The following is a 113,862-nucleotide window of genomic DNA, read 5'->3' on the forward strand; positions in this document are numbered from 1 at the left end:
GCACGCCCTCGGCGATCAAACGCGGTCCGGCCCCGCACGACGGGGCCGGACCGAACTTCACACGGCAGTGCGCCGCGGACAGATCGAATCCAGGAGACTTCGCATGACAATGGCCGGAACCATGTTGCCCAAACTCGCCGTCGCGTTCGGACTGGCCATCATGCCGATCGCGGCCAGCGCCGATCCGCTCCCGTCGTGGAAGGACGCGGCATCGAAGGCGGCAATCATCGCCTTCGTCGAAAGCGTCACCGACGAGAACTCCGACACTTTCGTGCCGGAAAAGGACCGCATCGCCGTCTTCGACAACGACGGCACCCTTTGGGCCGAACAGCCGCTCTACTTCCAGGGCCTCTACGCCCTGGACGTGTTGCGCGAGAAGGCGGCAGCCGACCCGTCCATCCTCTCCTCCGACGTGCTCAAGGCGGCCAACGCGGGCGACGTCAAGGGCGTGCTCGCCGCCGGCGTGGAAGGCCTCGTCGAGGTGGTCAACATCAGCCACGGCAAGATCACGCCGGAGGACTTCAAGGCAAAGTCCCATCAGTGGGTGACCACCGCGACCCATCCGACCAGCGGCCGCACCTATGCCGAGATGACCTACCAGCCGATGCTCGAGCTCCTGAGCTACCTGCGCGACGAGGACTTCACGACCTGGATCGTTTCGGGCGGCGGCATCGACTTCATCCGCTCCTTCTCAGATGAAGCCTACGGCATTCCGTCGTGGCAGGTCGTGGGCACGGAGGGCAAGACCACCTATGGGGTCGCCGCGGACGGCACGCCCACGATCACGAAGAACGGCGGCGTCACCTTTGTCGACGACAAGGAGGGCAAGCCGGTCGGCATCATGCGCCACATAGGCCAGCGTCCGATCTTTGCTGCAGGCAATTCGGACGGCGACTTCGCGATGCTGGAGTGGACCACGGCAGGCGACGGGCCCCGCTTCGGCATGCTGGTGCACCACGACGACGCCGCGCGCGAATTCGCCTATGACCGCGAGGGCCACATCGGCGTCCTCATCAAGGGCCTCGACGAAGGCCCCAAGCGCGGCTGGACGATCGTCAGCATGAAGGACGACTGGAAACAGGTGTTTCCGGATTGAGGATCCGGACTGGCGCGGGCTGGCGCATCGCCTTGACCGGATAGGCCGGCTGAAATGCTCCAAGGCGGCCGGCGCGCCGGAAAAGCGCAGCCGGCGTCGCCAACCGATGGCCGGGGCTGTCCCCGATCAGGTGGAAATCATCTTCTTCTCGATGCCGACGCCGGCGGCCATCGCGCGCTCGTATTCGAGCGGCACGGTCGCCGAGTCCTGCAGCGCGATGCCGGTGGAATCGAAGATGGTGATCTCGTCGTCGGACGTGCGGCCCGCCTTCCTGCCGGTGATGACCTCGCCGATCTCGCCGGCGATGTCGGCCTCAGTGATGACGCCTTCAGACAGCGGCACGTTGATCTCGCCGTCGGTGCGGCACTGGCGGATGTCGTCGACGAAGATGCGCGCGCCCTTCAGCAGGCGGCTCTCCAGTTCCTGATCGCCCTTCTTGTCGGCGCCGACGGCGGCGATATGCGTGCCGGGCGAAATCCAGTCGGCCATGACGATCGGCCCGCGCGCCGGCGTCAGCGTCACCACCACGTCGGCGCCGCGCACCGTCTGCTCGAGGTCGGTCGAGGGCTTGATCTCGAAGTGGTCGAACTTCGGCTGCATCTCCTTGACGAAATGGTCGAGCGTCTCCTTGCCGCGGCTCCAGACACGCACCTCCGACCATTTGAAGACCTCGTTGCAGGTCTGGATGGCGCCTTCGGCCATGTGGCCGGCACCGATGATGGCGAGTTTCTTCGAATCCTTGCGCGCCATCCACTTGGTCGAGACGGCCGCGGCCGAACCCGTGCGCATCACCGTGTGGTAGCTGCCGTCGACGATGGCGAGCGGGAAGCCGGTCTCGGGATCGGTGTAGATCAGGATCGAGAAGACCGTCGGCAGGTTGTACTTTTCTCGGTTCCGCTCGCGGATCGAGACCCATTTGCAGGCGGCGGCGTGAGGCTCCTCGATGTAGGACGGCATGGCCTCCCATTCGCCGGGAAAGCGGTCGAGGACGATATGGCCCTTGGGGTCCATGTAGAAGCGGCCTTCGCCATGCATGCGGTAGGCCTGTTCGACGCAGTCATTGTATTCGTGCGGCTTCAGGAGGCCGATCATTTCGCTGCGGCCAAGGATCAGCGTCTTGCGGTTCGCCCAGTTTTCCATTTTTGTTTGTTCCCCATTGTCGATTGCTCTTGTCCGGCCTGAGGGTCACGGCGCCATGTAGGAGGCGGCAACCTTCTGGCTCGCTTCGATGAAGCGGCGCTTGGCCATGTTGATGCTGGTTCGGCGCCAGACGAGGCGGGTCTCGATCAGAACCGGTGGGTTCGTGACGACCGGCCGAGGCACGATGGCATTCTCGCCGCAGAAGCGCGGCATCGCGGTGAAGACGGTAATGCCGACGCCTGCGGTGACGAGGCCGAGCAGGCCGGTCAGGCTCTGCGCCTCCTGCGCCACCTTCATCACCAAGCCGGCGCTCTGGAAGGCGTCGACGACGATGCGGCGGAAGGTCGGCCATTCGGCGTTGGTGCCGATCACCATCTCCTCGGTGGCAAGATCCTCGATCGTGAGGCGCTGCTTGGCGGCCAGCGGATGGCGCGGCGGCAACAGCGCCCACAACTTGTGGCGCGCGACGAGGCGGGATTCGATCTCCGAACTCTGGAACGGGCCTTCGATCAGGCCGAGGTCGATCTCGTCCTGCAGGATCTTGTCGCGCTGCGCCGGCGACGTCATGTAGCTGAGTTCGACCCGCACGTCCGGATTGGCCTGTCGGAATTCACGCGTGATGTCGGGCATGACCGAGTGGCCGGTGATGGTCGTGTAGCCGACGCGCAGCACCGCCTTGGTGCCGGAGGCCAGCAGGCGGGTGGTGTTCTCGGCGACTTCGATCCGGCCCAGGATTTCCTGGGCTTCCTCGAGCAGATAGCGGCCGGACTCGGTCAGCCTGACCTTTCGGGTGGTGCGTTCGAGAAGCTTGACGCCGAGCCGGTCCTCCAGTTCGAGGACGATCCGGCTGACCGCCGGCTGGGCCATGGCGAGACGTTCGGCGGCCCGGTGGAAGTTGAGTTCTTCCGCCACGGCTATGAACGTCGATAGATGCTTGAGATCGTATCTCACATTGATAACGATTTCATTTCAATCTATGCGAAATTAGTATTTCACATTCAAACATCCGCTGTCTAGTACTTATCTCAATTGAAAAAAGCGTCCGCAAGTGGCGCTAGGGTGAACATATCAATGGGTGGTTCAGCGTTGCTTTCGCACGTTCTGGATGCGCATTCTTCCGCAGCGGAAGGCTTGATGCGGCGGGCTTGCGGTCCGCGTGCCGCACAGGGGAGGCGCGGATGATCCGGGTGGGCGTGGACGTCGGGGGAACCTTCACCGACATCATCCTGGAACGGTCGGGCGCCGGTGCCGAACGGCAGGTGGTGGTCACCAAGGTGCCAAGCACGCCGCACGACCAGTCGGAAGGCGTCGTCGCCGGCATCCTGAAGGTCGCGGCGCTGGCCGGTGTCGAGCCCGGGGCGATCGACGCGGTGTTCCACGGCACCACGGTCGCCACCAACATGGTGATCGAGCGTGACGGCGCTAGGGTCGGCATGATCACCACGCGCGGCTTCCGCGACATCCTGCACATGGCCCGCCACAAGCGGCCGCACAACTTCTCCCTGCAGTTCGACCTGCCCTGGCAGTCCAGGCCGCTGGTCAGGAGGCGCGACCGCCTGCCGGTCACCGAACGGATCATGCCGCCCACCGGCGCCATCGAGGTTCCTCTCGCCGAGGACGAGGTGCGGCAGGCCGCCGAACTGTTCGCCAGACGCGGCATGGACGCGGTCATCGTCGCCTTCCTGTTCTCCTTCCTCAACAACGAGCACGAGCAGCGCGCCAAGGAGATCGTCAAGTCGATCCTGCCCGACGCCTTCGTGTCGGCCTCGTCGGACGTGGTCAACACGATCCGCGAATACGAGCGTTTCTCCTCGGCTGCGATGAACGCCTATATCGGCCCGAAGACCTCCGCCTATCTCAGCAATCTCGAGGCGCGGCTGCGTGCCAACGGTGTCCGGGCGATGGTCCGCATCATGCAGTCCAACGGCGGCATCTCGACCATCGAGAATTCGAGCGAGCTGCCGATCGGGCTGCTGCTGTCGGGTCCCGCGGGCGGGGTGATCGGCGGACGCTGGACCGGCGAGCATTCCGGCAAGACCAACGTCATCACCATCGACATCGGCGGCACGTCGGCCGACATCTCGGTGATCGAGGACGGCGAGTTGCGCATCAAGAACCCGCGCGACACCGAGGTGGCCGGGCTGCCCGTGCTGGTGCCGATGATCGACATCGACGCGATCGGCGCCGGCGGCGGTTCGATCGCCTACGTCGATCCGGGCGGCGCTTTCCGCGTCGGGCCGCGTTCGGCCGGCGCGGTGCCGGGTCCCGCCTGCTACGGGCGTGGCGGCGATGCGCCGACCGTGACCGATGCGCAGGTCGTACTCGGCCGCATGGATCCCGAGCACTTCCTCGGCGGCGACCTGAAGATCGACGCGTCGCTGTCGGAAAAGGCGATCCGCGCCCATATCGCCGAGCCGCTCGACATGTCCGTCGAAGCGGCGGCCCTCGGCATCCTGAAGATCATCAACAACAACATGGCGCTGGCGATCAACGCCAACTCGGTCGCCAAGGGCGTCGATCCCAGGAACTTCTCCCTCATGGGCTTCGGCGGGGCAGGGCCGCTGCATTCGGTGTCGCTGGCGGAGATGATCTTCGCCAAGGACGTCATCTCGCCGGTGCATCCGGGCATCACGGCGGCGACCGGCCTTCTGGTGACCGACCTGCAATACGAATACACGCAATCGACCCTGATGGTGCTGAACAATGCCGGCGAGGACGAGTTCGGCCGGGTCAACGCGGTGCTTGAGGATCTCGTCGCCCGCGCCAATCGCCAGCTTGATGCCGACGGCATTCCGGAGAAGCAACGCATCTTCAGGCAGGTCGCGGAATGCCGCTATGTCGGGCAGGGTTTCGAGTTGCGCGCCGAGGTCCCGGCAGGCCGCCTTTCCGGCGAGAGCGCGGCGACCGTCATCGAAAACTTCTACAACGCGCACAAGCAGGTCTACGGCCACGCGTTCCGCGACCAGCTGACCGAGATGGTGACGCTGCGGGTGATCGCGACAGTGGCAGTGGATACGCTGAAGCTGCCCAGGCTCGCCAAGGGCGGACGGGGGAACCCGGCGGAGGCGGAAATCTACCGCCGCCGGACCGTGTTCGACAATGGCGAGGCGCTGGAGACGCCGCGCTACCGGCGCGACGCGCTGCTGGCCGACGACACGGTGGCGGGACCCGCACTCATCGTCCAGCACAACTCCACGACGATCGTGCCGCCGGGCTATGTCGCGGCGGTGCTGGAGTACGGCGATATGCGCATCGAGCGGACAAAGGGGTGAGCGGCATGGTCAAGGACGTCGACCCCATCACGCTGCAGGTCATCGGCGGCGCGCTGCACTCCATCGCCGAGCAGATGGGCAACGTGCTCTACCGCATGAGCTATTCGTCTATCATTCGCGAGAGCCAGGACCTCGGCGCCGGCCTGTTCGACCGCGACTACAACACGCTGTGCGAATCGGATTCGACGCCGATGCACATCGGCTCTCTGCCGGGCTACCTGCGCGGCATCGAGCAGACGGTGCCGCTCGATGCCTGGAAGCCAGGCGACTGCGTAGTCCACAACCATCCCTACTATGGCGCCAGCCATTCGCCTGACATCGGCATCGTCATGCCGGTCTTCTTCGAGGGCGAGCTGGTCGGCTTCTCGGCCAACACGGCGCACCACGTCGACATCGGCGCGGCGACGCCCGGTCTCGTCATCGACATTCCGGACGTCTTCGCCGAAGGCATGCTGCTCAACGGCCTGAAGCTCTACAACGAGGGCGTGCGCAACGAGCCGCTGTGGAAGTTCATCCGCGACAACACGCGCGTGCCGGGCCTCGTCATGGGCGACCTGGAGGCGCAGATCGCGTCGGCCGAACTCGGCGTGCTGCGCTTCCAGCAACTGATGGCGACCTACGGCAAGGAAACGGTGCTGCAGGCGACACGGCAGCTCATGGACTACACGGAGAACATGCTGCGTCGCGAGATCGAGAAGATTCCCGACGGAGACTATGTCGCCGAGGGCTTTCTCGACGACGATGGCCGCAATCGCGGCGTCCATCTGCCGCTGAAGGTCACGGTCAGGGTGCGCGGCGACGGCGTCGAGGTCGACACGACGGGCTCGTCGGCGCAGGTGCCGACAGCCTTCAATGTGCCCTTCGACGGCTCGACCAAGGTGGCGTGCTTCTTCGCCTTCAGGGCGCTACTCCTCGATACCTACACGCATGAGGAGTACATTCCGCAGAACGAGGGGTCGTTCCGGCCGGTCAAGGTGACGTCGCCGCTGGGCTCGATCTTCAACCCGATCTCGCCGGTCGCCGCGGAGGCCCGCTTCAGCCAGATCCAGCGGCTTTGCGACCTGATCATCAAGGCTCTGGCGCCTGTGCTGCCGGACAAGTGCACGGCGGGCAACGCGGCGGTCCTGTCCTTCGCCGCCTATTCGGGCGTGCGTCCCTCGGGCGACTACTGGGTGTTCCTGGAGGTCAACGAGGCCGCGATGGGCGGCCGACCGCGCTCGGATGGTCCGGATACGGTCGAGGAACTGATGCGCAACACGCGCAACAACCCGCTGGAAGACCTCGGCATGCACCTGCCGCTGATCTGCGACCGCTACGAGGTTCGCGACGACGCGCCTCCTGGAGCCGGCAAGTTCCGCGGCGGGGCGGGTGTGGTGAAGTCGCAGCGCTACCTGACGCCAGGCTTCATGACGCACGAGTCCGACCGCAACGATGACCCACCCTGGGGTGTGTTCGGCGGCAAGCCAGGCCATTGCAGCAAGGTCGAACTCAGGAACGACACGACCGGCAAGCTCGTCTATCAGCCGGCGAAGTTTTCCGGCCTGCGCACCGAGGCGGGCGACGTCATCACCTATTTCTCGCCGACCGGCGGCGGCTACGGCGACCCGCTGGAGCGCGATCCGGAAAAGGTTCTGGACGACGTGCTGGACGGGTTCATTTCCACCGACCATGCCCGAAACGACTACGGCGTCGTCCTTGCCCCGGCCGACGACGGCTACGACTGGATGCTGGACATGGAGGCGACGAAGGCGCTGCGCGCGGACATGGCGCGGACCTGAGAATTTGAAATTCCGCTGGGGCAAAAGCGGGATTTCATTTGCCGACACTGCCTCGCCAGAGGATAGTGGCGGATGGAAGAAGGCGAACGTGCATTGACTTCCGGGCAGGCCGAACTGCCGGTTCAGAAACGAGACCGCGCCAATGCGGCACACGAACAGCGGACGGGCCACCCAAACGGCGCGAAAGCGCAAGCAAAATGGGAGAACGGGAATGAAAAAGACACTTCTGAACAGATCGGTTTCGCGACGCTCCGTGCTGAAGGGCGGCGCGGCGATCGCCGGTGCGACGGCCGTGACGGGCTTCCCGATGGTCTGGGCGCAGAACCTCAAGGACGTCACGATCAACCACACCGGCATGTCCTATTCGACGCTGCCGGACATCGCCAAGCAGGCGAGCGCGGACCTCGGCTTCAAGGTCGAGATGTCGGTGGTCGACCACCCGGGCCTGCTCAACCGGCTCGTGCAGGATCCGACCTCGCTCGACGTGGCCGACCTCGAGATATGGCAGAGCAAGGTGGCGGTGCCGCAGGGCGCGCTGCAGGCCGTCGAAATCTCCAAGATCAAGAACTGGGGCGACCTGACCCCGCTCTACACGGAGGGCACGTTCGCCGGCAAAGAGGTCTCCCGGCAGGGCGATTCTCCGTTCGAGTTCATCTACCGTGAAGCCGCGGACAGCAACGGTTTCGCAAGCGGCAAGACGGACTTCGCGAACTTCGTTCCGGGCGTCTACAACGCCGACACGCTGGGCATCCGCCCCGATCTCGTCGGACGAGAAGTCACGACCTGGGCCGACCTGATCTCGCCTGACTTCAAGGGCAAGACCGCGATCCAGAATATCCCGACCAACGGCATCATGGACGCCATGATGGCCTGCGAGGCCGCCGGCCTGCTGAGCTACGGCGACAAGGGCAACCCGACGCAGGACGAGCTTTCGGCGACGATCGCCAAGCTGATCGAGTTGAAGAAGGGCGGCCATTTCCGCGCGCTGTGGAACACGTTCGACGAGAGCGTGAACCTGATGGCGTCGGGCGAAGTGGTCATCCAGTCCATGTGGTCGCCGGCGGTCACCGCCGTTCAGACGCAGGGCATCAAGTGCACCTACCAGCCGCTCAAGGAAGGTTATCGCGGCTGGGGCAACGGGCTCGGCCTGCTGGCTCACCTCGACGGCCTGAAGCGCGACGCGGCCTATGAGTACCTGAACTGGTACAACTCCGGCTGGGTCGGCGGCTTCATCGCCAAGCAGGGCTACTACAGCGCCAACCCGAAGACGGCGATGGCGGCCCTGACCGAGAACGAGCGCGGCTTCTTCTACGAGGGCAAGGCCGCGACGGCCGACATCACCAGCCCGACCGGCGAGAAGACCAACTCGGCCGGCGACGTGCGCGACGGCGGCTCCTACGAAGAGCGGTTCTCGAAGGTCGCCGTCTGGAACAACCTGATGGACGAGGCCGAATTCCTCTACGCCAAGTGGAACGAGTTCAACGCCGCCTAGGAAAGTCGTGCGGGGACGGCGGCGACTTCCGCCGCCGTCCCCGCCGTTTCCACGCATGATATCGGATCGCAGCCGGAACAGCCGATGACGCCTTCGCCGACCGCAACAAAATCCATGCTGCCGACCTATCTCCAGGTCGCGCCGCTGACCCTCGTTCTCGCGCTGTTCTTCATCGTTCCGGTCGCGCTGGTCGTGGTGGTGAGCTTCTTTCGCTACCAGATGCTGGTCGGCATCGTGCCCGACTTCACGGTGAAGAACTATGTCGACCTTTTGACCAACCCGACGACCTGGACGCTCTACCGCTCGACGCTGAAGTTCACGCTGATCGTGCTGGCGATCACCTTCGTGCTCGGGTTCTGGATCGCCTACTTCCTCGTCTTCCACGTCCGCAACCTGTTGACCGCGATCGGGCTTTTCCTGGTCTGCACGGTGCCGTTCTGGACCTCGAACATCATCCGCATGATTTCATGGCGCCCCGTTCTGGGCACCGAGGGCCTGATCAACAGTGCGCTGCTGAAGATGGGGGTCATCGACCAGCCGCTGCAGTGGCTGCTCTATTCCGACTTCTCGGTCGTGGTCGCCTACGTCCACCTGTTCACGCTGTTCATGATCGTGCCGATCTTCAATTCGATGGCGCGCATCGACAAGTCGCTGCTCGAAGCCGCGATCGACGCCGGCGCGACGCGATGGGGCGTGATCTGGAACGTCGTGCTGCCGCTGTCCAAGACGGGCATCGCGCTTGGAGCGCTGTTCGTGGTCACGCTTGTGATGGGCGATTTCTTCGTCGTCACGGTGATGAGCGGCGGCCTGTCTGGTTCGGCCACGTCCGGCATCTTCAACGACCTGCAATTCCTCAACTATCCGCGCGCGGCCGCGAGCGCCGTGATCCTGCTGATCATCGTTCTCATGATCGCCGCAGCGATCTTCCGCCTCGTCGACGTACGCAAGGAACTGGTGAGATAGATGGCTGCCTCGAACCCCTCCTACGGGCCGCGTCCCTGGACTTTCTACGTCCTCGCGCTGCTGTTCACCCTGTTCGTCATCTTCCTCTACGGGCCGATGATCGCCGTGCTCGTGCTGTCGTTCCAGGGTCCGTCCGCATCGCTGGTCTTCCCGCTTCGCGACCCGTCGCTGATGTGGTTCGACGAGTTGTTCAACCCGCGCCGCACCGGCGACGTGGTCGGCGCGTTCAACCGCTCGCTTCCGCTCGCGGTGATCGTCATGTTCCTGACCGTGCTGATCTCGGTCACCGCGGGCTTCGCCTTCCGCCGCCGCTTCAAGGGCGCGACAGCGCTTTTCTATACGGCGATCGCCAGCCTGATCGTGCCCGGCCTCGTGCTGTCGATTGGCACGCTCGTGACCTTCCGGTACCTCGGCTGGTCGGCCACCTGGTACACGTCGGGGCTCGGCGCGCATCTGTCATGGGCACTGCCTTTCGGCCTGCTGATCATGTTCGCGGTGCTGGGGCGGCTCAGTCCGTCCTACGAAGAGGCGGCCTATGACCTCGGCGCCAGCAAATGGCAGACGGTGAAGGAAGTCGTCGTGCCGATCGTCTTCCCCGGCATGATCGCGGTCGCGCTGTTCGGCTTCACGCTGTCCTATGACGAGTTCCCGAGAAGCTGGCTGACCGTCGGCTCGAAGAACACGCTGCCGCTCGAGATCTGGACGATGACGACCAACGTCACCTCGCCCGCGCTCTATGCGCTCGGCACCGTCACCACCATCATCTCGTTCCTCGTCATCGCGCTTGCGCTGTCGTCGATCATCCTCATCCAACGCAAACGGTCCCGCGGAAAATGAATGCCATGACAACAACAGCCGCTCCTGTTTCGAACGCGCACCCGCACCAGGAAAGCGGCGAAATCCGGCTGGTCGGCGTGACCAAGCAGTTCGGCAGTTCTTACGCCGTGCAGAACATCAACCTGACGATCCCGCACGGCTCCTATTGCTGCCTGCTCGGACCGTCCGGCTGCGGCAAGACGACTATCCTCAGGATGATTGCCGGCCACGAAACGCCGACTTCAGGCGAAATCTACATCGGCGACGACATGGTGGTGGGCAAGCCGCCGGTCGAGCGCGGCACGGCCATGATGTTCCAGAGCTATGCGCTGTTCCCGCACCTCTCCATCCTGGACAACGTCGCGTTCTACCTGAAGATGCGCAAGGTCGGGAAAGACGAGCGCCGGCGAAGAGCGCTCGAGATGCTGACGCGTGTGCAACTGGATCACCTCAAGGACCGCATGCCCGCGCAGCTTTCGGGCGGCCAGCAGCAGCGCGTCGCACTGGCGCGGTCGCTGATCACCAACCCGAAGGTCCTTCTGCTCGACGAGCCGCTGTCGGCGCTCGACGAGTTCCTGCGCCTGAAGATGCGCGGCGAACTGAAGAGCCTCCAGGACGAGCTCGGCATCACCTTCGTGCATGTCACCCATACGCAGCCCGAGGCGATCGCGCTGGCCGACATGGTCGTGGTGATGGATACCGGCCGCATCGACCAGGCCGACACCGCCAATGTCATCTTCAACAAGCCGACGACGCCCTACGTGGCGCGCTTCATGGGCGGCCAGAACGTGCTTAGCGGGACGGTGGAGAGCAGTTCCGGCGACCTGATCAGGCTCAAGTCCGCCGATGGCGCGATCTTCGAGACGAAGATCGACAGCGCGCCCGCGACGGGCACGCCGCTTTCGCTCTCGGTGCGGCGCGACCATGTCGCGCTGCGCCGCGGCACGTCGGCTGAGGAAGTCAACTCCATCGCCGGCACGGTCGAGGCGACAGAATACCAGGGCAGCTTCGTCAAGGTAACGATCAGGACGGCGAACGACATCTTCGTCGCCAACGTGTCCGACCGTGCCTATTTCGCCGAGCAGGTCGATACGGGCGACAAGGTCGTCGCGAGTTGGAGCACGGACGACGTCCACGTGCTGTCGAAGGTCGATACCGACGCCGGCGGCGATTCCCATCTCGAGGGAGGCCACTGACGAAAGCGGACGCAACCGGGGATCTAGCCCCGGCCTAAACTGCGGTGGCGGCTGAACGCTGAGATCGCAAAAATGAGGTGAAACGTTGAACGCGCACGTTCGGCTGCGTGCGTGACGAGGATGTTTTTTGGCGAAGGTCCGGGCGCCCGAGGTTTGCTCGGTCGGCGGATGACCAGCTTTACCGTGCAGAGGCCGCCGACGCAATGGCGGCCAAATGCCGGAAACGAACGAAGCAAGGGAAGGCGGCCTTGGCCGCACCGGAAACTGGCAGGAGAGCGGCTTGAGCAGCATTGAAGACATCGCCGACCGAACTGCGGCAGGCATCGCTCTCGCTTACCGCTCGGGCGAGGCCGGGCCGATCGACCTCGTGGAGTGCGTGCTTGACCGGATCGCCAGGTCGAAGGGCGACAACATCTTCATCACGGTCAGCGCCGCGCGCGCCCGCGCCGAGGCAAAGAAGGCGCAAGGCCGCTACGAGGTCGGTGCGCCGCTGTCGCCGCTGGACGGCGTGCCGATCGCCTGGAAGGACCTGTTCGCGGTCGCCGGGACGCCGACCACCGCCGGATCGAAGTATTTTTCGGGCGGGCCGGTCAAGACCGCCGATCTCGCCTGCGTGGCCAATGCGGCGTCAGCCGGCATGGTGTCGGTCGGCAAGGTCAATCTCAGCGAGCTCGCCTATTCGGGGCTTGGCCTCAACCCGCATTTCGGCACGCCGGCCAACCCCAACGATCGCAAGACGCCACGCTCGCCGGGAGGCTCGTCGTCAGGCAGCGGAGCCGCCGTGGCGGCCCGCCTCGTGCCATGCGCCATCGGTTCGGACACCGGCGGTTCGGTACGCATTCCGGCTGCCTTCAACGGCGTCGTCGGCTACAAGACGAGCACCGGCCGCATCGACGCGACGGGCCTGGTGCCGCTGGCGCGCACCTACGACACGATCGGCCCGCTGGCGCGCTCCGTCGAGGACTGCATCCTTCTCGACATGGCCTTGCGAGGCGCTGTCACGACGCCTGTCAGGCGTGGCGACCTGGCGGCGCTGACAGTACTGGCGCCGCAGAACGTGGTCCTCGACGACGCGGACGATGCGGTGGCCGCGAATTTCGAGCGTTCGCTGGAAGCGCTGGCGCGCGCCGGAGTCTCAGTGCGGCGTGAACGGGTGGAGACGCTCGACGAGATACTCGAAATGAACGCGAAGCACGGCACGCTGACGGCCGCCGAAGCCTACAATGAGTATCGCGATGTCATCGACGGCGACAAGGTCGACATGATCGATCGGCGCGTGACGAAACGGATCGTCGACGGCAAGCACATGTCCGCCAACGATCTGCTGTCCATCCAGCGCGGCCGCCAGCGGTTGATCCCCAAATTCCACGCCCAGCTCGGCGCCGCGCTGCTCGTGATGCCGACCACGCCGATCACGGCCCCGGAGATCGCGCCGCTGGAAGCGAGCGACGAGGTGTTCCACCGCGTCAACATCAAGGCGCTGCGCAACACGATGCTCGGCAACATCCTCGACCTCTGCGGCGTGGCGTTGCCAAACGGGCGCGACGCCGACGGCCTGCCGACCAGCTTGCTTGTCCAGGCCGGGCATGGAGCCGACGAGCGCCTGCTCGGCCATGCCCTGGAGATCGAGCGCGTCGTGCGGGAGGCATCGCAATGAGGGCCGGAGGCGAAGGAGGAGACGTGACCGGAAAACCCAGATCAGAGCGTTTCGAACGCGGGCTGGAAACGCGCCGGGCCGTGCTTGGCCGGGAGTATGTCGATCGCTCGCTCGAACAGGCCGACGAGTTCAACTGGTCGATGCAGCAACTGACCACCGAATGGTGCTGGGACGGGACCTGGAACAGGCCGGGCCTCGACCGGCGCTCCCGCTCGATCCTGAACCTCGGCATGATCGCGGCGTTGAACCGGCCGCATGAGCTGAAGCTGCATATACGCGGCGCGATCAACAACGGGCTGACAAAGGACGAGCTGAAGGAAGTCTTCCTGCAGATCGGCACCTATTGCGGCGTGCCTGCGGCGATGGACAGCTTCCGCATCGCCCGGGACGTGTTCGAGGAAATGGAGATTGACTGACCGCACGCGACACGTAGGCGCGACCGGACCGGTCGCCTTCGTCGGCCTCGGCATGATGGGCCTGCCGATGGCAACGCGACTGCTTGAAGCCGGTTTCGCGGTGCAGGGCAGCGATCTGTCGGTGGATGCGCGGAATGCCTTTGCGGCGAAGGGCGGAAAGGCATTCTCGACCGCCAGGGAGGCTGCCGACGGCGCCTCAATCGTCATCACCATGCTGCCCGACGGCAAGATCGTGCGGGAAGCGCTGCTGGGATCCGGCGGGGTGGCCGGCGTCGTCGCGCGGGGCGGGCTGGTCGTCGACATGAGTTCCTCGGCGCCGATGCAGACGCGCCGGCTTGCCGGCGATCTCGCAGCGATGGGCCTATCGCTGGTCGATGCACCGGTGTCGGGCGGCGTCCGGCGCGCGCAGGACGGGTCGCTGGCGATCATGGCAGGCGGCGATGCGGCCGATATCGAGCGCGCGCGGCCGCTCTTCGAGGCGATGGGCAGGTCGATCTTCGCGACCGGGCCGGTCGGGTCGGGCCATGCCGTCAAGGCGCTCAACAATTATGTCTCTGCGGCGGGTCTCGCCGCTGCCTGCGAGGCGGCGATCGTCGCCGGCAGGTTCGGCGTCGATCCGGCCGTGCTCGTCGACGTGCTCAACGCGTCCACCGGGCGCAACAACTCGACGGAAGTGAAGATGAAGCCGTTCGTGCTGTCAGGCACGTTCGCTTCGGCCTTCTCGATGGCGCTGATGGCGAAGGATCTTCGCACGGCCGCGGAACTGGCCGACGACCTCGGCATCGATGCGGCGGGGGCTCGCGGCGCTGCCGCCCTGTGGACGCAGGCGTCCGAGGAACTCGGCCCGGGGGCGGACCACACCGAAATCTACAGATATCTCGCCGCCAGGGGCGGCAAGGCGTAGGAGGAGAAAGAATGGCCCGGATCGTCAACGCAGCGGCTGCCCAGATGGGGCCGATCGCCAAGTCCGAAACCCGCAAGGATACGGTCAGGCGCCTGGTCGAGATGATGCGCGAGGCCAAGGCGCGCGGGTCCGATCTGGTGGTCTTCACCGAGATGGCGTTGACCACGTTCTTCCCGCGCTGGCTGATCGAGGACGAGGCTGAACTCGACAGCTACTACGAGACGGAGATGCCGGGGCCGCAGACGCAGCCGCTGTTCGACGAGGCGAAGAAGCTCGGCATCGGCTTCTATCTCGGCTATGCGGAGCTTGCGCATGAGGACGGCCGCAAGCGCCGCTTCAACACGTCGATCCTGGTCGACCGGTCCGGCAACATCGTCGGCAAGTATCGCAAGGTGCACCTGCCGGGACATGCCGAGCCGCAACCCGGCCGTACGCACCAGCATCTGGAAAAGCGCTATTTCGAGCCGGGCAACTTCGGCTTCAAGGTGTGGCGCGCCTTCGGCGGCGTCATGGGCATGTGCATCTGCAACGACCGGCGCTGGCCCGAAACCTATCGCGTCATGGGCCTTCAGGGCGTCGAGATGGTGATGCTGGGCTACAACACGCCCTACGATCACACCGGCCACAAGGACATCGACAGCCTGACGCAGTTCCACAACCATCTCTCGATGCAGGCGGGCGCGTACCAGAACGCGACCTGGGTCATCGGAACCGCCAAGTGCGGCGTCGAGGAGGGCTCCAACATGTGCGCGCAGAGCGCGATCATCGCGCCGTCGGGAGAGATCATCGCGCAGGCCGTTTCGCTGGAGGACGAGGTGATCACGGCGCGCTGCGACCTCGATCTCGGCCAGCGCTACCGGCAGACGATCTTCAATTTCGCCAAGCATCGCGAGCCGGAGGCATATCGCCTGATCGTCGAGCGAAAAGGCGCAGAACCGCCGCCTGAGGCGTGAGCAATCGAGGCTGACTTTTGGGTTTCGGCGGGGCAGAATGCCCTCACGAACATGGGAGAGTAGACTGATATGTCGACAGTTATCAAAGGCGGAACGATCGTCGCCGCGGACCGCACCTACGAAGCAGACCTCCTGATCGAAGGCGAAAAGATCGCGGCGATCGGTCCGAACCTGAAGGGCGACACGGTGGTTGACGCCGGCGGCGCCTACATCATGCCGGGCGGCATCGACCCGCACACCCATCTGGAAATGCCCTTCATGGGCACGACCGCCGCCGAGACCTGGGAGAGCGGCACTTTCGCCGCGGCCTCGGGCGGCACTACGCTGGTCGTCGACTTCGTCATCCCGGGTCCCGACGGCATGCTTGCGGCGCTTGACGACTGGGAAGCCAAGGCGAAGCGCCAGGCCTCGACCGACTACTCGCTGCACATGTGCGTCAATGGCTGGTCGAAGCAGCACTTCGACGAGATGGAGAAGGTGGTCGGGCGCGGCATCAACACCTTCAAGCATTTCATGGCCTACAAGGGCGCGCTGATGGTGAACGACGACGAGATGTTCGCGTCGTTCCAGCGTTGCGCGGCGCTCGGCGCGCTGCCGCTGGTGCATGCCGAGAACGGCGACATCGTCGCGGCGCTGCAGCAGAAGTACATGAACGAAGGCCTGACCGGACCCGAGGCGCATGCCTACTCGCGCCCGCCCGAGGTCGAGGGCGAGGCGACCAACCGCGCCATCATGATCGCCGACGCGGCCGGCGTACCGGTCTACATCGTGCATACCTCGAGCGAGCAGGCGCACGAAGCGATCCGGCGGGCCCGGCAGAAGGGCATGCGCGTCTACGGCGAGCCGCTGATCCAGCACCTGACCCTCGACGAGGGCGAGTACATGAACAAGGACTGGGACTACGCGGCGCGCCGCGTGATGAGCCCGCCCTTCCGCGACAAGAGCCACCAGGATTCGCTGTGGGCCGGCCTCGCCGCCGGGTCGCTGCAGGTGGTGGCGACCGACCACTGCGCCTTCACCACCGCGCAGAAGCGCACCGGCATCGGCAACTTCACCAAGATACCGAACGGCACGGGCGGCCTGGAGGACAGGCTCGCCATGCTCTGGACGAAGGGCGTCGAGACCGGTCGCATCACGCCCAACGAGTTTGTCGCGGTGACTTCGACCAACATTGCGCAGATCCTCAACATCTATCCTCAGAAGGGCGCGATCCTGCCGGGCTCCGACGCCGACATCGTGGTCTGGGATCCGAAGCTGTCGAAGACGATTTCGGCCGCCAACCAGAAGTCGATCATCGACTACAACGTGTTCGAAGGCTTCAAGGTCAACGGTCAGGCGCGCTACACGCTGTCGCGCGGCGAGGTCGTCTGGCACTATGGGCAGAACTCGCAGCCGCAGCCCGGCCGCGGCAAGCTCGTCAAGCGCAATCCGTTCCCCGCCGTGAACAAGGCGCTATCGACCTGGAAAGAACTCACCGCGCCGCGCGCCGTCACGCGCTCGGCCGAGCACATGCCGATCGGCGTATAGAAGATACCCTCGACTTAAAGCCCTCTTTCCCGTCGGGAAGGAGGGCTTCTTTTTATCCCGCTGCCGGGGCCGTCTACGGGATCAGCCGGCCGATCTCGTTGCGGGATGCGATCGACCACAAATCAGGCACCAGGCGGTCGATGCCAGCCGCGTCGAGCGTCCTGCCGTAGGCGGCGAGTCGCCGTGCCTTGGCGTCGATCTCGGTGCGCGAGAGCGTGTTGCCGGGGTCGCCCTTGGGCTCGTCGACGCGGCCCTGCAGGACTTCTCCGGATGCCGTCGTGACCGACACCTTGCCGATCCAGCGGTTCGGATAGGCGGCATCGACCTCCGGGTCGAGTTGCATCTCGACGCGGCCAAGGAAGGTGCGGGCCGCGTCGTCCCCGAGATAGGCGTCGAACTCGGCCATGCCCGCGCGCCGGTGAGTGGCGATCAGGCCGAGCGTGGCCGGCATTGAGAACTTCGCCTGGTGCACGGTGACCGGATCGGTGACCGGGCCGAGAACGTCGATCGCGCCCTGGTGCACATGCGCGACGATGCGCGAAACGTCGCCTGCGGAGAGGTCGTTCGCCTCCAGCACGCCGAGCAGGGCATCGGCGGCCGGATGCGTGTGTCGGCAGGAGGCGTGGAACTTGAACGACGTCTCGAGGACGGCCCAGCGTGCGCCGAGACGGTCGACCAGCCTGGCCGGATCGGCGTCGGACGACATCCCGGCGGCCATGCCCTGCCTGCCTTCGAGGATGCGCCTTGCGCCGGTGAAGCCGTCCATTGCGAGAAAGGCGGCGGTCAGGCCGTCGGCCGCCGCCTTGGCGGTGTGCAACTGCTTGGAATCGGCCGCGTCGCGCAGGAATTCCCAGAGTCCCGCCGCCTGCGTGCCGGCCGAGCCGATCGCATGCAGCATCCGAACCGCATCGAGGCCAAGCAGGCGGCCGGTCGCGACCGCTGCTGCGAGCGTGCCGGCGGTTCCAGTCGTGTGGAACACGCGGTAATGCGAGCGACCCAGGAACTCCCCGACCCGGATGCCCACCTCGTAGCCGGCGACCGATGCGGCGATGAGATCGCGGCCCGACGCGCCGACATGCTGGGCGGTGGCGAGCGCGGCCGGGAAGACGACCGCAGCGGGATGAAAGACCGAGCCGTTGTGAACGTCGTCCTGTTCGGAGATGTGCGCCGCCGCCGCATTGACCAGCGCGGCGAAGAGCGGCGAGGTCATGCGGCGCGAAACGAGGATCTCGGAACGCCCTTCGGAGGGACCCATCGTCTCCGCAAGCTTCTCCAGCGCGACAATGGCGCGCTGGCCGGCGCCGGAGAGAACCGAACCGGCCCAGTCGACAAAGAAGTCGATCGTTCGGTCGACCACGGCGTCGGGGATGTCCTCGTAGCGCAGGCCGGCGGCGAACGCCGCGAGCGTGGCGCTTTCCTCGCCCGTTGCCGCGGCCATCGCCGGGTTCTTCTCGCTAGCCATGGAGTGCCTCAAAAGGAGCGTGGCAGGCCCAGTATGTGTTCGGCGACATAGGACAGGATCAGGTTCGTCGAGATCGGAGCGACCTGGTAGAGCCGCGTTTCGCGGAACTTCCGCTCCACGTCGTATTCGGCCGCGAAACCGAAACCGCCGTGGAACTGGATGCACGCATTGGCCGCTTCCCAGGAGGCGTCGGCTGCGAGCAGCTTCGCCATGTTGGCCTCGGCGCCGCAGTCTTCCCGGGCGTCGAATTTCCGGGCGGCCTCGAAGCGCATCAGGTTCGCCGCCGAAATGTTGACATAGGAGCGGGCGATCGGGAACTGCACGCCCTGGTTCTGGCCGATCGGCCGGTCGAAGACGATGCGCTCCTTGGCGTATCCCGTGACCTTGTCGACGAACCACCATCCGTCGCCGATGCATTCGGCGGCGATCAGCGTCCGTTCGGCGTTGAGGCCGTCGAGGATATACCGGAAGCCCTTGCCCTCCTCGCCGATCAGGCATTCGGCGGGAATCTCGAGATTGTCGAAGAAGAGCTCGTTGGTCTCGTGGTTGACCATGTTGCGGATCGGCTTGACCGACATGCCCTTGCCAAGTGCCTGGCGCAGGTCGACCAGGAAGACCGAAAGTCCCTCGGACTTCTTGCGGACCTCGGCGAGCGGCGTCGTGCGCGCCAGCAGGATCATCAGGTCCGAATGCTGGATCCGGCTGATCCACACCTTCTGGCCGTTGACGACGAACCGGTCGCCTTTCCGGACGGCGGTCGTCTTCAGCCTCGTCGTGTCGGTGCCAGTGGTCGGCTCGGTGACCGCCATCGACTGCAGCCGCAATTCGCCGGATGCGATCTTCGGCAGGTAGAATGCCTTCTGCTGCGCGGAGCCGTGCCGCAGCAGCGTGCCCATATTGTACATCTGGCCGTGGCAATGACCGGCATTGCCGCCCGAGCGGTTGATCTCCTCCATCACGACCGTTGCCTCGGTAAGGCCGAGGCCGGAGCCGCCGTAGTCCTCGGGGATCATCGCGGCGAGCCAGCCTGCCCTGGTCAGCGCGTCGATGAACTCGACGGGATAGGTGGCAGCCTCGTCGTGCTTGCGGTGGTATTCCGCCGGGAACTCCGCGCAGAGCGCGCGCAGAGCCTCGCGCATCTCCTGGTGGCTGTCGGGCCTGGGGATCATGTCTTGCCCTTCGTGATGCGGGTGGGGTCGAGGGCGAACTCGGCGAGGATCGCTTCGGTGTGCTGGCCGAGCGCCGGCACCGGGTCGAGTCGCGGCTGCCATCCGTCGCCGCTGACCGGTTTCAGCGCCGGCAGCGGGCCGGCCGGCGAGCCAATCTCGGCCCAGCGACCGCGCGCGGCGAGCTGCGGGTGCGCCCAGAGCGCGGCCATGTCGCTGATGCGCGCCGTCCCGATGCCGGCCCGTTCGAGGCGCTCGACCGCCTGCGCGGAGGTCATGGCCGCGAAGGTCGCGACGATGACAGGTTCGATCGCCTCCCTGTGGTCGGCGCGTCCGGCGTTGCCTTGGAACCGCTTGTCGGCGGCCATGTCCGGCCGCAGCAGCACGCCTTCGGCGAAGGCCGCCCATTCACGGTCGTTCTGCAATCCGAACAGCACGCCGCCGTCCGCGGTGTCGTAGGGACCATAGGGATAGATGGTGGCATGCCCGGCGCCGTTGCGCGGCGGGGGCGGCGCGCCGTCCATGGCGAAATACATCGGAAAGCCCATCCATTCGGCCATGGCTTCGAGCATCGACACCTCGATGTTGTCGCCTGCGCCCGTCCGGCCCCGGTTGATCAGGGCGGCCAGGATGGACTGATAAGCCGTCACGCCGGCGGCGATATCGGCGATGGAGATGCCGGCCTTGGCCATCTCGTCCCGGGTGCCGGTGACGGACAGGAACCCGGCCTCCGCCTGGATCAGCAGATCGTAGGCCTTGCGCCGCTCGGCCGGGCCGCCGCTGCCGTAGCCCGAAATCGAGCAGGTGATGAGCCGGGGGTGCCTGGTGCGCAACGTCTGATGGTCGAGGCCGAGCCTTGCTGCCGCGCCGGGCGCGAGGTTCTGCACGAAGACGTCCGCTTCGGCGATGATGCGGTCGAGCGCCTCGATCGCCGCCGGCTCCTTGAGGTCGAGCGCGAGACTTTCCTTCGAACGGTTCGTCCAGACGAAGTGGCTGGCAAGGCCGCGCGCGCGCCTGTCGTAGGCGCGGGCGAAGTCGCCGCCATCGGGGCGCTCCACCTTGATGACGCGTGCTCCGTTGTCGGCCAGCAGCCGCGTGCAGTAGGGCGCGGCGATCGCCTGTTCCAGCGAGACGACCAGCAGCCCGTCGAGTGGCCGGTTCATGCGAGCCTCGCTTCGGCAGTCATGGCGAGATGGCCCTGCGCATTCGCCGCCCAGAGCCTGACGAGGCCGTCGTCGCCAGGCGGGGTGGCATTGACGCTCATCCGGCCACCGTCGAACAGCGGCGATACGGCGCGGAAGGAAAAGTCCGCGATGCGCGAGGAGGGGGCGTTGCGCCGCACGAGATCGACCAGCAGCGTGGCGGTGAGCGGACCGTGCACGACCAGCCCCGGATAGCCTTCTTCGCGCGTGACGTAGTCCCTGTCATAGTGGATGCGGTGGCCGTTGAAGGTGAGCGCCGAATAGCGGAAGAGCTGGACGGCGTCGGGCACGAGTTCGCGCCGCCACGCGCCAGGCTCGACCGTCTTCGGCGCGGCTTTCACCGCCGGCGTCTCCAGGCCGCGATAGACGATGTCGTGCTCGTCGACGATGGCCGCGGCCTCGCCGTCGCGGCCGATCTCGTGACGCACGGTGACGAAGACCAGCGGGCCGCTCGAACCATCCTTGGCGGTGACGGACGTGATGGTCGAACGCCGCACGATCCTGTCGCCTACCCTCACGTCGCCGGGGAATGCGATGCGGCTGCCGGCCCACATGCGGCGTGGCAGTTCGTGCACCGGCGGCAGGAAGCCGCCGCGCTTCGGATGCCCGTCCGGGCCGATTTCCGACTGGCGCGCATCGGGCAGGAAGAACAGCCAGTGACCGAGCGGCGGGACGCTGTCGCCGTCTTTCGCATGCGGGTCGTCGCGGTCGAGCGTCGCGGCGAGCCGGTCGAGCGGGCCTGACGTCACCCGGTCGTGGTGTTCCTCGGTCCGTCCGATCCAGTCGGAATAGCCGCCGTCGCCCATCGCTTCACGCGGCCTCGAACCTGATGTCCTGCGCGCCGTGCCAAAGGGCGCGCCGGCCGACCTCCGGCAGGAGGTCGAGGCCGGTGGTCAGGGTGATGAAGTGATTGCCGGCGAGCTGGCCCATCTTGCTGGCAAAATGCACGCCGCCATAGGCGAGCAGGATTTCGGTCTCGGAGATGCCGCCGGGGTAGAGAAGGATCTGACCCGGCGCCGGGTAGCTCGTGTGGTTCTCGTAGCCGACCCCGAAGTCGAGATCGCCGAGCGGGATCCACACGCCCTCGCCGCTCCATCGCACGTGCACAACCTTGCTTTCGAAGGGCAGGCGCTCCGCAAAGGCGGCTGCCGTCCGCGGCGCCTTTTCGGTTTCGAGGCGAGCCTCGAACACCATGTCGGCGATGGTGATTTTCAAGCTGGTCACGGCCCCTCCCTGTCGGGCTTTTCCTCCCGCCCCCAGCGATCCAGAATCTCGTATCGATTGATATGAAATCCAGATTAATGTGGAACGCCAATGGCTTAAGTCGTTATGTACGATAAAGAATATTCTGGATTTTTCAATGCGGTCATGTTCCTATCAACGCGATTGGAACAATCCAACACGCCGCCGAGACGGCCACAATGGGAGCACAGGACATGGCAAAGAAGGAAATCATCTGCGCATTCGGCACCGACATCGATTCCGTCGCGGGCTGGATCGGCTCCTATGGCGGCGGGGATTCGCCATCCGATATCCAGCGCGGCATTTTCGCCTCCGAGGTCGGCGTTCCCCGTCTTCTGCGCCTGTTCAAGAAATACGACATCAAGACCAGCTTCTTCGCTCCGGGCCATTCCATCGAGACCTTCCCGAAGGAGATCGAGAAGATCGTCAAGGACGGCCATGAGCTCGGGGCCCACGGCTACCTGCACGAGAACCCGATCGCCATGACGCCGACCCAGGAAGAGGCGGTGCTCGTCAAGTCGATCGAACTCATCCAGAAGTTCTCCGGCAAGAAGCCGCGCGGCTACGTTGCTCCGTGGTGGGAAATGTCGAACTCGACCGCCGCGCTGCTTCAGAAATACGGCTTCAAGTATGACCACAGCCAGGGCTATCGCGATTTCCAGCCCTTCTATGCGCGCGTCGGCGACAGCTGGAACGTCATCGACTATTCCAAGAAGGCCGAGGATTGGATGCATCCTCTCAAGCACGGCAAGGAGATCGACCTCGTCGAGATCGGCGCCAACTGGTACGTCGACGACCTGCCTCCGATGATGTTCATGAAGAAGGCGCCGAACAGCCACGGCTTCGTCAATCCGCGCGATATCGAGGATTTGTGGCGCGACGCCTTCGACTGGGTCTATCGCGAGATGGATTATGCGGTGTTCGCCTTCACAATCCACCCCGACGTCGCAGGCCGTCCGCAGGTGCTGATGATGCTCGAGCGCCTGATCGAACACATCAACGGCAAGACCGGCACGCAGTGGATGACTTTCGAGGAAATCGCCGCCGACTTCCGCAAGCGCTATCCTTTCAAGGGCAAGGGGCGGCCGGAAGTCATCTGAGCGTTCACAGGGCGAGCCGGCGGCTGTAGGATGCCGCCGGTGCCAATGCCGACGCCGAAAGAGGCCAGATCATGTGTTCAGCATGCGGATTTCCGGCGGCGCCCGGCCATTGGACCGAGGCCGGGGCGACGACCCCGCATGATCGCCTGCGCGCCCGCTTTCGCCGCGCGCAGGTCCTGCGGTCGGTGCTGCCCGCCTACGGGCTGACGGCGCATGACGGCGCGGACGTGCCGGGAATTCAGCTTGGCACCCTGTCCGGCGCAAACGCCATCGTGCGCGACCTCGAGGAAGTCTGGAGGGAAGCCGAGAGGCTCACCGGACAGGCAATCGATCCACTGGATCCCCGCTTCATCGGCGACGCCGACTGACCCCCGTGGCTGACGGTCCGATGGACGTTCGACTTCCACCCGGCAAATTTGACAACCGCGACGATGCGGGCGGTCCGGTCGCCGGCGCGGCGGACAACCGCATGCGGCTCACGCTACTGGGCGGCTTCCTCGGCTCCGGCAAGACGACGTGGCTGCGGCATCATCTGCACCACGGCCTGTTCGCCGACGCGTTCGTCGTCGTCAACGAGGCGGCGGAGACGTCGGTAGACGATGCACTGCTTAGCCAGTCGGCCGAGCTTGCCGTGGTGTCGGGGGGCTGCGCCTGCTGCGAGGCGCGCGACGAACTGGTCGCCCTGCTGCGGTCGATCTGCGACAAGCGCGTCAGCGCCGAAAGCGCGCGGCCAGACCGTATCGTCATCGAGACCAGCGGCCTTGCCGATCCGGCTCCGATCGTCGCGGCTATCCGTTCCGATCCCGTTCTGGCGCATCACATCGTGATTTCCGGGATCGTCGTCGCGGTCGACGCGGTCTACGGGCTGGACCAGTTGCGCCAGGAGCCGCTCAGCCGGCGCCAGATGGAGCTCGCAGACCTGCTGGTGGTCACCAAGCTCGACGAGGCCGACGAGGCGGCGCTGACGCGGCTGCTGGCGACGCTGAAGGCGATCAACCCGGGCGCCGCGATTTCCGGCGCCGTGAAGGGCAGCGATGTCGCCCTGCCGGATCATTCCGGGGCCGAGCCCGAGGAACTCGACGCGCTGGGCGAGGCCGCAGGCGGCCTGCCGATCCGCGCGCTGAAGCTCGACATCGGCGAGGACATCGACTGGACGGCCTTCAGCGTGTGGCTGAGCGCGCTGATCCATGCACGCGGCGACGACATCTTGCGCGTCAAGGGCGTGGTGACGGCTCCGTCCGGTCGCCTCCTCCTGCAGAGCGTGCGCAAGATCGTGCAGTCGCCGGAGATCCTGCCAGCCGACGCGGCCGGCGACGACAACAGCCTGGTCTTCATCGGTCGCGGGTTCCGGGCCGAGCAGCTCGACCGGTCGCTGCGCCATTTTGCCGGGCTGCGGGGCTAGGCCGTTCCCGGTGCCGGAAAGGGCCCGGCCCGGAAATGCGAAAACGAGGGGAGGGAGCATGACCGACGACGTCTACGCCAGGCAACAGTTCGGCCAGAAGATCGGTTTCGGCAGGCTGCCGGCGCTGCTGGTCGTCGATTTCGTCAACGGCTTCACCGATCCGGACATCCTCGGCGGCGGCAACATCCTCGACGCGGTCGAGGCGGCGAAGCCGCTGCTCGCCTTCTTTCGCCGCGCGAAGCTGCCGGTCGTCTTCACGCGAATCGTCTATGCCGACGACGGCGCCGATGCCGGCGTCTGGTGCCAGAAGGTGCCGCGGCTGCGCGACCTCATCGAGAAGTCGCATGCCAGCCAGGTCGTCGATGCGCTGGCGCCGGCCCTTGGCGAACTCGTCATCCGCAAGACGCAGGCCTCGGCGTTCTTCGGCACCCATCTCGGCGCGCATTTCGTGGCAAGGGGCGTCGATACGATCGTCCTTGCCGGCTGCACCACGTCGGGCTGCATCCGCGCCAGCGCGATCGATGCGATGAGCATGAACTACCGCGTCACGGTAGCGAAGGACTGCGTCGGCGACCGCGCGCTCGGCCCGCACGAGGCGAACCTGTTCGACATGGGCCAGAAATACGCGGACCTGATGACCGGCGCCGAGATCGTCGAACTCCTGGGGAGCCGGCTGGACGCGCGATAGGAGACTCGCACGTCGCTTCGCGGGCTTGACCGGCTGCTTTGCCCTGTTCGTCTGCCGCACGCCGTCCGGATCGGCGCGAATCTGCTGATTCACAGCTAGAATCAGGCCGCAGCAGCGTGGCCGATACAAGATTTTAGGGATTTCGGATGGTGGGCGTGACAGGGATTGAACCTGTGACCCCTACGATGTCAACGTAGTGCTCTCCCGCTGAGCTACACGCCCATCCGACCGGAGCGCATACACCACTTTTGCCCGGGCGCGTCAATAGCGGTCTGGGCGGCTCTGAAGATTATGCCGCAGGGCGGTGCGGCGGCCGAAACGGTGGGCACGACCGAGGCGTTCCGGCGCATGCACGGTCGCGTTCGCGCGCGCCGCCGACCTGCCGCAGCGGAATTCGCTCAGGCCGCCTGCAACATCTTCTCGACCTCGTTGACGAGGTCGCGCAGGTGGAAAGGCTTCGACAGGATCTTGGCGTCCTTCGGAGCCTTCGAATCGGGATTGAGCGCGACCGCTGCGAAGCCGGTGATGAACATCACCTTGAGGTCGGGGTCGATCTCGGTGGCGCGGCGGGCGAGTTCGATGCCGTCCATCTCGGGCATCACGATGTCGGTCAAGAGCAGCGAGAACGGCTCCTCGCGCAGCCGCTCGTAGGCGCTTGCGCCATTGTCGAAATCGCTGACGTCGTAGCCGGCGCGCTCGAGCGCCTTGACCAGAAACCGGCGCATGTCGTCGTCGTCTTCCGCAAGCAGAATGCGTGTCATCCCAATCCCGTCCGCTTCGCCCACCGGCCCGCTCCCAAACCGGCCTGTTAACCATGCTGTATATGAAGCCTGGCCGGTAAACATCAAGTGAATGTTGCTGGCCCCAGCGCTTGGCGAACCGGGGCTCGCGCGGGCGCTGGACAGCGGACCCGCCTGATGTCAGTTTCGCCCGATGAAGGTGTTCCGCTCATGAATGCGGCCGACGATTTTGCGATCGTGCCGCCGTTCACAATCCGCGAGAGCGCGGAGCAGCGGGTCCCGTTCGTCTTCAACTCGCCGCACAGCGGCAGCCACTATCCCGAGCGATTCCTGGCGCTGGCCAGGCTCGACGGCGTGGAGATACGCCGCTCGGAGGACTGCTATGTCGACGAGTTGTTCGGCGCCGCACCCCCGCTTGGCGCACCGCTTCTCGCGGCCAATTTCCCGCGCGCCTATCTCGACGTGAACCGCGAGCCCTGGGAACTCGACCCGCGCATGTTCACCGAACCGGTGCCGCCCTTCGCCAACATCCGGTCGGCTCGGGTTGCCGGCGGCCTCGGCACGGTGCCCAAGCTGGTCGGCGAGGGCCTCGACATCTACGCCTGCCGGCTGCCGCTCGCCGAGGCGGTGGGTCGGATCGAAGCGGTCTACAAGCCCTACCACGACGCGCTGAAGCACCTGCTGACCCGCACCCATGCCCGCTTCGGCTATGCGGTTCTGGTCGATTGCCATTCGATGCCGGCCAGCATTCGCATCGGCGACGGCGGGGTGCGCCCGGATTTCATTATCGGCGACCGTTTCGGCGTTTCGGCCAACCGCGCGCTGACCGAGGCTGCGATCGCCTCGCTGGCGTCGATGGGCTATGCGGTCGCGCACAACAAGCCCTATGCCGGCGGTTTCATCACGGAACACTACGGCAGGCCGGCGCGCGGGCTGCATGCGCTGCAGATCGAGATCAATCGCGGTCTCTACATGAACGAGCGTACGCTCGAGCGCACCGCCGGCTTCCATGCGCTGGCCGAGGATCTCACGCGGTTCATGTCCGAACTGATGGCGATGCCCGACCACAACTTCCTCGACGATCCCCTGGACCGGAGGCTGGCGGCCGAATAGGACGCCGGAGGCGGTGCGGTCAAAAAAAGACCGCATCGTTACCGACGCGGTCGAAGTCTAGGGAGGAAACGCCCAAGGAGGGCATGGACAGGAGAACCTGTCCGAATCAGAGAATATTGTGCGATGCACAAATGTCAACGAGGCCCAAACCGCTTTTGTCAGACTTAATGAAGATTATGACCGAATCGGCCTGTTCGTTGTATTTTTGCATCGCCCTTTGCCATCAGGAGATGTGTTTTGCACGTACCGGTTGAGTTTTTCAGGCGGATTGCCAGCGCGGCGGCACAGGAAACCCTGCCGCGGTTCCGCCGATTCGGCGACATCCTGAACAAGGTTGAGGGCGGCTTCGACCCCGTGACCGAGGCCGACAGGGAGGCCGAGCAGGCGATCCGGGCACTGATCAAGGCGGAACATCCGGGCCACGGAATCCTCGGCGAGGAGTTCGGTGCGGAGAACGCGACCAGCGATCATGTCTGGGTGATCGATCCGATCGACGGCACGCGTTCGTTCATCTCCGGCGTTCCGCTCTGGGGCACGCTGGTCGGTCTGACCCACAAGGGCGACGCGGTGGCGGGCATGATGGCGCAGCCGTTCACCGGCGAACTGTACTACGCGAGCGCTGGCGAAGCATGGCTCGAAGGGCCCGAGGGCGACCGCCGGCGGCTGTCGACCCGCCGAACTACAGGCCTCGACCAGGCGACGCTCTGCACGACGACGCCTGCGCTGTTCCAGGGCGACAGGCGCGTCGCCTACGATCGGCTCGAGAATGCCGTGCGGATGCCGCGCTACGGCACCGACTGCTACGGCTACGCCATGCTTGCCGCTGGCAATGTCGACCTGGTGGTCGAGGTCGGGCTGCAATCCTACGACATCGTCGCGCTGATCCCGATCATCGAGGCCGCCGGCGGAATGATCACCGAATGGAACGGGGGACCGGCGGAGGAGGGCGGCGGCATTGTCGCCGCGGCGACCCCGGAACTGCATGCGGCGGCGATGGAGATGCTGCATGCCGGCCGCAGCGACCCGGTCGGCTAGGCTGGGCCTGGGATCGCAGAGCGGCTTCGCCTACAGCGAGGGATGTGACAGTTCCAGCCTGGCGTCGTTGCCGGGCACGAAGGCGTCGAAGGCGGCGAGAAGCTGCTCCCGGAAGATGTCGGCTTCCTGCAGGAGTTCATGGCGGGCGCCGGCGATGGTCAGGATCTGGCCACCGCGCAGCCGCCGCGCGTAGTCGGCGATCGCCCGGGTGGAGACGACCTCGTCATTGCCGGCGCCGACGAACATGATCGGGATGTTGATCCGCTGCATGAACTCCGGATCCTGAACGATCTCGACCGCCCGGCAGGCGGCGCGGATCCAGGCGACGGTCGGCCCGCCCAGCGCCAGCTTGGGAAATTTTTCGTAGAGTTCCATGTTGCGCCGGTAGCGGCCGATGTCGGTGGTCAGCTTGTTGGTCGCGAAGGGCGGCGACCGGCGCGGCCTGGCCCCCCAGGCGCCGTACATGCGGCCGAGCCCCATCCAGTAGAGCACCCCTGCGATGCGGGCGATCGTCGGCATCGAAAGCGGCAGGCCGATATAGTCGAAGAAGGGCGCGGCCAGCACCATGCGCTGCACCCGGTTCACGAGCGATGGCGTGGCGAGCAGCGCGATCAGCGATCCCGTCGAATGGCCGAGAATGTAGTACGGCCCGCGGCAATCCGGCAGCACGACCTCCTCGAAGAAGCTGTCGAGGTCCTTCACGTAACTGGCGAAGTCGCGCACGTGCCCGCGCTGCGGATCGCGCAGCAGGCGATCCGATCCGCCCTGGCCGCGCCAGTCGAACGTGGCCGCCGTGAAGCCGCGCTCGGACAGGTTGCGCGCCGTTTCGAAATATTTCTCGATGCACTCGTTGCGGCCCGAAAGGATGATGACCGTTCCCTTCAGCGGCCTGGCCACGGCGGGAAACCGGCCATAGCGCAGCTTCTTGCCATCGACCGTCGTGAAATATCCGCCGATCGCCTTTTCAGGCGGCGGGTTGCTGGGGATTACGTTGAAGACGTCCGTCATGGGGCGCTTTCGCGACGATGGAGTAGCGCCTTGGCCTGCGTGGCGCCGTCAGGTGATAGAAAGCGTCTGGCGAGAATGCAAGGAACGAGTTTCCGCCAAGGCAGGGACGGAAGGCCGGAAGACCGCTTTTGGCGGGCTTCCGGCCCGGTCGAGCCGGGGAAGGGACGTTGCACCCGGATCGGCCTCGGAGCGATGCGGGCCGCGCATCGCCTCGTCACGATGCAGAGACTAGCCCGGCAACCCTGAACGCGACCCGAAGCGACGGTTCATGGCGCGTTCATCGGCCCCGGCCGGCCGATTGGGGGCGAGACCGGATGGCAGTCTTGAAATGCCCTGTTTCGCTCCCCAGATCATTCCTGCGGTCGCCGATCTCGGGACCGCTGGTCCAGCCGGAATGCCAAGGGGCTTCAAGCCGGGTTCTGCAAGGGATCAAACGCAAACCATGTTGCTCGACAGGAGAACAAACCCATGCGTCACGTTGATTTTTCGCCGCTCTACCGTTCGACCGTAGGCTTCGACCGCCTCTTCACGATGCTCGATTCGCTTGGCCAGCCCGACAGCGGCCAGTCCTATCCCCCCTACAACATCGAGCGCACCGGCGAGGACGCCTATCGCATCTCCATGGCCGTCGCCGGTTTCTCGGAGAAGGACATCGCAATCGAGGCTCACCGCAACGTCCTGTCCGTCAAGGGCGAGCGCAAGGAAGAGGCCAATGACGAAGGCTCCGAGGTGCTCTATCGCGGCATTGCCGCGCGCAGCTTCGAGCGCCGATTCCAGCTTGCGGACCATGTCGAGGTGCTCGGCGCCCAGCTCAAGAACGGCCTTCTGCACATCGACCTGAAGCGCACGGTTCCGGAGGAACTGAAGCCGCGCAAGATCGAGATCGGCAATGGCGGCAAAGCCAAGCAGATCGAGGCCAAGGCCGCGGCCTGACCCGTCGTCTCCTCCCGAGACGGAAGCGGCGCCGAAAGGCGCCGCTTCTTTTTTGTAGAATGACGTCGTTCGGCTAGCCGATCAGATCGCCGAACCGGTCGACCTCGTCTTGCGTCGTCGCGAAGCTGGTGACGAAGCGCCACAGCTTTTCTCCGGTCGCCACGCCATCGAAGCCGTGCGGCGTCAACCAGTCGTAGAAGCGCGCACCTTTGTCCTGCAGCGCCTGTGCATGCACCGGCGGCATGATTGCGAATACCTCGTTCGCCTGGGGCTCCCAGGCGAGGCGCATCGCGCCGGAGTGGCGGATGTGCCCGGCGAGCCTGTCGGCCATGGCGTTGGCGTGCCGCGCCGTTTCGAGCCACAGGTCGTCCTGGAAATAGGCGCTGAACTGGGCGGCGATGAAGCGCGACTTGGAAAACAGTTGCGCGGCGCGCTTTCGGATGAAGCCGAACTCCTTCGCCCTTGCTGTGTCGAAGTGAATGACGGCCTCCGCGCACCAGCAGCCGTTCTTCGTGCCGCCGAAGGACAGCATGTCGACGCCGCTCTTCCACGTCATCTCTGCCGGCGTCGCGCCGAGCGAGACGAGGGCATTGGCAAAACGCGCCCCATCCATGTGCAGCGGCAGCGCGTGTTCCCTTGCGACGGCGGCGATATCCCTGATCTGCTCGATCGAATACACCGTGCCGATCTCCGTGGCCTGGGTGATGGAGACCGCCGCAGGCCGGCCGGCATGCACATTGTCGCCGGCGAAGCGCCCGACCGCCGAAGCCAGCGCGCCCGGGTCAATCCGACCGAGCGATCCGTCGACGCCGAACAGGCGCGAACCTCCCATGAAGTATTCCGGCGCGCCGCATTCGTCCTCGATGAGATGCGATTCGCGGTGACAGAAGGACAGGCCGCCCGGCTTGTCGGCGCTGACCAGCGACAAAGCGTTGGCGGCTGTCCCCGTGCCGACGAAGAACACGGCGACTTCGCGCTCGAAGATTTCGTTGAACCGGCGGGCGACCGCCCTGTCCAGATCGCCGTTGCCGTACGCCGGATCGAAGCCCGAAGCACGTGCCGAAAGGCCGGCGGCGATGCTCGGATGCGCGCCTGCCCAGTTGTCAGATGAAAAGATCACGATTCTTGTCCCGGTCCCATTGGAGGCGCGCAACCTGACCGTTTTTGCGCGGCGACTGCAAGAGCCACGCAGGCCGGAATCCTGGCCGCCGGGGCAACCTCCAGCGGAATCTCAGGACGGTAAATTCGGGGCGTCGCGCAATTTTCTTTCGCCGACCGCACCTTTTTTTGCCGAATCGGTCTTGTAAGCGGCCCTGGTTTCTGCAATAAGAATATAGGACAGTAGTGCTGTCTTATTTATCCGCGCATGAACCGGCGGTTTGGCGTATTGTGGTCGCCCCGCCGGCTTTGCGCGCGCCGCTGCCGCTGCGAAGACGAACCCGCCCCCTCGGCACGCCCGGGAAGGCCAGGAACGGAGACGATGTTGATGACGGACTTTGCGCCCTCTGTGACGGAGCAGACCGTGCCCGCCCAGACGAGCGGTGCGTCCGTCAAACGCGCCGGCCTATCCAGCTTGCCGGGCTTGCCGGAAGCGCAGGGCCTCTACGATCCGAGGAACGAGCACGACGCCTGCGGCGTCGGCTTCATCGCCCAGATGAAGGGCGTGAAGTCGCACAAGATCGTCGAGGACGGTCTGTTCATGCTGGAAAACCTCACCCATCGCGGCGCGGTCGGCGCCGACCCGCTGGTCGGCGATGGCGCCGGCGTGCTGGTTCAGATCCCCGATGCGCTTTTCCGCGAGGACATGGCCAGGCAGGGCATCGAGCTGCCGGCGCCCGGACAGTATGGCGTCGGCCACTGGTTCATGCCGCAGGACGCGGCGATGCGCGACCACATTGACGAAATCATCCGCGAATCGGCCCAGTCGGAAGGCCTGCCGCTGATCGGCTTCCGCGACGTTCCGGTCGACAATGCCTCGCTGTCCAAGGCGCCCGAAATCGCCGCGGCCGAGCCGCATCATCGCCAGGTCTTCATCGGCCGCACGCCCGACATCGACAACGACGAGGAGTACGAGGCGCGCCTCTACCTGCTGCGCAAGGTCATCTCCGGCCGCATCTATGCGGAGAACGAGAACAAGGACATCGGCGCCTATTGCGTCTCGCTGTCGGCGCGCACCATCGTCTACAAGGGCATGTTCCTGGCCAACCAGGTCGGCGCCTACTACAAGGACCTCAAGGACCCGCGCTTCGAGACCGCGCTGATCCTCGTCCATCAGCGCTTCTCGACCAACACCTTCCCGTCGTGGAAGCTGGCGCACCCTTACCGCATGGTCGCCCACAACGGCGAAATCAACACGGTCCGCGGCAACAACAACTGGATGGCGGCGCGCCAGGCCTCGGTCGATTCCGAGCTGTTCGGCAACGACATCTCCAAGCTGTGGCCGATCTCCTACGAGGGACAGTCGGACACCGCGTGCTTCGACAACGCGCTCGAGTTCCTGTTCCAGGGCGGCTACACGCTGGCGCACGCCATGATGATGCTGGTTCCGGAAGCCTGGGCCGGCAACAAGCTCATGGATGCCGACCGCAAGGCGTTCTACGAGTATCATGCCGCCCTGATGGAGCCGTGGGACGGCCCGGCGGCGCTCGTCTTCACCGACGGCCGCCAGATCGGCGCGACCCTCGACCGCAACGGGCTGAGGCCCGCCCGCTACATCGTCACCGACGACGACCGGGTGATCATGGCCTCGGAAGCGGGCGTGCTGCCGGTGCCCGAGGAGAAGATCGTCACCAAGTGGCGCCTGCAGCCGGGCAAGATGCTGCTGATCGACCTGGTGAAGGGCCGCATCATCTCGGACGACGAGATCAAGGCTGAGATCGCCACCAAGCACCCCTACAAGCAGTGGCTGGCCAACACACAGTTGATCCTGGAGGACCTGAAGCCGGTCGAGCCGCGCGAACTGCGGCGCGACGTGTCGCTGCTCGATCGCCAGCAGGCCTTCGGCTACACGCAGGAAGACACCAAGCTCCTGATGTCGCCGATGGCGACGACGGGCCAGGAAGCGGTCGGCTCGATGGGCACCGACACGCCGATCTCGGCGATGTCGGATCGCACGAGGCTGCTCTACACCTATTTCAAGCAGAACTTCGCCCAGGTCACCAACCCGCCGATCGACCCGATCCGCGAGGAGTTGGTGATGAGCCTGGTGTCCTTCATCGGGCCGCGGCCCAACATCTTCGACCTGGTCGGCTCCTCGCGGCGCAAGCGGCTCGAGGTGCGCCAGCCGATCCTCACCAATGGCGACCTCGAGAAGATCCGCTCGATCGGCCATACCGAGGACCGGTTCGATACCAAGACGATCGATATCACCTACGCGGCCGCGGAAGGCGCCGCCGGCATGCCGGCGGCCATCGAGCGGCTTTGCGAACGCGCCGAGGCGGCCGTCGCCGGCGGCTACAACATCATCATCCTATCCGACCGCCAGATCGGACCGGACCGCATCGACATCCCGACGCTGCTGGCCACCGCCGCTGTGCACCACCACCTCATCCGCAAGGGGCTGCGCACCTCGGTCGGCCTCGTGGTCGAGTCCGGCGAACCGCGCGAGGTGCATCACTTCTGCTGCCTCGCCGGCTACGGCGCCGAGGCGATCAACCCCTATCTCGCCTTCGACACGCTGATCGACATGCACAGGCGCGGCGAGTTCCCGCCGGAGGTCGACGCCACGGAGGTGGTCACCCGCTACATCAAGTCGATCGGCAAGGGCATGCTCAAGGTCATGTCCAAGATGGGCATCTCGACCTACCAGTCCTATTGCGGCGCGCAGATTTTCGACGCCGTCGGCCTGAAGTCGGATTTCGTGGAGAAGTACTTCACCGGGACCGCCACCACCATCGAGGGCGTCGGTCTGGAGGAGATCGCCGCCGAGACCGTTTCGCGCCATGCCTCCGCCTTCGGCGACGACCCGGTCCTGCGCAACGCGCTCGAGGTCGGTGGCGAATACATGTACCGCATGCGCGGCGAGGCCCATATGTGGACGCCCGACGCGGTTGCATCGCTGCAGCACGCCGTGCGGCAGGGATCATGGTCGACCTTCAAGGAATTCTCCGCGCAGATCGACAGCGAGACGGCGCGGGCCCAGACGATCCGCGGCCTGTTCAAGATCAGGCTCGCCGGCGAGACCGGGCGCGATCCCGTGCCGCTCGACGAGGTCATGCCGGCTGCCGACATCGTCAGGCGGTTCTCGACCGGCGCCATGTCGTTCGGCTCGATCAGCAGAGAGGCGCACACGACGCTTGCCATCGCCATGAACAGGATCGGCGGCAAGTCGAACACGGGCGAGGGCGGCGAGGAGCCGGATCGCTACCTGCCGCTGCCGGGCGGCGGGGCCAACCCAGAGCGCTCGGCGATCAAGCAGATCGCATCGGGGCGCTTCGGCGTCACCACCGAATATCTCGTCAATTCCGATGTCATGCAGATCAAGGTGGCGCAGGGCGCCAAGCCAGGCGAAGGCGGTCAGTTGCCCGGCCACAAGGTCGACGCGACGATCGCCAAGACCCGGCATTCGACGCCCGGCGTCGGGCTGATCTCGCCGCCGCCGCACCATGACATCTATTCGATCGAGGATCTGGCGCAGCTCATCTACGACCTGAAGAACGTCAACCCGGCCGCCGACGTTTCGGTGAAGCTGGTCTCCGAGGTCGGCGTCGGCACGGTCGCCGCCGGCGTCGCCAAGGCGCGCGCCGACCACATCACCATCTCCGGCTATGACGGGGGTACCGGCGCTTCCCCGCTGACCTCGCTGAAGCATGCCGGCAGCCCTTGGGAAATGGGCCTTGCGGAAACGCACCAGACGCTGGTGCTTAACGGCCTGCGCAGCCGCGTCGCGCTGCAGGTCGACGGCGGATTGCGCACCGGCCGCGACGTTGTGATCGGCGCCCTGCTCGGCGCCGACGAGTTCGGCTTCTCGACGGCGCCGCTGATCGCCGCCGGTTGCATCATGATGCGAAAGTGCCATCTCAACACCTGCCCTGTCGGCGTGGCCACGCAGGATCCGGTCCTGCGCAAGCGCTTCAAGGGCACGCCCGAGCACGTCATCAACTACTTCTTCTACGTTGCCGAGGAAGTGCGCGAACTGCTGGCCGCCATGGGCTTCCGGCATATCGACGAAATCGTCGGCGATACCGAACTGCTCGAGAAGCGTGCCGTCATTGCGCACTGGAAGGCGCGCGGCCTCGACTTCAGCCGCATCTTCTACAAGCCCGACGCGCCGCGCGAAGCGACCCACTGGACCGAGCGGCAGAAGCACCCGATCGATGACGTGCTCGACCGCAAGCTGATCGAACTGGCCAGGCCGGCGCTCGATTCGCGCCAGCCGGTGGAGATCGAACTGCCGATCCGCAACGTCGACCGTTCGGCCGGCGCGATGCTGTCCGGCGAGGTGGCCAAGCGCTACCGGCACAAGGGCCTGCGCGAGGACACCATCTCGGTGAAGCTGACCGGCACCGCTGGGCAGTCGTTCGGGGCGTTCCTGGCGCGCGGGATCTCCTTCGAGCTGATCGGCGACGGCAACGACTATGTCGGCAAGGGCCTGTCGGGCGGCCGCATCGTCATCCGCCCGCCCGAGGAATCAAAGATCGTCGCCGAGGAGTCGATCATCGTCGGCAACACCGTGCTCTACGGCGCCACCGAGGGCGAGTGCTACTTCCGCGGCGTCGCCGGCGAACGCTTCGCCGTGCGCAACTCGGGCGCGGCGGTCGTCGTCGAAGGCGTCGGCGACCATGGCTGCGAATACATGACCGGCGGCATCGTCGTCGTCATCGGCAAGACCGGCCGCAACTTCGCGGCCGGCATGTCGGGCGGCGTCGCCTACGTCCTCGACGAGGCCGGCGACTTCGCCGAGCGCTGCAACATGGCGATGGTCGAACTCGAGCCGGTGCCGGAAGAGGACTACCTGCTCGAGAAGCTGCATCATCATGGCGGCGACATCGACCACAAGGGACGTGTCGACGTGTCGGGCGACATGACCAGCCACGACGAGGAGCGGCTGCACCAGTTGATCTCCAACCACGCGCACTTCACCGGCTCGACCAAGGCCCGCACGATCCTCGAGAACTGGGCCGACTACCGGCCGAAGTTCCGCAAGATCATGCCGGTCGAGTACAAGCGGGCGCTGGAAGAGATGGCCCGTATGAGGATGGGCGTGGCGGCGGAATGATACGGTTCGCCATCTTTCCGATGGGCGTGCCGCCCTCACTCAAACCCGGAGCGCGTCCGCGCTGATTGACGGGCCGCTGCTTGCGGCCTTCAATGCCGGGGCTTGTCTCCGGCTGAAGTCAAAACCACGTACGGCCAAGCGGGCCAAGGGTCCCGGTCGAGCGCAGGTCCGAGGTGAACCATGGGCAAGGTAACAGGATTTCTCGAGATCGACCGGCAGGTGCACAAGTACCAGCCGGCCTCCGACCGCATCCGGCATTTCAAGGAATTCACGCTGCCGATGTCGGACAAGGAGGTCGAGAAACAGGCCGCCCGCTGCATGGACTGCGGCATCCCGTTCTGCCACGGGCCGACCGGCTGCCCGATCCACAACCAGATCCCCGACTGGAACGACCTCGTCTACAATGGCGACTGGGACGCGGCGATCCGCAACCTGCACTCGACCAACAATTTTCCCGAGTGGACCGGGCGCATCTGCCCGGCGCCATGCGAGGAAGCCTGCACGCTGAACCTCGAGGATATTCCGGTCGCCATCAAGACGGTGGAGCAGGCGCTCGCCGACAAGGCCTACGAGACCGGCTACGTGCGTCCCTATCCGCCGCAGCAGAAGACCGGCAAGCGGGTTGCGATCATCGGCTCGGGGCCATCAGGCATGGCCGCCGCGCAGCAACTCGGCCGCGCCGGCCACGACGTGCATGTCTTCGAGCGCGAGTCGAAGCCTGGCGGGCTGATGCGCTTCGGCATTCCGGATTTCAAGATGGAGAAGCGCTACATCGATTCCCGCGTCGCTCAGATGGAAGGCGAGGGCGTCACCTTCTTCTGCGGCGTCAATGTCGGCATCGACAGGAAGATCGCCGACCTCCTCGCGGAGTATGACGCGGTGCTCTATTGCGGCGGTTCCGAGACCCCGCGCGCGGCCGGCATTCCGGGCGACGGGCTTCAGGGCGTGCATGACGCCATGCCTTACCTCGTGCAGCAGAACAAGCGCGTCGGCGGAGAGGACATCCAGTCCGTCGCATGGCCGGAGAAGCCGATCCTTGCCAACGGCAAGCATGTTGTCGTGGTCGGCGGCGGCGACACCGCGTCCGACTGCGTCGGCACCGCATTCCGCCAGGGCGCGGTGCGCGTCACCCAGCTCGACATCCGGCCGCAGCCTCCGGAAAAGGAGAACAAGCTGTCGGTCTGGCCGTACTGGGCGACCAAGATGCGCACATCCTCCAGCCAGGCCGAGGGTGCCGAGCGCGAGTTCCAGGTGGCGACGCTGGAATTCATCGGCGAGGACGGCCAGTTGACCGGCGTCAAGTGCTGCGAGGTCGACGAGAAGCGCAAGCCGATCGCCGGCACGGAATTCGTCATCCGCGCCGATCTCGCCTTCATCGCCATCGGTTTCGCCGGCCCGATCGCCGGCGGCGTGACCAGGGAACTCGAAGGCCAGATGAAGCTCGTCACCGACAGCCGGCGCTCGACCAACGTCGCCGCCAACGATCGCGACTACCGCACCAGCGTTGACAAGCTGTGGTCGGCCGGTGACGTGCGCCGCGGCCAGTCCCTTGTCGTCTGGGCCATTCGCGAGGGCCGCCAGGCGGCGCGCGCCATCGACGAAACGCTGATGGGCACGACGGTGCTGCCCGAATAAGGCAGCACCGCGGATCGGCTGTCTAAGCCGGGGGCTGCCGGCATGCCGGAAGCCGTGAGAGTCTTTGCGATCAGGGAATCTTGACAGGGACGTTGCCGAACCCGGTGACATCCGGCTCGACCGAAAGCTCGGCCCGGCGGCGCGGCGCGGCATCTGCCGGCGCCGGCGCGGGTTGGGGCAGGACGGTCGGCGGCGGAGCCGGGGCGATGGGCGTCGCAGGCTCGGCAGTCCCCGCAGGCATGGCCGGTCCCGCTTCTGTCTCGCCGGCATCGGGCGAAGCCGCTTTTTCCTCGGGCGGTTCCGGCAGCACACTCGGCGGCGCGGGAGCGGCCGGGGGAGCCTTGGCTGAGACCGGGGCAGGGATCTGCGAGGGATCGGCAACGGGTCGCGGGGCCGCAGCGGGAGCCGACGCGATCGGGGTGTCGGCGACCGGGGCCGGCAGTTCGCCCGGCGCGGCGCGCAAAGGCGCGGGCGCCGTGTCGGGTGCCTCGGATAGCGGCGCGGAGCGTGCGGGTGGGGCGCTTGCGACGTCTGGCGTCATGCCGACCGCCCTGGCCGCGGCGAAGCCGTCAGTGGGCTCTACCGGGTCGGCCGGGGCGAGCGCAACCGGGGCAACCGGCGCAGGCCTGATTTCACTCGGCGCTTCCTTGGTGGCAGGCAGCGACGCCACTGGCGTCGGCACGGCCTTCAACGGCGCGGCTCGCGCCGGCGCCAGAGCGTCGACGATGCCCGGCTCGGCCAAAGGAACATGCGGCCTGGCTGGCGCGGTATCCGGCTGCGCCGGCGTTGCGTCCGCGACGGGTTCGGACTCCTCCGGGCCTATGGCGTCGCCGGGAAGCGCCGGCACGACATCGTCCACCGGCGCAACGATCTCTTCAACCGGTTCCGGCACCGCCGTCGGAGCCCGGTTGGGTTCGGGACCGATGGATTTCGGCCGCTTGAAGGATTCCAGCGGCGCACCGCGCGACGGCGACCGGTCGAGCGGGTCGCCCTTCGCGTAGTCCGGCGCATGCGCCTTGTCGATCGTCGCCGGCGACGTCATCGGCGGTTCGGCGGCCGCGACATCGGGTGCGGCCTGCACGGGCGAGATTTCGCCGATCCGGTCCGGCTGCACTTCCGGCGGCATGCGCGGCGGGACAGGCGGCTCGGGCTCGGTCAGCACGTTGGAGCGGACCGCGCGGACGGCGGCGCGATCGACGGCCGCCTCCTCCGGCTGCGACGGGGCGGTGCGCCGGTTCAGCGTGGTGTCGATGTTGACATACCGCGTCACCGCGGCGGCGGAGGCCAGTTGGGGCCACGCGAACTGGTCGGCGCGTCCGGCCGGTGGCTTCGGCGCCAGTCCTTCTATCGCCAGCTTTTCGGCGGCGTTCACCGCCTCGCGGCGCGGTTCGGCGATCGCGCCGAGCAGTTCGGCGCCGCCGTCGAGGGCGGGCGTGCGCAACGCGACCGGGCGGGCCGGATCGACAAGGCCTGTCTCGTTAGGGTCGACCAGCACGTCGATGTCGGCCGGTTCCTGCTGCTCGGAGGGTCCGAACGGCCCGAAGATGCGGTAGGCGGGCCTTGCAGCCAGCGCGGAGACCTGCGCGGCGGCGGCGGCCGGGTCCTCGCCCAGCACCCGATAGAGCGGCTTTTCGGCGTAGAAGGCCACCTTGCGCTTGCCGGGTCGTGCGAGATTGATGCCGTCATTGGCGCGCAGGCGCGAGGGCTGGCCGTTGAGGTCGGGGCCGCTCGATACATACGCGCCGTTCTCGTCGACGAAGCCGTCCCAGATGTCGATGAACTCGCCTCCGGCGCCTGTCGCAGCCGTGCGGTAGACGTCGTTGAAGGCGAACATGTCCAGCATCGTCTTCGACGATTTGAAAGGCGGCATGCCGACCCACAAAAGCGGCACGTTGCGCGCGGTGATCGCCTTGGCCAGTCTCTGCGCGCGATCGGCGTACTCGCGGTTCCAGGCCTCGGATCGCACCGTCTCGCGGACGCCGTCGACCAGCATCTGCTGGCGGTCGTTGGCGCCGATCATGACGACGATCGCCGAGGGCCTGTCGGCCTTGATGAGGTCGTCGATCCTGGCCGCCCAATCGTAGAAGTCCTTGCGAACGAAACCCGAGGATCCGTTGCTCCGGTCGACGATCCTGATGTTGGGATTCTGGATGACGGCGGTGGTCAGCCCCTCGGCGAGGCCGCTGGCGAGGAAATCGCCGATGACGAGCACGACCCGGGCATCGGAATGCTTGCTGATGACGGTGACCTGCGGCGGCTCCTCGCCCTCGGCGGGCCGCCTGGCGGCGGTCTTCTTCCTGACCTTCGGCTTGACCATTTCGGCCCGGGGTTCGACGCGCTCGGCGTCGCGTGCACCGAACAGGCGGTTAAGGATACCGATGCGCTCCCGTTCCTGGGCATGGCTGGCGGATGGCGCGAGAATGGCGAAGGCCGCCGTTACGGCGGCCAGCGCGAGGACTAAAGCTGCAAATCGGGATGAGCGAACCTCATTTCCCGTGCCCGCCGCCAATCGGTGCTCCTATCGCTGCCTCAGCCTCAAGAGCACCTCCATGCTCGGGTGGCCGTCCGGCGTCAAGCCCGCCTGGGCCTGAAATGCCTTGATGGCGCTGGTCGAGCCGGAGCCGATCTTTCCGTCGAACTTGCCGTCATAATAGCCGTGGACGGAGAGGCGCTGCTGCAATTCCTGCTTTTCCGCAAAGGAAAGCTTGGTGAACGGCCGATTCCAGTCGCGCACGAGCCCGCCATAGCCGGCGATTTCGTCGGCGAGCAGGCCCACCGCGAGCGCATATTTGTCGGCGTTGTTGTATGCTTTCAACACAAAGAAGTTCTTCGTCGCCAGGAAAGCGGGGCCAGCGCGGCCGTCCAGGACCTTGAGTTCAGCCCGGTCGCCGCCATTCCTGAAGCCCTTGCCGTTGGCGCGGGTCACGCCGATCGACTGCCACTTGGACAGCGTCATCGAGCCGGAGGGGAACTTGCGTCCCGCGGGCAGCTCGACCTCGTAGCCCCAGGTCTTGCCGGTCTGCCAGCCGTTCTTGCGCAGGAGGTTTGCCGCAGTCGCCAGCGCATCGGGTACCGAATTCCAGATGTCGCGCCTGCCGTTGCCATCGAAATCGACCGCATAGGCCTGGTAGCTCGTCGGAATGAACTGCGTGTGGCCCATCGCGCCGGCCCACGAGCCGGTCAGGTGGCTTTCGTCGATGTCGCCCTTCTGCAGGATCTTCAGCGCGGCGATGAGCTGGGTGCGGGCGAACTTTGCGCGTCTCTTGTCGGCGTAGGCGAGCGTCGCCAGCGAACGCACCACGTTGCGCATCACCTTGTCGTTCTTCAGGATCTCGCCGTAGTTCGATTCCATCGACCAGATCGCCAGCAGGATGTGGCGGTCGACGCCGAAGCGGGCCTCGATGCGATCGAGGGTTCCCTTGTACTTGCGCGCCATGGCGCGGCCGACCTCGACCGAATGTTCGTGCACGCGGTTGTCGAAATAGTCCCACACCGGAGCCGTGAACTCCGGCTGGTATTTCGCCTTCTCGAGCACTTCCGGATCGATGCTGTCGACGCCCCTGAAGGCGCGGTCGTAGGTCGAACGGGAAATGCCGTTGTCGGCTGCCGTCTTGCGGAACCCGGCCACCCAGCGCTCGAAACCTGCGTCGGCAAGGGCGGATGGCACTGAAACGGGAGACATCAAGAGGCCGAGGCCGAGGGCGACCATCGCAGCGGCGCCGGCGCGGCGGCTGACCCTGGCGATCAGATGCATTTTATCCTCCTTGGACGATTCAGGAAGGTCATTCATCTCCTGCACGGGTTATGAATCAGTTTACCATGTTCGCCCGAGGGAACAAAAACGCGACCAAACGCTTCACTGCCGGACACGAATTCGTGACTTCTTTCCCGTAATCGCGAAATTCGGCATGAAGATGTCCTAGCGTAAGGAAGCCGCCTAGAATGGGCGGCCTGAGGAAGAGACTGGCATGAAACGAGTTCGCAAGGCGGTATTTCCGGTAGCAGGATTGGGTACGCGGTTTCTGCCCGCGACGAAGGCGATCCCGAAGGAGATGCTGACGGTCGTCGACCGCCCCGTGATCCAGTATGTGGTCGACGAGGCGCGCGAGGCCGGGATCGAGCACTTCATCTTCGTCACCGGCCGCAACAAGGCGGTGATCGAGGATCACTTCGACATCCAGTTCGAGCTGAACCAGACGCTGGCGCAGCGCGGCAAGGACGATCAGATCGCCAAGCTGCAGCGCATGCAGCCGCTGGCCGGCCAGACCAGCTTCACGCGCCAGCAGGAGCCGCTCGGGCTCGGGCACGCCGTGTGGTGCGCACGTGACCTGGTCGGCGACGAGCCGTTCGCGCTGCTCTTGCCGGACATGATCATGCAGTCGCAGAAGAGCTGCATGGCCGGCATGGTCGAACTCTACGAAAAGACCGGCGGCAATGTCGTGGCGGTGCAGGAGTGCGATCCTGCCGACGCGCACAAATACGGCATTGTCGGCAAGGGCGCCGAGAAGCACGGCGGCTTTGAGATCACCTCGATGGTGGAGAAGCCGAAGCCGGGGACGGCGCCGTCGAACCTCTACATCAACGGACGCTACATCCTGCAGCCGGAGATATTCTCGATCCTCGAGAAGCAGGAGCGCGGCGCGGGCAACGAGATCCAGCTGACAGACGGCATGCTGAAGCTGGAGAAGCAGCAGGCTTTCCACGGCTACCACTATCGCGGCCGGACCTATGACTGCGGCTCGCCCGAGGGCTTCGTGGAGGCCAATGTGGCGTTCGCGCTGGCCAGGAGCGACCTTTCCGAGAAGATCGCCGACATCGTCGCCGGGCTATTGGACGAGAAGAAGGGCACAAGGCTGCGCGGCGTCGGCTGATCCCGCCGGCGCCGTCGCTCAGCGCTGGAGCTTGAGTCCCAGGAACACGCTGTTGGTTTCGCTTTCGCGGTCGGGCAGGTTGCTTGTGACGGTCTCGTGCTCGACCCGTCCGACCAGGCCGGTATAGCGGTTGAGCCACCAGGTCAGGCTCGCCTCGGCGTTGAAGATGAAGTCGTAGCCGTCCGACTGGGAATAGTTGCGGTAGCCGAGGCCGACCATCGCGTCGCCGGTGAGGTTCGCCCGCATCGCGCGCTCGACCGACAGGCTCGTCGAGTAGAGCACCGAACCGCTCTCGCCCGGCGTCGTCGTGCCTTCGAGCGCGGTAGAACCGGACAGCTGGACATCGGTTCCGCGCACCGGCGACCAGTTCAACTCCGCAGCGACGGTTGGCGTGGACAGGGATTCCAGCCTGGCGTCGTCAAACTCCTCGGTAATCCAGCCCGCCGAGACCTCGCCCGAGAGCTTTTCGCCGAGGTCGAGTTCGAGGCCGCCGCGCACGGCGTACTGGTCAGACGAACGCCGGTAGCCGGCGGCGTCGACGTCCTGCTGGTACTGGTTGCGCCCGATCTCGGCCTCGACGAAGGGCGTCAGCGCGGGCGATATCTCGTATCCCGCGCGCAGGGCCAGCGTGTAGAGCGTCGCGTTGCGGTCCTTCTGCGATAGGGTGCCTCCGCCGAGAAGATCGGCGTCGCCGTAGCTTTCGTTGCTGACGCCGCCGGTAACGCCGAAACGCGTCTTGCCGATGGCCTTTTCCAGGCCAAGGGTGCCGCCTACCGTCTGCGCGTAGGGTTCGTCGACCGTGCCGGGGATGACGACCGGGGATGCAGCGGATTCGGGGGCGAGCGAATAGGTGAACGTACCGGTGGCGCGGTAGTCCTTGCCCAGTTCAAGTTCCATCTGCGCGTCCACGCCGCCCTCGACGTCTTCGATCTCCTCGCCGGACAGCGTCTTGCGGAAGGTCCCGTAGGCATCGACCGATGCGCTGTGGCTCGTCCAGTCGGACGTCGCATTGAGGCGCAGCGTGGTTTCCGAGAGCACCGCTTCGGACCCGTCGGCGGACGAATCGGCGTTTGACGTCGCGGTGACTCCGCTTTCGAGCGTCGGCTTCAGGATGAAGCTGCCCCAGCGGATTCCGAGGGCCTCGTAGGGATCGTCGTCGGTCGGCCGGTCCAGTCCCTCGATCGCCTGCGCGCGCTGCGTTCCCTCATCGAGAGGCTGGTTCTCTACCGAATCGACGGCAGGTTGGCGTACCGTCCCGGTGGTGGTGTCATCGGTTTCGGTGGCGGTTGGCGATGCCACGGTCGCCGTCGTGCGGGCGCTCGCCGCGGCGTCACCGGAGAACGCGGTCGCGTCATCGTCGGCTGGATCGGTCAAGGCTCCCGGGCTGATCGGAACGTAGGGCGGCGCGATGCCGCCGGAGCCCGATGCACCTCCCTGGTCGGCATCTTCCAGGCCGATTCCGCCGCGCAGGCCGCCGGCGTCCTGGGCATGGGCGGGCATCGACAGCCCCGCGGCCGATGCCGTCAGGATCAACGCCTGAAGGATGCCCAAACCGGCTTGTTTCCCTGTCTTTGAATGCGCCGGCGGCATCTCGTCCCGAATTCCATGAGGCGCGACGCGCCATGCTTACCGAACGGTAAACACCGATGGTTAATGGAGCGTTGAGAATGCGCAGGCGCCCGACATGTTCGGCCCGATGATTGTGTTGGACAGGCGTGGCGCGAAGCGCTATGCGCAGCGCCATGCAGCCCGCACCCAGCAAGAAGCCTCCCGCGCGCAGCGCCTCGATCGCGTCGGCGCTGAGAACGGTGGCGACCGAGCAGGCCGGCATAGCCGCGCTATCGGCCGCGCTCGACGACGGACTTTCACAGGCGTTCGCGCATGCCGTCGAGTTGATCTCGGCCATCAGCGGGCGGGTCATCGTGACCGGCGTCGGAAAAAGCGGCCATATCGGCGCCAAGATCGCCGCGACGCTCGCCTCGACCGGCACGCCCGCCTTCTTCGTGCATCCCGCCGAAGCCAATCACGGCGACCTCGGCATGATCGCCCGGGACGACGCCATCGTGGCGATGTCGTGGTCCGGCGAGAGCGCGGAACTGAAGAGCATCGTAGCCTACTCCAGGCGCTTTTCGATTCCCCTGATCGCGGTGACCGCCGGCGAAGCGTCGTCGCTCGCCCGCGAAGCCGACGTGGTGCTCGCCCTGCCGCGCGTGCCGGAAGCCTGTCCGCACGGACTGGCGCCGACCACCTCGACGCTGTTGCAACTGGTGATGGGCGACGCCCTTGCCATAGCGCTGCTCGAGGCGCGGGGCTTCACGCCCGACGATTTTCGCGGTTTTCATCCCGGTGGGAAGCTCGGCGCAACCCTGACCCACCTGTCCGAGATCATGCGGACCGGCGGCGACCTGCCTGTCGTGCCGGTCGGCACCAAGATGCCCGAAGCGGTGATGACACTGTCGAACAAGAAGGTCGGCTGCGTGGTCGTCGTCGACGACACCGGCAGGCTCGTCGGTATCATCACCGACGGCGACGTTGCCCGCAACCTGCACCGCAACCTGAAGGACGTCGCGGTCGAGGAGATCATGACCCGCACGCCGAGGACAGTCGCGCCCGACATGTCGGCGGGCGCCGCGATCGCCTATCTCAATGAGAACAAGATCGGCGCGCTGATCGTTGTCGCGGACGAACGCCCGGTCGGCGTCGTCCACTTCCACGACCTGCTCGTGATCGGCGCGGCCTGAGGCTCGCTCAGGCCGGTTCCACCACCAGTTCCAGGTCGAGATCGGTCGCCGACTTGACGCGCACCTTGGTTCCGGCCGGCAAGTCGGGCCCGGATACCCGCCACATGGTGTCACCGATCTTGATGCGCCCGCGGCCGTCGGTGATCGGCTCGGTCAACGTCGCGGTGCGGCCGACAAGCTGGGCGCCGCGCTGGTTGAGCAGCGGCTGGTCGGTCGCGTCGTCGCGGCTTCCCATCACCTTCTTCCCGGCGAAGGCGCAAACCAGCGACAGCGCCAGGAAGACGATGACCTGCGTCTGCCAGACCCAGAATGCGGCGTCCCAGAACATCAGCGACAGCGCGCCGACGATCAATGCGGCAAGGCCGATCCACAGCAGGAAGACGCCGGGAACGAGGATTTCCAGGGCCAGCAGCAGACAGCCCAGTGCCATCCAGTTCCAGGGGCCGAGTTCGGTGAAGACTTTCTCCAGCATTGCCGTCGCCTACTGGTTGTCGTCCTGCCGCACGACCGGCGTGCGGTAGGCCTGGCGCTGCGTTCCGGCAGGCGCGTCGCCGAACACTTCCTTGGCGATCGCCCCGATGCCGCCCAGCGAACCGATCAGCGACGACGCCTCGAGCGGCATCATCACGATCTTGCTGTTGGTGGCCGAGGCAACCTTGGCAAGCGCGTCGGTGTATTTCTGGGCGACGAAGTAGTTGATGGCCTGGAGGTCGCCCTTGGCGATCGCCTCGGACACCACCTGGGTCGCCTTTGCCTCGGCCTCGGCGGCGCGTTCGCGCGCCTCGGCGTCGCGGAAGGCGGCCTCGCGGCGTCCCTCGGCTTCCAGCACCTGCGCCTGCTTCAGGCCCTCGGCCTCGAGGATCTGGGCGCGCTTGTTGCGCTCCGCCATCATCTGGCGGGCCATCGACTCGACGAGATTGGCGGGCGGATTGATGTCCTTGATCTCTACGCGGGTCATCTTGATGCCCCACGGGCTCGCCGCCTCGTCGACGATCCTGAGCAGCCGCTCGTTGATGGTGTCGCGGTTGGAAAGCAGTTCGTCGAGATCCATCGAGCCCATGACGGAACGGATGTTGGTCATGGTCAGGTTGAGGATCGCGTTCTGCAGGCCGGAGACCTGGTAGGCGGCCTGCGGCGCGTTCAGCACCTGGTAGAAGGCGACGCCGTCGACCGCGACGATGGCGTTGTCGCGGGTGATGACCTCCTGGGTCGGAACGTCGAGCACCTGCTCCATCATGTTCATCTTGGCGCCGATGCGGTCGACGAACGGAATGATGATGTTGAGGCCGGGCGCAAGCGTCCTGGTGTAGCGTCCGAAACGCTCGACAGGATAGTTGAAGCCCTGCGGAACCGTCTTGATGCCGGTGAAGATGACCAGCAGGACGAGGACGACCAGCGCCGGTATGATGATGTCGAAGCCCGAGAACATTCCGCTTCTCCCCCGTTGGAGCGGCGTTCGCCGCGTGAGAATCACTTAGGAATCCGAGCACGCCTATACAATCATACCGTGGTCGATTGGTTAGCGATCGTTCTTAACGCGGCCTGATTGTCGAAGGCGCGGGGGCGGCTGCCGGCCTGGGCTGGTCGTCAGATCCAGCCGTGCAACTCGCGCCGAACCATGGCCTCTATGACCTCCATGCCCTCGGGGCTGTCGTTGAGGCAGGGGATATGCGCGAATTTCTCGCCGCCGGCGTGAAGGAACTCGTCGCGCACCTCGCGACCGATCTCGTCCAGCGTCTCGATGCAGTCGACCGAGAAGCCGGGATTGACGATCGCCATCGACTTCACGCCTTCGCCGGCCAGCCGCTCGACCGTCTTGTCGGTGTAGGGCTGCAGCCATTCCTGCGCACCGAAGCGAGACTGGAAGGTGGTGATTAGCCGCTTCTCGTCCCAGCCCAGTTTCTCGCGCAGCAGTCGCGTCGTCTTCATGCAGTGGCAGTGATAGGGGTCGCCCTTGTCGAAATATGGCTTCGGGATGCCGTGGTAGGAGGCGAGCACGACCTCCGGCTCGAAATCGAGCCTGGCGAGCGCGGCCGTCATCGAGCGCGCCAGCGCGTCGATATAGGCGGGTTCGTCGTAGTAGGGCGGCACCGACCGCACTGCCGGGGCATGGCGCATCTTCATCAGCGCCCGGAAAAGCTGGTCGTTGGCAGTGGCCGTCGTCGTCGCCGAATATTGCGGGTAGAGCGGGAAGGTCAGGATGCGGTCGCAACCCTGGTCGAACAACCGCTGGACGGCGTTTCGCGTCGACGGATTGCCGTAGCGCATGCCCCATTCGACGCGCACCTCGGGCAGGTCGGCAAGCGCGTCTGCAAGCTTCTCGGCCTGGCTGCGCGTGTAGGTCCTGAGCGGCGACTCGTCCTTTTCCCGGTTCCAGATCTTCTTGTAGTTGTCGCCGGACTTCTGGGGGCGGGTGGTCAGGACGAGGCCGTAGAGGATCGGATACCAGATGGCCCGGGACAGTTCGATCACCCGCGGGTCCGACAGGAACTCGCGCAGATAGCGCCACATCGGCCAATAGCCGGTGCCGTCGGGCGTGCCGAGATTGACGAGCAGGACGCCGATCCGCCGCGGCTTCACCGGCGGATGGCCGGCGGGCAGGGGGGCGGCCTTCACGGCTTCGCCGGACGATGGCGCTGGGACTGCGGTTTCAACGGGTGTTTCCGACATGGCGCGAACATAACGACGGCGGGCAGCTTTTCAATGCTGCGTCTGGCCGCAGGGAGCGCCATGCCGCCAATGTGGCCGAGGGCCCGCCGGTCTCGCCGGACGGGCCCTTGCGCTCGATCGGCAGGTCAGCCCGCCGGCGGGATCTTGAGCGTCGCCCCGATGGTCAGGTCGTCGGCTTTGACCTCGGGGTTGGCGTCGGCGATGGCCTTCCATTTCGAGCCCTGGCCATAGACCTTCTTTGCAATGGTCCACAGCGTGTCGCCGGCCACCACCGTGTGCGTGGCCCCGGCCGCCTCCATCGTCTCCGGCTTGGCGGCGGCGATCTCGACGGTCGGCGGCGTCGATGCGATGTCGGCCGAAGCCGCGGGCGGTGCGGGCAGGGTCGGTTCCGCGGCGGCGACCGCTTCGGCCGGCGCCGGCTCCGCGGGTGCCTCGGCCATGACCGTCACATCAGTGATGCGGCCATCGAGCTTCGGCGTGTAGGGCCGGTTGGCGGTCAGATAGTCGGCCACCACCTGTTCGAGGCCCGGGCCGTAGTCGTAGGCGTTCTGGGCATTCTCCTTGAACAGCTTGTAGCCGTCGCCGCCGCCGCGCGTGAAGTTGTTGGTGGCCACCGTGTAGAGCTTGCCCTCGTCGATCGGCGCCCAGGCGCCGTTCTCCATCACCTCGACCGACTTGATGCGGCCGGCGTTCGGCGCGACGGACTTGTCGAAGCTGTATTTCAGGCCGGCGACCTGCGGGAAGGCGCCCTTTTCTTCCTCGATCATGCTGACGCCGTGCTCCAGCGACGCGACGATGTCCTTGCCGGTCAGTTGGAAAGTGGCGAGCGTGTTCTGGAAGGGCAGCACGGTCAGCACTTCGCCCATCGTCACGACGCCCTGGTCGATCGAGGCGCGCAGGCCGCCCCCGTTCTGGAAGACCATCGTCACGCCCTGGCCCTTGACCCGGTCGAGGATCGCGTCGGCGACGAGGTTGCCCATCTCGCATTCGTGCGCCCGGCAAGACTTGCGGTCGCCGTCGATCGGCGCTGTGGTCTCGGAGACCTCCTTGGTCTTCAGTTCCTCGATCGGTCCGGCCAGTTCCTTGACGCGGGCGAGCACGGTCGGGTCCGGGGTGATCGACTTGTCGAGGAAGAGCGGGTCGCCCTTGGCCTCCTTCACCACGCCGTTGTCGTCGAACGTGACGGTGAACTCGCCGAGGTATTTGGAGTAGGACGCAGCCTGCGTAACCGGAACCTTGTAGCCCTCCGGGTTGTCGATCATCGTCGGATAGGGCCCCTCGGCCTTTTCGTCGGTGTTCGACAGCAGCGAGTGGGAGTGCCCGCCCACAACGATGTCGACGCCCGGAATCCTGGCGATCATCTCCTTGTCGCGGGGATAGCCGACATGGGTGAGGGCGATGATCTTGTTGACGCCCTCCGCCTTCAGCTTCTCGACTTCGGCGGTGATCGTCTTGATGTCGTCCTCGATGGCGATGTTCGGACCGGGCGAAGCGATTTCAGGCGTGTCGGTCGTCACCGCGCCGACGATGCCGATCTTCTGCCCGCCGACGTCGAGCACGATCGATGGCTTGATGCGGTCGCCGACCTTGGACTGGGCATTGGGATGGACGTTGGCCGAAAGGACGGGGAAGGTGACCTCTTCCAGGAAGGGCACCAGCGCGTCCTCGCCATCGTCGAACTCGTGGTTGCCGACGGTCATGGCGTCGAACTTCATCAGGTTGAGGAACTCGGCCTCGGCCTTGCCCTTGTAGGTCGTGTAGAACAGCGAGCCCTGGAAGTTGTCGCCCCCGTTGAGCAGCAGGACGTTGTTGCCCTCGTTTGCCTTGCGCCGGTCGGCGATGGCGGTGACGAGGCGCGCGGCGCCGCCGATGCACTCACCCTTGCCTTCTTCTTCCTCGGAACAGGTGGATTCGTACTTGTTGTTCGACTCGATGCGGCTGTGCCAGTCGTTGATGTGCAGGATCGTCAGCGTGTAGTCGGCAAAGGACGCTCCGGCCGAGAGGCCGAGCGCGGAGGCCGACAGCGCGGCAATGGCGGCTATTCTTCTCATCTGAGGTCTCCCGAAACAGCGTTTTTGACGGCTTCTGGCGAGCCGGACAGCGGAAACCTTCGGTTTCCCTGACAGGATGTTCACACCCCGTCATGAACGATGCAAGTGAAAACCATGTGTCAGCCAAGCTGCCCTGCGGCCCGTGCCGCAGGCCGGGGACCCGGCTCAGGAAGGCGTCCGGGCAGGCGCTCAGGCGCGCCGCGTCAACACGAACTGGGTGCCGGCGGAACTCGTGCAGTTCAACTGGCTGGTCGACACCAGAAGGCAGTTGAAGCTGATCGGAGCCTGCCGGATCAGCGAGGTGCCGGTGATCCTGACGGATGTCGTGCCGGTCAGGGCGTAGCTGCCCTCGGCGAGCTTCTGGCCGGTGTCGGTGGCGACCGTCGTGAAGATGCCGCCCGAGATCGTCGAAAGACCCGTTCCCTGCGCGTCGATCCAGGTGCCTTCCACGCCGGACTGAACCGGCCGTGACGAACCGCCGCCGCCGCCTCCGCCGAGGCAGCCTGCGAGAATCACGGACAGGCCAGCGAGCGCGCTTGCCGACACCAGCTTGCGTGCAATCGTCATGGATCTAAACCTTCTCGTTTCCGACGCTATTTCCATCGCCTGATTTGAAAGTGAAATCAAGGCGCGGCTTCGGCGCTTCGCGTCCGCCGCGCCGAGGCCGCCACAATCAGCGGGGAAAAGCGAGCGCGAGCGCGGCAACCCCTTTGACAGCGAACATTCGTTCATCGTAGTCAACAAATGTTCCCCGGAGGACCGGGAGCCTATTTCTCGGGAGGAGACTGTTAGAATGGATGCCTTACTGACGGGCCTGAAGTCGGCCGTCGATACGCTTGGGGCGACGGTATTGTTGCCCATCGTCATCTTCATCATCGCCATCGTACTGGGCGCCAAGGCCGGCCGCGCATTCCGCGCCGCCGTGACCATCGGCGTCGCGTTCATCGGCATCAATCTCGTGCTCGGGCTGATGCTCGGCTCGATCGGCGACGTCGCCCAGGCGATCGTCACGAACACCGGCATCCAGCGCGATATCGTCGATGTTGGCTGGCCTTCCGCAGCGGCTATCGCCTTCGGGTCCTCGGTCGGCCTCTGGATCATCCCCATCGGCATCGCGGTCAACATCGTGCTGCTCTTGACCCGCATGACCCGCACGCTCAACGTCGACGTCTGGAACTTCTGGCACTTCGCCTTCATCGGCTCGCTGGCGACCGCCGCGACCGGAAGCCTGGGCTACGGGCTCGTGGTCGGCGCGCTCGTTGCCGCCCTGGCCCTGCTCTTCGCAGACTGGTCTGCGCGCGCGGTCCAGCAGTTCTACGGCATTCCGGGCGTCTCGGTGCCGCATCTGGCCTCGGCGCAGATCCTTCCGATCGCCATCGTGCTGAACTGGGTGATGGACCGGATTCCGGGCGTCAACCGCATCGAGATCAGCACGGACACCATCGAGAAGCGGTTCGGCGTGTTCGGCGAACCGGTCGTGCTCGGCCTGATCATCGGCCTCGTGCTCGGCCTGGTCGCCTACTACAATGCCGGCGACTTCGGCACGGTGCTGTCGAAGGTGCTGGGCACCGGCATGACGCTGGCCGCCGTGATGCTGCTCCTGCCGCGCATGGTCAAGGTGCTGATGGAAGGCCTGCTGCCCGTCTCCGACGCCGCTCAGGAATTCGTGCGCAAGCGCACCGGAGACCGCGAGCTGCTGGTCGGCCTCGACTCGGCGATCCTGATCGGCCACCCGGCGGCTATCGCGTCGTCGCTGATCCTGGTGCCGATCGCCATCATCCTGTCGATCGTCCTGCCGGGCAACCGCGTCATCCTGTTCGCCGATCTCGCGGTCATTCCCTTCCTCGTCGCAATGACGGCACCGCTGCTCAAGGGCAACGTGTTCCGCATGGTCGTGGTCGGGACGGTCACGCTGGCCGTCGGCTTCTATGTCGCCAACGCGCTGGCGCCGCTGTTCACCAGCGCGGCTGTCTCGTCCGGCTTCCAGCTGCCCGAGAATGCGGTGCAGATCACGTCGGTCGTCGACGGCTTCCTGTGGATACCCTACGTGGTCATCGAGGCGATCCAGTGGTTCGGCATCGCCGGGCTGGTTCTGCTGGCGCTGGTCATCGCCGTCGCCTTCGGCCTCTACCGCCGCAGCACCGCGGCCTGGGAACGGGCCGCCGGAGCCGAGGACGAGGCCGAAGCCCGGGCCTGAAACGACGGAGCCGGCCGCCATGCGGCCGGCTCCAAACAACCCAAGGAGACAACGATGGCGCTAGGCCTCGTCGCACACATGGACCCGCAGGCGATCGCGCTCGGGATCGACGCGCAGAGTTCGGAACAGGCGATCCGGCTGCTCGCCGGCAAGCTCGAGGCGCTGGGCTATGTGAAGCCGTCCTACGCGGACGCGGTAGTCAAGCGCGAGGCGTCGATGCCGACGGGGCTGCCGCTCGGCCAGGCCGTCAACGTCGCCATTCCGCATACCGATCCGCAGCATGTCATCAAGCCGGGCGTCGCGCTCGGCGTGCTGTCGCGTCCGGTCGACTTCGCCAACATGGAGGAACCCGACGAGGCGGTGCCGGTCGGGGTGGTCTTCCTGCTCGCGATCAACGACAAGGACAAGCAGATCGACATGCTCCAGGAGATCATGGAGGCGATCCAGGATCCGGCGACGCTCGGAGGGCTTGCGCGCGCAAGGACCTTTGGCGAAGTCAGGTCCTTGCTCGGCTGAGAACAAGGAGGACACGCTCGGCATGACCAGACAGAAGACCATTCTTTTCGCGTGCGGCACCGGCGTCGCCACATCGACCGCCGTCAACGCGACCGTGACCGAAGCGATGAAGGCGCGCGGGCTGACCTTCAACGCAATGCAGTGCAAGGCGACCGAAGTGCCGAGCATGGCCGAGAGCGTCGACCTGATCGTCGCCACGACGCCGATTTCCGCGTCGGTCACCAAGCCGGTCATCAAGGGCCTGGCCTTCCTCACCGGCATCGGCAAGGACAAGGCGCTCGACGACATCGAGGCCGAACTGCGCAAATAGGCGGCCCGCCGGGCGTGCTGCCTCGAGACATCGGGGTCGCCGGCGCGGCCAATCCGGAACGCCAGGCAGACCTGGAGCTTCCGCCGCTCATCCGGCGGTCGGCTGCGTGCCGGCGGCCGTCCGGTCGTTGATAAACACCCGATCGCAGGATAGTGCCAGTGAGACGAGCCTGACCGTGATTCCATAGAAAGCAGACAGCATGCCCAATACCGTCGCCGACCCGTCCGGGGCGCTGATCGAACAGCTCGATCTTGCTCCCTACCGCCAGGGTCCGCTGGACGGGCTCTGCTTCACGGTCAAGGACAATATCGACCTCGCCGGATACAAGACGTCCTACGGAAGCCCCGCCTGGCGGGATGCGCATCCGGCGCCGGTCCACAACGCGCTTTGCGTCGACCAGCTGCTTGCGGCCGGCGGCCGCTGCGTCGGCAAGGTGGTGGCGGATGAGTTCACCTACAGCCTCGACGGCGAAAGCTACTATTTCGGGACACCGCTGAATGCGAAGGCGCCGGACCGTGTTCCCGGCGGCTCTTCCAGCGGTTCGGCGGCGTCGGTCGCTTCCGGTTTCGCGGACTTTTCGCTGTGCACCGATTCAGGCGGGTCCATCCGCGTGCCGGCGAGCCTCTGCGGCCTGTGGGGCATGCGTCCCAGCCTGCACAGGATCTCCGAGGCCGGAGTTCTGCCGTTCCAGCCGAGCGTCAGCACCGTCGGCGTCCTGGCGCAGCGCCTCGACGTGCTCGCCGCGGCGATGCGGGTCCTGCTTGCGGGGCATTCCTCGACCACAGCTGCGCCTTCGCGCATCCTCGTGCTTTCCGACGCCCTGGAGATCGCGGATACGCTCGTTCGGGACCAGGTCGCCGTCGCACTGGACCGGATCGCATCGCGCACCGGGATCGCGGTCGAACCGGTGACTTTCGCGCAGATTCTGGGGGAGGATGCCCCGCTCAGTTCCTGTAATCTTCAAGGGCTGCGCGATCTGCAGACCGCGGAGTTCCAGAGCACGGTCGGAAACTGGATCGAGGCCTGCAGGCCGGAGCTCGGCTTCACCTTCACCATGGCCTACGGAAACGTCCGGACGTTCGACCGCATCGCGGCGTTGGACACCATCGCGAATTGCGGGCGGCTGTTCGCCGGCATCAATGCGTTCTTCTCGCCGGGCACCGTCGTCTGCTTCCCGACCACGCCGACGATCGCGCCACTGAAAGGCTCACTGAACACGCTCGACGCGGTGCTCGACTTCTACGATCGCACGATGACGATCACCGCGTTTTCAGGCGTCGCACGCCTTCCGGAAATCTCGGCGCCGCTGCTGACGGTCGAGGGATGCCCGGTTGGCCTGTCCTTCGTTGCCGGCCACTATCAGGACGAGTTCCTGCTGGACGCGGTGCGCCGGATCGCCGGCTGACCCGCGCGCAACGCTTTGGCAAGGCAGTTCGGGCGGCCGATTGCCTTGGTTCGGCCGCCCTGCCGGCTTTCGCTGGTCAGCGCACGAGCACGTTGCGGAACTGCCAGGGGTCGTCCTTGTCGATGTCCTCCGGGAAGAGGCCGGGGCGGCCGTCGAGCGGCGTCCAGTCCGTGTAGTAGCCCTTGACCGGCCCGAGATAGGGCATCTGCACCTCGAGGCAGCGCCGGAAGTCGGTCTCGTCGGCCTCGACGATGCCGGCCTCGGGATTCTCCAGCGCCCACACCATGCCGGCGAGCACCGCCGACGACACCTGCATGCCGGTCGCGTTCTGGTAGGGGGCGAGCTTGCGCGCTTCCTCCAGCGAGAGCTGCGAACCGTACCAGTAGGCGTTCTTCTTGTGGCCGTAGAGCAGGACGCCGAGTTCGTCGACGCCGTCGACCAGTTCGTTCTCGTCGAGCACGTGATGGACCGGCTGCGCCTTGCCCGCCGCGCCGAACATCTCGTGCAGCGACAGGACGGCGTCGTTGGCGGGGTGGTAGGCATAGTGGCAGGTCGGCCGGTAGCTCACCTTGCCGTCCTTGTCGCGCACGGTGAAGAAATCGGAGATCGAGATCGCTTCGTTGTGCGTGACCAGGAAGCCGTATTGCGCGCCGGGCGTCGGGCACCAGGTCCTGACGCGGGTGTTGGCGCCGGGCTGCTCGAGGAAGATCGCCGCCTTGCAACCGTGCTTGTGCTTGCGGCCGTTCTTCGGCATCCACTTCTCATGCGTGCCCCAGCCGAGCTCGGCCGGCTGCAACCCCTCCGAGATGAAGCCTTCGACCGACCAGGTGTTCCAGAACACGTTGAGCGGCTTCGGTTTCTTGGTGCGCTGCGTGTCGCGCTCGGCGATATGGATGCCCTTGACCCCGGCCTTCTTCATCAGCTTGGCCCAGCCTTCCCGGTCATCGGTCGACGGTTCCTTGAACTTCAGGCCGAGATCGGTCGCCAGGTCGAGCAGCGCGCGCTTGACGAACCACGACACCATGCCGGGATTGGCCCCACAGGTGGAGACCGCCGTCGGGCCGCCGGGGTGCTTGCGCTTCTCCTCGCGCAGCGTTTCGCGCAGCGCATAGTTGGTGCGGCTGGCATTGTCGGCCTTGGCGTCGAAATAGAAGCCGAGCCACGGCTCGACGACGGTATCGACATAGAGCGCGCCGAGCTTGCGGCAGAGATGCATCAGGTCGACCGAGCCGGTATCGACCGAAAGGTTGACGCAGAAGGCCTGGCCGCCGCCATGGGTCAGCAGCGGGCTGAGGAGCTTCTTGTAGTTCTTCTTGGTGACCGCCTCGTTGAGGAAGCCGATGCCGCGCTCGTCGAGAAGCTTGCGGTTCTCCTCGTTCGGGTCGATGACGATCATGCGCGACTTGTCGAATTTGAAATGGCGTTCGATGAGCGGCAGGGTTCCGCGTCCGATCGAACCAAATCCGATCATCACGATGGGGCCTGTTATCTCGCCGTAGACCGGCCATTTCTGTTCCGCCATTTTGGGCAGCACTCCGTTTTGTTGCGCAATTCCCAAGCAGAAAGCACAAGGCCGTGTCACAATAAAGGGGCAGGCCGGTGAATCTGCCGGCGGCCGGCGGCCGGCGGCCTGCGTCGCTATCGGTGGGGCCTGGCGGTCGAGCCGCGCACGACCAGTTCAACCGGCATCACGACCTGCCGAGGCGGGGCGTTGGCGAGGATCATCTCCGCCGCCATGCGGCCCTTGCCGACGATGTCCTGCGCGACCGTCGTCAGCGGCGGCGTCGTGCGCGCCGACTCTGCCGTACCGTCGAAGCCGGTGACCGAAACCGTGCCCGGAACGTGGATGCCGCGCCGCAGCGCCTCGTCGAGCACTGTGATCGCCTGCCAGTCGGACATGGCGACGATCGCCGTCGCATCGCCGCACTGGTCGAACACCACAGCGCCGGCGTCGGGGTCGCCGGGCGTCGTCTCGATGATGGGCATCCGGCCTATGGAGAGACCGGCCTCGGCCAGCGCATCGGCAAAGCCGCCGAGCCGTTCATGATCGAGGGCGAAGCCGGACGCCAGCGCCCTTTCCGTCTCGCCCGGCATGTGCACGATCGCCGGACCCGCCGTGCGGCGGATCGAAAGGATCGCGAAGTTTCGGTGCCCCAGCCCAGTCAGGTGGCGGATCACGGCAAGCGCGCCCTTTCTCCCGTCGGTGCGGATCGAGTTGACGTCGGGGCCGGCATCGCTTTCGACGATGACGAAGGGCAGCCGCCGCCGCTTTGCCGAGGACACCAGGTCGATGTCCGCGCTGTGGCCGAGGATGAAGCCGTCGACGAGCGCCTCGCGTATGCTGGCAATGCGTGTGTCGTCGGTTCCGTTGACGAGGCTGAGCGTCGCGCCGGCCGCATCGCAGGCCTGCGCCGCCCCGAGAACGAGTTCGCGTCCATAGGGGCTGCGGATGACCTCGGCGATCGGATAGGCGCCGGGCGGCATGAAGCCGATGGCGTTGAATTTTCCTTCCTTGAGCAGCCTGCCCCTGGGATCCGGGCCGCCATAGCCGAGCGCCCGCGCGGCCGCCTCGACGCGCTCGCGCAACTCGGGACGGACCAGTTCGGGACGGTTGAAGACGTTGGAGACCGTACCGCGCGAGACGCCGGCAGCGCGTCCGACATCGTCTAGCGTCGGCATTCGTCACCTCTCATGGGCACCGTCCTACGCGAATAATTGGAGCGCTCCAAGAATTTTCTTGACCAGGCGGCATTTTGCGGACTAGATTGTTTGGAGCGCTCCAATTGCCGATTCTCTGCAATTTCGGGTGCCCGCCATCAGTGCATGCTTCCTGCTTCAGTTTGATCGCAAAGCCGTCAGGCTCCCTGCACGAGGAGGAAATCATGGCATCTGCACACCACGCTTCCGAAGCCCTGGTCGGGCAAGCGTTCGATTGCGACTTCGGCGCCTTCGTTCCGCGCCTGACATTCGGCCCTGGGCGCGACCTGAGGATCCAGGCAAAGCTCGGCGATATCGACATCGACCAGGTCGTGAAGGCCGAAATCGAGGACCTGCGCCCCGAAGTGTTCCTGGTGAGTTGGGTCGAGGACAACGGCAACTTCATTGTCCAGGTGCAGGATCATGCGAACCGCATCGTCCACAACCATGCCCGGCTTGCCGACGGCCAGGTGTTCCGCGCGGAGGGCATGCTGCGGCGCGTTCCGGCAGGCTGACAATGGCTGTGCCGGCAGACTGGCGCCGAAAGCTGCGAGACGACCACCGATCACGCTCCCAGGGGAGGACACGATGACCTTCGCCTATGAAAGCCACCTGATTGCCAGGATCCTGCTCAGCATCGCGACGCTCGGCTACGGCCTCGTCACGGTCAAGGCCGACTTCAACGCCACCCATGCCACCAACCCCCGGTGGACGCCGCATGCCCGTTTCCACGTGGTCTGGCAGGTCCTGAGCTATGCCGGCGTCGGGCTGATCTCGCTCGGCCTGATCTGGATCGGCGGGCCGATGCAGACCGAACGGCTGTACCTGGCAGGACTGCTGGGCATCGCGATGTATGGCGGCTTCTTTGCCGCGCTCTTTGCGCGTCCGGTCTATGGCGGACTGCTCTACGATGAGAACGGCTATCTGCCGTTCAAGGCGCCCATCGGAGGCGGCAAATGGGACGTGAACGTCACCGCCTTCACGGCGATGACGACCATCCTGATTCTAGGCCTGATATCGATCTGATGGCCGGAATGCCGGTGGGAGCACCGGCATTCCGCTCGCATCACTCCACCACGACAACGGCTTCTACCTCGAAGAGCATAGGGTCGATCGCGAGTTTCGGCACGGGCACCAAGGTCTGCGCCGGCAGCGAGGTTCCGAACATAGCCTTGACGTTCTCGGTCAGCACGCCGAGCTTCGACATGTCGTGGTCGACCACGAAGATGGTCAGCTTGGCGACCTGCTCCGGCTTTGCGCCGAGCGCATCAAGGGCTGCGCCCAGATTTGCGTAGGCCTGCTTTACCTGGGCCGCGAAATCGGGAGACAGGGCGCCGTTGGCGTCCTGGCCGCCCTGTCCCGAGATGTACGCCACCCTTGCCCCGGCCGGCACGACCGCCGCCGTGCTGTAGCCGTTCGGCGTCGGGTCGTAGAGGTTCTGCGGATTGACGATCGCCGGCTTGAGATCGCCGGCTGCGGCTACCGCGGGGACGCCATTGGTCATGATGAGTATTCCTCCCATAAGCAGTTGCTTGAGTGTCCGTGACATGAGTTTTCTCGTGGCTTCGCCGACCGCCAGAGGAACCTCTCGGCCGGCATGGTTGAATGACGAACGATTTCACCTTAAGACTCGTACGACGTACGATTAGATTGCATCGTACGACGTACGAGTCAATTGGCTTTGTCGGCATTGATCGTCGCCGTCCAACATCGAGGAGCCTAGATGGCAGCAGCCAAGCCCACCGGAACTCAGGGCAAAAGATCCCGGCGGACGCGAAAGGCAGGCCCGTCCGTCGACGACAAGAGCAGCGAGATGCCGCTGTCCCTGGAGCGTATCGTGGCTGCCTCGGTGGAGCTGCTGGACGCCCAAGGAGTCGGTGGATTGACGATGCGTCGATTGGCCGATCACCTCGAAGCGGGTGCGATGAGCCTCTACTGGCACGTGGACAACAAGGAGGAGGTGTTCGGCCTGGCGCTCGACGCGGTGCTCGAATACCGCGCGCCGCAGCATGTGGGCGAAACCGAAAGCTGGCGCGACGATGTCGTGCATATGCTCGAAGACTGGCGCGCAAGCATGCTGCGCCATCCTTGGTCGGCCCTGCTGCTACCGCGCCTGGCGCTTGGTCCGAACATGCTCAATCGCCTTGAACTGCTGAGCAGGGCCCTGTCCAGGGCCGGCGTCGCCGACGCGGATCTGAACGCCGCAACCTGGTCGGTATGGAACCACGTCATGGGCGCCACCATAACCCGCGGCAATTTCGATCGTTCGGACGACGACAGGAATGCCGCACAGATTCGCCTTGCGGAGTTCGGCGAGCGCTACCCGACGATCGAACGCTCCCGTCTGCTGCTGGAGGACGACTGGGACGGGGTTTTCCGAAAGGGGCTCGATCTTCTGCTTGACGGGCTCTCGTCAAGAAAAGGCTGAACGCAGCGGGGCGACGATAGTCTCGGCAAAGCGCAAGCTATCGAGACCGTGAACCGTACCGTACGGTACGGTACGGTTTTTGGTTGCCGGGCTTGCCGTTTCGTATTAATTACGCTGGCCTGAGATGGCCCGCGTGACGGGCCGCCGCATTTCGAGGAAACGCCATGCCTGCCTATCGTTCCCGTACCACCACCCACGGCCGCAACATGGCCGGCGCGCGCGGCCTCTGGCGCGCAACCGGCATGAAGGACAGCGATTTCGGCAAGCCGATCATCGCCGTGGTGAACTCGTTCACGCAGTTCGTGCCCGGTCACGTGCACCTCAAGGATCTCGGACAGCTGGTCGCGCGCGAGATCGAGGCGGCCGGCGGCGTCGCCAAGGAGTTCAACACCATCGCCGTCGACGACGGCATCGCCATGGGCCACGACGGCATGCTCTATTCGCTGCCGTCGCGCGAGGTGATCGCGGATTCGGTCGAATACATGGTCAATGCGCACTGCGCCGACGCGATGGTCTGCATCTCGAACTGCGACAAGATCACGCCCGGAATGCTGATGGCGGCGATGCGGCTCAACATTCCCGCCGTGTTCGTTTCCGGCGGGCCGATGGAGGCCGGCAAGGTGGTGCTCCAGGGCAAGGCGCAGGCGCTCGACCTGGTCGACGCCATGGTGGCGGCCGCCGACGACCGCGTTTCCGACGAGGACGTCAAGGTCATCGAGCGCTCCGCATGTCCGACCTGCGGCTCGTGCTCGGGCATGTTCACCGCGAATTCGATGAACTGCCTGACCGAGGCGCTCGGCCTGTCGCTGCCCGGCAACGGCTCGACGCTCGCCACCCACGCCGACCGGCGCCGGCTGTTCGTCGAGGCCGGTCACCTGGTCGTCGACCTGTGCCAGCGCTGGTACGAACAGGAGGACGCCAGCGTTCTGCCGCGCAATGTCGCGTCGAAGAAGTCATTCGAAAACGCCATGGCGCTCGACATCGCCATGGGCGGCTCGACCAACACGGTGCTGCACATCCTGGCCGCCGCATACGAGGGCGATGTGGATTTCACCCAGGACGATATCGACGTCCTGTCGCGCAAGGTGCCGGTGCTGTGCAAGGTCGCGCCCGCCAAGTCGGACGTGCACATGGAAGACGTGCACCGCGCCGGCGGCATCATGGCGATCCTCGGCGAACTCGACCGCGCCGGCCTGATCAACCGTGAGCAGCCGACCGTGCATACCGCCACGATCGGCGAGGCGATCGCCAACTGGGACATTGCCCAGACGCGCAACAACAAGGTACGCGAGTTCTTCCTGGCCGCGCCGGGCGGCGTGCCGACGCAGACCGCGTTCAGTCAGGAACGCCGCTGGGACGACCTCGACCTCGACCGCGAAAAGGGCGTCATCCGTTCCGCCGAGCACCCGTTCTCGAGGGATGGCGGGCTTGCGGTCCTGAAGGGCAACATCGCCGCCGACGGCTGCGTGGTGAAGACCGCCGGCGTTGATGAGTCGATCCTGAAATTCGCCGGTCCGGCCAAGGTCTTCGAAAGCCAGGACGCGGCCGTCAAGGCGATCCTCAGCAACCATGTCGTCGCTGGCGACGTCGTGGTGATCCGCTACGAGGGTCCGAAGGGTGGCCCGGGCATGCAGGAGATGCTCTATCCGACCAGCTACCTGAAGTCGAAGGGCCTGGGCAAGGTCTGCGCGCTTATCACCGATGGCCGCTTCTCCGGCGCCACCTCCGGCCTCTCGGTCGGCCATGTGTCTCCGGAAGCGGCGAACGGCGGCGCGATCGGCCTGGTGCGCGACGGCGACATCGTCGAGTTCGACATCCCGAACCGAACGGTGAACCTCAAGGTTGCCGACGACGAACTGGCCAGCCGCCGCGTCGAACAGGACAAGAAGGGCTGGAAGCCGGTCGAGAAGCGCAAGCGCAACGTCACCACCGCGCTGCGCGCCTATGCTGCCTTCGCCACCAGCGCCGACCGGGGCGCGGTGCGGATCGTTCCGGAGGAGTGATCCGCCGGACGGGCCTTCGCGAAAAATCTGCACGGGCCGGGGAAAAATTCTCCGGCCCGCGTCACATCCGGCATCGCCGTCTCGTCTTGTCTCCGCAACCGTCTGAAAGGAGATGACGATGTCCGCCAGAATGAACCCCTACCTGAACAACCATGCGCTGGTTAGGCCGCTGATCGACCTTGGCGTGACCGTGCAGGGCTACGGGCTGGAAAAGAGCCTGATGGAACTGGTGAAGATCCGCGCGTCCCAGATCAACGGATGCGGCGTCTGCCTCGACATGCACTCCAGGGAGGCGCGCAAGGAAGGCGAGACGGAGGAGCGCGTGCTGATGCTGTCGGCCTGGCGCGAGACGACGCTCTACAACGAGCGCGAGAAAGCCGCTCTCGCCTGGACGGAAGCGCTGACGCGCCTGTCGGAGAAGGGCGCGCCCGACGACATCTACGACGCCGTGCAGGCGAATTTCAGCGAAAAGGAGCAGGTCGCGCTGACCCTTCTCATCGGCGTCATCAACAGCTTCAACCGGATCGGCGTCGGCTTCCAGGTGCCGCCCATCTCGCAGCAGCGCAAGGCTGCGTGATGGAAGGCGATCCGAACCCCGCGGTCGCGTTCGATCCGCTACGACCCAAGCTTGCGCGGATCGCCTATCGCATGCTGGGTTCGGTCGCCGACGCAGAGGACGTCGTCCAGGACGCGTTCCTGCGCTGGATGGCGACAGACCGGTCGGCGGTGCGGCATCCAGAGAGCTTCCTGCGCCGCACCGTCACGCGCCTCTGCCTCGACCAGTTGAAAGCGGCGCGCAGGCATCGCGAGATCTATCCGGGCGAATGGCTTCCGGAACCGGTGGTGGACAGCGGCGACGACGAGCCCGACGACGTGACTCTGCCGTTGATGATGGCGCTGGAGCGGCTGTCGCCGCTGGAGCGCGCCGCCTTCATCCTGCACGACGTTTTCGGCGTCGCTTTCGAGGAAGTCGCCGAAACGCTCGGCCGTGACGCCGCCGCCTGCCGGCAGCTCGCGGCCCGGGCACGCAGCCATGTGCGTGCGGACCGGCCCCGCTTCGACCTGCCGAAGGAAAAGGGGGCGGAGATCGTCGACGCATTCTTTCGCGCGTCGCGCACCGGCGATACGGCCGCGCTGTCGGCCATGCTCGCCGCCGACGTCTCCGTCCATTCCGACGGCGGCGGCAAGAAACGCGCGGCGATGCGACCGATCTTCGGCATCGAGGACGTCATGAAGCTGCATGGCGGTCTTGCCCGCCTGTTCGCCCAGAAAGGATCGACATTCCTGCGCTACGCGGTCATCAATGGACTGCCTGGTTTTGTCTCGATGGAGGGCGATGACACGCTGCAGACCACCGCGCTCGACATCCGCGACGGCAAGATCGCCGGCATCTACATCATGCGCAATCCCGACAAGCTGAGGCATGTCGAGCGCGCGCTGAACTGAGCCGGATCAGGACCGCTCGATCGAGCGCAGCGCCTCGATGAGCCGGTCGCGATCGGCGGTGAGGCCCTTGTAGTCGAGCTGCTCCTGCTCGAGCGCCAGGATCTGGCCGGCGAAGGAGGCGGCCAGCGCTGCGCGATCCGGCCGCCCCTCCAGGAGGCGCAGCGGGTCGAGATGGATGCGGATGGTGAACAGGATGTCGTTCGAGACGGGCAGCTTCCTGAGCGTCTGCCGCTCGACGCGGATGAACGCACGGGCCGCCGCCTTCACGTCGGGAAAACGGACAGGCCGGCCGGTGGCGCGGTCGATGCGCTCTACGTTCGACAGCGGGTGATAAAGCGCGTCGCCCGCCTGGATCGACCAGTTGAAGCGCTCCACCGGCTGCGCCACCTGCAGCTTGTCGAACATGCGGTCGATCAGGCCGGCGTTGCGGGTGCCCGGGCCGAAACCCGGGACCGGATCGTGGATCGCCGATATCGCCTTGCCGAATTTTTCCGTGAGCTTCCACGATGAGGGAAAGCACAGGGCACCAGCGGCGAGCCGCCAGCCCTTTTCGTCGCGCCGCATCAGGATGAGATCCTCCTGGACGAGCAGGGAGGCCTTGTGTAGCGCTGGCAGGTCGCCAGCTAGCACATCGTCCAGTTCCGGCTGGCCGGCGACGATGAGGCGCGCGCCGTCGCGCCGGTAGCGGTGCGGGTAGCGCTGCGCCAGATGGTCCGCCAGCAGGCCGAGCACTTCGGCCTGCGCGCTCTCCGTGCCCAGTTCGGCGACGAACACCTTGTCCGGATAGTCGGCATGGATGCGCCGCTTCTCGGCGAGCTGGAAGTCGAAGCTGTCGTCGATCTCGATCCAGGTTGCGAGGTCGAGCGGCCTCAACCCGATGGTGAACAGCTTCGATGAGCCGTCATATGGCGTGTGGATAGGGTGTTGGTTCACGGCGGACCTGCCTTGCTCGTCTATCGCGATAGCGTGTCGACCCGGATGCTGCAACGACCGACTGCTAGGCCAGCCGCGCCCGGATCAGGCCCCGCAACGAGTTGCCGACATGGACGGCCCTGGCTGCGCGGAGGTCTGCCGGCGTCAGGATGGCTTCCTTCGCAAGGCCCTGCTCGATCATTTCTCCACGCAGGACGCCGGGCAGCAGGCCGCAGCCGAGCGCAGGCGTCGCCAGAACGGGTTCGCCGATGTCGATGAAGAGATTGGTGATCGCGCCCTCGCAGGCCTCGCCGCGTTCGTTGAGTAGCAGCACCTCATCGGCCTCCTCGTGGGAAAACTCCGAGCGTGCGGCCTCGTAGCCCTGCCGGCGCGTGGTCTTGTGGCGAAGCAGCGGATCGGCCGAGTCCGAGCGTGCCCGCGCGATGCGCAACGTCCATTCCGTGCCCGCCGGCAATGGCACGAACGGCGCAGTGGCAACATTGACCTCGCCATCCCTTGCCAGCGCCAGTCGCACCCTGAGCGGCGTGCGTGCGCCTTCGCATTGCCGCAGCGCCTTTGCGACAGCGTCCGCATCGGCGGCGAAACCGAGCGCATGCGCCGAGGCGAGCAGCCGGCCGAGATGCAGACCCAGCCTGACGAACCCCGCATCGGGCTCCCAGCGCATCGTCTCGATCAGTTCGAAGCCGGCGGCCGTCCCGTCGCGTAGCGTGCCTTCAGCAGGCATTCGGCATATTCCTCCTCGGCCGTCGAATCGAACACCACGCCGCCACCGACATTGTAGACGGCCTCGCCGTCGGGAAAGAGCGTGATCGTGCGGATGGCGACGTTGAAGCGCATGCGCCCGCCCGGCGCTATCCAGCCGATCGCGCCGCAATAGGCGTTGCGCGGCGCGGTCTCCAGTTCGCGCAGGATTTCCATGGCCCGGATCTTCGGCGCGCCGGTGATCGAGCCGCAGGGGAACAGGGCTGCGAACACGTCGCGGATCGAGAGCCCGGGCAGGAGTTTCGCGCGCACCTTGCTGACCATCTGGTGAACGGTCGCGAAACTCTCGATGCGGAAGAGTTCCGGCACGTCGAGCGTGCCGACCTCCGAGATCAGCGAGATGTCGTTCCTGAGCAGGTCGACGATCATCCGGTTCTCGGCCTGGTTCTTTGGGTCGTTGGCGAGGAAGCGCTTGAGCTCCTCGTCCTCGGTGGCCGTGGCGCCCCTCGGGGCGGTGCCCTTCATCGGGTGCGTCTCGATCCAGCCCTCTTCGTCGATCTCGAAGAACAGTTCGGGCGAGCGCGACAGGATGACCGGCCCGCCGAGGTCGACCAGCGCGCCGTACTTGACGGCCTGTCGTTCGACCAGCGCGTCGAAGGCCGACAAGGGATCACCGGTCCAGTTCGCCTCGACCGGGAAGGTCAGGTTCGCCTGGTAGCAGTCTCCTTCTCGCAGATGCCGGTGCACGCGGTCGAAACGCAGCTTGTAGTCGTCGAACGACCAGGTCGCCCTGACGCCGAAGATCGGGCCGTCGCTGCCGGACCGGTCGCGGGGCAGGGGCACTTCGGCCGGACCGTCAAACACGCCCATAACCATCAGGGGCGTGCGCCGGTTGCCGGGTACGATCGGCGCGAGCTTGGGCTCCAAAAGGTAGCCCGCCTCGTACGAAAAATAGCCGGCCAGCCATTTTCCCTGCCCATGCGCCCGCTGCGCGGCTGCGAGTGCCGGTTCGAACTCCTCGACCCTGTCGGCGACGATGATCTTGCGGGGCCGGTCGAACAGAACCTCGTCGCCGGAGAAGTCGTCGCGAAAGAGGATAAAGGGGGATTTCAGCACCGGCGCGGTTCCGCGGCTCGAGCTCGGACGCCTAGTCCAGCGCTTCGAGTTCGTCGATCAGCCCGCCGATCACGCCGAGACCCACCTGCCAGAACTTCGGGTCCGAGGCGTCGAGCCCGAACGGCTTCAGCAGCTCCGAGTGATGCTTGGTGCCGCCGGCCTTCAGCATCTCGAAATACTTCGCCTGGAAGCCGCGTTCGGCGTTCTGGTAGACCGCGTAGAGCGAGTTCACCAGGCAGTCGCCGAAGGCGTAGGCGTAGACGTAGAAGGGCGAGTGGATGAAGTGGGGGATGTAGGTCCAGAACGTCTCGTATCCTTCGCGCAGCCGGATCGCCGGCCCGAGGCTTTCGGCCTGCACTTCCAGCCAGAACTCGCCGATCTTGTCGGACGTCAGCTCGCCGTTCCTGCGCTCGGTGTGGATCTTGCGCTCGAACTCGTAGAAGGCGATCTGGCGCACCACCGTGTTGATCATGTCCTCGACCTTCTGGGCGAGCATTGCCTTGCGCTCGCGCCGGTCCGACGTGCGGTCGAGCAGCGACCGGAAGGTCAGCATCTCGCCGAAAACCGAGGCCGTCTCGGCAAGCGTCAGCGGGGTCGACGCCATCAAGGCGCCCTGCGCGCCGGCAAGTACCTGGTGGACGCCATGGCCGAGCTCGTGCGCCAGCGTCATCACGTCGCGCGGCTTGCCCATGTAGTTCAGCATGACGTAGGGGTGCACCGACGGCACCGTCGGGTGCGCGAAGGCGCCCGGCGCCTTGCCGGGACGCACCGGAGCGTCGATCCAGCCGCGGTCGAAGAAATGCCTCGCGATCTCCGCCATGTCCGGCGAGAAATCCTGGTAGGCCGAAAGCACCGTGTTCTTCGCTTCGTCCCATCCGATCGTTGCCTGCGGCGTTTCCGGCAGCGGCGCGTTGCGGTCCCAGTGGTTCATCGCGTCCATGCCGAGCCAGCGCGCCTTCATGGCATAGTAGCGGTGCGACAGGCGCGGATAGGCGTCGCGGACGGCATCGGCCAGCGCATCCACGACCTCCTTCTCCACGCGGTTGGCGAGGTGCCTGGAATCGGCGATGTCCTTGAAACCGCGCCAGCGATCGGAGATTTCCTTGTCCTTGGCCAGCGTGTTGGTGATCAGGGTGAAGGTGCGCAAGTTCTTGCGGAACGTGGCGGCCAGAGCCTCGGACGCCTGCTGCCTTACCTTGCCGTCGGCATCCTGAAGCCGGTTGAGCGTCGGCTCCAGCAGCATCTCCTCGCCGCCGACATCGAAGCGCAGTTCGGTCATGGTCTCGTCGAACAGGCGATTCCAGGCGCCGCGCCCGGTCACCGACTTCTCGTGAAACAGCTGCTCGATACGGTCTTCCAGCTGGTAGGGCTTGTCTTTCCTGAGGTCGATCACCCACGGCCTGTAGTGGCCGAACAGCGGGTCTGACGCGAGCGCCTGTTCAATAAGCGCGTCGTCGATAAGATTGAGCTCCAGCGCAAAGAAGAGCAGATGCGCCGACGCGTCGGTCATCTTCTGCTGGACGTCGCCGTAGAGCTTGGCGCGCTGCGGATCCGAGGTGTCTCCGGCATAGACGAGGCCCGCATAGGAGGCGATGCGGCCGATCAGTTCCTCCAGCGCTTCGTAGTCGCGCAGCGCCACGCCCAGGCTGCCGGCCGCGCCCTTCTGTGCCTCGGCCGCGAGCTTTCCCTTCCAGCGGGCCTCGAAGGCAATCGAATCGGCTCCGGCGCGGGCGATGTCGGCTGCCAGTTCCGGCGCGTCCATGCGCGAATAGAGATCGCCGAGGTTCCACTCCGGCAGATCGCCGAGGGCCTTGCCCGGGTTCGCCGCGCCGCCCTTGCCTTGCGCTGAGAACTTCCGCATCCGATCGCCTTCCGCTCGAAACGGTGAAAAGTCTAAAGACTTCGTTCACCGGCTTTTTTGAACCGTTGTTTAGAAGCCTGTGCCAAGTTGATCCAGCCACAGTTCGACCCGGCGCCAGACAGGGCTTCAATACCGATCTCTCATGGCAGGTTCCATACTCATAGTCGATGACGATCCGGTCCAGCGCCGCTTGCTGCAGGCGGCCGTCACGCGTTTCGGCTACGAACCGGTGCTCGCGGACGGCGGCGAGGCCGCCCTTGCCACGCTGGATTCGGCCGCGGGTTCGGCGATTTCGGCGGTCGTCCTCGACCTCGCCATGCCCGGCATCGACGGCATAGGCGTGCTCGAGGCGATGCGCGAGCGCGACATGCGCACCCCGGTCATCGTGCAGACCGCCCAGGGCGGCATCGACACCGTCGTCACGGCGATGCGCAACGGCGCCTTCGACTTCGTCGTCAAGCCCGCCTCGCCGGAGCGGCTGCGTACCGCCATCGCCAACGCGCTGAAAGTCGAGGCGCTCGGCGAGGACGCCAGGCGTTCGCGCAAGAAGGCGGGCGCCGTCAGCTTCAAGGACATCGTCACGAGAAGCCCGGCGATGGACAAGGTGATCCGGCTGGCGCAGAAGGCCGCGGGGTCCGACATCCCGATCCTGATCGAGGGCGAATCGGGCGTCGGCAAGGAACTCGTCGCCCGGGCCATCCAGGGATCGGGCGAACGGCGCGCGAAGCCGTTCGTTACGGTGAATTGCGGCGCCATCCCCGAAAATCTGGTCGAATCGATCCTTTTCGGCCACGAAAAGGGCTCATTCACGGGTGCGACCGAGAAGCACACCGGAAAGTTTGTCGAAGCGCATGGCGGCACGCTCTTTCTCGACGAGATCGGGGATCTTCCGCTTGACGTTCAGGTCAAGCTGTTGCGCGCCGTGCAGGACGGCGAGGTCGATCCGGTCGGCGGCAAGTCGACGCTCAAGGTCGATATCCGCCTGATCTCCGCCACCCACCGCGACCTCCTGCAGCAGGTCAAGGACGGCAAGTTCCGCGAGGACCTGTTCTACCGCCTCAACGTCTACCCGATCGTCGTGCCGCCATTGCGCGAACGCCGCGCCGACATCGCGCATCTGGTGCGCCATTTCATGGCACGCGTGACGGCGGGGCGGGGGGGCGCGCCGCGCATCAATGCAATCTCCGAGCGCGCGCTCGCCATGCTCGAGGCCTATGACTGGCCGGGCAACATCAGGCAACTGGAGAACGCGGTTTTCCGGGCTTCCGTGCTGTGCGAGGGCGATGTCCTGACGGAGGAGGAGTTTCCCCAGATCCGCGCCCAGGTCGAGGGATCCGTCGATCTCGGCGGCGACGAATCGGCGCCGGCGCAGACGGCTGCTACGCCGCAGGTTGTCGAGCCGCCCGTCACGCTGCGGCCCTCAGGCATGCTGGAGGCGCTCGACGAGCGCGGAAACGTGCGCTCGCTGGCAGCGGTCGAGCTCGAGATGATCAAGCTCGCCATCGAGCACTACCGCGGCCAGATGAGCGAGGTCGCGCGGCGGCTGGGGATAGGGCGATCGACGCTCTACAGGAAGCTCAAGGAACATGGTATCGATCCTGAAGACGGCAGGCCGAACGGGTCGGCCGCCAGCTGATCGGCCGTCCATGCGCCAGCCGCTCCGCAGCATTTGATTTAAACCCGCGGTTTACCAAGATTCCGGTGGGCCGGCCGCGACCTCATTATCGCCACGGTCTTACCGCATTTCGACTTCAATAAGCGGGGATTAACCATTAGGATCGATATTCGGATGTACCGCTAACGCATCCGTTCGTCATCTCCGGGGACAAACGGCAGCCTGCAAGGCCATTTGATTTGACGAGAGCAGACCGACCCAAACGGCCGATTGTTAAGACGGCGATCTGGCCAAGATGGCTGACCGGGTTCATGGTTGCGCTGGGCGTGATGGCGCTGGCCATCCCCGCCGCACAGGCTGAGACGCGCACCCTCAAGCTCTATTTCGTCCACACCAAGGAACGCGCCGAGATCACGTTCAAGCGCAACGGCCGCTACGACCAGGCCGGTCTGCGCCAGATCAACAATTTCCTCCGCGACTGGCGGCGCAACGAGCCTACCAAGATGGATCCGCGCCTGCTCGACCTGGTCTGGGAAACCTACCGCGCGGTCGGCGCCAAGGACTACATTCACGTCGTGTCCGCCTATCGTTCGCCGGCCACCAACTCGATGCTGCGCAAGCGCTCGAAGGGCGTCGCCAACAAGAGCCAGCACATGCTCGGCAAGGCGATGGACTTCTACATTCCCGGGGTGCCGCTGAAGCAACTGCGCGACACCGGCCTAAGGATGCAGACGGGCGGCGTCGGCTACTATCCGCGTTCCGGTTCTCCCTTCGTGCATCTCGACGTCGGCAGCGTTCGCCACTGGCCGCGCATGAGCCGCAAGGAACTGGTCAGCGTGTTCCCGAACGGCAAGACGCTGCATGTGCCCTCCGACGGCAAGCCGCTGCCAGGCTATGAGCAGGCGGTCGCCTCCTACGAGGCGCGCAAGAAGAACGGCACGACGGCGCTTGCGCTGGCTTCGGCCGCGCCGACCAAGACGGGCCGCTCCGGCGGCCTGCTGGCCCGGCTCTTCGGCGGCGGCGCCGACGAGGAAGAGGACAACAGCGAGAGTGGCACCGTGGTCGCTTCGGCCCCGGCTGCGGAAGCGCCCCGGCCGTCGGGTGATATCCGCATCGTTCCGCCCGACGAGGCCAACCCGGCCAGCATCCCGTTCGACGAAGCAGAAAGCGTCGACGAGACGCCGGAGACCATCATCGCCGCGCTGCCCGTCCGCGAGATCCCGCTGCCGGCCTTCGCGCCGCGTCCGCAGGTCGATGTCGGAACGGCGGCGGTCGAAAGGGCGCTCAGCGACGCCGAGCAGCCCGACAACATTCCGTTCGGCATGGCCTCGGAAGGCATAGATGACGAATACGGCGAGGACGCGGACATTCCGTTGCCGAACTGGCGGCCCGACAGGGGCGAGTCTGGTTCGCTCCTCGCACTCGCGCAGCCGGATGACGGCCGCCCGCAGGTCGAGGAGGTTTCGCTCGCCGGCCTGACGACCTCGCAGGAAGGCGACCTCGAGGCGGCGCTCGGCGAAAACAGCCGCCGGCTGGCGGTGCTGTCCAACTCCGACGGCCTCGACGAAGCCGTTGCAGTCCTCTCCAAGAAGTCGCGCGTCGTCGCCACGCCGGAAGGCCGCACCAAGACCACAGACAAGTCTGACCGGGCCCATGTCGGCGCCACCAAGCCGGCCCCGAAGCCGCAGGTGGTCGCCGCGCAGCCGGAAGCGGCGCGCTGGGCGCTCGGCGCGGACGCCGCGCTCGCCTATGACAGCAAGGCGCCCGCCGTTGCCCACCTGATGGTGCGGAGCGTGCCCGACCAGGTCTACGCGACCGGCTTCCAGCGCGACACGGTGATTGCCGACGCCGCCCGCTTCACCGGCAAGGCCGTCAGCTTCATGCCGGTCGCCCGCTTCGAGACGAACTGATCCTCGACCACTGAACAGAAAAATGGCCGCCCCCGGGGCGGCCATTTTCGTTGATGGACCTGGGGCGACTGCGCGTCAGGCGGGTTTGAGGCCGCTCGCCTGCCGGGCGAGCGACTCGATCACGTCCCACTTGCCCTCGCGGATCATGTCGTCCGGAGCGACCCAGGAGCCGCCGACGCAGACGACGTTGGGCACGGCGAGATACTCCTCGGCGTTGAGCGCGGAGATGCCGCCGGTCGGGCAGAAGCGAGCCGCCGCCAGCGGCGAGGCCAGCGATCTCAGGAAGGTCGTGCCGCCTGCCTGCTCGGCCGGGAAGAACTTCAGGAAGTCGATGCCGGCTTCCAGCGCCGTCATGATTTCGCCCGGGGTGATGGTGCCGGGCAGCAGCGGCACCTCGCTGCCGGCCGCGGCCGAAATCAGGCTGCCCGTGAGACCCGGGCTCACGATGAACTTCGAGCCGGCAGCAGCCGCCTCGTCGAATTGCCTGGGATTCAGCACCGTGCCCGCGCCGACCACAGCATCCTCGACCTCGTTGGCAACGCGACGGATCGCCTCCAGCGCATCCTTGGTGCGCAAGGTGATCTCGATCATTCTCAAGCCCCCCGCGGCGAGCGCGCGGGCAAGCGGCACGGCGTCGGCCGCGTTCTTGATCTTGATCACGGGAATGACGGGCTGGCCGCCGAGCAGGGAGATGAGCTTTTCGGATTTGGACATTGGTCACTCTGCGGATGCGGAATTTCAATCGGTTAGCAGAACGGTTGCGGTGAGTCCATGAAGGCTCGGGCGACGACGCTCACATGCGCCCGAACCATCCGGACAGCATCCGCCAGGTACGGCGCCACCAGGCTTCCAACGGCAGCGCCGCCATGATCGCCCGGCAAGTCCGTGGCCCGGCCATGCCGTCGGCGATCAGGCCGTGATCGCGCTGGAATGCGCGCAACGCGGTCTCCGTGTCCGGTCCGAAGATGCCGTCCGGCGCCACTGGGTAGCCGAGTGCCGCCAGTTGCCGCTGCAAGTCGCGAACGGCTGCGCCGCGAGCGCCAATATGCAGGGTGAGTTGCGCGGGGGCGGCAGGTTCGACCATCCCCTTGCGCGTGTCGGACAGATGACGCCGATGCGCTGCCGCCAGCTTGGCATGATAGGCGTTCCGCCGGTACCCCGGCCCATTGTAGCCGCGCGCGAACGCGCTCCAGTCGTGCCGCTTCAAAGCATCGGCAAGGCCGGCCTTGACGATGAAGCGCGCCATGAGTCGGGTCTGGCCAGCCGTCCCTGCGCGGGCTTCGGCGACCAGCCTGTCGACGTTCTCGAAGCCCAGCCAAGCCCAATGCGCGCCCATCACCTGGCCGAGCCCCCAAGACGTCGATTCGTAGGCCGCCTTCCGGTCGATCGCCGCGGCGCGTTCCAGCATTCGCCATCGTGCAGCCTGCGACGCCGGATTGGCGACCGCGCCGGCGACGGGGGAGGCGAGGCCCGCCGCGCGGGCAACGGCGCGCGCATCGCCCGAAAGGCAACGGTCGAAATAGTGACCCTCGAACCGGATCATTGGTTCTTGTCGTCCGCCGATCGAGGCGAATGCCGAGCCGCCGCTCTCCACCTCCGCGACCGCGAGCAGCGCCGCCGCCTCGATGCCGAATTCCGCCGCCACTTCCGCGATCTCGTCCGCTGTCGCCTTTGAGAACATTCTTGGTCCGTGCTCCGTTGCGCGCCTCAATGTCGCCGACGACGGCCCAGGGTGGACAAAATGGCCGGCGAAATTGGCGCAACCCGTTCGACATTCTTCCGGGCGACGCCAGGCAAAGTGCTGAAAGCACGTGGTTTCCGGCCGCGATCTTGAAAACGCCGCATCGACGCTGTACCGGCGGGCGCATGAATTCATCCACGCCCGCATTCCGCGTCGCGGCGCTCTACCGCTTTGTCCGGCTCGAGCGCCACGAGGAGTTGCACGCGCCGCTTGCCGCGTTCTGCTGTGCCCGGGGGATCAAGGGTACGCTCCTGCTGGCGCGTGAAGGCATCAACGGCACCGTTGCCGGAAGTGAAGCGGCCATCGCCGAACTTATCGCCCACCTCGATGCGATGCCGGCGTTTGCCGGGCTCGACGTCAAGTACAGCACCGCTGAAAACATGCCGTTCCACCGCATGAAGGTGCGATTGAAGCAGGAAATCGTGACGATGGGCGTTGCGGATATCGATCCGCTGGCGGACGCGGGCGCCTATGTCGCGCCGGGCGACTGGAACGCCCTGATCGCCGATCCCGGCACGGTCGTGATCGACACCCGCAACGACTACGAGGTGAAGCTCGGCAGCTTCGCCGGGGCGATCGATCCCGGCACGGCCAGCTTTCGCGACTTTCCCGCCTGGATCGAGCGCCATCGCGACGAACTTGCCGGCCGCAAGATCGCCATGTTCTGCACCGGTGGCATCCGCTGCGAGAAGGCGACCGCCTACCTGCGCTCGCGCGGCATGGAAGACGTGTTCCACCTCAAGGGCGGGATCCTGAAATACCTGGAGGACGTGCCGGCGGAAGAAAGCCTGTGGCGGGGCGAATGCTTCGTCTTCGACGAGCGGGTATCCGTGGCGCATGGGCTCGAGGTTGGCGAGGCGGAGCTCTGCCGCGCCTGTCGGCGTCCGCTCACGGCGGCCGACCGGCTGTCGCCGAAATTCCGCGAAGGTGTGTCCTGCGAGGCGTGCCACGACGAGCGGTCCGACGAGGATCGCGCGCGCTACGCCGAGCGCCATCGCCAGGTCGCGCTTGCCGCGTCGCGCGGCGACGGCCCGCATATCGGCAGCTGACGCGCGAGCGGCCGTGCCGCCAGGTGATCCCGGGTGGCCGAGGCCAGACCGCGAAAATCGCCAGGGGTCATTGTAATGTCGCCGGCAGCGCCTACCTCACCATCACCGAAACCGTGGAGGCCCTGATGTTCGACCCAAAGAAGCTGCTCGACGACCTGCTCGGCTCGAAGATACCCGGCACGGAATCCACCGTGCGCGACAAGGCCGGCCAGGCCGCCCAGATGGCCAGGGACAATCCGCTGGCAGCCGGCGCGCTGGTCGCGGTGCTGCTGGGCACCGGCGCCGGCCGCAAGGTAACCGGCTCTGCCCTGAAGGTGGGCGGGCTCGCCGCCGTCGCCGGCCTTGCCTACAAGGCCTACCAGAACTACCAGAAGGGCAACCAGCCGGGCGCGGAACCGCCGCAGGGCCAGCCCGAACTGCTGCCGCCACCCTCCGACAACGAGTTTCATCCGGCCAGCGCGCCGCAGGGGGAGGCGGAGTTCTCGCTCGCGCTGATCCGGGCGATGATCGCGGCGGCCAAGGCCGACGGCCACATCGATGACGACGAGCGGAAGAAGATCGGCGACCGGCTGGCGCTGGCCGGCCTTGGCGCGGAGGCGGCCGCCTTCCTGCGCGAAGAGCTGGAAAAGCCTCTCGATCTCGACGAACTCGTCTCGCTGGCCAGGACCGAGGCGCAGCGCGTCGAGCTCTACACGGCCTCGCGCCTGACCATCGAGCCGGACTCGCGCGCCGAGCGCGGCTATCTCGACCTGCTGGCCGGCCGGCTCCAGTTGCCCGATGCACTTGTCGACCATGTCGAGGCCACCGTGTCGGCCGCCAAGGAACCGGCGCCCGTCGATGCCGGCGGCACGTCGCGCGGCTCGGTGCCTCCGATTCCCGACTCCGGCCGCATGCGCTGGTAGCGCATGCACGGGCAGGTTGCGGTACCCTGCGGAATACATCCGTTAACCTTCGGTTAACCAATCGGGCGCATGATTCGCCAAGTCGGATCTGCTTCCTCCTCCCAGGCACGGTCCGCGAACTAGAGGGCGGTCGCCAATGACCGCCCTTCTTGTTTTGCCGGGCAGACCCGCCTTTCGCGCTTGCCTCGCCATCGCGCCTTTGCCATGTGTTGCCTTCTGAAAATCGGAGGAAGACGGAATGGCAAAACCCGCAAACGGCAGGACCGCGATCGTCACCGGCGCCGGCACCGGCATCGGCAAGGCCACGGCCGCCTCGCTTCTGGCGGAAGGCTGGAACACCGTCTTCGTCGGCCGCCGCAAGAACCTGCTTGACGAGGCGGTGGCTGCCGCTTCGGTCGATGGCGGGGCAAGAGCGCTCGCCGTCGCCTGCGACGTTACCAAGCCCGACGAGGTGGATGCGCTGTTCCGTGAAGTCGAGGCCGCGTTCGGGCGCGTCGACCTCGTGTTCAACAATGCCGGCATCGGCTTCAAGACCTCCACGATCGACGAGGTGCCGGTCGAGGTTTGGAACGAGGTCGTCGCCGTCAACCTGACCGGTTCGTTCCTGATCGCCCGCGCGGCATTCGCTGCAATGCGCCGGCAGACGCCGATGGGCGGGCGCATCATCAACAACGGCTCGATCTCGGCGCATGCCCCCCGGCCCGGATCGGTGCCCTATACGGCGACCAAGCACGCGATCACCGGCCTCACCAAGACGCTGGCGCTCGACGGGCGCCCCTTCGACATCGCGTGCGGCCAGATCGACATCGGCAACGCGTTGACGGACATGGCGCGGTCGATGACGACCGGCATGCCGCAGGCCAACGGCGAGACTGCGATCGAGGCTGTGATGGACGTCCAGCGCGTGGCCGACGCCGTGGTCTACATGTCGAGCCTGCCGCCGGACGCCAACGTGCTGTTCATGACGGTGATGGCCACCAAGATGCCGTTCGTCGGCCGCGGCTAGGCATGCTGCGCCGCTTCGCTGCCGGACAGCGGCGCGCCGGGAAGGTAGAGCAGGACAGGGCGGATCTCGTAGACGGCTGTCGGATTGGCGCGGCCGAGGTCGCGCGCCGCAGCGACGGCTTCATCATGCGTGGCGCAGTCGACGAGGTAGAAACCCAGGAGCTGCTCCTTGGTCTCGGCGAACGGGCCGTCGATGACCATGCCGTCCCTCAGCGTGCGGGCCGATTGCGTGAAGTCGAGCCGTGCTGCGGGGCCGAGCATTCCGTCCGCCGTCATCCGGCGGTCTACCTTGCGCAATTCGGTCATGAGGGCGGCGTCCTGTGCGGGCGACATCTGCTCGATGGTCCGTTCGACGTGATAGGCCAGGATTGCGTAGTGCATTGCGGTCAGACTCCGGTTTTCGAACGCGGTGCATTGCCGGGATCGCGGGCGCGAGCCGCGCAGTCGGAAACCGCGGACGGGCCATCCTGCCACCAGGGTGTCAGCAGCCTCGTGCTAGCGGTCTTTCCGCCTCCCGATTTCGGGCGCATGAGTTGAACGAGGAAAGCACATGGCTGACTATCTGCCACAATTGATCCTGGCTTGGTCCATCCAGGCCATGGGCATCCTGTCGCCCGGCCCGAGCGTGGCGCTCATCCTGGGCGTTGCGACGACGCGTGGACGGCTGGCGTCGCTGGTTACCGCCTTCGGCGTCGCCTGCGGGTCGATCGTGCTCTCGGTCGCCACGGTGGCCGGCGTCACCGCGATCCTTGCCCAGGTCGCCGAACTGATGAATGCGCTGCGCTGGGCCGGCGCCGCCTATCTTGCCTGGCTGGCCTTCAAGGCTTTCCGCAACGCGGCTTCGACGCCTCGGCTCACGGTCGACAAGGTCGGGCGCGAAAGCGCCTGGCGTACCGGTTTGGCCGGCTTCATGCTGCAGATCTCGAACCCCAAGGCGATCATGTTCTGGCTGGCCATCGCCAGCGTGGGCGGTGTAGGCGACGCGCCCCTGCCGGTGGTCGCGCTGTTCGTCGCGGTCGCCTTCCTGAACTCGTTCCTCGGGCATGGCGCCTACGCGCTTCTGCTCTCGTCCGCGCCGGCGCGCGCCGCCTATCAGAGGGCGCGCCGGTGGATCGAGGGCGGGCTGGGCTGTTTTTTCCTGTTTGCCGGCTTCAAGCTGGCGACGGCACGGCTCTAACGCGGCGGCGTGACTGTTTCAGGCTTCGCCGCTGTGGTTGCGGGTCCGCTCCAGGAAGGCCTTCATCCGTTCCAGCGCCCGCAGAATGTTCTCTTCCGAGTTGGCGTAGGAGAGCCGGATGTAGCCCTCGCCGAGGATTCCAAAGTCCGGCCCGCCGATCAGCGCGACACCGGTCTCGTCGAGCAGCGCCGAGGCCAGCTTCTTGGCTTTCCAGCCGGTAGCCGACACGTTCGGGAATGCGTAGAACGCGCCCTTCGGCGTGATGCAGGAGACGCCGGGCAGGTCGTTCAGTCCCTCGACGACGACCTTTCGCCGCCGGTCGAAGGCCTTCATCATCGTCTCCACGTCGTCCTGCGGCCCGTCGATCGCCGCAATCCCGGCGAACTGGCTGGGCGCGTTGACGCATGACCAGCAGTTGACGGCGAGTTTCCTCACCTTGTCGTAGAGATTGGCGCTCTTCTCGCCGTTCGGCCAGATCGACCAGCCCATGCGCCATCCAGTCATCGCCCAGGTCTTCGACCAACCGTTGAGAACGATCAGCCGGTCGCGGACTTCCGGGTACTGCAGCAGCGACGTGTGCCTTTCGCCGTCATAGGTCATCACGTCGTAGATCTCGTCCGACAGGATGGCGACGTCGGGATGCTCCTCCAGCCCCTTCACCAGCTTATCGATTTCGCTCCTCGGGGTCACGCCTCCGGTCGGGTTTGCCGGCGAGTTGAGGATGATCAGCCTTGTCCGGTCGGTGATCAGCGCCAGCGTCTCGTCCGCCGAGAAGGCAAAGCCGTTCTCCTCGCGGATCGGGACCGGCACAGGGGTCGCGCCGGTGAACTCGATCATCGAGCGGTAGATGGGAAAGCCGGGGTCGGGATACATGATCTCGGCGCCGGGCTCGCCGAACATGACGATCGCCGCATACATCGTCGGCTTGCCGCCGGGCATGATCATGACGGTCTCCGGCGACACCTCGACGCCGGTCGTGGTCAGCGTACGGCGCGCCACCGCCTCGCGGGTGGCGAGCAGCCCTGTCGCCGGCGTGTAGCCGTGATGGCCGTCCCGCAGCGCCTTGATAGCCGCCTCGACGATGTGTCCGGGCGTCTTGAAGTCCGGCTGGCCGATGCCGAGGTTGATGACGTCCTTGCCCTGGGCGGCGAGCGCAGTGGCGCGGGCAAGAACAGCAAAGGCGTTTTCTTCGCCCAACCGGTCGAAGGCGGCGACTGTTTGGAGCATTTTTCCTCCACATCTGGCGCTAATCCCAGGATGGTGTTTCTGTGAGCGTGGCGAAGCAAAGTCAACCGGAGTGATGCCTGCCTTGATCGATGATCTCAGGAACTGGACGCCGCGCCCGCGCCCCGAACGCAAGCCGCTCGAAGGCCGGTATGTGCGGCTTGAACCGCTCTCGGCGGCGCTCCACGGCGACGGGCTGTTCGAGGCAGCCGTCGCCAAGGGCGAACAGGACCGCTTCCGCTGGCTGCCGGATCACGTGCCGGAAAGCCGTGACGCATTCGGGCCGTGGCTGGAGAAGGCCGAGGCCAGCGAGGATCCGCTCTTCTTCGCCGTGATCGACAAGGCATCGGGCAAGGTTGCCGGCCGCCAGACACTGATGCGTATCGACCCGACCTACGGCGTCATCGAGATCGGCAACATCCTCTGGGGTTCGCTCGTGGCGCGCAGGCCGGCCGCCACCGAAGCGCAGTTCCTGTTCGCCAGATATGTCTTCGACGACCTCGGCTACCGCCGATACGAATGGAAGTGCAACAACCGCAACGAACCGTCCAAGCGGGCGGCAGAGCGCTTCGGCTTTTCCTTCGAAGGCGTCTTCCGTCAGCACCTGATCGTCAAGGGCGAGAATCGCGACACCGCCTGGTACTCGATCATCGATCCGGAATGGCCGGCATTGAGAAGCGCATATGAGGGCTGGCTCGATCCGGCCAATTTTGATAGTGACGGAAACCAGAAACAGCGCCTGGAAGACTTCCGTAAGTCTTTGGCCTGAAAGGTTATTTCGTTACAAGGGGTGCTTCGTGGCTTCTTCTTCCGGACGTGGCGGGCATGACCACGATCACCGCGGCCACGCGGGTCATGATCACGAGGCTCATGACCAGGAGGGACACGGGCACCACCATGGCGGCCATGGCCACGACCATGCGAGCCATTCGCACGGGCTCGGTCACGTCCACGGCTCCACCGACAAGACACGTGTCCTCATCGCGGCTTTTCTGACCGGTGGCTTCATGGTCGCCGAGGCGCTGGGCGGCCTGCTGACCGGCTCGCTTGCCCTGCTTGCCGATGCCGGACACATGCTGACCGATTCGATTTCGCTCGGGCTCGCCTGGTACGCGTTCCATCTGGCTGGCCGCCAGGCGACCGCGCGCCTGACCTACGGGTTCGACCGGGTGAAGACCCTGGTCGCCTACACCAACGGCATCGCCATCTTCGCCATCGGCGCGTGGATCGTCGTCGAGGCCTTCCACCGCCTCAGCGACCCGGCGCCGGTGCTCGGCGGGCCGATGCTCGTGATCGCAGCGCTCGGCCTCGTGGTGAACATCGCTGCGTTCCTGGTCCTGCATGGCGGCGACCGCGAAAGCCTGAACATGCGCGGGGCGATCCTGCACGTCGTCGGCGACCTGCTCGGCTCGGTTGCCGCACTCGCCGCTGCCCTTGTCATCATCTTCACCGGCTGGGTCCTGATCGACCCCATCCTGTCGGCGCTGGTTGCGGTGCTGCTTTTCCGCAGCGCCTGGTCGCTGGTGCGCGAAGCCGGCAATCTGCTGCTCGAGGGGGTTCCCGAGAACCTCGACCGCGAAGGCATCGCGCGCGACCTTGAAACCAGCGTCGCCTCCGTGCGCGAAGTGCATCACATGCACGTCTGGTCGATGGATGGCTCGAAACACATGGCCACGCTTCACGCCTGCCTTGCAGAAGGCGCGGACGCGCACCAGGCAGTCACCGCGATCAAGTCGCGCCTGGCTGGCAAACATGGCATAGACCATGCGACGGTGGAGGCGGAATTCGGCGCCTGCGCCGACGCATCACGGGGTCATCTCCACTAGGGGTCATCGGAAAACGATCATGGCAGGCAGGCTGAAGGGAAAGATCGCCGTCGTCACGGCGGCGGGGCAGGGCATCGGGCGCGCGATCGCCGAGGCGCTCGTCGCCGAGGGCGCGACGGTGTACGCATCGGACATATCGCGCGACAAGCTCGAGGGGTTGGCGCGCGCCAAGAAGGCCAAGCTGGACGTGCTCTCCACCAGGGCCGTCGATGCCTATGCCGACAAGATCGGTCCGGTCGACATCCTGGTCAACGTCGCCGGCTATGTGCATCACGGCACGGTGCTCACCACCGACGACAAGGACTGGGATTTCTCCTTCGACCTCAACGTGAAGTCGATGCACCGGACCATCAAGGCATTCGTGCCCGGCATGCTGGCGCGCGCCAGGGAGACCGGCAAGACGACGTCCATCGTCAACATCGCGTCGGGAGCGTCGTCGGTGCGCGGTATTCCCAACCGCTACGCCTACGGCGCCAGCAAGGCCGCCGTTATCGGCCTGACCAAGGCGGTCGCCGCCGACTTCATTCGCGACGGCCTGCGCTGCAATGCGGTTGCGCCGGGCACCTTCCGTTCGCCGTCATGGGAAGACCGCGTCGAGACGCTCGGCAAGGAATGGGGCAGCAAGGAGAAGGCGCTCGAGATGTTCGTGCAGCGCCAGCCGATGGGCCGCGTCGCCGACGCGGCCGAGATCGCCCCTGTCGTCGTTTACCTCGCATCCGACGAAGCCGCGTTCACGACCGGTACGGTGATCAGCGTCGACGGCGGGTTTTCGCTGTGACAATTCCAACTGCCGTCTCCGCGAAATGCGTATCGACTCGTGGAGACTTGCCATGACCCCTGAAAACCGAAGCGCTGCGATCGCCGCAGCGGTCCTGCTCGCGGTGTTCGGCGTCGGGGCCTACTATCTGCCGACGATCATGATCGCCGTCGGCAATCTCTCCACCGTCGCGGCAGGCATCGTCGCCATACTGTTCGTCGCGGCATTCTTCCTGGTGTTCTGGCTGCGGGGCAGGAGCCGGCGGGACAACAGGGACTGATCCGGGGCGGGAACTAGCCTACGAGGCTCGCGCTCAGCAGCAACAGCCCAAGCAGGAAGACCAGCCCCGCGCCGCCGATCTCGATCGCGGCGTGGACACGGTTGCCCATGCGACCGTCACCGGCGAAGGCGACCGCCCAGTTCTTCGCGGTGACGGCGACCGTTGCCAGCGCCGATACGGTGATCGCCGTGCCTATGGCCATGGCGATGACGGAAAGCACGCCGCCGACGAAAAGCCCGTTGAGGAACGCGAAGGTCAGCACGATCAGCGCGCCCGAGCATGGCCGCAGCCCCACGGCGACGACCGCCGACCAAGCGGTCCGCCAATTGAAGCGGTCGCCCGAGAGCATCGTCGGGTCCGGCGCATGGCTGTGCCCGCAGGTCGCGCAGACTTCGCCGGGGGCGTGGGAGTGGCCGTGCCCGTGATCGTGGTGTCCGTGATGGCTGTGGTCGTGGTGGGCATGGGCGTGATCGTGGTGGTGGTGGTGGTGGTCTTCCTGATGCGCGTGCGCATGGGCGTGCGCGGCCGACAGGCTGTGGGCCGGATGCGCGCCGACGAGGCCGGCAAGCCTCGGTCCCGCCTTTTGCCAGAGCAGCCATGCGCCGAACAGCGTGATCAGGACGTAGCTCGCCACTTCGAGGAACCAAGTCGCGTCGGTCATCGACACGGCGGTGCCGCGCAAAACCAGGAACACCAGTCCCATCATGAGGATCGCAGTCAGCGCCTGCAGGAAGGCCGAGACGAAGGAGAGCATGATGCCGCGCCTGAGGGCGACTTCGTTGGCCAGCATGTAGGAGGAGATGACGGCCTTGCCGTGGCCCGGGCCGGCGGCGTGGAAAACGCCATAGGCGAAGGAAAGACCGACCAGCACCCAGAGCTTGCCGCCGTCCTCGCGCATGCCTTTCAGCGCGCCGGTCAGAGCGCGGTAGAAGGCCTGCTGCTGCACGTTGATCCAGTTCAGCCAGCCCGCGAAGAGCCCGGTCGACGGCACGGTCGCCTCGTTGGTGCCGATGCCGAGCGAACTCGCATGCGCATGGCCCACGAAATGGTTCAGCACATAGGCCAGTGCGAGCAACCCGAAGACGATGCGGATCGTTGTCTTTTTCAATGCGTATCCTCTGCTCCGAGCTGCGGTATCGGCGCCTGCCTGGCGGGCACCGCCTAGCAAGTCAGTTCGAGCTTGGTGGCGAAAATCTTGCTGAGGTCGGTGCCTGCGGGGTCGTTGAAGAAGGCATCGGTCAGCGACGCCTGGTTCTGAGCGATCGCTTCGTCCGGGTCGGGCCGGACCACCTTGCGGGCGCAGCTCGCCGGCAGGCCCTGCACGGCCATGTTCTCGTCCTCGGTGAAGTCGATCGCCGTGTAGAAGGTCGGGTCGTAGATGCCGAAGTCGACCGTGCCCTTCAGCGCAAGCGGCGCCTTCGGCTCGGATTCGAACATGATGATGAGCTGGTCGTTTTCGTAGTTCGCCATCAGTTGCGGCGGAGGCGTCATAGCCACGTCCTTGCCGTCAACCGTCACCAGCTGGAAATAGTTGAAGTCGGCCAGCGAGGCGTAGACCGTCTGCGAAATCTCCTGCAACTCGGCGTCGTCGAGCCTCAGGTCGCCGTTCATGTCGAACTCGACCAGGACCGTCGAGGAGAACAGGTCGTCGAACCGCCACAGATGCCGCAGCGACTTCACCGTGCTGTCGGGATTGACGAGGACGTCCAGTCTCGCTTCGGCGAAGACGTGCGGGTGAACGCTGGCCGGCGCAGTCGACGCAAGCAGCGCGGTCAGGGCCAGAAGCCACGCCCTCGGAAATGCGCCACGGGCCGTCGTTTCGGTCGCCATCGGATTTCTGTGCTGCTCGCTGTCGCCGGAGGATCGCGACAGGGTCACCATAAACCCGGCGAAATTGGGACCGGACGGTCCGTGTTCGTGTCTCGTTGCAACGTCGTTCCTCACGCTTCGGCCGCCTTGAACCAATGCACCAGATAGTCGACGAGCGCGCGCACCTTGGCCGGCAGATAGCGCCGGTGCGGATAGACCGCGAAGATGCCGCCGCCCTTGGGCATGAACTGGTCCAGCATCGGCACCAGGCGCCCGGCCTTTATCTCCGGTTCGGCGATGAAATCGGGCAGCACGGCCCAGCCGAGCCCGGAGACGGCGGCGGCGCGCGCGGCCATCGGGCTGTTCACCTCGATACGGCCGGTCACGGACACCGTGAACATCTGACCCTGGTCGCCGACGAACGGCCAGTTGGAGAGCCAGCGGCCGTTGGTGTCGATCACGCAGGGCTTGTCGGACAGATCCTGCGGCCGCTCGGGCGCGCCGTATTTCGCGATCACGTCGGGCGAGGCGCAGAGCTTGATCGCAAACGGCGAGAGACGCCGCGCGATCAACGAGGAATTCTCCAGCCGCGTGATGCGCACGGCGAGGTCGAAGCCCTCCTCGACGAGGTCGACGAAGCGGTCGTCGAGCTGGACTTCGAGCACGATCTCCGGATGCGCCACGGCGAAATCGATCAGCGACTGGCCGATCGGCGCGTCGGCGAAGGTGCGGGGCGCCGAGAGCTTGATGCGACCGCGCACGTCGCCCGAGGATTCTCGCACGGTGTCGGCGAGGCTGTCGACGTCGCGCACGATTTCGGACGCCCGCCGGTAGTAGGTGTGGCCGGCCTCCGTCAGCGAGAACTGCCGGGTGGTGCGGTTGAGCAGCAGGGCGCCGAGCTCGTCCTCGAGCTCGCGCACATATTTCGACAGCAGCGCCTTTGACCGGCCGATCTTGCGGGCCGCCGCGGAAAATCCCTCCGCTTCGACGACGTCGATGAATGCCCGCATGCGCGTCAGCGTGTCCATGCGGTCAGGCCTTTCCAGCCGCTTCAAGGACCGTCCGGCCAAGCCGGATGAGCGCCATGTCGCTGCCTGCGGGCCCGAGCAGGGAAAGGCCGAATGGCGCGCCGTCGACAGAACCCAGCGGCAGGCTGATCTGCGGGAAGCCGGACAGGCCGGACCAGCAAAGCAGGCGGATCGCGCGCTCGCGGAAGGCGCCGAACTGCTCCGGCGTGCTGTCGGCGCGCGGCGCGGCGCATGGGACGGTCGGCAGCACGAGGACGCCGTCGTCGCCGAGCAGGTCGCCGAAGGCGTCGCGGAACGCATCGCGCCGGCGCGTCTCTTGATGCACCTCGTCGGCCGTCACAGTCCGGCCGAAGGCGAAGCGGTCGTAGATGGCCTGCCCGACGCGGCGCCCCTTCATCTCGAGCCACTCGCCGCGCGCCGTCCATGCCTCATGCGCCTGCAGCTTGCGCGTCGCCCAGTAAAGTTCGTCGATGCCGAACGGTGGCGCCTTTGCCGCATGCACCGGCCCTAGCGTATTTTCCACCACCCGGCGCATGCGGCCATAGGCCGTCGCCTCCGCCGGTCCCGCCACCAGTTCGTCGAGCGCAGGCAGCGATATCAGCCTGCGCCTGGCCGGCCCCGCCTTTTCTTCGCCGAGCATCACCGCGCCGACCTGCTCGTACATCCGGGCGTCCCGGGCGAACCAGCCGAACGTATCGAACGACGGCGCCAGCGCCATGGTCCCCTCGAGCGAGATCAGCCCGTGCGTGGTGCGCAGTCCGATCAGCCCGCAGAAGCTTGCGGGCGCGCGCACCGAACCGCCGGTGTCGGAACCCGTACCGATGTCGACCAGTCCGCCGGCGACGGCGGCAGCCGATCCCGACGACGAGCCGCCCGTCACGCGGTCGGGTGCCGCAGGGTTCACCGGATGCGGAAAATGCACGTTCTGGCCGATCATCGAGAAGGCCAGTTCCTCCGTCTGCGTCTTGCCGATGAAACGTGCCCCCGCGTCGAGCAGCGCCTGCACCGCCGGTGCTGTCGCCGTGGCGACGAGCCCTTCCTCGAACTTGTCTGGGTTGCCCCAGCCGCTGACGTAGCCCTTCACGTCGAAAATGTCCTTGACGCCGAGGGTCAGCCCGGCGAGCGGCCCATCCGTCTGGCCCTCCACCGGCGTCTCCGGATAGTCGAGGAAGGCATTCAGCCGGTCACGCGTCTTCAGAGGGGTCATCGTTCAACATCCCTATACAATGGGAAGAGGATCGTTCGACGGAAGGCATTTTGCAAGCCGCCTGGAGCGTTCCGACTGTGCGAAGAGAGGCGGGCCGGCTCGACTGATTCAAGTGCCGGGCGTCGCCCTGGGGAGTGTTGAAAAGCCGGCGACCAACCGCGCGACGTCGCCCGGTGCGAAGGGCTTTTCGAGGAAGGGGCGGCCACATTCGGCGAGGAAGAGACCGGCCGCCGGGCCGAGCGAATCGCCCGTGATGAAAAGGACGCGGCCTGCCAGCGCAGGATGATGCGCCTTGATCCACTGGAACAGCGCGGCGCCGTCGACGTCGGGCATCCTGAGGTCGCAGATGACTGCGTCGTATGCGCCCCCCGTTGCCGAAAGCAGCGCCTGCGCCTCGGCGCCGCTGCCGGCCAGGTCGCTGCGGTAGCCGTGGCGGGAGAGCGCCTCGGAGACGAGCTTCGCAATATCCGGCTCGTCGTCGACGACGCGCGCCCGCAGACCCGTCGCGGGCTGGATGTCGGGCGCGGGGTCGCCCGCTTCCTGCTCGACCTGCCCGCCGTTGCGGGTCGCCACCGGCAGCACCAGTTCGAACGCGGCGCCGCCGAGCAAAGAAGGTACGAGCCCGAGTTGACCGCCCTGCGACTGCGCCAGGCCGCGTGAGATCGAAAGCCCGATGCCGGTGCCGACCCCCATCGGCTTGGTGGTGAAGAACGGGTCGAAGATCTGCGCCCTCAGCGCGTCGGGGATTCCCGGTCCGCTGTCGTCCACGACGATCCGGGCGTGGCCGTCGTCGCCGACGAATGTCCGGATCTCGATCGCACGGCTGCCTTCGGTCTCCTGAAGCGCCTGGTTGGCGTTGACGATCAGGTTGACGACGATCTGCTGCAACTGGTCGGGATCGACGAAGACCTCCGGCATCTGGCCGTCATAGTCGCGGTAGACAGCGACGCCGTTGCTCCTGAGGCCGTAGCTCAGCAGTTCGACGGCGCCGTCGAGAAGGGCCGGCGCCTGCACGGCCCGCTTTTCCGCCTTGTGCTGCCTTGCGATCGCCATGAACGAGCGAACCACGCGCGCGCATCGCTCCGCGGCGATCCGGATCTGCGTCGCGCGCGCACCGGTTGCGCTGGCTGCGGCGATGCCGGCGAGTTCTTCCTCGAGCATCGTCGCCTGCCCGAGGACGACGGACAGCGGGTTGTTCAGCTCATGCGCCACGCCGGCAAGCAGCGAGCCGATCGCCGCGAGCTTCTCGGTCTGATGCAGCGCATCGCGCTGGCGCTGGATTTCCGTTTCGGCGGCTTTCGCCGCCGACAGGTCGCGAAGGTTGGCTGTGAAGTATCGCCGGTCGGGGAGCTTGACCTCGGTGATCGCCAGCTCGACCGGGATCGTCGCACCGTCCTTGCGCCGCGCCTCCATCTCGACCCGACGACCCAGTACATGCGGGACGCCGGTCGCGCGATAGCGGGCGAGGCCCGCTTCATGCGCCGCCTTGTGGCGGTCGGGCACGATCAGCTCACCGATCGAGCGGCCGAGCGCTTCGCTTTTCGAATAGCCGAAACAGGCTTCCGCGGACGCGTTCATCGTAACCACGCGTCCGTCCTCGTCGACGACGATCACCGCGTCGAGGGCGGAATCGACGACAGCGGCATAGACCAGGGCATCCCGCTCGAGATCGGCGAGACGCGGATCAGCCTCCGACGTGCTTGCAGACTTTTCCCCGGCGTCCCCCAACGCCGGACCTCAACCCGGAGGAACGTAGACGTAGCCGACGCTGCGCACCGTCCGGATGATCTGCGGCCTTGTCGGGTTGACCTCGATCCGCTTGCGAATGCGCGTCACCCGGATGTCGATGGCGCGGTCGCAGCAGGATGCGCCATGCGCGGCTGCGTCGCCGAGCAGCCGGTCGCGCGTCAGAACCGTGTTGGGATGCCGCGCGAAAGTCGAGAGCAGTTCGAACTCGGTCGCCGTGATCGCCATCGGCGATCCCTGGCGATCGACCAGGCAGCGGGCGTCCAGATCGAGGAACGCTTCGCCGAAACAGGCGACCGCACCCGGCCGCGCCTTCTGCGGGACCGCATCCTGCCGCTCGGCCGGCTGCGTCTCCTTCATGAGCCTGGCGCGGCGCAGCACGGCCCGTACTCGCGCACCGAGTTCGCGGGGGTCGAACGGCTTTGTCACATAGTCGTCGGCGCCGACTTCGAGCCCGACCACCCTGTCGATAGTATCCGCCAGGGCGGTGAGCATGATGATCGGAAGCTGGCGCGTCGCCCGCAGCCGCCGCGCGATCGAGATGCCATCCTCTCCCGGCATGTTGACGTCGAGCACCACGAGGTCCGGCGCGCCGGTATCCAGTGCGTCGTCGAGGTCTGCCGCGCTCGCGCAGCACACGACCTCGAAGCCGTCCCGCCTCAAGGCGTCAGCCAGCATGGACAGCACGTCGGGCTCGTCGTCGACGATTGCGATGGAAGCATTCTGAAGCACCGGCAAACCTCCTTGCGCGTTCGCTTCATGAGTGCGTGAAACCCCCGATCGGTTCACGTCGCCTTCTGATTTCGCTGCTTATGCAAAAAGAGAGTTGCCCATGCAACTTTGCCGGATTATGTATTTCACGGAATTCGATTTTTGTCAATTAGGTGAGGCATGCCTCGCGAATACACCATGCGCAAGCGCGCCGACGCGTCGCGACAGACCCGCGAGCGGATCGTGCAGGCCACCATGCAACTGCACGACGAGAAGGGCGTGGCGCCGACAACCTTTGCCGACATTGCGCGGCGCGCGGGCATCGGCCAGGCCACGCTGCACAGGCATTTTCCAACATTCGGCGACCTGGTGCAGACCTGCGGCCAGCACGCCTGGCAGGAGATGCGGCCGCTCGTGCCAGACGTGGCCGGCGCGGTCTTCGAGGGGCTGGCCGGCGAGGCCGAGCGGCTTGAGAGGCTGTTCGACGAGGTCGATGCGTTCTACCTGCGCGGCGCCCACCGGCTTGCCCTGGCCGCTCGCGACCGCGAGCTGGTGCCGGAACTCCACCAGTTCCTGAGCGCGGTCGAGGCTGGCGTGCAGGCCCATGTCGCGGAAGCCCTTGCACCGTCGGCTCCTCCCGGCGTGGTCGCCGATGCGGCAACTGCGCTGTTCAGCTTTCCTGTCTGGCAACGGCTGCGCCAGCTCGACCTGCCGGACGCCGGCTTCAAGGCATTCATGCTGCGGCTGGTGCAGTGCGCGATGAAGGCGGCCCGACAGCCCGGCGCGACGCAGTCCGCCGGCTGAGGGGCGGGCGGGTCTCGTCGCGCCCGCCCCCGACCGGCGTCAAGCGGCGAATCGCTCTGTCAGCTCGGCCAATTCGACATGGCCCCTGCAGGCGCCGCTCCCCTGTTGCATGTCGCCACTCTCCAGGGCCGACGCGTAGATGACCGCGGCGTCGGCTTCGAGGCGGTTTCGGAGTGCGGCAAGCTTCGGCCAGCGCGCCTTCTCGGCCACTCGGTGGAAGTCCAGCCAGCGGGCGACGCCGATCAGCACGCCGTCGGCAAGGCTCGGGCGGTCGGCGATGAGGAATTGCGTTTCGCCGATCATCTCCTCCAGCCGGTCGTGGCGCTCGATCACGCCCTGGCCGCCCCATTCCCGGAGGGCGGCCTGCATCGCGGGCTTTGGCGGCTCCATCTCCATGGCTGCCCAAAGCGGGCCGAATGCGCCCGTGAAGCCGGTGTTGATGAACGCCATCAGCTGGTGCATCCGGTCGGCATCGCGCGTCGCGGGCGCGAAGCTGACGCGACGCTCCGTGTCCCGCGCTTCCAGCCATGCCGCGATTGCCATCGTTTCGGTCAGCACGTCGCCCCGGTCGGTGATGAGGGCGGGCGTCTCGACCCTCGAATTGATCCGCCTGTAGGCGGGCAGGCGCATCTCGCCGAGCATGTCGACGCGGCACAGCCTGTAGGGCTGTCCCAGCCATTCGAGGGCTGCCACCAGCCCCATCGAACTTCCGGCTGGATGCCCATATAGAAGGATAGGCTCCATTTTTATTCTCCGTGATTTTTGATGATCACGCTGCGCAGCGGAGCCGGACCATAGCGGGTTGCCGCGCGGGGTAAATTACGCACCTTTTCGTAACCAGGAGCCGCCGATGAAAGACCTCGTTTCCCGATGCCCGATCGAAGAGGTGATGCAGGTGCTGGGCGGTCGCTGGCCGACGCTCCTGATCTACTACCTGCAGGAGGGCACCAAGCGGTTTGCCGATCTTCGCCGCGACAATCCGACGATCTCGCACAAGATGCTGACGGTGGAACTGCGCAAGCTGGAAGAGGCCGGGATCGTCCGGCGCACCGAATTCGTGGGCTATCCGCTGCGCGTCGAGTACGAACTGACCCCGGCCGGAGAACGGCTGACGCCCCTCATCGAGGCGCTGGCCGACTGGTGGGAAGCCACCTCGGCCGGAGACCAGGGGCCCGTGGCTCTGCAGCCGGTCGCGGCCGGGGTCTGAGCCCCGGCAGCGACGGCTGAACATGCATTTTTCCGATTGATTGTGACAGCGCGAATCTCTATATCGCGCTTGCCCAAAGTCGCACGTGCCTGTGGGCGTCCCCCGACCCTCGAAATGGCGAGGAAATCGGGACGGTACCCGGGGAGTAACGAACCCGGTCGGATAAGCGGCCAACCGCATATCCGAGGACGCCTTGAAGCAACGACGGTGCGGGCCTTTCTGGTGTCACCCGGTTGTCCAAAAGCCGGGGTTACTGAAGAGGCACACCCTCATTGCCGGCAGTGCGGAACGGGTCTCCCAATCCAAGCCAAGGCAGACAAAGCGGATCGTGGCCGGGCTGGCCAAGGTCCATCGCCGCGAGACGGTTTTCATGGTTCCGGGGTCTCCACCGGCTGGTTCCATGCACATCTGTCCCGCCTTTGTTTGACCGCATGTCGCGTGGCCCGAGCGCCCGCGCGCATGAGCATGCTTGCGCGCCTCAAAACGCGCCTGGAGAGACCCGATGGCCACGCAGCGCATCCTCGACTTCCTCGCCACCCGACGTCCGAACGGGCCTTGCCTCGTCGTCGATCTCGACGTGGTGCGCGACAACTACAGCGCCTTCGAGAAGGCGCTTCCCGATTCCCGAATCTATTACGCGGTGAAAGCGAATCCTGCGCCCGAGATCCTGCGCCTGCTCGCTTCGATGGGCTCGTCCTTCGACACCGCGTCCGTTGCCGAAGTCGAGATGGCGCTTGATGCGGGGGCAACCGCGGACCGTATCTCCTTCGGCAACACCATCAAGAAGGAGCGCGACATCCAGCGCGCCTTCCAGCTCGGCATCCGCCTGTTCGCAGTCGACTGCGTCGAGGAGGTCGAGAAGGTCGCGCGGGCCGCTCCGGGCGCCCAGGTGTTCTGCCGCGTGCTGACCGACGGCGAAGGCGCCGAGTGGCCGCTGTCGCGCAAGTTCGGCTGCGTGCCCGCGATGGCGGTCGACGTGCTGCGCCATGCCCGTTCGCTCGGCCTCGACGCCTACGGCGTGTCCTTCCATGTCGGCTCGCAGCAGTGCGACCTGACCGCGTGGGACCGTGCGCTCGGCGACGCCAAGCGCGTCTTCGCGGCGCTGGCCGACGAGGGCATCGTGCTCCGGATGGTCAACATGGGCGGCGGCTTCCCGACCCGCTACCTGAAGGACGTCCCGGTGGCGCAGGCCTACGGCCAGGCGATCTTCGGCGCGCTGCGCAAGCATTTCGGCAACCAGCTCCCGGAGACCATCATCGAGCCCGGCCGCGGCATGGTCGGCAACGCCGGCGTCATCAAGTCGGAAGTCGTTCTGATCTCGAAGAAGGCCGACAACGACAATGTGCGCTGGGTCTACCTCGACATCGGCAAGTTCGGCGGCCTGGCCGAGACGATGGACGAGGCGATCCGCTACCCGATCGTCACCCCGCGCGACGGCGGGCAGGTTGCGCCGTGCGTGCTCGCCGGCCCGACCTGCGATTCCGCTGACGTGATGTACGAGAAGACGCCCTATCCGCTGCCGCTCTCGCTGACCATCGGCGACGAGGTTCTGATCGAAGGAACGGGCGCATACACGACGACCTATTCGGCGGTTGCGTTCAACGGCTTCGAGCCGCTCCGATCCTACGTGATCTGAGGGGCCTTGCCCCTCGCGTCACGCGAAGACCGGCGAGCCGTCGCCGGTCTTCGTTCCTTTCGAACATCCGTTGGTCCGAAGGATCGGGAATATGGAAGCTCTTGAAATCGCGCGGAAAAAAGCCGTCGTTTTCGACATCGCAGGTGAGGTCGGTTCTGGCGCTTCGGCCGAGCGCGAGGCGCTGCTCGACCGCGCCATGGGCCGGAACTGGAAGCGTAAGTCGTCGCAGAAGCTGCGCCGGGGGCGCCGCCCGTCCGAGGGCCTGGCCTTCGTCGCGCGGACCGAGGACGGCGTGCTTGCCGGCACCGTTCGTCTCTGGGACGTCGCCACCGGCGACGGCCGCACGGCGCTGCTGCTCGGGCCGCTTGCCGTCGAGCCATCGCTCGGCAATGCCGGCATCGGCAGAGCGCTGATGGCGCACGCTATTTCCGAGGCGAGGCGTCTCGGTCACAAGGCGATCATACTGGTCGGCGACGCCGCCTACTACGGCCGTTTCGGCTTCTCGGCGGAGAAGACCGGGCGCCTCGCGATGCCCGGCCCCTATGAGCGCCACCGGCTGCTCGCCCTCGAACTCGCGCCCGGCGCTCTCGACGGCGCCGTCGGCGTGCTGAAGCCGACCGGCCGCAGGGCGAAGCCGACACGGGTCGTCGCGGCAGCCTAAGTGGCTGCCTCGCGGCGGCCCTCGGCGCTCAGCCGATCAGCTGGCTGAGCGCCATGGCGACGGACATGTCGCCTTCGACCTTCAGCTTGCCGGTCATGAACGCCGTGGTCGGGCTGAGGTCGCCGGCGATCATGTCTTCCAGATCGCCGAGCGAAAGCTTGATCGTGCAGTCCGTTTCCTGGTCCGCCGTCGAGATGGTCGCGCCATCAATGACGATGACGCCGTCCGCACCGGTGTCGAATTTCACCGAGCGCTCGAAGCCGGCGCTTTCCACCCTTGCCTTGATCTGATCCGCAATCTGCTGCACGCCCATGGCGATCTCCTGACTTTCTTCTGTCGCGGCCGCGAAGCGGGCCGCACCCGGAAGGCAGGATAGACTGAAAGCCGCCGACCTCAAGCCATGGCGGCCTTACGATAGGAGACGCGCGGGGCATTGCCAGGTTCCAATGCGCGTCATTGCGCGGATGCTCAGTGCTCCTTGAAGCCCTTGGCCATCTCACGCGCCGTCTGTCCCGCCTGCAGCCGGCGGCGGATCGTGTTGTCGCGGATCTCTTCCTTTGACAGGAAGTCGACCTGTTCGACGAGGACTTCGTGGATCAGTTCGTCGCCGACCTTCTCGTTGATCTTGTCGCGGACGCCAGCGCGGAAGACGTCGAGGTCGAGCGTCTCGCGGTCGGAAAAATCGAGGTCGGGGTTGCCGTATACATAGGAATAGACCTGGTCGACGATGAGCGCTTCGGGCGGAACCGAGAGCTTTGCCAGCTTCTGCGATTCAATCGCATAGACCAGCCGGGCGAGAAAATAGCCGTCGATGCGCCCATCCCGCACCACGGGCACCGACACGATATCCGTCTTGATCGAATCGAGGCCGCCCATCAGCGGCAGCGGCGCGGGCGCGTCGAGCTTTGCCTCGGCGTTCTGGAACGAATAGAAGACCGCGCCGATGGCGACGGCGCAGAGCCAGATCGCGGCGGCGACGAACTTGATCACCGGCCGTAACCGAACTCGCCGGCCGAGTAGGTGCCGTCGTTCTCCGCATGCTGCATGACGTTCTGCATCAGCGTGGCGACCTCGTTGACCGCAGCATGATGCGCCCGGATCGCCGCTTCGTTGTCGGCGAGCTTTTCGCGCAGCCGGATCAGGCCGTTGCGGTGTTCCGCGGGCACCGTGCCTTCGCGCGCGCCTTTCAGCGCGCGGGTCAGTTCGTAGAGGTAGCGGCTTTTCCTGGCATTCGACGCCCGGATGTCGAACTGCACGTCGGTGCGGATGGAGTCGGTTTCCTCGATGATCGCTTCTTCGATGCGACCGATCAGGGCACCCAGATTGATCGCCGGCACGACCTGCTCGGGCGCGGCGCGAACGGCAAGGCTGAGATTCTGGCTGCTTGGACCGTAGAGGGACATAGAACTATCCGCGCTTGCTGGTGGACTGGACTGGGATTTCGCCTGACGGCTGCGGTTTGTCGGCGATCAGCGCGGACAGTGCGCGCTGCATGCCATCGAGCACGCCGGGCGCGACAGGGTGCCGGCTACTTTCTCCTGGACCGGCCGTCGCCGGTGTATCGGGCATCGCGTCGGTCGGCTTGGCGGCGGTGGCGTAGTGCGCGCCGAGCACCCGGTCGGCGATGCCGATGCCGCCGCGCTCGGCGATCGCGTCCGCCATCTTGCCGGCCAGAAGCGATTTCCACATATCGCCGGCGAGGCCATTGCCGTAAACGGCCGCGCCGTCCTCGGGCAGCATGTTCTGGATAAAGGTCTGCAGGACCATCGCCTCGAAGCGCTTGAAGCTCTCCGGCGACGCGGCGCTGGCGGGCTTGCCGGCCGCCTCCGTTTCGGCGACCTCGAATGCTGCGCCGCCTGCGTCGCGTGCCGCATTCGGGCGTGCGGCGGTGAGTTCCGGCAAGGCCGGCTGGCGTGTCAGCTGCACTCCTATCTGGCTGGGCGGGGCGATGGGCACATTGCCGTTCCGGTTACATCTTCGCCCGCATCATTGCGCGACAAGCTTGTGGCAGCCTTACTTGGCGCCCGGCTTCATCGGGCGATGGCCGATGATTTCCAGCCGCTCGCGGTCGCCGCGCTGTCGCTCGTCGGCGCCACGCGCCTCGCGCCAGTTGCGCTCCACCATGTTGGTGCGCGCATTCGCCGCCGCGACATTGGCCGCTTCCCTGCCGGCAGACTGCAGGTTGGCGTCCTCGCGGGCCAGCGCGGAGGCGATCCGCCTCTGGTAGACTTCGGGGAACAGGCCGGACATCGAATCGTCTGCGTTGAAGCGGTCGGCGATCTCTGCCGCCTCCTGCTTCGCGGCGATGGCACCCGCGACGAAGCCGGCGTGGCGCAGCTCGTGCATCGCCTTGAGTTGCTCCTGAAGCACGAGCAGCTTCTTCAGCCGTTGAACCCTGGCGTCCAAGCCTACCTCCCGATCGTGATGTCGATGAAGCCGTCGGCGAACAGGCTGAGCAGGGTGGCGACGCCAAAGTAGAAGATGACGAGACCGGCAGCGATGACGAACGGCAGCGAGATGAAGTAGACCGGGATCTGCGGAACGAGCTTGTTGACGAAGCCGATGGTCAGATTGACCAGCAGCGCATAGGCGACGAACGGGCTGCCGAGGCGGAGAACGACGAGGAAGGACTCCGAAAGCGTGTCCGTGACGTCGACCAGGGCCGATTGAGGGTTGAACAGCACGTCGAGCGGCGCGACCTTGTAGGATGCCACCAGCGCCCGGATGATCTCGTGGTGGAAGTCGAAGACGAAAAGCAGCAGCAGGGCCGAGAAGGAGATGATGGCCCCGAGCGCCGCCTGCGGTTCGCCGTCTTCGATGCCGGGACCACTCATGCCGCCATAGCCGATCAGCATCGCGATCGCCGCGCCGATGAACTGCAGGGCGAGCATGTAGAGCCGCGCGAGCAGGCCGATCAGTAGGCCGATCAGGAGTTCGGACGCGATTCTCGGGAGAAGGACGCCCGGCCGGCGGTCGGCGTAGGGATAGATCTGGTCCCACAGGAGCATCAGCAGGCCGGCCGTCGCGGCGAGCGCGACGAACAGGCGAACCTGCATCGGCACGCGGACGCTGGAGAGGCCCGGCATGACCAGGAAGCAGGCGCCTATGCGGCAGAAGGCGAGGAAGGCGGCGATGACCGCGCCTTCGACCGTCGCGGTCACGAAATGGTTCCGAGGATGCGCAACTCGACGCCCTTGGCGATCTCGACATGGCTGAGCACCGGCAAGGTCGGGAACAGCCGCTCCACGATCATGCGCACATAGGGCCGGGCGTCGGGCGCGGTGACCAGCACGAAGCGCTCACCGGCGTCGAGATGCGAGCGGATCGCCTTCGAGGCTTCCTGGCCGAATTCCTCGAGCTGGCGCGGGTCGATGTCGAACTCGCGCACCTCGCCCTTGGCGTCGCGCTTGAGCGACTGGTGGAAGGCGAGGTCCCAGCGGTTGCCGAGACGCAGCACCTTCAGGACGCCGCCTTCGGACAGGTCTCCGCAGATCTGCTGCGACATGCGGATGCGCACATGCTCGACGATCTGCTCGGTGCGGCGCACATGCGGCGCAATCTCGGCGATCGCCTCGATGATGAGATGCAGGTTGCGGATCGACACACGCTCCGCGAGCAGCAGCTTCAGCACCGCCTGGAGGCCGGGATAGGTGATGTGCGTGGTGCAGATCTCGTCGGCGAGCTTCTTGTATTCGGGATCCTGGCGTTCGAGCAGGGCCTTCATGTCCTTGTAGGACAGGAGCTGCGGCAGGTTGTTGCGGATCACCTCGGAAAGGTGGGTGAGCAGCACCGACATGTTGTCGGCGAAGGCGTACTGGTCGCGCTTCAGGTCTTCCGCGAACATCTCGGGCACCGACCAGGCGCGCATGCCGAAAGCGGGCTCGCGAACCTCCTCGCCGGGGATGTCGGGCGCGGGACGGTTGCCGAGCAGAACCATGATCTCGCCGACGCGCACGGCGTGCTCGGCGACCACGGTGCCGTGCACCTTGATCTGGTAGCTCTTTGAGGGAATGCCGAAATCGTCGGTGAGCTTCACCTCGGGAACGACGAAGCCGTACTGCGTGGCGAACTTCTTGCGCATCTTGGACATGCGGAAGGCGAGTTCCTGGTGCGCGACGATAAGCCGGGTGGAAAGCTGCTTGCCCATCAGGAGCTCGATCTCGGCGGTCGCGAGCGACGCCTTGACCGAGTTCTTTTCCTCGTCGGCCTTGTCGGCTGCTTCCTGTTCCTTGGCGGCGGCTGCCGCGGCGTTCCTGCGGTTCTGCTGGAGCGGGATCACGTAGGCCAGCCCGGCCATCAGCCCGCCCAACGCGACGAAGGGCAGCATCGGCAGCCCGGGCATCAACGCCAGCAGGAGAAGCAGCAACGCGGCGACGTAGAGCGCGCGCGGGTAGGCGCCGAGCTGGCCGAAGACGGCCTTGTCGGCGGAGCCGCGGGTGCCGCCCTTCGAGACGAGCAGGCCGGCGGCGAGCGAGACGATCAGCGCCGGGATCTGGGTTACCAGTCCGTCGCCGACCGACAGCTTGATGAACACGTCCGACGCCTTGCCGAGGTCCATGCCGTGCCGGAAATAGCCGATTGTGATGCCGCCGACGATATTGATCAGCGTGATGATCAGGCCTGCGATGGCGTCACCGCGGACGAATTTCGATGCGCCGTCCATAGATCCGAAGAAAGATGATTCTTCTTCAAGCTCGCGGCGGCGCAGCTGGGCCGTCTTGTCGTCTATGACGCCGGCGGACAGGTCGGCGTCGATCGACATCTGCTTGCCGGGGATGGCGTCGAGGGTGAAGCGCGCGCCGACTTCTGCGATGCGTGTCGCACCCTTGGTGATGACGATGAAGTTCACGATGATCAGGATCGTGAAGACGATGAGGCCGATCACGAAGTCGCCCGACATCACCAGGTTCGAAAAGCCCGAGATGACATAGCCGGCCGCGTGGGTGCCGTCGTTGCCGTTCGACAGGATCATGCGGGTCGTCGCGATGTTGAGCGAGAGCCTCAGCATGGTCGCGATCAGCAGGATCGTCGGGAAAGACGAGAAGTCGAGCGGCCGGGCGATCCACAGCGAGACCATGAGGATCAGAACCGAGAGCGCGATCGAGAAGGCGAGGCCGACGTCGATCATGAAGGCGGGGATCGGCAGGAACAGCACCGCCAGGATGACGACGATGCCGAGCGCGAAGAAGATGTCGCGGCCGTTCCTGGCTATCGGGTCTTGAGCTGCCGTTTCGGCGATCGCCATGCGTCGGATTCCCATGCGGCCCGCGCAAGGCGCAGGCCGTGTGAGGATAGGAGACCAAGCTTGTGCGAGGGTTGGGCAAACCCTGAATACGGTTGGAGACCCCGCGGCTGGAGACTGGATACGGCCCTGGCGAGGAAAAGCCGGGAGCGGGCGCTGTCTCGCTGGGGGCACAAGCCTGGACTTGTGCCCCCAGCGGCGGTCAGAAGACCTTGTCGACCGGCAGTCCAAGCGCCATCGAGCCGGCATACGCGGCCTGCGGGCCCTGCTGCAGCGGATGGAAGCGGGCACCCTGGACATCGCGGAAGCGGCGCTCCAGGCCGGCGGCCCGGTAGAAGCCGGCTCCGCCGGCAAGCTCCAGGGCCAGTTCCACGGCCTTGATGGCATGCTCGGCGACGAGCGCGCGGCCGATCATCGTCTCGTTGACCGTCTCGGCCGACGGCGCGTTCTCCTCGACCGTCGCGATCATGTGGCGGTGCGCGAGCTGGGCGGCGCGCAGGCTGGTGTCCATCCGGCCCGCAAGGCTGATCGCGTGGGGGTTGGCCGGCTTCCTGCCGGCCATCTCGACGGCGATGTCGCGGGCGCTTTCTGCAACGCCGAGATAGGCGGCGTAGATCAGCGGGAACGCGATTGTCGCGATTATCTGGAAGAGCGGATGCCATTCGCCCGCGTTGCGCGCCAGGGCGACGCCGGCGTCGGGGATGAAGAGGCCATCGACGACGACGTCGTTGGAGCCAGTGCCGCGCATGCCGAGCGTCCGCCACGTGTCGGCGACCGACACTTCGGGAGCCTTCATGGGCACGCCGAAATGCAGCACCTTCGGAGGCGTTTCGCCTTCGAGAACGGCGCCTGTCATCAGGATGTCGCCGGCCGCGGCTCCCGACGTGAAGACCTTGCGGGCGGTGATGCGGTAGCCGCCCTCGACCTTCTCGGCCTTGCCCGATCCGCCGATCCAGTCGGAACCGCCGCTCGAAAGCAGCACGATCCTCTCGGTGGCCACCCGCCTCAACAGGGGTTCGACCACGGCCAGCTTCTGGTGCCGCCAACGCCACGCAGGAATCGCCACCTGATGCGTGTGCATCGAGAAGGCGAGCGCGGTCGAACTGCAGCCATGCGCGATCAGCCGTATCATGTCGCAGAGTTCGCCGATCTCGGCGCCGCGTCCGCCGAGTTCGGCGGGGACGGCTGCTTCGACGAGGCCGGCGTCCTTGAGCGCTGCGTAGTTGGCGGCAACGAAGCTGTCGGTCTCGTCCGCCTGTTGCGCGCCGGCGGCGAATTCCCGGCCAAGCCGGGCGGCAAGCTGAGCGATCGTCTCGCTACCGGTTTCCATCGTCCGTACTCCCTGGGTCATCGTCATTTCGCGTACCCTCGTTTGAGTTGGAGGGCGAAAATCCTCCCGGAAGCAACCGGGGTCCAGTTCAGGAACTGAACTGGTCCCCGAAGGCCTCGGGCGCGAGACCGGTCCCTGTAACCGTCCGGGCCGGAGCGCGGCAAAGTCCGGAAACCCCGCACTGTCAGGATTGTCGGGACAAAAGGAGGTGGTGATCCATGCCTGAACGCAGTGGCTACGGGCAGTTCTGTCCGGTTTCCATGGCGGCGGAGGTGTTCTGCTCCCGCTGGACTCCGTTGATTATGCGTGAGCTTCTCGCGGGAACCTCGCGCTTCAACGACCTGCGCAGGGGTGTGCCACGCATGTCCCCGGCATTGCTGTCCAAGCGGCTGAAAGAGCTGGAGAAATCGGGCATCGTATCGGTCTCGCGCGGCAGCGGCGGAGCGGTCGAGTACGCCCTGACGCCCGCCGGCGAGGACCTGAGGGAGGTGGTGCTGGCCCTGGGCGTCTGGGGCGCGCGCTGGGTGGAATCGCAGCTTTCGCTGCGCAATCTTGATCCGACTTTGCTGATGTGGGACATGCGCCGCCGCCTCGTGCCCGATCCGCTGCCCGACGGCCGCTGCACGATACAGTTTCGATACCCCGAACTGTCGCCGACGAAGCAGAATTACTGGCTGGTGGTGGAGGAAGGCGAGGTCGATCTCTGTTACTACGATCCCGGCTTCGAGGTCGATCTGCTGGTCCGGTCGCCGCTGCGCACCATGACGGCGGTCTGGATGGGCGTGGCCAAGCTCAGAAGCGAGATCGATTCAGGCGCGATCGAGTTCGACGGCGATCCGGCGATCGCGCGCGCGATGCAGCAGTGGCTGGGATTCAGCCCCTTTGCCGAGGTGCCGGCAAGGGCGGCCTGAGGTGCGCTCCGCCCTTGTCCGTCGAGAACAGTGGGCCGGGTCAGAACCCGGTCTCGATCCGCTCGAAGATGACGTTCGTGAAGGCGGAGATCTGCGCGCCCATGAACGGGCCGGTGAAGGCGACCACCAGCATGATGGCCACGATCTTCGGCACGAAGGTCAGCGTGATTTCCTGGATTTGCGTCAGCGCCTGAACCAGCGCGATGCCGACGCCCACGAGCATGGCCGCGGCGACCGCCGGTCCTGACGCCGTGAGCACGGTCCAGATGGCGTACTGGACGATGTCGAGAGCGTCGGCTTCATTCATCGGGATGCGCCTTCAGCATCGTCAAGACTTCAGGAAATCCTGACGCCCGGTTCCATCACGACTTCCTTGCCACCCTCGAGCACGGCGACGATGCCGTTGGCGAAGAGGCGAACCTCGGTTACCTCGCCCGTCGTCTTGCCGTCGGCCGAGGTAATCGTCCGGCCTATGATCGCATCGGCCTGCGCCAGCGTCGAGGACTGGAGCATCTGGTCGAGCTTCTGGTTCATCTGGACAGACTGTTCGACCTGGCTGAAGGAGGCGAGCTGGGCCATGTACTGCGTGGAGTCCATGGGGTTGGTCGGATCCTGGTTCTTCATCTGCGCGACGAGAAGCTTCAGGAAGGACTGGTAGTCCACCTGCGTCTTCGACGCTGCTTCCGTCGGCTTCGCGTAGCTGGACGCGCTCGTGGCCGCAACCGTCATGCTCATCGGGCTGCTCCTGCCTGGGCTGCCTGCCGCTTTTCGAGTTCGGGGCGAATTGCCTGCACCTCTGCGGGCTGATCGTCGTTGCCACCGATCACCTTCAGTTCGCGCGGATAGAGGCCGCGGATTGCCTTCAGCGCCTCGTAGATGTGGCCTTCGCCGACCATGCGGTCGACGTGCTTCAGCGTACCGGTGATCTCCGGGTCGCTGAAGCTCGCGAGCATCAGCGGCAGCGAGCGGCGGAACAGCGCGTAAGCGTCGTCTGCGCCGTCGGGGTTCATCAGCATGACCTGCAGGATGAAGTAGAGCTGGCGCAGCGGGGTCGACGCCTGGTCGATCTGCAGCACGTGGCTCTCGAGCAGGAACTGCACGTCGTTGAGCAGTTCCAGCGTCACCTTGCGATCGACCTTGATGACCGCGCCGTTCAGATAGATCTTTTCGTTGGGCTTCAGCGATATCTTCAACGTGTTCTTCATTGGATGCCATCCCGGATGATCTGGGAAACCTCGATTATTCCATCGAAATTGTCGGCGCGCCCCTGGCGGAGATCCTCGGCCTCGCGCATCAGCCAGAGGCCGATGGAGATCAGGTTGGCGCGCAATTCCTTGGGGAGTGCGTTCTCGGGGCTGCCGAGATCCTCGATGAGCGAACTCCAGACGCGATTCAGGAAATGTATCGCCTCGATGGCCTCCATCGAGTCGCGGCCGACCGCACGCGCCGCCACGAGCAGGTCTATCGAGCGGGTCAGGAGCTGGCGTTCGCGGTCCTTCGCGTCGGCGACCGAGTCGGTCTGAATGTCGGCGTAGGAAAATTGGTACATGAAACGATCCCGTCCCCTGGCGTCGTTACCCTAAGAAGCGAAGCAGGCTCAGCTGCTGTATGCGCGCGGTCAGCGCGTAGGAAGTCTCGATCTGCGACAGCAGGTTCTGCACGCGGCTGGCCGCCTCGTAGGGGTCCACGCCCTCGGTGTCGGCGATCATCCGTTCGAAGAGATCGGCCTGCATGGTCATGCGCTCGCTCGCCGCCTCGACGCGCTGCTCGACCACGCCAACCTCGGACTGCAGCGCGGCGAGCGAACTGATCGCCTCGCCGACGACCCCGACCATCTTGTCGACGAGCGCCTTGCGCCCGGCCGCCCCGAGATTGCTGTCGAACAGGTCGCCGATCGCGGCGGCTGCCATCGCCAGCTTGCGGATCGCGTCGTGGTTGCCGCTGACGGATGTCTCGGCGGTCTCGTTGAGCGCGATGCGGCTGACGATCGGCTGGTCGGTGGCGCCCGACCAGTTCGCCTGCCAGCCGGCGCCGAGGAACTGCGGTTCGAGCTCGGCGGTCATGAAGGCGTCCATCTGCGCCGTCGTGATGTTGGCGGCGGCGGGATCGTTCTGCGAGAAGCCGAAATGCGCCAGGAAGGCGGCGTCGAAGGCGACCTTCGAGGAAGAACCGTCTGCAAAACTGTCGAGCGGCTTCACGTCGGTGTTGATACCGGCGAACATGTATTCGCCGTTGATCGGCGTGTTGAGGATGGATGTCAGAGCCGCAAGCGCGGCGCGGCCGCTGTTGCGCGTCACCGACGCTGCGGCGTCGCCCGATGAACTTGCGGTCAGTACGCCGAGAAGCTCCTGGGCGGCGCCCGTCAGGTTGGACAGCGCGTCCTGGGTTGCGGTCAGCCGTGCCGCCACGATGCCGTTGGAATCGACGATGCCGTTCAGGCGGTCGAAGTCGCGCGCGAAGGTAACGGTATGCGCGGTTCGCGCGCCGAGCGCCAGGCCGCTGTCGAAGACCTTTCCGGTGTCGAGTTCCTTCTGTGCCTTCACCAGGTCGCCCTGGGTCCGCATTGCCGAATAGCGCAGCGCCTGGGATATCGACAGGGAGGAGACCGGTGACGCCTTCATGGCTATCTCACTGCGTTGAGAAGCGCGGCGAGCATCTCGTCCACCGCACGGATCAGACGGGAAGAGGCCTCGTATGAGTGTTCAAGGTCGAGCAACAGCGACATTTCCATGTCGATGTTGACGCCGGTCTCGTTCGACAGCGCTTCGGCGGTGCGTACCGCGAGCGCTTCCTTGGCGTTGGCACCGTCGGCGGCGTCCTTGCGAAGCGCATCGAACCAACCGATGGAGGCCGTCGAATAGTCGGCGAGGCTGCTCGAGTTGTCGATGCCAGCGGCCGGGTCGAAGGTCATCGGCGCGGCGATGCGGTCGCCGTAGGAAAGCAGCAGCGCGGAATAGGATGCGTTGCCGCCAGCGTTGTGGACGTATCCGGCGCCGTTCGCGCCGCCGTCGCGCAGCAGTTCGGGGTTGCCGCCCTGAGCTGAGTCGATCGCGGGGTTGAGGCGTATCTGGCCCGCAAGTCCGGTGACCAGCGTGCCGGTCGCCGGCATGGCCGGGGCGCCGAGCCAGGTGAACAGGCCCGGCGCGTCCGGAAGGACGCCCCCGGGCGATGTCTCGGCGAAGGCCGAGATCAGCCCTCGCGCGATCTCGTCGAACTGGGCCTGCATGGTGACGGTCACGCCGTCTCGGAGCTGGATCATGCCGGCGATGCGCCCCGAGGCATCGGTGTTGCCGCCGGTGCCGAGCGAAACCGGAACGCCGTCGATGTAGACCTGGTTGCCCGTGGTGCCCGGCGCGTATGCGCCGTTCGGCGTGAAGCTGACGCTGCGCGGCACGGTCTCGAACAGCATCGAGCCGTCCCTCGTGCTCACCACCATGTCGTTGTCGCCGCGCGTGTAGGTGGAGATCGGCACGTATTCGGCGATCTTCTTCAGCGTCGCATCGCGTTGGTCCAGCGCATCGGAAATGTCGCGACCCGAGCGCGTGCCCGACACGACCGCGTTGTTGGCGGCTTCGAGGTCGGCGAGCAGCCTGTTCAACTCGCCGGTGGCGATCGCGATTTCCTGGTCGGCGACCGTGCGGAAGGACTGCAGGGCGCTGGTGCCATCGTTCAGCGTGCGCACGACCTGGCGCGCGGCGTCCAGCGTGTTCTCCGCGAGATTGCGGTTGGACGGGGACGTGGAATAGAGCTGTAGCGCCTCCTGCAGCCGGCCGAGCGCAGTCGCCGGCGAGGTCGCGTTGTCGACGCCGTTGATCGACAGGTTGAGGCGCTCCATGCCGCTCGAGAGGGCGCCCTGGCCGTTGTAGGCCGACACCGCCTGCAGGTTCTGCCGGAACAGCTGCTCGTTTGCGGCGCGCTGGATCTCGACCGCGCGTGCGCCGGGCGATGTGGTGGTGACGGCCGCGCGCCGGTTGTAGTCCGGATTGTTCGCCTCCAGCACATTGCGGGAAACGATGCTGGTCTGCCGCGCAGTGTTCCTGATCGACGATTGGGCGATGTTGAGGGCAGAGGACAGCGACATGCTTGCTTTCAGAAGCCTTCAGGTTCCGAGACCGGGCTACCTCTTGAGGTTGACGAGGATGTCCATCAGGTCGGCGCCGGTCTGGAACACCTTAGATTTCGCGGTGTAGCTGCGCTGCGACTCGATCATGGCGGTGAGTTCCTCGGCGATGTCCACGTTGGAGTTCTCGAGCGCGCCGGAGACCATCGAGCCGAGGCCGCCGGAACCGGGGAAGCCCATCTGCAGGTCGCCGGAGTCGGCGCTCGGCGTGTAGACGTTGCCGGGCAGCGCCCTCAGCATGTCGGGGCTCTGAACATTTGCCAGCGGAATGCGATAGAGCTCGCGGAAGGAACCGTTCTTGTACTGCGCGTACATGGTGCCGTCCGACCCGATTTCGATGCTCTCGATGCCGGAAGGCGCGTTGCCATTCGCCTCGACCTTCAACTGGGTGTAGTCCGTGCCGAGTTGCGTCATCTTCGAGATGTCGAGATTGAAGGTGCCGCCATTGGGCACCGGGATGTCGACGCCGGCGAGCGGGGCGGTGAGCGCGCCCGTGGTGCCGTCGAAGGTGAGGGTCGATGTCGCCAGCAGTGAACCGGGCGCATAGGGGAACGGCGCGCCGGGCGCCGCACCCGCCTGGTCGAAGACGGCGATCTCCCAGGTGTTGGGCCCGGTCTTGGCGTAGTGGATGTCGAGCATCACTTCGGAGCCGAGATTGTCGTAGACGACGAGCGACGTCTTCTGGGTCGAGGTGGCGGTGGCGGCGTTGGCCGACGGCAAGTTGCCCGGCACCACGACATCGGCGCCGACCGGCAGGTTGGCCGTGAAGACGCCCTGGGTCGATGGCACCGCGATCAGTTCTTCCTGTGCGATCGAGACCATCTCCAGGCCGCCGAAGCCGTTGGCGGTCGCCGAGGGCGGGCCGGCTGCGAAGCTGTAGCCCATCAGGTAGAAGCCGGCCGCGTTGACAAGGCGACCCTCGCCGTCGGGCACGAATGAACCGGCGCGCGTCAGATAGGGCGTGCCGCTGGAATTCTGCACGACGAAGAACCCGTCGCCGTTGATGGCGAGGTCGCTGCCAGATGAGGTGTATTTCAGGTCGCCTTGCTGCGAGATCGAGGTGCGGATCGTCGTGGTGACGCCGCCGGACGTGTAGTTCCCCGTCGTCGAAGGGATGATCAGGGACGAGAACTCGGTCGAGGACCGCTTGTAGCCCGTCGTGCCGGAATTGGCGATGTTGTCGGCGACGGTCGACAGGCGGTTGGCCTGCGCGTTCATGCCGGACACGCCCGTCCGCATCATTCCGTAGAGACTCATCGTGGCTTCTCCCGACCTCGAACCGTACCGGCAAGCAGCATAGGGCAGTGGACTTGCGCGAAACTGGCGCAGAGGCGCGGCGACGGTCGCGTCGCCGCTGCCGCGGGCATCAGCCGACCAGCCGGTAGCCGAGGAAGCGCTTGGAATCGATCGGATCGAAGCCGAGCTTTTCGCGCAGCTTCTTGCGCAACTTAGAGATGTGGCTCTCGACCACGTTCTCCTCGACCTCGTCGTCGAAGATGCCGTAGATGGCGTTGAAGACCTGGGTTTTTGTGACGCGACGACCGCGGTTCGCCGCAAGATATTCGAGAATGCGACGTTCGCGGCGCGGCAGCGGCAGCGGTTCGCCGTCGATCTCCGGCTCGCGGCCATCCATGAAGATGCGCATCGCACCGATCTCGGTGAACTGCTGCTCTTCCTGGACGCGCCGGCGGATCGCCGTGATGCGCGCCAGGATCTCGCGGATGTGGACCGGCTTGCGGATGACGTCGTCGACGCCCGACTCGAAGAGCATCAGCGTGTTCTCGAGCGAGTGGTGATCGCTGAGCGCGATGACCGGCGCGCCGGTGCGGTCGCGGATCTGCCGGGGCGACACGGCCGCCTTGTCGCAGTCGCCGATCAGGAAGGCGCGAACCGACTTGAGGTCTTCCTCGGCCGCGCTTGTGACCCACTCGCCGAACGCATCCGATCCGAAGGAGGCGGTAGCCACCCCCTCGCGGTCAAAAAGCGAATTATATCCTTCTTGTACGAGCTCTCGCTCGTCTACGATCACTATCATCGGCCCGCCCTCCGAATCAGAATTTTCTCTGATGCGAAATTCGTATCGCGGGTCGCGAATCCTGCCTAACCGTCATATTTTGCCCCCCTTTTCTCGGGAGGCGGATTCGATGCTCCGGACCCTGCCGGGCGACGGATCCGTCCGGCGCGGGAAGGGTGGGGCTGGACGTACGCCGGATTGGCAGACTGCCGGGAAATCACGCCTGGATTGCAAGGCTGGCGTGTGGTGCGCGGGCGCCGGATCGGCCGGCTAGATGTAGAGCTCTCCGCCGGACGGGTCTGCTGCCTGCGGAGTGTTGCGCTGCCCGCCCTGGCCATGGCTTGCGCCTTGTTCGGACGAACGGCCGCCGGATCCGCCGCTCCCGCCGTTTGCCATGCCGGAACCGAACTGCTCGGCCGACCGGCCTTGTCCGGATGCAGCCGGGGCGGGAGCGTCGGCGCGGGCGGCCGAAGCGGATACATGCCCAGGTTGCAGGACCGTCACCTTGTCGACGTCGTAGCCGAGACTGCGCAGCGAACCGACAATGCTCTCGCTGTCGGTCGAAAGCCGGCGGTAGGCTTCCTGGTTCTCGACCTGAAGCTCGATCGAAAGCTGTTCGCCGGTGAAGCGCAGCGTCGCGGTGACCATTCCGAGTTCGGCTGGTCGCAACTGGATCTTCAGCGACTGCGCCGAAGCATGCGTGGCGGAAGCGTGGACGGCTTCGGGTGCGTGGCGCGGCGAAGCGTTTTCGAGCAGCTTGCCCCCGACAATGCTGTCGACGAGCGACAGCGCGGTTGACGACGCCGGCGCTGGAATATTGTGTTGCGCGAGCACGGTCACGCGGGGCGCGTTCGTCGCGTTTTCGGCGGTGGGCGGCGGCGACATGTCCTTCGCCTGCGCGCGATCCGCCGGGGTGCGGTCCGTGATCGGCGACGGCCGAACGGCAGGTTCGAAGCGAATGGGCTCTGCCTGTTCGCTCCGCCCGAACGGCGTGAACGAGGCGCCTTTCGGCCTTTCCGCCTTGGCCTGGTCATCGGGCGGCGAAGAAATGTCCTGGCCGAACGCGGATTCGGCGTCGATGCCAGTCGTTCCCTTTGCCGGGATCGTCGCAGGCGTTTCTGCTGGCCGAGCCTCGGCCCGCATCGAAACCTGAGCCGCCGCAATGGGCGGGACTGCCACGCCTTGTGTCGGGTCAGGGACCGCTACCCGCGATAGGGCCTCCTCGTTGCCGCGTGCAGGCGGCTCTTGGCGATGCTCGTCAGGCAAGACGTCGCCCGAAACGTCGGGGGCCGCTTCACCGGTTGCCTCGCCCGTCGCCTGCGGCGTTTCCTGGTCCGGCAACCGGCCCGCGCCGGCGTTGGTCGCGCCGTTGAACTTCGGCGTCACGCGTGGCCACGAGGACGGGCGCGTTTCGGAATCCGGTTCTGCTGCGTGCCTGCCGACGCCGGCAGGTTTGTCCAGTGCCAGCGCGCTCGCGAAATCGCCATGCGGGGCTCCCTTGCGGGCGGCCTTGTCCTCGATTCCCGCCTTCGGCGCAGGCATCTGGGGCAGCGCCTGCGTCACTCCACTCGTCATTCCGGCATGTCTCCGATCAGCTTGTCTATGTCGGCCAGCTTGGCGCGCGTTGCGGCGACCATCGCCTCGGCCTTCTCGACCGACGCATCGACTCCGCGGCCGGGGCCAGGACTGCGCGAGCGTGAAGGAACCGGTGTCGTTTTCGCCGTTTCGTCGCCCGCGGCAGTGATTACCGGCTCCGGGCCGACGCTGCGGATCGGACGGGCCTGCGACTGCGCGCCGGCCGGCTTCGTTCCAGCGGTCAGTTCCGCAGCGATCGCGCTCGCCGCGTCCAGCAGCCGGCGGTCATTTTCGGAAAGGCGCTCCCGGTCGATCCTGGACAGCCTTTCCAGCACATTGTCGATCTCACCCGACGTGACCAGAGAAAGGCTTGCGTAGAGTTCGGCGCGGGGATCGTCGGCCATCTCCTCCGCCTGGGTGGCCGCGAAGGCTGCCAGGTCGATCAAGCCGTCGATGGCCGCACGTCGAGCGATGCGCAGGTAGATCACCTTTTCCTGCTCCGGTTCCATCATGGCGGCAAGGTCGACCACGGCGCGACGATCCACCTTGTCCTGGAGAGCGACGACCCCCGCGACGAAGGTATCGGCGAATTGACTTGCGTAGGGCGAGTGCAGGTAGGAGCGCACATACTGTTCGGCATATCGAAGGAATCGCTTGGTATCGCCAAGCGTCACGGCGACGGAAATCGAGCGCCGCAGCGCCGCTTCCTCCACCAGTGTTCCCGGGCCGAGAAGCCGCGCCCGGTCGAGCATCGGCAGCGCCTTGCCGGGTTCGGCCTCTGCCATCATGGAGCCCTTGACGAGCGCCACATACATGCCGACGTCCGGCGAATAGGTCATCGGATCGACCGAGGCGAAGGCTTCCAGAGCTTCGTTTGGCTTGCCATTGACGTAGAGCAGGATCTTTTCGCCGAGAAGCCGGTTGGGATCGTCCTTGCCGAGATGCGCAAGCCCGGCTTCGAGTGTCGCGGGGTTGCCGCCGGACATGGCGTAGATCAGCAGCGCGCGGCGGTTGAGCTCGTTCTCGAAGCGCGCCGATTCACGCGTCGCGAAACGCGCATCGATCATCTCCAGCAGCTTGCGCTGCATCGGCTGGGAAGCGTGATCGCCGCCGGCAAGGCGGTCCTGCACGAGTTCGAGCGAACGCACGATCTGGTATGGCTCGAGTTGCTGCGGTTCCAGAGCCGCGGCCGCGTCCGTTTCGGCGGACGCCGGAAGCGCCGTGCCCAGAACCAGCAGGCCGGCCAGGCTCCAGCGCGTCATGGTCATCCGCCGACGTCCAGCAGGATCTCGATGCGGCGGTTCGAAGCGGCGAGCGGATCGGCCTTGTCCTTTGGTCGCCTGGCGGCATGGCCGGCGACGGTGGTGATGCGGTTTTCGTCGAGCCCGCCGCGCACCAGCATGTAGTAGGCAGAATGTGCGCGGGCTGTCGAAAGCCGCCAGTTGTCGTAGTTCTCGTTGCGGAACGGCCTGGCGTCGGTATGGCCGTCGATGGTGATCGTACCCTTCTGCGCGGCCAGGATTTTCCCGATCTTTTCCATCGCTAGGACCATGTCGCGCAGGGGCACGGCGGAGCCGACCTCGAACATGCCGAAGTCGAACTGGTCGGTGACGGAGATGGTGACGCCGCCCTTGCCGGCGACGACGGTCAATCCTTCCGCCAGCTTGCTGTCGGGCCCGAGCGCTTCGGCGAGTTCCCGCCGGATCGCATCCGCCGCCTTCTCGACCTCCGAACTGGCTTCGGCTTGCGCCGGTTGCACTGCCGTTGCGGGCTTCTCCGGGGGCGGGGCCTCGCTGGCCAGCGGTTCAAGCGGCGCGACGTCGGAACGGGCGGCTGTGCTCTCCGGCGTTTCCGGAAGCCCGGTCCCTGATGCCTTCGTGCCTTCGGCGGTATCCCCGCGCTTCGCCATCTGCTCGGTCCAGAAGTCGGGTGCGAAGGGATCGCGATACGCGACGCCACCGGACGCCCCGGTCGACGGACCGGCGTCCGCGGCGCCGCCGTCGCCCTTCAGGCTGACGTTCTGAAGCAGGCCGGTCTCCTCGGCAATCTCCGCCAGCACGGCGTAGGGATTGGCGAAGAGATGCTCGTCCGAATGTGTCTCGGCGCCGTCCTTGTCGGCCACGTCGCTGCTCGAGGTGTCCTTGGCTTCGCCCTTGGCGTCCTCGCCGGAGCTGCCGCTGGACGCGATCTCGTCCTCGGGCGCCGCGCCCGCCGCGTTGGGGCCTTCGCCGAGGTCCTGGAGCCCCTTCTTCGAGGAGTTGCGGTCGATCAGCTTGACCGGGTTGAAGTAGCTGGCCACCGCCGCCTTGGTCTGTTCGTTGGCGGCATTGATCAGCCACATCACCAGGAAGAAGCACATCATGGCCGTCATGAAGTCGGCGAATGCGATCTTCCAGACGCCGCCGTGGTGGCCCTCGTCATGGTCGTGGTTGCGCCGGACGATGATGATTTCCTGGCGGGGTTCCTCGCCGGGGGCCGCCATGCTCATTCGACGATCTCCGACAGGATCGCCGACCATTCGGACAGGCGCGTTTCAAGGAGATGGCCGTCTATGGTGACGGAAAGATCGAAGCCCGGCGCCTCGGCGAAACCGAAACCGGCGGCGCGTTCGCCCAGCGCCGCCTGCAGCGCCTCCAGAAGCGAACTTGGCCCGCGAACGTCGACCCTGGCGGCCTCGTTGCCCGCAACGGCCTTGCGGATGGATTGCGCAAGGCTTTCCAGCGACCGCTTCTGCAGTTCGTCGCTTAGGAAGGTGCCGAGGACGCGGGCGGCCGACATGGCTGCCTGGTGCCCGATGCGTTCCTCCATCTCGCCAAGCCGCAACGCGATGGTCTCGCCGGCCGTCTCGCCGATCTGGCGAAAGACGGCGTCCATCTCGGCGGCGTGCTGCTGCCGCTGCGCCTCGAGTTCGGCCGCGTGCGCGAGCGAAAGGCGCTCCTCGAGCGCCGCCTCCGCCCTGGCGACCTCGCTTGCCACGGTCGCGCCGATATCGGGTTGAGGCGAGACCGTCTCCGGATGGCGCGGCGGCACAGCAGCCGGCTGCGGCCGGGAGCCGAAATCGGTGAGGACGTCGAAGAGCGCCAGTGCCGTCACGCCGCCGCCTCCTGGTGCGCCCACTTGCGCAGGATCGATGCCGTGCGCTCCTCATTGAGATCCACCATGCGGGCGAGCCTGTCCTGCGGGGCGGGGCGGATCTTCTGGCGCAGTTCGTCGAGCGGCGTCGGCGCTGGTCGCGCGGCGGAGGTTGCGGCTGCCTTGGCCTCGGCATCGGCCTCGGGGCCAGGCAGGGAGCGCTGCACCTCCTCGAAGCTCGGGCCGGCGATGGCCGGTGCAGCCGGCTTGCCGATCGCCGCGACCATCGGCTTCAGCCCGAAGAAGGCGATCAGGAAGACGACGACGATGAACGCCGCGGCGTTGATCATTGTGCCGGCATGGCTGCCGAGCGCCGCCATGATGCCGGGTTCCTCGATTTCCACGCCGTCGAGGCCGTCGATGAACTCGACCGCGGATACGTTGACGACGTCGCCGCGCGCTTCGCTGTAGCCGGTCGCCGAGGAGACGAGCGCCTGGATCTCGGCGACGCGCTCGGCGATCTTCTCGGGCGTGGCGTCGGCGCCGAGGATTGCCGCGAGGCGTTCGCGATTGACCACCACCGCGATCGACATCTTGGTCACGGTGTAGCCGTTGCTGACGGTCGCCACGCGCTTCGAATTCATCTCGTAGTTGGTGGTCTCCTCCTTGCGCTCGCTCTGCGCGGAGGATTGCGGGCCCTCGGTCGTGGTGGGATCGGCTTCGGGCAGGTTCTGCTCGACGCTTGTCGTCGATCCTGCCGATTTCTGGCTGTTGTTCTCGTTGGCGCGCACGATCTGCACGGAGCGCTCCACGCGCGATTCCGGATCGAAGGTGGTCTCCTCGGTCTGGCGCGTGTCGGTGTTGACCTCGGCCTTCACGCTGGCGCGGAAGTTGTCGGGCCCGAGATAGGGGGCGAGCGCCCGGCGGATGTTGTCCTCGATCTGCGTTTCGACCGTCCGCTCGACGCCGAACGAGCGGCTGACGCTGGTGTTGTTGGGATCGTCGCCGGCGGCGAGCAACGTGCCCGAGGAGTCGAGTACGGTGACGTCGGCGGCGTTGAGGCCCGGCACGGCCGCGGCTACGAGGTAGCGGATCGACGAGGCGGCGCGGCCGGCGTCCATCTCCGATGCGCGGATGACCACCGAAGCCGACGGTTTCTGGCCGTCGCGGCGGAAGTTGGCGCGCTCGGACATGACGATGTGCACGCGTGCGGCGCGAATGCCGGCGATCGACTGGATGGTGCGCGAAATCTCCCCTTCGAGCGCGCGCACCCGGGTGATCTGCTGCATGAACGAGGTGAGGCCGAGCGAGCCGACATTGTCGAAGAGTTCGTAGCCGGCGTTGGCGCTGGTCGGCAGCCCCTTCTCGGCGAGTAGCATGCGCGCCTGCGCGGTCGTGCCGGCGGGCACCAGGACAGTCGTGCCGTCGGCGGCGACATCGAAACCGATGCCGGCCTCGCCCAGAACCAGGCCGATCTGGTTCACGTCGGAACGCTCGAGGCCGACATAGAGCGTGTCATAAGCCGGCCGGTTGAGGTAGATCGAGGCGACCAGGATGACGGTGAGCACGAGGGCAAGGACGCCGCCCATCAGGGCGATCCGGCGCGGACCGAAATCCTTGAGGTTCTGAACGACGGCGTTCAATTGCTCGGGCACTGATCTTTGCTCCCGCCTTCTCCAGGACACCTGCCGGCGGCGAACCGCTCGGCATGGACGATCCGCTGCTTCGACCACGGGAGCCTAGGCTGCGAAGCTTGTGCGAGGATGAAATGGGCTGGATGCTGCAGGAAGAAAATGTTGCCGAAAAAGCTTTCGGAACAAATAGCTAGGGCCTGAAGCGATCCCTTTTCGGGAACGATTCAGGCCCTTTTCAAGCGATCCGGTGTGACGAATGCCGGAAGCTTAGAGACCGGATCAGTTCTGGAAGAGCGACAGCACCCGCTGGGCGTTGCTGTTGGCGATCTGCAGCGACTGGATGCCCAGCTGCTGCTGGACCTGCAGGGCCTGGAGCCTGGTCGATTCCTTGTTCATGTCGGCATCAACGAGCTGACCGACGCCGCGTTCGATGGAATCCATCAGGCTGGTGGTGAATTCCTTCTGCAGATCGATCTGCTTCTTGGCCGCGCCGAGCAGCGTTGCCGCGTCGGCGATTTCCGAGAGCGTCTGGTCGGCGACCGTGATCATCTGGGTGATCTGCGCGTCGGTGAAGCCGACCACCGTCAACGTTGAGACCGAGTAGCCATCGGTCGCGGCGATCGTGTTGGCGACGCCGGCGGTCGCGGTGTCGTCGCGCACGCCGGTGGTGGCGAGACGCAGGCCTTCAACGATGCCGCGCGTCTCGGCGGTGGTGGCGGCGGAATCGTAGAGCTTGATCGACTGGACGTCGATCTTGATCTTGGCGAGCACCACGTTGCCGGCCGCATCGCGCGTGAAGGACGAGACGATCTCCGCATCGGCGTGCACGCCGGCGGCCGGATTGCCGGCCGCGACGGTCGCATTGACCGAGAGCCAGTTGGTGCCGGAGAAGCTCGCGGAGTCCGCGAAGCTCTTGAGCTGCGTCTGGAGCGCCTCGATCTCGGACTGGATCTTGTCCTTGTTCTCGGCGCTGGCGCCAACCGCCGCGACGAGCTTGACCTTGATCTCGTCGACCCGCTCCATGATCTTGTTCATCGCCGTGTAGGCGGTGTCGACCTTGGAAGCGCCGAGGCCCAGTGCGTCCTGGACGACCGAGAGGGCCTTGTTGTCGGAACGCATGGTGGTCGCGATCGACCAGTATGCGGCGTTGTCCTTGGCCTCGGACACGCGATAGCCGGTGGAGATGCGGTTCTGCGTAGTCTCGAGCGACTTGTTTGTCGCGCTGAGAGTCTGAAGCGCCGTCATCGCCGAAGCGTTCGTCATGATGCTTGACACGATACTCACCCCTTCTTCGATCAGCCTGCCGGCCCCCAAAGACCGGATCAAATCGCCTGAAGGAAGCGTCATGCCAGGGGCGGCCTCATGCCGCCTTTGCCGTCATGGTCCGCCCGCCATAGCGATTGGTTAACCATGACTACAGGCATATGGTTAACAGCCGATTAAGCGCATATTCCCTTCGGTAACCTTTTGCCACCCGTTTCGGAACGTCAATGTCAGGAAAACGCATCGGAGCGCCGGCGGCCTGCATCCTGGCGCGCGCGGTCGCTTGAACGCAAAACGGGCCGCGCT

106 protein-coding genes and 1 tRNA gene are annotated in these 113,862 nt (G+C 65.9%); 48 read left to right on the forward strand and 59 right to left on the reverse strand.

Annotation, left to right across the window (positions count from 1 at the left end; all coding sequences use genetic code 11):
- Positions 1-103 precede the first annotated feature (103 nt).
- Entirely contained in the window at positions 104-1,096 is a 993-nt protein-coding gene (locus tag ABUE31_RS00005; protein WP_367721422.1) for an HAD family hydrolase, read from the forward strand.
- 126 nt (positions 1,097-1,222) lie between these two features.
- Here ABUE31_RS00005 and ABUE31_RS00010 read toward each other — a convergent pair whose 3' ends face one another.
- Positions 1,223-2,236 carry an ornithine cyclodeaminase family protein gene (locus ABUE31_RS00010; RefSeq protein WP_367721423.1) on the reverse strand — a complete coding sequence of 338 codons (1,014 nt, stop codon included), beginning with the start codon at positions 2,234-2,236 and terminating at the stop codon, positions 1,223-1,225.
- Between the two features lie 45 nt (positions 2,237-2,281).
- Positions 2,282-3,187: a LysR family transcriptional regulator gene (locus tag ABUE31_RS00015; RefSeq protein ID WP_367721424.1), complete on the reverse strand. Its 906-nt coding sequence runs from the start codon at positions 3,185-3,187 to the stop codon at positions 2,282-2,284.
- A 227-nt stretch (positions 3,188-3,414) separates the two neighbouring features.
- Here ABUE31_RS00015 and ABUE31_RS00020 point away from each other — a divergent pair, with 227 nt between their 5' ends.
- From ABUE31_RS00020 to hydA, 11 genes are all read left to right on the forward strand, one after another.
- Positions 3,415-5,508: a hydantoinase/oxoprolinase family protein gene (locus ABUE31_RS00020; protein WP_367721425.1), complete on the forward strand. Its 2,094-nt coding sequence runs from the start codon at positions 3,415-3,417 to the stop codon at positions 5,506-5,508.
- Positions 5,509-5,513: 5 nt separating this feature from the next.
- Entirely contained in the window at positions 5,514-7,286 is a 1,773-nt protein-coding gene (locus ABUE31_RS00025) for a hydantoinase B/oxoprolinase family protein (RefSeq protein ID WP_367722484.1), read from the forward strand.
- A gap of 211 nt (positions 7,287-7,497) precedes the next feature.
- Positions 7,498-8,778, forward strand: a complete 1,281-nt coding sequence (locus ABUE31_RS00030; RefSeq protein WP_367721426.1) for an ABC transporter substrate-binding protein — start codon at positions 7,498-7,500, stop codon at positions 8,776-8,778.
- Between the two features lie 84 nt (positions 8,779-8,862).
- Positions 8,863-9,741, forward strand: a complete 879-nt coding sequence (locus ABUE31_RS00035; RefSeq protein ID WP_367721427.1) for an ABC transporter permease — start codon at positions 8,863-8,865, stop codon at positions 9,739-9,741.
- Positions 9,742-10,578, forward strand: coding sequence for an ABC transporter permease (locus ABUE31_RS00040; RefSeq protein WP_367721428.1), 837 nt, complete (start codon positions 9,742-9,744; stop codon positions 10,576-10,578).
- Between the two features lie 5 nt (positions 10,579-10,583).
- Entirely contained in the window at positions 10,584-11,753 is a 1,170-nt protein-coding gene (locus tag ABUE31_RS00045; protein WP_367721429.1) for an ABC transporter ATP-binding protein, read from the forward strand.
- Positions 11,754-12,033: 280 nt separating this feature from the next.
- Complete coding sequence (locus ABUE31_RS00050; RefSeq protein WP_367721430.1) at positions 12,034-13,410, forward strand: amidase family protein; 1,377 nt, start codon at positions 12,034-12,036, stop codon at positions 13,408-13,410.
- A 23-nt stretch (positions 13,411-13,433) separates the two neighbouring features.
- Positions 13,434-13,826 carry a carboxymuconolactone decarboxylase family protein gene (locus ABUE31_RS00055; protein ID WP_437344049.1) on the forward strand — a complete coding sequence of 131 codons (393 nt, stop codon included), beginning with the start codon at positions 13,434-13,436 and terminating at the stop codon, positions 13,824-13,826.
- Entirely contained in the window at positions 13,819-14,730 is a 912-nt protein-coding gene (locus ABUE31_RS00060) for an NAD(P)-dependent oxidoreductase (RefSeq protein ID WP_367721432.1), read from the forward strand. The genes ABUE31_RS00055 and ABUE31_RS00060 overlap by 8 nt, the downstream gene beginning before the upstream one ends.
- Positions 14,731-14,741: 11 nt before the next feature.
- Entirely contained in the window at positions 14,742-15,683 is a 942-nt protein-coding gene (locus ABUE31_RS00065) for an N-carbamoyl-D-amino-acid hydrolase (protein WP_367721433.1), read from the forward strand.
- Positions 15,684-15,752: 69 nt separating this feature from the next.
- Positions 15,753-17,210, forward strand: a complete 1,458-nt coding sequence (gene hydA, locus ABUE31_RS00070; RefSeq protein ID WP_367721434.1) for a dihydropyrimidinase — start codon at positions 15,753-15,755, stop codon at positions 17,208-17,210.
- 73 nt (positions 17,211-17,283) lie between these two features.
- Here hydA and ABUE31_RS00075 read toward each other — a convergent pair whose 3' ends face one another.
- Genes ABUE31_RS00075 through ABUE31_RS00095 form a run of 5 tightly spaced genes read right to left on the reverse strand, consistent with a single transcriptional unit; the run spans position 17,284 to position 22,264 of the window.
- Positions 17,284-18,672 carry an MmgE/PrpD family protein gene (locus tag ABUE31_RS00075; RefSeq protein ID WP_367721435.1) on the reverse strand — a complete coding sequence of 463 codons (1,389 nt, stop codon included), beginning with the start codon at positions 18,670-18,672 and terminating at the stop codon, positions 17,284-17,286.
- An 8-nt stretch (positions 18,673-18,680) separates the two neighbouring features.
- Entirely contained in the window at positions 18,681-19,841 is a 1,161-nt protein-coding gene (locus ABUE31_RS00080; RefSeq protein WP_367721436.1) for an acyl-CoA dehydrogenase family protein, read from the reverse strand.
- Complete coding sequence (locus ABUE31_RS00085) at positions 19,838-21,001, reverse strand: CaiB/BaiF CoA transferase family protein (protein WP_367721437.1); 1,164 nt, start codon at positions 20,999-21,001, stop codon at positions 19,838-19,840. Before ABUE31_RS00085 ends, ABUE31_RS00080 begins: the two co-directional genes overlap by 4 nt.
- Entirely contained in the window at positions 20,998-21,846 is an 849-nt protein-coding gene (locus ABUE31_RS00090; RefSeq protein ID WP_367721438.1) for an HTD2 family dehydratase, read from the reverse strand. The genes ABUE31_RS00085 and ABUE31_RS00090 overlap by 4 nt, the downstream gene beginning before the upstream one ends.
- A gap of 4 nt (positions 21,847-21,850) precedes the next feature.
- Positions 21,851-22,264 carry a DUF3830 family protein gene (locus tag ABUE31_RS00095; RefSeq protein WP_367721439.1) on the reverse strand — a complete coding sequence of 138 codons (414 nt, stop codon included), beginning with the start codon at positions 22,262-22,264 and terminating at the stop codon, positions 21,851-21,853.
- Positions 22,265-22,476: 212 nt separating this feature from the next.
- Between ABUE31_RS00095 and ABUE31_RS00100 the strand changes: the two genes are divergently transcribed.
- The 4 genes from ABUE31_RS00100 to ABUE31_RS00115 all read left to right on the forward strand — a co-directional run bounded on the left by ABUE31_RS00100 (position 22,477) and on the right by ABUE31_RS00115 (position 25,472).
- Positions 22,477-23,382 carry a polysaccharide deacetylase family protein gene (locus ABUE31_RS00100; RefSeq protein WP_367721440.1) on the forward strand — a complete coding sequence of 302 codons (906 nt, stop codon included), beginning with the start codon at positions 22,477-22,479 and terminating at the stop codon, positions 23,380-23,382.
- Between the two features lie 71 nt (positions 23,383-23,453).
- The gene (locus ABUE31_RS00105; protein ID WP_367721441.1) at positions 23,454-23,750 is read left to right on the forward strand and encodes a hypothetical protein; all 297 of its coding nucleotides are present in this window, start codon (positions 23,454-23,456) and stop codon (positions 23,748-23,750) included.
- A 101-nt stretch (positions 23,751-23,851) separates the two neighbouring features.
- Positions 23,852-24,784 (forward strand): CobW family GTP-binding protein, encoded by a 933-nt coding sequence (locus tag ABUE31_RS00110; protein WP_367721442.1) that lies wholly within the window; start codon positions 23,852-23,854, stop codon positions 24,782-24,784.
- A gap of 58 nt (positions 24,785-24,842) precedes the next feature.
- Positions 24,843-25,472, forward strand: coding sequence for an isochorismatase family protein (locus ABUE31_RS00115; protein WP_367721443.1), 630 nt, complete (start codon positions 24,843-24,845; stop codon positions 25,470-25,472).
- 147 nt (positions 25,473-25,619) lie between these two features.
- Here the strand turns inward: ABUE31_RS00115 and ABUE31_RS00120 are convergent.
- Both ABUE31_RS00120 and cpdR read right to left on the reverse strand, forming a co-directional pair.
- Positions 25,620-25,694: transfer RNA gene (locus tag ABUE31_RS00120), tRNA-Val, on the reverse strand.
- Between the two features lie 176 nt (positions 25,695-25,870).
- Positions 25,871-26,233 carry a cell cycle two-component system response regulator CpdR gene (gene cpdR, locus ABUE31_RS00125; RefSeq protein ID WP_367721444.1) on the reverse strand — a complete coding sequence of 121 codons (363 nt, stop codon included), beginning with the start codon at positions 26,231-26,233 and terminating at the stop codon, positions 25,871-25,873.
- 156 nt (positions 26,234-26,389) lie between these two features.
- On the opposite strand from cpdR, the gene ABUE31_RS00130 reads away from it, so the two are divergent.
- Together ABUE31_RS00130 and hisN are read left to right on the forward strand one after the other, a co-directional pair.
- Positions 26,390-27,325, forward strand: coding sequence for an N-formylglutamate amidohydrolase (locus ABUE31_RS00130; protein ID WP_437344050.1), 936 nt, complete (start codon positions 26,390-26,392; stop codon positions 27,323-27,325).
- Positions 27,326-27,562: 237 nt separating this feature from the next.
- Positions 27,563-28,360 (forward strand): histidinol-phosphatase, encoded by a 798-nt coding sequence (hisN, locus tag ABUE31_RS00135; protein WP_367721445.1) that lies wholly within the window; start codon positions 27,563-27,565, stop codon positions 28,358-28,360.
- A gap of 30 nt (positions 28,361-28,390) precedes the next feature.
- Here the strand turns inward: hisN and ABUE31_RS00140 are convergent, their stop codons facing one another.
- A complete protein-coding gene (locus tag ABUE31_RS00140; RefSeq protein WP_367721446.1) occupies positions 28,391-29,368 on the reverse strand; it encodes an alpha/beta fold hydrolase in 978 nt (325 codons plus the stop codon).
- A gap of 468 nt (positions 29,369-29,836) precedes the next feature.
- Between ABUE31_RS00140 and ABUE31_RS00145 the strand changes: the two genes are divergently transcribed.
- Positions 29,837-30,301 carry an Hsp20 family protein gene (locus ABUE31_RS00145; protein ID WP_367721447.1) on the forward strand — a complete coding sequence of 155 codons (465 nt, stop codon included), beginning with the start codon at positions 29,837-29,839 and terminating at the stop codon, positions 30,299-30,301.
- Positions 30,302-30,374: 73 nt separating this feature from the next.
- Here ABUE31_RS00145 and ABUE31_RS00150 read toward each other — a convergent pair whose 3' ends face one another.
- Positions 30,375-31,421 carry a threonine aldolase family protein gene (locus ABUE31_RS00150; protein WP_367721448.1) on the reverse strand — a complete coding sequence of 349 codons (1,047 nt, stop codon included), beginning with the start codon at positions 31,419-31,421 and terminating at the stop codon, positions 30,375-30,377.
- Positions 31,422-31,787: 366 nt separating this feature from the next.
- Between ABUE31_RS00150 and gltB the strand changes: the two genes are divergently transcribed.
- Both gltB and ABUE31_RS00160 read left to right on the forward strand, forming a co-directional pair.
- Positions 31,788-36,518, forward strand: coding sequence for a glutamate synthase large subunit (gltB, locus tag ABUE31_RS00155; protein ID WP_367721449.1), 4,731 nt, complete (start codon positions 31,788-31,790; stop codon positions 36,516-36,518).
- A 180-nt stretch (positions 36,519-36,698) separates the two neighbouring features.
- Positions 36,699-38,153: a glutamate synthase subunit beta gene (locus ABUE31_RS00160; protein ID WP_367721450.1), complete on the forward strand. Its 1,455-nt coding sequence runs from the start codon at positions 36,699-36,701 to the stop codon at positions 38,151-38,153.
- A gap of 70 nt (positions 38,154-38,223) precedes the next feature.
- Here the strand turns inward: ABUE31_RS00160 and ABUE31_RS00165 are convergent, their stop codons facing one another.
- Positions 38,224-40,662: a DUF459 domain-containing protein gene (locus tag ABUE31_RS00165; protein WP_367721451.1), complete on the reverse strand. Its 2,439-nt coding sequence runs from the start codon at positions 40,660-40,662 to the stop codon at positions 38,224-38,226.
- A 9-nt stretch (positions 40,663-40,671) separates the two neighbouring features.
- Positions 40,672-41,907: a lytic murein transglycosylase gene (locus ABUE31_RS00170; RefSeq protein ID WP_437344051.1), complete on the reverse strand. Its 1,236-nt coding sequence runs from the start codon at positions 41,905-41,907 to the stop codon at positions 40,672-40,674.
- A gap of 214 nt (positions 41,908-42,121) precedes the next feature.
- Between ABUE31_RS00170 and galU the strand changes: the two genes are divergently transcribed.
- The gene (galU, locus tag ABUE31_RS00175) at positions 42,122-43,024 is read left to right on the forward strand and encodes a UTP--glucose-1-phosphate uridylyltransferase GalU (protein ID WP_367721452.1); all 903 of its coding nucleotides are present in this window, start codon (positions 42,122-42,124) and stop codon (positions 43,022-43,024) included.
- Positions 43,025-43,042: 18 nt separating this feature from the next.
- On the opposite strand, the gene ABUE31_RS00180 is transcribed toward galU, so the two are convergent.
- Positions 43,043-44,575 carry an outer membrane beta-barrel protein gene (locus ABUE31_RS00180; protein ID WP_367721453.1) on the reverse strand — a complete coding sequence of 511 codons (1,533 nt, stop codon included), beginning with the start codon at positions 44,573-44,575 and terminating at the stop codon, positions 43,043-43,045.
- A gap of 191 nt (positions 44,576-44,766) precedes the next feature.
- Here ABUE31_RS00180 and ABUE31_RS00185 point away from each other — a divergent pair, with 191 nt between their 5' ends.
- Positions 44,767-45,765 carry a KpsF/GutQ family sugar-phosphate isomerase gene (locus ABUE31_RS00185; protein ID WP_367722487.1) on the forward strand — a complete coding sequence of 333 codons (999 nt, stop codon included), beginning with the start codon at positions 44,767-44,769 and terminating at the stop codon, positions 45,763-45,765.
- A gap of 7 nt (positions 45,766-45,772) precedes the next feature.
- Here ABUE31_RS00185 and ABUE31_RS00190 read toward each other — a convergent pair whose 3' ends face one another.
- The 5 genes from ABUE31_RS00190 to omp10 form a co-directional block, all read right to left on the reverse strand.
- Positions 45,773-46,237, reverse strand: a complete 465-nt coding sequence (locus ABUE31_RS00190; protein WP_367721454.1) for an NfeD family protein — start codon at positions 46,235-46,237, stop codon at positions 45,773-45,775.
- A gap of 9 nt (positions 46,238-46,246) precedes the next feature.
- Positions 46,247-47,194, reverse strand: a complete 948-nt coding sequence (locus ABUE31_RS00195; protein WP_367721455.1) for an SPFH domain-containing protein — start codon at positions 47,192-47,194, stop codon at positions 46,247-46,249.
- Positions 47,195-47,352: 158 nt separating this feature from the next.
- On the reverse strand, positions 47,353-48,435 hold the full coding sequence (gene hemH / locus ABUE31_RS00200; RefSeq protein WP_367721456.1) for a ferrochelatase: 1,083 nt from the start codon (positions 48,433-48,435) through the stop codon (positions 47,353-47,355).
- A gap of 125 nt (positions 48,436-48,560) precedes the next feature.
- The gene (locus tag ABUE31_RS00205; protein WP_367721457.1) at positions 48,561-50,486 is read right to left on the reverse strand and encodes a 5'-nucleotidase C-terminal domain-containing protein; all 1,926 of its coding nucleotides are present in this window, start codon (positions 50,484-50,486) and stop codon (positions 48,561-48,563) included.
- A 189-nt stretch (positions 50,487-50,675) separates the two neighbouring features.
- The gene (gene omp10, locus ABUE31_RS00210; RefSeq protein WP_367721458.1) at positions 50,676-51,053 is read right to left on the reverse strand and encodes an outer membrane lipoprotein Omp10; all 378 of its coding nucleotides are present in this window, start codon (positions 51,051-51,053) and stop codon (positions 50,676-50,678) included.
- A gap of 226 nt (positions 51,054-51,279) precedes the next feature.
- Between omp10 and ABUE31_RS00215 the strand changes: the two genes are divergently transcribed.
- The 4 genes from ABUE31_RS00215 to ABUE31_RS00230 all read left to right on the forward strand — a co-directional run bounded on the left by ABUE31_RS00215 (position 51,280) and on the right by ABUE31_RS00230 (position 54,914).
- Positions 51,280-52,683 carry a PTS galactitol transporter subunit IIC gene (locus ABUE31_RS00215; RefSeq protein ID WP_367721459.1) on the forward strand — a complete coding sequence of 468 codons (1,404 nt, stop codon included), beginning with the start codon at positions 51,280-51,282 and terminating at the stop codon, positions 52,681-52,683.
- A gap of 54 nt (positions 52,684-52,737) precedes the next feature.
- Positions 52,738-53,199, forward strand: coding sequence for a PTS sugar transporter subunit IIA (locus tag ABUE31_RS00220; protein WP_367721460.1), 462 nt, complete (start codon positions 52,738-52,740; stop codon positions 53,197-53,199).
- 22 nt (positions 53,200-53,221) lie between these two features.
- Positions 53,222-53,509 carry a PTS sugar transporter subunit IIB gene (locus tag ABUE31_RS00225; RefSeq protein WP_367721461.1) on the forward strand — a complete coding sequence of 96 codons (288 nt, stop codon included), beginning with the start codon at positions 53,222-53,224 and terminating at the stop codon, positions 53,507-53,509.
- 199 nt (positions 53,510-53,708) lie between these two features.
- On the forward strand, positions 53,709-54,914 hold the full coding sequence (locus tag ABUE31_RS00230) for an amidase family protein (protein ID WP_367721462.1): 1,206 nt from the start codon (positions 53,709-53,711) through the stop codon (positions 54,912-54,914).
- Positions 54,915-54,990: 76 nt separating this feature from the next.
- Here the strand turns inward: ABUE31_RS00230 and ABUE31_RS00235 are convergent, their stop codons facing one another.
- Positions 54,991-56,436 (reverse strand): homospermidine synthase, encoded by a 1,446-nt coding sequence (locus ABUE31_RS00235; RefSeq protein ID WP_367721463.1) that lies wholly within the window; start codon positions 56,434-56,436, stop codon positions 54,991-54,993.
- A 116-nt stretch (positions 56,437-56,552) separates the two neighbouring features.
- Entirely contained in the window at positions 56,553-57,593 is a 1,041-nt protein-coding gene (locus ABUE31_RS00240) for a LacI family DNA-binding transcriptional regulator (protein ID WP_367721464.1), read from the reverse strand.
- 203 nt (positions 57,594-57,796) lie between these two features.
- Here ABUE31_RS00240 and ABUE31_RS00245 point away from each other — a divergent pair, with 203 nt between their 5' ends.
- Together ABUE31_RS00245 and ABUE31_RS00250 are read left to right on the forward strand one after the other, a co-directional pair.
- On the forward strand, positions 57,797-58,126 hold the full coding sequence (locus ABUE31_RS00245) for a MoaF-related domain-containing protein (RefSeq protein ID WP_367721465.1): 330 nt from the start codon (positions 57,797-57,799) through the stop codon (positions 58,124-58,126).
- A gap of 73 nt (positions 58,127-58,199) precedes the next feature.
- Positions 58,200-58,637 (forward strand): hypothetical protein, encoded by a 438-nt coding sequence (locus tag ABUE31_RS00250; protein WP_367721466.1) that lies wholly within the window; start codon positions 58,200-58,202, stop codon positions 58,635-58,637.
- A gap of 40 nt (positions 58,638-58,677) precedes the next feature.
- Here the strand turns inward: ABUE31_RS00250 and ABUE31_RS00255 are convergent, their stop codons facing one another.
- Positions 58,678-59,160 carry a RidA family protein gene (locus ABUE31_RS00255; RefSeq protein WP_367721467.1) on the reverse strand — a complete coding sequence of 161 codons (483 nt, stop codon included), beginning with the start codon at positions 59,158-59,160 and terminating at the stop codon, positions 58,678-58,680.
- A gap of 174 nt (positions 59,161-59,334) precedes the next feature.
- On the opposite strand from ABUE31_RS00255, the gene ABUE31_RS00260 reads away from it, so the two are divergent.
- From ABUE31_RS00260 to ABUE31_RS00275, 4 genes are all read left to right on the forward strand, one after another.
- The gene (locus ABUE31_RS00260) at positions 59,335-60,039 is read left to right on the forward strand and encodes a TetR/AcrR family transcriptional regulator (protein ID WP_367721468.1); all 705 of its coding nucleotides are present in this window, start codon (positions 59,335-59,337) and stop codon (positions 60,037-60,039) included.
- Between the two features lie 164 nt (positions 60,040-60,203).
- On the forward strand, positions 60,204-62,042 hold the full coding sequence (gene ilvD / locus ABUE31_RS00265; protein WP_367721469.1) for a dihydroxy-acid dehydratase: 1,839 nt from the start codon (positions 60,204-60,206) through the stop codon (positions 62,040-62,042).
- 118 nt (positions 62,043-62,160) lie between these two features.
- Positions 62,161-62,619 carry a carboxymuconolactone decarboxylase family protein gene (locus ABUE31_RS00270; RefSeq protein WP_367721470.1) on the forward strand — a complete coding sequence of 153 codons (459 nt, stop codon included), beginning with the start codon at positions 62,161-62,163 and terminating at the stop codon, positions 62,617-62,619.
- Positions 62,619-63,488 (forward strand): sigma-70 family RNA polymerase sigma factor, encoded by an 870-nt coding sequence (locus tag ABUE31_RS00275; RefSeq protein ID WP_367721471.1) that lies wholly within the window; start codon positions 62,619-62,621, stop codon positions 63,486-63,488. Before ABUE31_RS00270 ends, ABUE31_RS00275 begins: the two co-directional genes overlap by 1 nt.
- A gap of 6 nt (positions 63,489-63,494) precedes the next feature.
- Here the strand turns inward: ABUE31_RS00275 and ABUE31_RS00280 are convergent, their stop codons facing one another.
- From ABUE31_RS00280 to ABUE31_RS00295, 4 genes are all read right to left on the reverse strand, one after another.
- A complete protein-coding gene (locus tag ABUE31_RS00280; protein ID WP_367721472.1) occupies positions 63,495-64,421 on the reverse strand; it encodes a heme-dependent oxidative N-demethylase family protein in 927 nt (308 codons plus the stop codon).
- Positions 64,422-64,485: 64 nt separating this feature from the next.
- Entirely contained in the window at positions 64,486-65,145 is a 660-nt protein-coding gene (locus ABUE31_RS00285; protein ID WP_367721473.1) for an aminotransferase class IV family protein, read from the reverse strand.
- Entirely contained in the window at positions 65,094-66,236 is a 1,143-nt protein-coding gene (locus ABUE31_RS00290) for an aminodeoxychorismate synthase component I (RefSeq protein ID WP_367722488.1), read from the reverse strand. Before ABUE31_RS00290 ends, ABUE31_RS00285 begins: the two co-directional genes overlap by 52 nt.
- 34 nt (positions 66,237-66,270) lie before the next feature.
- Positions 66,271-68,100 carry a M3 family oligoendopeptidase gene (locus ABUE31_RS00295; RefSeq protein ID WP_367721474.1) on the reverse strand — a complete coding sequence of 610 codons (1,830 nt, stop codon included), beginning with the start codon at positions 68,098-68,100 and terminating at the stop codon, positions 66,271-66,273.
- Between the two features lie 142 nt (positions 68,101-68,242).
- Here ABUE31_RS00295 and ABUE31_RS00300 point away from each other — a divergent pair, with 142 nt between their 5' ends.
- Together ABUE31_RS00300 and mepK are read left to right on the forward strand one after the other, a co-directional pair.
- Positions 68,243-69,736: a sigma-54-dependent transcriptional regulator gene (locus tag ABUE31_RS00300; protein WP_367721475.1), complete on the forward strand. Its 1,494-nt coding sequence runs from the start codon at positions 68,243-68,245 to the stop codon at positions 69,734-69,736.
- A 248-nt stretch (positions 69,737-69,984) separates the two neighbouring features.
- Entirely contained in the window at positions 69,985-71,625 is a 1,641-nt protein-coding gene (mepK, locus tag ABUE31_RS00305; RefSeq protein ID WP_496400973.1) for a peptidoglycan L,D-endopeptidase MepK, read from the forward strand.
- Between the two features lie 75 nt (positions 71,626-71,700).
- Here mepK and ABUE31_RS00310 read toward each other — a convergent pair whose 3' ends face one another.
- Both ABUE31_RS00310 and ABUE31_RS00315 read right to left on the reverse strand, forming a co-directional pair.
- Positions 71,701-72,339 (reverse strand): 2-dehydro-3-deoxy-phosphogluconate aldolase, encoded by a 639-nt coding sequence (locus ABUE31_RS00310; protein ID WP_367721477.1) that lies wholly within the window; start codon positions 72,337-72,339, stop codon positions 71,701-71,703.
- Between the two features lie 79 nt (positions 72,340-72,418).
- Positions 72,419-73,306 (reverse strand): N-acetylmuramidase domain-containing protein, encoded by an 888-nt coding sequence (locus ABUE31_RS00315; RefSeq protein ID WP_367721478.1) that lies wholly within the window; start codon positions 73,304-73,306, stop codon positions 72,419-72,421.
- 185 nt (positions 73,307-73,491) lie between these two features.
- Between ABUE31_RS00315 and trhO the strand changes: the two genes are divergently transcribed.
- The 3 genes from trhO (at position 73,492) to ABUE31_RS00330 (ending at position 76,323) form a co-directional block, all read left to right on the forward strand.
- Positions 73,492-74,415 carry an oxygen-dependent tRNA uridine(34) hydroxylase TrhO gene (gene trhO / locus ABUE31_RS00320; RefSeq protein ID WP_367721479.1) on the forward strand — a complete coding sequence of 308 codons (924 nt, stop codon included), beginning with the start codon at positions 73,492-73,494 and terminating at the stop codon, positions 74,413-74,415.
- Positions 74,416-74,540: 125 nt separating this feature from the next.
- Positions 74,541-75,317 carry a tellurite resistance TerB family protein gene (locus tag ABUE31_RS00325; RefSeq protein ID WP_367721480.1) on the forward strand — a complete coding sequence of 259 codons (777 nt, stop codon included), beginning with the start codon at positions 74,541-74,543 and terminating at the stop codon, positions 75,315-75,317.
- 238 nt (positions 75,318-75,555) lie between these two features.
- Entirely contained in the window at positions 75,556-76,323 is a 768-nt protein-coding gene (locus ABUE31_RS00330; RefSeq protein WP_367721481.1) for an SDR family oxidoreductase, read from the forward strand.
- On the opposite strand, the gene ABUE31_RS00335 is transcribed toward ABUE31_RS00330, so the two are convergent.
- Positions 76,320-76,703 (reverse strand): YciI family protein, encoded by a 384-nt coding sequence (locus ABUE31_RS00335; protein WP_367721482.1) that lies wholly within the window; start codon positions 76,701-76,703, stop codon positions 76,320-76,322. The two genes, ABUE31_RS00330 and ABUE31_RS00335, sit on opposite strands and share 4 nt — an antisense overlap.
- Before the next feature lie 169 nt (positions 76,704-76,872).
- Here ABUE31_RS00335 and ABUE31_RS00340 point away from each other — a divergent pair, with 169 nt between their 5' ends.
- The gene (locus ABUE31_RS00340; protein WP_367721483.1) at positions 76,873-77,499 is read left to right on the forward strand and encodes a LysE family translocator; all 627 of its coding nucleotides are present in this window, start codon (positions 76,873-76,875) and stop codon (positions 77,497-77,499) included.
- An 18-nt stretch (positions 77,500-77,517) separates the two neighbouring features.
- On the opposite strand, the gene ABUE31_RS00345 is transcribed toward ABUE31_RS00340, so the two are convergent.
- Positions 77,518-78,726, reverse strand: coding sequence for a pyridoxal phosphate-dependent aminotransferase (locus tag ABUE31_RS00345; RefSeq protein ID WP_367721484.1), 1,209 nt, complete (start codon positions 78,724-78,726; stop codon positions 77,518-77,520).
- 85 nt (positions 78,727-78,811) lie between these two features.
- Between ABUE31_RS00345 and ABUE31_RS00350 the strand changes: the two genes are divergently transcribed.
- From ABUE31_RS00350 to ABUE31_RS00365, 4 genes are read left to right on the forward strand one after another with little or no spacing between them, the layout of a single operon-like run.
- Positions 78,812-79,492, forward strand: a complete 681-nt coding sequence (locus tag ABUE31_RS00350; protein WP_437344070.1) for a GNAT family N-acetyltransferase — start codon at positions 78,812-78,814, stop codon at positions 79,490-79,492.
- A gap of 28 nt (positions 79,493-79,520) precedes the next feature.
- Entirely contained in the window at positions 79,521-80,549 is a 1,029-nt protein-coding gene (locus ABUE31_RS00355) for a cation diffusion facilitator family transporter (protein ID WP_367721486.1), read from the forward strand.
- Positions 80,550-80,568: 19 nt separating this feature from the next.
- On the forward strand, positions 80,569-81,327 hold the full coding sequence (locus ABUE31_RS00360; RefSeq protein ID WP_367721487.1) for an SDR family oxidoreductase: 759 nt from the start codon (positions 80,569-80,571) through the stop codon (positions 81,325-81,327).
- A gap of 52 nt (positions 81,328-81,379) precedes the next feature.
- Positions 81,380-81,586, forward strand: a complete 207-nt coding sequence (locus ABUE31_RS00365) for a hypothetical protein (RefSeq protein ID WP_367721488.1) — start codon at positions 81,380-81,382, stop codon at positions 81,584-81,586.
- Between the two features lie 13 nt (positions 81,587-81,599).
- Here ABUE31_RS00365 and ABUE31_RS00370 read toward each other — a convergent pair whose 3' ends face one another.
- The 6 genes from ABUE31_RS00370 to ABUE31_RS00395 all read right to left on the reverse strand — a co-directional run bounded on the left by ABUE31_RS00370 (position 81,600) and on the right by ABUE31_RS00395 (position 88,108).
- A complete protein-coding gene (locus tag ABUE31_RS00370; RefSeq protein WP_367721489.1) occupies positions 81,600-82,694 on the reverse strand; it encodes a nickel/cobalt transporter in 1,095 nt (364 codons plus the stop codon).
- Positions 82,695-82,747: 53 nt separating this feature from the next.
- A complete protein-coding gene (locus tag ABUE31_RS00375; RefSeq protein WP_367721490.1) occupies positions 82,748-83,416 on the reverse strand; it encodes a DUF1007 family protein in 669 nt (222 codons plus the stop codon).
- 110 nt (positions 83,417-83,526) lie between these two features.
- Positions 83,527-84,423: a LysR family transcriptional regulator gene (locus ABUE31_RS00380; RefSeq protein ID WP_367721491.1), complete on the reverse strand. Its 897-nt coding sequence runs from the start codon at positions 84,421-84,423 to the stop codon at positions 83,527-83,529.
- Between the two features lie 4 nt (positions 84,424-84,427).
- Positions 84,428-85,630, reverse strand: coding sequence for an amidase (locus ABUE31_RS00385; protein ID WP_367721492.1), 1,203 nt, complete (start codon positions 85,628-85,630; stop codon positions 84,428-84,430).
- 108 nt (positions 85,631-85,738) lie between these two features.
- On the reverse strand, positions 85,739-87,358 hold the full coding sequence (locus ABUE31_RS00390) for a hybrid sensor histidine kinase/response regulator (protein WP_367721493.1): 1,620 nt from the start codon (positions 87,356-87,358) through the stop codon (positions 85,739-85,741).
- A gap of 9 nt (positions 87,359-87,367) precedes the next feature.
- On the reverse strand, positions 87,368-88,108 hold the full coding sequence (locus tag ABUE31_RS00395; protein ID WP_367721494.1) for a response regulator: 741 nt from the start codon (positions 88,106-88,108) through the stop codon (positions 87,368-87,370).
- Between the two features lie 159 nt (positions 88,109-88,267).
- Here ABUE31_RS00395 and ABUE31_RS00400 point away from each other — a divergent pair, with 159 nt between their 5' ends.
- Entirely contained in the window at positions 88,268-88,891 is a 624-nt protein-coding gene (locus tag ABUE31_RS00400) for a TetR/AcrR family transcriptional regulator (RefSeq protein ID WP_367721495.1), read from the forward strand.
- A 39-nt stretch (positions 88,892-88,930) separates the two neighbouring features.
- Here ABUE31_RS00400 and ABUE31_RS00405 read toward each other — a convergent pair whose 3' ends face one another.
- A complete protein-coding gene (locus ABUE31_RS00405) occupies positions 88,931-89,635 on the reverse strand; it encodes a glutathione S-transferase family protein (RefSeq protein WP_367721496.1) in 705 nt (234 codons plus the stop codon).
- Positions 89,636-89,741: 106 nt separating this feature from the next.
- Here ABUE31_RS00405 and ABUE31_RS00410 point away from each other — a divergent pair, with 106 nt between their 5' ends.
- The 3 genes from ABUE31_RS00410 to ABUE31_RS00420 all read left to right on the forward strand — a co-directional run bounded on the left by ABUE31_RS00410 (position 89,742) and on the right by ABUE31_RS00420 (position 92,395).
- A complete protein-coding gene (locus tag ABUE31_RS00410; RefSeq protein WP_367721497.1) occupies positions 89,742-90,098 on the forward strand; it encodes a winged helix-turn-helix transcriptional regulator in 357 nt (118 codons plus the stop codon).
- Positions 90,099-90,600: 502 nt separating this feature from the next.
- A complete protein-coding gene (gene odc2, locus ABUE31_RS00415; RefSeq protein WP_367721498.1) occupies positions 90,601-91,734 on the forward strand; it encodes an ornithine/lysine decarboxylase in 1,134 nt (377 codons plus the stop codon).
- 91 nt (positions 91,735-91,825) lie between these two features.
- The gene (locus tag ABUE31_RS00420; protein WP_367721499.1) at positions 91,826-92,395 is read left to right on the forward strand and encodes a GNAT family N-acetyltransferase; all 570 of its coding nucleotides are present in this window, start codon (positions 91,826-91,828) and stop codon (positions 92,393-92,395) included.
- Between the two features lie 28 nt (positions 92,396-92,423).
- Here ABUE31_RS00420 and ABUE31_RS00425 read toward each other — a convergent pair whose 3' ends face one another.
- The 8 genes from ABUE31_RS00425 to ABUE31_RS00460 form a co-directional block, all read right to left on the reverse strand.
- Positions 92,424-92,708: an SCP2 sterol-binding domain-containing protein gene (locus tag ABUE31_RS00425; RefSeq protein ID WP_367721500.1), complete on the reverse strand. Its 285-nt coding sequence runs from the start codon at positions 92,706-92,708 to the stop codon at positions 92,424-92,426.
- A gap of 155 nt (positions 92,709-92,863) precedes the next feature.
- Entirely contained in the window at positions 92,864-93,385 is a 522-nt protein-coding gene (locus ABUE31_RS00430) for a hypothetical protein (protein WP_367721501.1), read from the reverse strand.
- On the reverse strand, positions 93,382-93,798 hold the full coding sequence (locus ABUE31_RS00435) for a hypothetical protein (protein WP_367721502.1): 417 nt from the start codon (positions 93,796-93,798) through the stop codon (positions 93,382-93,384). Before ABUE31_RS00435 ends, ABUE31_RS00430 begins: the two co-directional genes overlap by 4 nt.
- Before the next feature lie 4 nt (positions 93,799-93,802).
- On the reverse strand, positions 93,803-94,351 hold the full coding sequence (locus tag ABUE31_RS00440) for a rod-binding protein (RefSeq protein ID WP_367721503.1): 549 nt from the start codon (positions 94,349-94,351) through the stop codon (positions 93,803-93,805).
- A gap of 57 nt (positions 94,352-94,408) precedes the next feature.
- Positions 94,409-94,801, reverse strand: a complete 393-nt coding sequence (locus ABUE31_RS00445; RefSeq protein WP_367721504.1) for a hypothetical protein — start codon at positions 94,799-94,801, stop codon at positions 94,409-94,411.
- 2 nt (positions 94,802-94,803) lie between these two features.
- Entirely contained in the window at positions 94,804-95,556 is a 753-nt protein-coding gene (fliR, locus tag ABUE31_RS00450) for a flagellar biosynthetic protein FliR (protein ID WP_367721505.1), read from the reverse strand.
- Positions 95,553-97,640: a flagellar biosynthesis protein FlhA gene (gene flhA, locus ABUE31_RS00455; protein WP_367721506.1), complete on the reverse strand. Its 2,088-nt coding sequence runs from the start codon at positions 97,638-97,640 to the stop codon at positions 95,553-95,555. Before flhA ends, fliR begins: the two co-directional genes overlap by 4 nt.
- 199 nt (positions 97,641-97,839) lie before the next feature.
- A complete protein-coding gene (locus ABUE31_RS00460; RefSeq protein WP_367721507.1) occupies positions 97,840-98,967 on the reverse strand; it encodes an acyl-CoA dehydrogenase family protein in 1,128 nt (375 codons plus the stop codon).
- A gap of 218 nt (positions 98,968-99,185) precedes the next feature.
- On the opposite strand from ABUE31_RS00460, the gene ABUE31_RS00465 reads away from it, so the two are divergent.
- Positions 99,186-99,878: a winged helix-turn-helix transcriptional regulator gene (locus tag ABUE31_RS00465; RefSeq protein ID WP_367721508.1), complete on the forward strand. Its 693-nt coding sequence runs from the start codon at positions 99,186-99,188 to the stop codon at positions 99,876-99,878.
- 40 nt (positions 99,879-99,918) lie between these two features.
- Here the strand turns inward: ABUE31_RS00465 and fliQ are convergent, their stop codons facing one another.
- From fliQ to ABUE31_RS00535, 14 genes are all read right to left on the reverse strand, one after another.
- Positions 99,919-100,185 (reverse strand): flagellar biosynthesis protein FliQ, encoded by a 267-nt coding sequence (gene fliQ, locus ABUE31_RS00470; protein ID WP_367721509.1) that lies wholly within the window; start codon positions 100,183-100,185, stop codon positions 99,919-99,921.
- 29 nt (positions 100,186-100,214) lie between these two features.
- Positions 100,215-100,613 (reverse strand): flagellar hook assembly protein FlgD, encoded by a 399-nt coding sequence (flgD, locus tag ABUE31_RS00475; protein ID WP_367721510.1) that lies wholly within the window; start codon positions 100,611-100,613, stop codon positions 100,215-100,217.
- Positions 100,610-101,083, reverse strand: a complete 474-nt coding sequence (gene flbT, locus ABUE31_RS00480) for a flagellar biosynthesis repressor FlbT (RefSeq protein WP_367721511.1) — start codon at positions 101,081-101,083, stop codon at positions 100,610-100,612. The genes flgD and flbT overlap by 4 nt, the downstream gene beginning before the upstream one ends.
- The gene (flaF, locus tag ABUE31_RS00485; protein WP_367721512.1) at positions 101,080-101,427 is read right to left on the reverse strand and encodes a flagellar biosynthesis regulator FlaF; all 348 of its coding nucleotides are present in this window, start codon (positions 101,425-101,427) and stop codon (positions 101,080-101,082) included. Before flaF ends, flbT begins: the two co-directional genes overlap by 4 nt.
- Before the next feature lie 25 nt (positions 101,428-101,452).
- Positions 101,453-102,499, reverse strand: coding sequence for a flagellar hook-associated family protein (locus ABUE31_RS00490; RefSeq protein ID WP_367721513.1), 1,047 nt, complete (start codon positions 102,497-102,499; stop codon positions 101,453-101,455).
- Between the two features lie 2 nt (positions 102,500-102,501).
- A complete protein-coding gene (gene flgK, locus ABUE31_RS00495) occupies positions 102,502-103,959 on the reverse strand; it encodes a flagellar hook-associated protein FlgK (RefSeq protein WP_367721514.1) in 1,458 nt (485 codons plus the stop codon).
- A gap of 36 nt (positions 103,960-103,995) precedes the next feature.
- Entirely contained in the window at positions 103,996-105,255 is a 1,260-nt protein-coding gene (locus tag ABUE31_RS00500; protein ID WP_367721515.1) for a flagellar hook protein FlgE, read from the reverse strand.
- Between the two features lie 109 nt (positions 105,256-105,364).
- Entirely contained in the window at positions 105,365-106,033 is a 669-nt protein-coding gene (locus ABUE31_RS00505; protein ID WP_367721516.1) for a response regulator transcription factor, read from the reverse strand.
- 249 nt (positions 106,034-106,282) lie between these two features.
- Positions 106,283-107,587: a flagellar hook-length control protein FliK gene (gene fliK, locus ABUE31_RS00510; protein ID WP_367721517.1), complete on the reverse strand. Its 1,305-nt coding sequence runs from the start codon at positions 107,585-107,587 to the stop codon at positions 106,283-106,285.
- A complete protein-coding gene (locus ABUE31_RS00515) occupies positions 107,584-108,849 on the reverse strand; it encodes a MotC family chemotaxis protein (protein ID WP_367721518.1) in 1,266 nt (421 codons plus the stop codon). The genes fliK and ABUE31_RS00515 overlap by 4 nt, the downstream gene beginning before the upstream one ends.
- Positions 108,850-108,851: 2 nt before the next feature.
- Positions 108,852-110,069, reverse strand: a complete 1,218-nt coding sequence (locus ABUE31_RS00520; RefSeq protein WP_437344071.1) for a MotB family protein — start codon at positions 110,067-110,069, stop codon at positions 108,852-108,854.
- A gap of 2 nt (positions 110,070-110,071) precedes the next feature.
- The gene (locus ABUE31_RS00525) at positions 110,072-110,680 is read right to left on the reverse strand and encodes a hypothetical protein (protein ID WP_367721520.1); all 609 of its coding nucleotides are present in this window, start codon (positions 110,678-110,680) and stop codon (positions 110,072-110,074) included.
- A complete protein-coding gene (gene fliF, locus ABUE31_RS00530) occupies positions 110,677-112,314 on the reverse strand; it encodes a flagellar basal-body MS-ring/collar protein FliF (RefSeq protein WP_367721521.1) in 1,638 nt (545 codons plus the stop codon). The genes ABUE31_RS00525 and fliF overlap by 4 nt, the downstream gene beginning before the upstream one ends.
- 258 nt (positions 112,315-112,572) lie before the next feature.
- Entirely contained in the window at positions 112,573-113,568 is a 996-nt protein-coding gene (locus tag ABUE31_RS00535; RefSeq protein WP_367721522.1) for a flagellin N-terminal helical domain-containing protein, read from the reverse strand.
- Positions 113,569-113,862: the final 294 nt, after the last annotated feature.

The sequence above is a fragment of the Mesorhizobium marinum genome, from assembly GCF_040813675.1.
Lineage (GTDB): Bacteria > Pseudomonadota > Alphaproteobacteria > Rhizobiales > Rhizobiaceae > Mesorhizobium_K > Mesorhizobium_K marinum.

Coding starts and splice junctions, on each gene's coding strand:
- ABUE31_RS00005 (WP_367721422.1), top strand. CDS start 104: ATGACAATGGCCGGAACCATGTTGCCCAAACTCGCCGTCGCGTTCGGA.
- ABUE31_RS00010 (WP_367721423.1), bottom strand. CDS start 2,236: ATGGAAAACTGGGCGAACCGCAAGACGCTGATCCTTGGCCGCAGCGAA.
- ABUE31_RS00020 (WP_367721425.1), top strand. CDS start 3,415: ATGATCCGGGTGGGCGTGGACGTCGGGGGAACCTTCACCGACATCATC.
- ABUE31_RS00025 (WP_367722484.1), top strand. CDS start 5,514: ATGGTCAAGGACGTCGACCCCATCACGCTGCAGGTCATCGGCGGCGCG.
- ABUE31_RS00030 (WP_367721426.1), top strand. CDS start 7,498: ATGAAAAAGACACTTCTGAACAGATCGGTTTCGCGACGCTCCGTGCTG.
- ABUE31_RS00035 (WP_367721427.1), top strand. CDS start 8,863: ATGACGCCTTCGCCGACCGCAACAAAATCCATGCTGCCGACCTATCTC.
- ABUE31_RS00040 (WP_367721428.1), top strand. CDS start 9,742: ATGGCTGCCTCGAACCCCTCCTACGGGCCGCGTCCCTGGACTTTCTAC.
- ABUE31_RS00045 (WP_367721429.1), top strand. CDS start 10,584: ATGACAACAACAGCCGCTCCTGTTTCGAACGCGCACCCGCACCAGGAA.
- ABUE31_RS00065 (WP_367721433.1), top strand. CDS start 14,742: ATGGCCCGGATCGTCAACGCAGCGGCTGCCCAGATGGGGCCGATCGCC.
- hydA (WP_367721434.1), top strand. CDS start 15,753: ATGTCGACAGTTATCAAAGGCGGAACGATCGTCGCCGCGGACCGCACC.
- ABUE31_RS00075 (WP_367721435.1), bottom strand. CDS start 18,672: ATGGCTAGCGAGAAGAACCCGGCGATGGCCGCGGCAACGGGCGAGGAA.
- ABUE31_RS00080 (WP_367721436.1), bottom strand. CDS start 19,841: ATGATCCCCAGGCCCGACAGCCACCAGGAGATGCGCGAGGCTCTGCGC.
- ABUE31_RS00085 (WP_367721437.1), bottom strand. CDS start 21,001: ATGAACCGGCCACTCGACGGGCTGCTGGTCGTCTCGCTGGAACAGGCG.
- ABUE31_RS00090 (WP_367721438.1), bottom strand. CDS start 21,846: ATGGGCGACGGCGGCTATTCCGACTGGATCGGACGGACCGAGGAACAC.
- ABUE31_RS00100 (WP_367721440.1), top strand. CDS start 22,477: ATGGCAAAGAAGGAAATCATCTGCGCATTCGGCACCGACATCGATTCC.
- ABUE31_RS00105 (WP_367721441.1), top strand. CDS start 23,454: ATGTGTTCAGCATGCGGATTTCCGGCGGCGCCCGGCCATTGGACCGAG.
- ABUE31_RS00110 (WP_367721442.1), top strand. CDS start 23,852: ATGCGGCTCACGCTACTGGGCGGCTTCCTCGGCTCCGGCAAGACGACG.
- ABUE31_RS00115 (WP_367721443.1), top strand. CDS start 24,843: ATGACCGACGACGTCTACGCCAGGCAACAGTTCGGCCAGAAGATCGGT.
- cpdR (WP_367721444.1), bottom strand. CDS start 26,233: ATGACACGCATTCTGCTTGCGGAAGACGACGACGACATGCGCCGGTTT.
- ABUE31_RS00130 (WP_437344050.1), top strand. CDS start 26,390: ATGTCAGTTTCGCCCGATGAAGGTGTTCCGCTCATGAATGCGGCCGAC.
- ABUE31_RS00140 (WP_367721446.1), bottom strand. CDS start 29,368: ATGACGGACGTCTTCAACGTAATCCCCAGCAACCCGCCGCCTGAAAAG.
- ABUE31_RS00145 (WP_367721447.1), top strand. CDS start 29,837: ATGCGTCACGTTGATTTTTCGCCGCTCTACCGTTCGACCGTAGGCTTC.
- gltB (WP_367721449.1), top strand. CDS start 31,788: ATGACGGACTTTGCGCCCTCTGTGACGGAGCAGACCGTGCCCGCCCAG.
- ABUE31_RS00160 (WP_367721450.1), top strand. CDS start 36,699: ATGGGCAAGGTAACAGGATTTCTCGAGATCGACCGGCAGGTGCACAAG.
- ABUE31_RS00170 (WP_437344051.1), bottom strand. CDS start 41,907: ATGCATCTGATCGCCAGGGTCAGCCGCCGCGCCGGCGCCGCTGCGATG.
- galU (WP_367721452.1), top strand. CDS start 42,122: ATGAAACGAGTTCGCAAGGCGGTATTTCCGGTAGCAGGATTGGGTACG.
- ABUE31_RS00185 (WP_367722487.1), top strand. CDS start 44,767: ATGCAGCCCGCACCCAGCAAGAAGCCTCCCGCGCGCAGCGCCTCGATC.
- ABUE31_RS00190 (WP_367721454.1), bottom strand. CDS start 46,237: ATGCTGGAGAAAGTCTTCACCGAACTCGGCCCCTGGAACTGGATGGCA.
- ABUE31_RS00195 (WP_367721455.1), bottom strand. CDS start 47,194: ATGTTCTCGGGCTTCGACATCATCATACCGGCGCTGGTCGTCCTCGTC.
- hemH (WP_367721456.1), bottom strand. CDS start 48,435: ATGTCGGAAACACCCGTTGAAACCGCAGTCCCAGCGCCATCGTCCGGC.
- ABUE31_RS00205 (WP_367721457.1), bottom strand. CDS start 50,486: ATGAGAAGAATAGCCGCCATTGCCGCGCTGTCGGCCTCCGCGCTCGGC.
- omp10 (WP_367721458.1), bottom strand. CDS start 51,053: ATGACGATTGCACGCAAGCTGGTGTCGGCAAGCGCGCTCGCTGGCCTG.
- ABUE31_RS00215 (WP_367721459.1), top strand. CDS start 51,280: ATGGATGCCTTACTGACGGGCCTGAAGTCGGCCGTCGATACGCTTGGG.
- ABUE31_RS00220 (WP_367721460.1), top strand. CDS start 52,738: ATGGCGCTAGGCCTCGTCGCACACATGGACCCGCAGGCGATCGCGCTC.
- ABUE31_RS00225 (WP_367721461.1), top strand. CDS start 53,222: ATGACCAGACAGAAGACCATTCTTTTCGCGTGCGGCACCGGCGTCGCC.
- ABUE31_RS00230 (WP_367721462.1), top strand. CDS start 53,709: ATGCCCAATACCGTCGCCGACCCGTCCGGGGCGCTGATCGAACAGCTC.
- ABUE31_RS00235 (WP_367721463.1), bottom strand. CDS start 56,436: ATGGCGGAACAGAAATGGCCGGTCTACGGCGAGATAACAGGCCCCATC.
- ABUE31_RS00240 (WP_367721464.1), bottom strand. CDS start 57,593: ATGCCGACGCTAGACGATGTCGGACGCGCTGCCGGCGTCTCGCGCGGT.
- ABUE31_RS00245 (WP_367721465.1), top strand. CDS start 57,797: ATGGCATCTGCACACCACGCTTCCGAAGCCCTGGTCGGGCAAGCGTTC.
- ABUE31_RS00250 (WP_367721466.1), top strand. CDS start 58,200: ATGACCTTCGCCTATGAAAGCCACCTGATTGCCAGGATCCTGCTCAGC.
- ABUE31_RS00255 (WP_367721467.1), bottom strand. CDS start 59,160: ATGTCACGGACACTCAAGCAACTGCTTATGGGAGGAATACTCATCATG.
- ABUE31_RS00260 (WP_367721468.1), top strand. CDS start 59,335: ATGGCAGCAGCCAAGCCCACCGGAACTCAGGGCAAAAGATCCCGGCGG.
- ilvD (WP_367721469.1), top strand. CDS start 60,204: ATGCCTGCCTATCGTTCCCGTACCACCACCCACGGCCGCAACATGGCC.
- ABUE31_RS00270 (WP_367721470.1), top strand. CDS start 62,161: ATGTCCGCCAGAATGAACCCCTACCTGAACAACCATGCGCTGGTTAGG.
- ABUE31_RS00275 (WP_367721471.1), top strand. CDS start 62,619: ATGGAAGGCGATCCGAACCCCGCGGTCGCGTTCGATCCGCTACGACCC.
- ABUE31_RS00285 (WP_367721473.1), bottom strand. CDS start 65,145: ATGCCTGCTGAAGGCACGCTACGCGACGGGACGGCCGCCGGCTTCGAA.
- ABUE31_RS00295 (WP_367721474.1), bottom strand. CDS start 68,100: ATGCGGAAGTTCTCAGCGCAAGGCAAGGGCGGCGCGGCGAACCCGGGC.
- ABUE31_RS00300 (WP_367721475.1), top strand. CDS start 68,243: ATGGCAGGTTCCATACTCATAGTCGATGACGATCCGGTCCAGCGCCGC.
- ABUE31_RS00310 (WP_367721477.1), bottom strand. CDS start 72,339: ATGTCCAAATCCGAAAAGCTCATCTCCCTGCTCGGCGGCCAGCCCGTC.
- ABUE31_RS00315 (WP_367721478.1), bottom strand. CDS start 73,306: ATGTTCTCAAAGGCGACAGCGGACGAGATCGCGGAAGTGGCGGCGGAA.
- trhO (WP_367721479.1), top strand. CDS start 73,492: ATGAATTCATCCACGCCCGCATTCCGCGTCGCGGCGCTCTACCGCTTT.
- ABUE31_RS00325 (WP_367721480.1), top strand. CDS start 74,541: ATGTTCGACCCAAAGAAGCTGCTCGACGACCTGCTCGGCTCGAAGATA.
- ABUE31_RS00330 (WP_367721481.1), top strand. CDS start 75,556: ATGGCAAAACCCGCAAACGGCAGGACCGCGATCGTCACCGGCGCCGGC.
- ABUE31_RS00335 (WP_367721482.1), bottom strand. CDS start 76,703: ATGCACTACGCAATCCTGGCCTATCACGTCGAACGGACCATCGAGCAG.
- ABUE31_RS00340 (WP_367721483.1), top strand. CDS start 76,873: ATGGCTGACTATCTGCCACAATTGATCCTGGCTTGGTCCATCCAGGCC.
- ABUE31_RS00345 (WP_367721484.1), bottom strand. CDS start 78,726: ATGCTCCAAACAGTCGCCGCCTTCGACCGGTTGGGCGAAGAAAACGCC.
- ABUE31_RS00360 (WP_367721487.1), top strand. CDS start 80,569: ATGGCAGGCAGGCTGAAGGGAAAGATCGCCGTCGTCACGGCGGCGGGG.
- ABUE31_RS00365 (WP_367721488.1), top strand. CDS start 81,380: ATGACCCCTGAAAACCGAAGCGCTGCGATCGCCGCAGCGGTCCTGCTC.
- ABUE31_RS00375 (WP_367721490.1), bottom strand. CDS start 83,416: ATGGCGACCGAAACGACGGCCCGTGGCGCATTTCCGAGGGCGTGGCTT.
- ABUE31_RS00380 (WP_367721491.1), bottom strand. CDS start 84,423: ATGGACACGCTGACGCGCATGCGGGCATTCATCGACGTCGTCGAAGCG.
- ABUE31_RS00385 (WP_367721492.1), bottom strand. CDS start 85,630: ATGACCCCTCTGAAGACGCGTGACCGGCTGAATGCCTTCCTCGACTAT.
- ABUE31_RS00400 (WP_367721495.1), top strand. CDS start 88,268: ATGCCTCGCGAATACACCATGCGCAAGCGCGCCGACGCGTCGCGACAG.
- ABUE31_RS00405 (WP_367721496.1), bottom strand. CDS start 89,635: ATGGAGCCTATCCTTCTATATGGGCATCCAGCCGGAAGTTCGATGGGG.
- ABUE31_RS00410 (WP_367721497.1), top strand. CDS start 89,742: ATGAAAGACCTCGTTTCCCGATGCCCGATCGAAGAGGTGATGCAGGTG.
- odc2 (WP_367721498.1), top strand. CDS start 90,601: ATGGCCACGCAGCGCATCCTCGACTTCCTCGCCACCCGACGTCCGAAC.
- ABUE31_RS00420 (WP_367721499.1), top strand. CDS start 91,826: ATGGAAGCTCTTGAAATCGCGCGGAAAAAAGCCGTCGTTTTCGACATC.
- ABUE31_RS00425 (WP_367721500.1), bottom strand. CDS start 92,708: ATGGGCGTGCAGCAGATTGCGGATCAGATCAAGGCAAGGGTGGAAAGC.
- ABUE31_RS00435 (WP_367721502.1), bottom strand. CDS start 93,798: ATGTCCCTCTACGGTCCAAGCAGCCAGAATCTCAGCCTTGCCGTTCGC.
- flhA (WP_367721506.1), bottom strand. CDS start 97,640: ATGGCGATCGCCGAAACGGCAGCTCAAGACCCGATAGCCAGGAACGGC.
- ABUE31_RS00460 (WP_367721507.1), bottom strand. CDS start 98,967: ATGGAAACCGGTAGCGAGACGATCGCTCAGCTTGCCGCCCGGCTTGGC.
- ABUE31_RS00465 (WP_367721508.1), top strand. CDS start 99,186: ATGCCTGAACGCAGTGGCTACGGGCAGTTCTGTCCGGTTTCCATGGCG.
- fliQ (WP_367721509.1), bottom strand. CDS start 100,185: ATGAATGAAGCCGACGCTCTCGACATCGTCCAGTACGCCATCTGGACC.
- flgD (WP_367721510.1), bottom strand. CDS start 100,613: ATGAGCATGACGGTTGCGGCCACGAGCGCGTCCAGCTACGCGAAGCCG.
- flbT (WP_367721511.1), bottom strand. CDS start 101,083: ATGAAGAACACGTTGAAGATATCGCTGAAGCCCAACGAAAAGATCTAT.
- flaF (WP_367721512.1), bottom strand. CDS start 101,427: ATGTACCAATTTTCCTACGCCGACATTCAGACCGACTCGGTCGCCGAC.
- ABUE31_RS00490 (WP_367721513.1), bottom strand. CDS start 102,499: ATGAAGGCGTCACCGGTCTCCTCCCTGTCGATATCCCAGGCGCTGCGC.
- flgK (WP_367721514.1), bottom strand. CDS start 103,959: ATGTCGCTGTCCTCTGCCCTCAACATCGCCCAATCGTCGATCAGGAAC.
- ABUE31_RS00500 (WP_367721515.1), bottom strand. CDS start 105,255: ATGAGTCTCTACGGAATGATGCGGACGGGCGTGTCCGGCATGAACGCG.
- ABUE31_RS00505 (WP_367721516.1), bottom strand. CDS start 106,033: ATGATAGTGATCGTAGACGAGCGAGAGCTCGTACAAGAAGGATATAAT.
- fliK (WP_367721517.1), bottom strand. CDS start 107,587: ATGACGAGTGGAGTGACGCAGGCGCTGCCCCAGATGCCTGCGCCGAAG.
- ABUE31_RS00515 (WP_367721518.1), bottom strand. CDS start 108,849: ATGACGCGCTGGAGCCTGGCCGGCCTGCTGGTTCTGGGCACGGCGCTT.
- ABUE31_RS00520 (WP_437344071.1), bottom strand. CDS start 110,069: ATGGCGGCCCCCGGCGAGGAACCCCGCCAGGAAATCATCATCGTCCGG.